The organism is Oscillibacter hominis, from assembly GCF_014334055.1.
Classification (GTDB): Bacteria; Bacillota; Clostridia; order Oscillospirales; family Oscillospiraceae; genus Oscillibacter; species Oscillibacter hominis.
This window is the reverse complement of sequence record NZ_CP060490.1, coordinates 908,289-1,022,087: the sequence shown is the minus strand read 5'-3', so window position 1 is coordinate 1,022,087 and position 113,799 is coordinate 908,289. Positions and strand designations below refer to the sequence as shown.

Below are 113,799 nucleotides of genomic sequence, written 5' to 3'. Positions count from 1 at the left end.
ATCCTGCAGGAAGGCAGGCGGATTGAGGGACAGGACCATGACGACCATGGCGATGACCAGCGTAACGATGTAGGTGGTGGCCTTCAGGCTCTTGTCACTGAGGGTCTTGGTGGAGCTGCGCTGATAGATGTCCTTGATGATGGCGCTGGACACGGTGAGGATGAGCCCTGAGACGGTGGACATCACCGCGGCAAAGGGCGCGCACATCAAAATACCGGCCAAGTACTTACCGCAGTATGTGAGGACGATGGTCGGGAAAATCTGATCCGGCACTTCCAGGGAGGGGATCAGGGCACGGGCGGCCTGGGCGCTGAAAAACAGGGAGAAGAACCACACCATGCAGATGATGCTGATGAGGGCGCCGGCACGCTTGAGGGACTTTGTATCTTTCACAGTGAAGATTCTCGTCACCACATGGGGCTGCGCCATCACGGCCACGCCCAAGGTAAAGAAGGTGGAGAAGCCTGTTGCCAAAGGCAGGTAGTTGTTGGGTCCCGGAGGTGTCAGCAGGGCCGGATCCAAAGCCATCTGGGCAGAGGTAATGGCCGAAATACCGCCGGCCTTGCTGATCATGATGCCGCAGATCAGGACCGAACCGCCCAGCATGATGATGCCCTGTACCAGCGCGTTGTACGCAACGCCGCGGATGCCCCCGACGACGGTGTAGATTGCGGTTACCACTGCAAAGAGGAGGATCGCCATGGTGTAGTCAAACCCGAAGAAGGTCTCGATGATCCGGGCGGCGGCGGTATACTGGGAGACCATGTACGCAACGCCGAACACAATGATGGAGCAGGCGGCGATGATTCCCATCCACCGGCTGCCAAACCGCTCTGCAAAGAGGTCGGGCAGCGTCACGCAGCCGTTGTCGGAGGCAAAGCGGGAAATGCGTCTGCCGATCATCAGCATGCCGCAAATACCCAGGATTGCTGCGCCGGCCTGCCAAAGGATGGTGCACCAGCCATAGGAATAGTACACAGACGGCGTGCCGATGAACGTACCGCCGCTGGTCCAGGAGGTGGCCCAGAGGAACGCAACCACCCAGGGGCCAAAGGATCGGCCGGCAACATAGTATTCGTTCTGGAAGTTCTTGCTGTTTTTCCGTTTATAGTACGCATAGACGGAAATTAAAATCAGTACTGCAAAATAGGCAAAGAACAATATCTTTGTAATCGGAGCAACTTCGATCTTCATTATTCCACATCCCCTTTCATGACCTTAAAGCCATAGATGGCAGTAAGGATCACCATTAAGATCCATGGAATGAACACGCCAAAGACCGCCCATGCGGGGAACCCAGCGATGAATGCCACCTCGCCGCCCTGGCTGTAGCCAAGGATCCAGCAGATGAGGCAGCTCAGCAGAATGTAGACGCTTGCGGCAATTGCACAGAACTTGAACTCCTTGAAACACAATGCGTAAAATCCCGGCTTCTGCTTGTTTTTGTTTTCCTTTTCCATAAGATACACCCTCCCTTTCTATTTGCCATCTCTCTATCTCAACACAGGCGGCGAGCGGCGTTTCAAGAACGTTGAACCGGCGGGCATCACTGCCTGTGCATCGAACCAAACGTACCGTTGACTATCCAAGACGCTTGTGTGCAACACCGATCCATATCTTAGCGCCGCTGAGGAGCGCATCATGATTGAAGAAGGAATGGTTGGCATGTAAAAACGGAGTAAAGGAGGCGCCCAGGCTGATATAGGCAGCTTTAGCCCCCATCTGATTGCTGTAATTATGGAAATCCTCGGAGGTGGTGGCCGGACAGGCATCCCGCACCTGTTCCTCGCCAAGCACATCGCACAGGACGGATTTCACCTCGTCGCAGAGCACAGGGTCATAGCTGGCGGAGTAGCAGATCACCTCATCGCTGATCTCCGCCGTCGCGCCCACCGAGGCGGCGGCGTGCTCCGCGGCAATCTTCAGCTTTTCCATGATCTGTGACATGGTATCGTTCGTATCCGCGCGGATATCGAATACCAGCAGGGCCTTATCGGGGATGGTATTGTGGCTGCTGCCATCCGCCTTGAAAATTGTGACCTTGCACGAATAGGGTGAGCGGGCGTCGCAGCGGATGCAGTTGACCGCGTTGACAATCTGGACGCCGGCTTCCGTGGCATTGATCCCAAGATAAGGCAGGGAGGCATGGGCGTTTCGCCCATGGACAGTGACCTCCACCCGGCCGTAAGACTTATGAAGCAGCCGGGGCGCGGCATGCCCGTATTGCTCCTCCTGGTCCGGCTGGAGGTGCATGCCGACAATCTCCTCCATATCGCTGATGTACCCGCTCTCGATCACGGACAAGGACCCTTTCAGGGTCTCTTCCGCAGGCTGGAAAATAAAGTACACCTTTCCCCTTTTGATTCCATCTTCTTTGAGCTGTTTGGCCGCAGCCAGCAGCATCGTAATGTTGCCGTCATGCCCGCAGGCGTGGTACTTCTCCACCTTCCCGTCAGTCGTGAACGCGAGGCAGTCAATGTCCGCGCGCAGGCCCAGCACAGGGCCGGGGCAGCCGGAGTCCAGCACCGCGACGGCTCCCGTGCCTGCGGGGAACACCTTTGGCGCATAGCCAAACCCCTCCAGCAACTCGACAATGTGCTTTGTGGTTGCAAATTCCTCAAAGCCAAGTTCAGGATGCTCATGAAAATACGTCCAGGTTGTTTCAATAAAATCTTTCATAAAGAACCTCCTACACAAAACTACACGGCGAAGAGACTATGAAAAGAAAACCATATGGTATGAAACTCGGATTACTTTCAGAACGTCTGGTAACTTATTCGATTGAAAATCAAAACAGGAATTATTATTTACATAAATTATGCTATAACTTTCTAAAATAAATTGCAAGCTTTTTTCAAGGATTATTCCATTTCCAATGATAATTTACGTATTGCACAAACCCACCAGATGAAATATAATGAAAATCACTGAATTTCAAGGAGAAATGCATATGTTTAAAGGCTTTAAAGACCTTGATGAAATTGACGAAAAAATCCTGGACCTGCTGTCCGAAAATGCTCGGATGTCCTATGTCGACGTCGGCAGCGCCGTGGGCCTTTCCCGAGTGGCCGCAAAGGCAAGGGTGCAGGCGCTGGAGTCGGCCGGCATCATCGATAAGTATGTCACGGTAATCAACCTTGCGAAACTGGAGAACACGGTATCACTCTATCTGGATTTGGAATTGGAGCCCCAGTGCGTTGAGGAGGCCATCGCGCGACTGCAGCAGACCCCGAACATCACCCAGATCTATTTGATGACGGGCGGTTCCAAGCTGCACGCGCACGCGGTGGTCAGCAATGACGGGGAACTGGAACACCTGATCACCGACGTGGTCTACAAACTGCCCGGGCTGGTGCATGTAACCTGCGAAACGATTCTGCGCCGCATCAAAGATGTGAAGGGCATACGATTATAAAAAGGACCGTCCAGCCTATTTGGCTGGACGGTTCTTGATTGCTTTTACAAAGCCCGGGGCTGATTCTTCCGCTTCCCTAAGTTTCACCGTTCAGGCGGAAGTCCAGATAGACCGGATTGTGGTCCGACCAGGCAAAGCCGGTATCCACCACGCTTCCCTTTTCCACGGACACGTTGTCGGAGACCAGAAATCCGTCAACCGTCAGCGTGTATGCGGTGGCGGCGTCATAGGGCCGGTCCGCGTTGCGGCAGGACGCCACCGGGCGTTCCTCATCCAGGGGCGCCACCAAGGTAAACCCCTCCGGCACTGAGTCCACGGGAAACGGCTGGGCCCAGCTGTACTCCTCCCCCGAGACGCCGAACACGGCGGAAGAATCCCCCAGCAAGTCCTTGTTGAAGTCGCCGCCGCAGATCACATAGTTCCCCTTTTGGTACTCCTCCAGCATCTGGGCCGCAAGCTGACGAAGCTGTGCGTCCGCAATGCTCCCGTCCTTGGTGTAGGCCGACAGGTGGGCATTGATCAGCACCAGCTCCCTCCCGTTGTCCACTGGAAGGCGGCTTACGCTGTAGCAGCGGTCCAAATCCAGAAACTTCCACAGCCCCTCCTCCACGGGAAGGCTTCGGCGCCGGCTCTCTCCAATTCGGTACGCGGAAAGGGTCAGCATACCGGACCGGGACTTTCCGTGGGGCTCGTTCAGCGGCCAGAAAAGATAGGGGGAATCGTAATTCTGGGCGAACACCCCGCCATACCCTGCCATCCGCTCCTGGATCATCGCCCGCTCATCTGCCTGATAACTCCGGGTGGAGCCTATGTCCACCTCCTGGAACAGGACGAATTGAGGATTCTGGGAGGCCACCGCTTCCAGGGCGCCGCCGATATTCTCCTCCACCGCTTCTTTGGATCTGGCCCGGGATTCCCGGCCTCCATCCATGAAAAAACTGTAGTCGGCACTGTAGGCGCCAAACCCCACATTATAAGACACTATTTTATATAATGTATCCGCTTCCACCCGGGCCTCCTGATTGCGGTTGACGTCCAGCTCCAGCCCGTCTTCCACCCGGTAATAGGCTGCATAGGCGTAGATCACATATCCCGCCACAGCCAGAATCAGCACAAGCAGGAGGCAAAGCCCCCATTTCAACACCCGCTTCACCGATTTCCCTCCTTTTTAGCACATTCTACCCAAGTTGGTGAGAAAAAGCAACCTTTCAGGCAGTTCTTGACTTTTTTTGCTCTGTGGCATACAATGCAACTACTGAATTATTGTCTGAGATTCCATGCAGAATCTTCATGGGAGTGTTATTTATGGATATTACCAAGTACGAAGTGCTTTTACGGGCCGTGGACTGCGGCAGCCTCACCCGCGCCGCAGAGGAGATGGGCTATACCCAGTCGGGCATCAGCCACATGATGAAAAGCCTGGAGAGTGAGTTTGGGTTCCCCCTCCTGGTACGGGGCCGCTCCGGCGTCACGCTGACCAAGGGCGGCGAATCCATCCTGCCCTATATCCGGACCATCGTCAATGCCAACCATCATCTGAACCAGAACGTCTCGGAGCTCAACGGTCTGGATACCGGCGAGATCAACATCGGCGAATTCGCCAGCATATCCATCTCCTGGATGCCGAACATCATCGACGAATTCCACCGGGACTATCCCAACATCATGCTGCACCTCATCGAAGGCTCCACCCAGGAGCTGGAGAAGCTGCTGGAGGAAAACCGTCTGGACTTTGCCTTTTGCAGCTTCCAGCCCCATATGCACTACGACTGGTTCCCGCTGAAGCGGGACCCCATTCTCGCCATCTTACCGCTGAACCACCCCTGCGCCAATTTTGACAGCTATCCCATCTCCGCCTTCCAGAATGAGCCGTTTGTCATTCCCTCCATGGGTGTGGACTACGACATCATGCGGGTGCTGAAGGAGGCAAAGGTGCAGCCGGCTTGCCCCTTCTCCACCATGGATGACTATGCGGCCATTGCAATGGTGGAAAAGGGACTGTGTGTCAGCCTGAGCTATGAGATGCTGCTCAAGGGCAACCCCAGCAAGGTGGCGATTGTGGAACTGGACCCTCCCCAGTACCGCACCATCGGCATTGTCGCCCCCTCCTTTGAGGCACTGTCTCCGGCCGCCCGGAAATTTGTCTCCTATGCCAAGCGCATCGTCCCCACCCTTCCCTGAGCCGCAGTTAGATCAAAAAGGAACCCGCTGCCTGTTGGCAGCGGGTTCCTTTTGCAAAATAAAGAGAGAGTAGGGAGGTATATAGAAAATAGGATACAAAATCCCATTTCGGCAAATGGAAAACAGGAGCAAACTGGAATCCGGGTATTGCACTTTCTTTTCTCTGAGGTTATTCTATTGCATCTTATCCCATTCGTAAAGCGTTGTAATTGCATATCATACATGAGAGTTTATACTGTCAAAGTACACAAAAAATCAGCTCTGTTTTCATTGAATCGTTCCCTTTTTCCTCTTGTTCTTACATTTTTTTCAAATTTTAGCCTCTCTTTTCGCGCTGATTCCCTGCTTTATGCGCCAAACCAGCATTTGGAACAAGTTATCATCTGTTATGAATCTTTCTCATGTTTTATTCTGATCTTCCGGAAATCTCCCAATTGCTTTGTAATCATTTGTTACCATTTTGCATATATTTGGAGTGTTCTTGCCTCATTTGAATCCGGAATTTACAACACATGTGGGGGATTACACACGGTTTTATCGGAAAAAACTTGACAAAAGTGGTGGGATGTATTATACTGACGCAAGTTTTCCAGCCGGTAACAAAAGTTACAAGTCGTTTTCACTCTGTTATTTTTTTGAATAGCAAATGCAAAAAGAGGAAATGATTGGATTGGAAAATTTTTCAGGAGGTCTCTTATGTTTAGAAATGTGAAAACCCATGCCGCGTTTTTCTGGCGCACGTTTTTCTGCTGCCTGACGACCGCTCTGGTTTTGTGCACATTCCTGGGATCTGAGAAGGCTGACGCATTGTATATCCTCACCGGCACAGACGATACCGCTCTGGTGTTGGACGACTCCGCAGACACTGCCGACTTCTCCTCCAGGCTGATTACCATCGGCGGCAGCTCCGCCAACCCTGAGGTGATCCTCAACGACGGCACCGCAGTCTCCATCTCCTACGACGGCGCATCCGTTTCCACTACATCCCGCCAGGAGACGGTTACCGCCCTTTTGAACCGGATGCACATTAAGCCCGGTCCTCTGGATATGATCGCTGTGGACCTGGGCGCCCCTGTGATGAAGATCACGGTGGCCTCTGACCTCACCTTCTATGAGAAGACTGAGGTGGAAAAGCCGTTTGAAACCGTGCGTGTGGCCAACCCCGCCATGGCAAAGGGCACGGAAACCGTGACCCAGCAGGGCCGCAGCGGCACTGTCACCGCCACTTATGAGGTAATCTATGCCAACGGCCAGGAAATTTCCCGCCAGTTGGTGGAGGAAAGCGGCGACACCTCTGTGGATCAGGTGGTTGAGTACGGCACCGCAGTCACCTCTGTGGACCGGTCCGACCGGATCGCCAAAGTGAACGCCAGCAGCGACGGCAGCGGCTATCTGACCTTTGCCTCAGGCGCCACCATGCCCTATGAAAAGGTCATCACCTGCTCTGCCACCGCCTATACCAGCGGCCACGATGGTGTTGGAACCCGTACCTCGACCGGCACCACGGTGCGCCACGGCACCGTGGCTGTGGACCCCAACACAATCCCCTACGGCACCAAGATGTATATTGTCAGCAGCGACGGCAGCGTCGTTTACGGCACTGCTGTGGCAGAGGACACCGGCGGAGCCATTCGCGGCAACCGGCTGGACCTCTATTATGAAACCTACAATGAGTGCATTCAGTTCGGACGGCGCAACTGTACTGTCTACGTGCTTGGCTGAGCAAACGCTCCCGGTTTGACGACCGGGAGCGTTTTTTCTCTTTCTTCCTCCTGAAAATCTGATATAATAATTATGCGCCGGGACTACATCCGGCCGCCGCAGACAGCCGCTTTCAGGCGGTTTCAAGCATCTCCGGACATCACGCCTGAACGGAGCCTGCGGCGCTTGTCCCACTCCAAGCGGGATCTGCCGGCCGGTCCGGTGATTGTCACATTGTCTCCCCATAGACTGGATACCCTGATTGAATGCAAACTTCCGAAAGGCGGACGTATATGAATCTCTGTGACTTAACCACCATACGAGCACTATTAGGGCGCCATGGGTTTCGATTTTCCAAATCCATGGGGCAGAACTTCCTCATTGAGCCATCCGTCCCCCGGGACATTGCCGAATCCTCCGGCGCGGACAGCAGCTGCGGTGTGCTGGAAATCGGACCGGGCATAGGCCCGCTGACCGTGCAGCTTGCCCGCCGGGCCGGCAAAGTGGCGGCTGTGGAGCTGGACCGCACCCTCCTTCCTGTCCTGGAGGAAACGCTGGCGGAATGCGAAAACGTGGAGGTCATCTCCGGCGACGTAATGAAGATGGACCTCAGGCAGCTGGCATCAGAACACCTGCCGGGCCTGCGGCCCATGGTGTGCGCCAACCTCCCTTACAACATCACCACACCGGTGCTGACCCGGATCGTGGAGGCGGGCTGCTTCACCGGCCTCACCGTCATGATCCAGCGGGAGGTGGCCCGCCGGATCTGTGCCGCACCCGGCAGCCCGGACTATGGCGCCTTCTCCCTCTTCATGCAGTATTACACAGAGCCGGAGCTGCTGTTTGACGTGCCCCCCGCCTGCTTTTATCCCGCGCCCAAAGTCACCTCCTCGGTCCTGCGCTGCCGGATGCGGCAGACGCCCGCCGTTTCCCCCATAAATGAGGCGTTCTTTTTCCGCGTGGCCCGGGGAGCCTTTGCCCTCCGGCGCAAAACCCTGCTCAACAGCCTCGGCTCCGCCCTTGGGAGCACCTACAGCAAGGAAGCTCTCCGGGACGCCATCGCCGCCTGCGGCCTGCCCCCGGACATCCGGGGGGAACGGCTGTCGCTGCAGGAGATGGCGGCCCTGTCTGACCGTCTTTACCAGTCAGGCGACAGGTAAATACTTCTTGCTATTTTTTGCCGCTTATTCTATACTGTAGGTAAGTACGGATGATTGGTTTTTCCTGAGGTACTCGTTTGTCAGTTGGAAATCCGCACAAAGAACGAATCCAACAAGGAGGAAGAGTTATGTCTACTAAATCCCATTACGCTCGGACCGAAATCGGTCCTGGAAAGGTTGGGTTTGCAAAAACCCGGTCGATTATCGAGGCTCCATTTTATGGAAACAATGTCATTAAGGTCAACTCTCTGAAGGAGGCCTATAAGCTGGCGAAGAACTCCCCCGGCACCGTCGTCACGGACATGCCGGTTTACCGCGGTGAGGAATTTGGCCTGGACGCCGACGCCAAGGTGCTGCTGTTCAACGACGGCTCCATCACCGGACGCTACGCTCCCGCCCGGCGCATCACCGGCAAGCCCGGCGTCAACAACGACAAACTGGATAAAATCCTGATGGACGCGGTCTATGACACCCGCTGGAAGACCATGTACCACGCTGAGGTCTTCATTGGCCTGGACCCTGAATTCATGGTGAAGGCCCACCTGCTGATCCCCAAGGGAGAGGAGAACCTTCTCTACTCCTGGATGCTGAACTTCCAGTACATGTCCGATGAATACGTCAAGATGTACAAGGAATCCAAGAGCGTGGGCGACGGCAAAGAGCCCGATATCTATATCTTCTCCGATCCCCAGTGGGCGGGCGCTCCCGGCCAGGAGGATGTATGCGACCCCAAGTGCCTGTGCTATTTCAACACCGACACCAACTGCGCAGCGATTTTGGGCATGCGCTATTTCGGCGAACACAAGAAGGGCACCCTGACCCTGGCCTGGGCCATTGCCAACCGCAACGGCTATGCCTCCTGCCACGGCGGCCAGAAGGAATACACCCTGGACGACGGCTCCAAGTTTGTGGCTGCGGTGTTCGGCCTGTCCGGCTCCGGGAAGTCCACTCTGACCCATGCCAAGCACGGCGGGAAGTACCCCTCCATCAAGGTGCTGCATGACGATGCGTTCATCATCAACTCCGATACCTGCTCCTCCATCGCTCTGGAGCCTACATACTTCGACAAGACCGCCGACTATCCGGTCAATTCCGAGGACAACAAGTACCTGCTGACGGTGCAGAACTGCTCCGCCACGCTGGACGAGGACGGCAAGGTGGTCCTGGTCACCGAGGACGTGCGCAACGGCAATGGCCGGGCCATCAAGTCCAAGCTGTGGTCCCCCAACCGGGTGGATAAGATCGAATCCCCCGTCAACGCCATCTTCTGGATCATGAAGGATCCCACCATCCCCCCCATTGTCAGACTCAAGGGCGCATCCCTTGCCTCCGTCATGGGCGCCACTTTGGCCACCAAGCGCTCCTCTGCCGAGCGGCTGAAGGCGGGCGTGGACCCCAACGCCCTGGTGGTGGAGCCCTACGCCAATCCCTTCCGCACCTATCCCCTGGTCAACGACTACGAAAAGTTCAAGAAGCTGGTGGCGGAAAAGAATGTGGCATGCTACATCATCAACACCGGCGAGTTCATGGGTAAAAAGGTGAAGAAGGAGGACACTCTTGGAGTGCTGGAGGCTGTTGTGGAGGGCAAGGCCCAGTTTAAGCCCTGGGGACCCTTCTCCGACATTGATATCTATGAGTGGGAGGGCTTTGTGCCCGATTTGTCCGACAAGGAGTATGTGGCCCAGCTCAAAGCCCGCATGCAGGATCGCCTGGACTACGTGCTGAACTTAGAGACCGCTGAGGGCGGCTTCAACAAGCTGCCTGCCGATGCGGCCGAAGCCATCCGCCAGGTGGTGGATGAGGCCAACACCCTGTAACTTCTTCCTTGCTAAAAAAGAGGTGCGGATTGTTCCGCACCTCTTTTTATATGCCGAAGGGTTCACCTTTTCTTGCTTCCTTCCAGCATCTGGGCGATTGCATCTGGATGTTGTCCAGGTGGCAGGCAGTGCAAAAAAGCGGTTTCGCCCGATGCCGCCATATTGGCCTATCTGCGCTGCATCTGAAGAAAAAAGGGCAGGGCGCCGCAATGCGCGCCCTGCCTTTCTTTTGTACGCTATTTGACGGGAAAGCGCTTCTCCGCCTGTTCCAGATCGGCAATCCAATCCTTCAGGTCCGCTTTGGTGGCCGTCAGTTCCAGTTCCACCGTGTCCCAGTCCTCCGGAGCGTTCAGCATGGTGAACGCCACCGCGGCCTGATAGGCATCCTCCCCCACCTGCTCCACCGTCAGTTCAAAGTAGGGCTCGGCGAACTCGCTCTCATACAGCCCCTTGATCCCGGCCGAGAGCACCTTCAGCCCGGCAATCAGCTCCTGAAGCTCAGAGGTGGTCAGGCAGCTGTTGCGGTCAATGGTGACATTCCCTTCCGAATCGGTGTAGGTGCCCTTGAGCACCAGCCAGTTGGCATCCTCATCCACGCCATCGGGGAATTCATAGGCCGCCACTTCCACCTTCAGCGACTCTTCTTCATTTCTAAATACCATATGACACTCCTCCTGTTCCCCTGTAGTGTAACACACTTCTGCTCCCTTTAAAAGGGGAAATCCGAAAAGAAAGCAGCCCCCAAAGGGGGGCCGCTTCTTTACTGATGCTCCAGCAGCAGCGTGTATTGTTCGTCCGCTCCCACCTGATAGACCCGTTCCACATCCACGTCCATGGCGGCAAGGTTCGGTCCCTCCGCCTCGTAGCGGATGCAGGTGCCGCAGGAAGAGCTCAGCTTCCGGGGGACCGGCATCATCCGTGCACGGATCCCCTGCCCGGCCAGCGTCCTGCTGGTCATCAGGGCGGACAGGTGGGTGTGGAAGGTGGCAATGTACAAGCTCATTTGCTCAGGCTCAGCCGAAAATCCCGGCCCTCCGGAGCAACGGAGACCTGATAGCCGCAGCTTGTCCCAAAGCGGGTGACATTCTCCACAGAGCACTGGTTGTCCACCAGAACCTCCAGAGAGGCGGGCGCGGACCTTTTCACTTCCTTCTGCACCATCACCACGGGCATGGGGCAGGAATATCCTCTTGCATCAACAACCATCGTATGTTCCCCTTTCTCAAACCGTTTCCACGGAGGCACTGACGGATTCTTTCTTGGGCAGGTTCCACACCGACACGCCCAGCATCACCAGCAGTCCAAGGATGACTGCGGCCTTGCCGGCGGTGGAGATGCCGCCCACCACGATTTCTTTGGCCTCATTGAGGGCGTCGGGATTGCCAGCCAGGCCAAAGTTGTGGGCAAAGGCGGCGCCCACGACCATGCCAAGCACCGTGACCGCGGAGTCGCCATTGCCCTCTCCGGCCAGGATCAGCTGGCGCAGGGGGCATCCGCCCAGCAGCACGCTGCCCCAGCCCACAACGGTCATGCCCAGCAGATTCCACAGGTGGCTGCTGTGGGCGATGGGCTGCAGCTCAAAGCCGAACTTAAAGCTGCCGGAGGCCAGGTTGCCTGCCAAAACCACCAGGAAGATGGCCACAAAGCCATAGAGCAGCTTGAAGTCCTGGAACAAAATGGCGTCGCGGATGCCGCCCACCATGCAAAGGCGCGCTCTCTGCGCAAGAGCGCCCGCCACAAGGGCGATCACAAGGGCAGCCAGCACCGGAGCGTGCTTGGAACCAGGCCCCTCCTCGCTGAAGCGGAAGAGGGCGGGCACCGCCAAAAAGAGGATCAGAAGGCCTGCCATCAGCGCGCTCAGCACGCCGCCCTCGCTTTTGCCCACCTCGTAGGCACGCTTAAGGGAAAATCCCCGCTTGAGAAACTGCACGCCGATGACAATGCCGATGATGAAGCCCAGGAGGCCCACCAGGGCGTTGGCGTCTCCGCCGCCCAGGCGGATCACCATGCGCAGCGGGCAGCCCAGGAAGGCCAGCGCGCCGATCATGACAAAGGCGCCCAGCACGAAGCGGGTGGCGGGAGAAGAGCCCGCTTTGGCGCGGAACTCCTTAGTTGCCACGGACATGATAAAGGCGCCCAGCACCAGGCCGATGACCTCCGGCCGGACATACTGCACCTTTGCCGCGCTGTGCATACCCACCGCGCCTGCGATGTCCCGCAGGAAGCAGGCGATACAAAAGCCCATGTTGGCGGGATTGCCCAGGGCAGTCAGCGCCACGGCCGCCGCGCCTACCACCGCGCCGGCAAGCACTACAATCCAGTTGATCTTTTTCATTTCTATGCTCCTATTCACACAAGTTTCCCGCGGATCTCCGCAGTTTTGACAAGGTACATTATAGGAGCTGGTGGGACAAATATCCAATTCCCGTTTTCGATAGCAAAGAGATACGATCGCTAAAAACGATCGTATCTCTTTCTGATCTCACCGCGGATATAGCTGATAAACTCCTGCTCGATCCTGCTGAGGGTCTCCTCCTTGCGCCAGGTAAGGTAGATTTTCCGGTACACGCCGCCATCGTCCAAGTCAAAGGCCAGCAGCTTTCCCGAATCCACTTCCTCCCGCACCGCCAGCTCCGAGATCACGGAGATGCCCATCCCCTGGGCCACTGTGTTTTTGATGGTCTCGGGGCTGTCCATCCGCGCCACGATCTGAAGCTCCTCCGGCGTCAGGCCGCACTTTTTCAGGTACTGGTTCAGCACCTGCTTGGTGCCGGAGCTCTCCTCCCGGGAGATCATGGGCTCTTGCAGCAAGAGCGGGCGCCCGCCGCTTCCCCGGGTGCGGTACTCCTGGAAATGGGGGGTATTGGCGCTGATGAGCACAAGCTTGTCCTCCATCAGGGTGTGGTATGTATAGCGTTTGCGGTCCAGGGCGGCGCCTACAAACCCGAGCCGGACCTCGCCCTGCTCCAGCAGTTTGTGGACCTGGGCGCTGTCGCCCCGGCGGAGCAGGTAGCGGCTGTCCCCATACTTGTGCAAAAAACCAGGCAGCAGCTCCGGCAGCACATGCTGGGCCGGCACGGTGGATGCCCCGATGGTCAGTTCACCGCCCCGGGCGCGCTCCGTCATCTCCTGGAGGGCCTGGCAGCGGTTGAGCACGTCCTTGGCCGCGCCGTATACCCGCTTGCCCTCCTCTGTCAGCGTCACCTTTCTCCGGGCGCCCCGCAGGATCAATTGGGCCCCTAACGCCTGCTCCAGGGTGCGGATATGGGCGCTGACGGTGGACTGCGTCAAATACAGCTCCTCCGCGGCGCGTGTAAAACTGCTGTATTCGGCTGTGGTCACAAAGGCCTCCAGCTGTCTTAGGTTGATTTCCAGCATCCGCTTCCCCTTCTTATCGTTTCTTTCCATATGACTTTCCCCGCTTGATGTGGTATGCTCTTTTACAGGAGGGATTTTTCATGAATACCATCTATCTGGACAACGCGGCCACATCATTTCCAAAACCCGCGGGTGTCAGCGACAGTATGAAGCGCTATATGGACTGCATAGGCGCCACCATCAACCGGTCCGTCTATGGAAGCGCGCAGGACGCCGGGCTTGTGACGCTGCAGCTGCGCCAGCGGCTGGGCAGGCTCTTCTCCTTTTCCGGGCCGCCCACCCACGTCATCCTGACGCCCGGCGCTACCGCCGGGCTGAACATGATCCTCGCTGGCTTCCTGCGCCCAGGCGACCACTGCATCGTCAGCTCCATGGAACACAATGCCGTCATGCGTCCGCTGCTTCGGATGGAGGGCGTGGAGGTGGACCGCATCCCCTGCGACAGCGAGGGGTTGGTGCAGGTGGACGCCCTGCCCGGCCTCTTCCGGAAAAATACCCGGCTGGTCATTCTGGCCCACGGCTCCAATGTCTGCGGCACCGTACAGGACGCCCAGGCCATCGGCGACATCTGCGCCCGGCACGGAATTCCCTTTGCCCTGGACGCCGCCCAGACCGCGGGCCACTTCCCCATCGACTTTCAGCGCTTCGGGCTCTCGGCCATGGCGGTCCCTGGCCACAAAGGGCTGCTTGGCCCCTCCGGCATCGGCGCGCTGGTGCTGCGGGAGGACTTTGCCGGGCTTTTGACGCCTCTGCTTGCCGGCGGCACCGGCAGCGCCTCGGACAGTGAATACCTGCCGCCCTATCTGCCGGACCGCTTTGAGTCCGGGACGCCCAATGTGCCGGGCATCTACGGCTTTGAGGCAGCTGTGCGGTTTGTGGAGGAGCAGGGCGTGGATGCGCTCCGCGCCCACGAGATGGAGCTTTGCAGCCGCTTTTTGGACGGTCTTGCCGACCTCCCCGGCCTGCGGCTGTGCGGCACCCGGGACCTCAGACGGCGGGTGGGCGTGATTTCCGTGGACTTTCTCCACCTGGACAACGCCGAAGCCGCCTTCCGCCTGGAGACGGAGTTCGGGATTCTGACCCGCTGCGGCCTCCACTGCGCCCCATCGGCCCACAAGACCTTAGGCTCCTTTCCCCAGGGCACGGTCCGCTTCTCCCTGGGCTTTCACAACAGCAAAGAGGACGTGGACGCGGCGCTTGCCGCCCTCAGGGCGCTCAGCGGAGTTTGATGCGTGCCCCGCCCTGGTACTCCCCTACGGTTCCGATGCGCTGGGCGCTGGGCACGGCGCCTTTGAGCTCCTCAAACAGGGCGTCGGCGTCCTGGGGCGCCACCGCGATCAGCAGTCCGCCGGCGGTCTGGGGATCGTAGAGCAGATCCTGCTTGGCAAGCTCTACCTCCCCGGCGTCCACGCCGGGGGCGGCAAAGGTGCGGTTGCGGTACATGCCCGCGGGCAGGACGCCCATCCGGGCAAACTCCAGCGCCTCGGGAATCAGATCGATGTCATCCACATGAAGGGTGATCTCCACATCGCTGCCCTGGGCCATCTCATAGCTGTGGCCCAAAAGGCCGAATCCGGTGACGTCGGTGCAGGAGTGGACCTCGTACTTCACCATGGCGTCCCGGGCTGCCTTGTTCAGCGTGGTCATCATGCGGTTGGCCAGCTCCTGGCCCTCCTTGGACAGCAGCTCCGCCTTGGCCGCGCTGGTCAGCACGCCGATGCCGATGGGCTTGGTCAGCAGCAGCACGTCGCCGGGTTTGGCATTGGAGTTGCTGAGCATCTTGTCGGGATGTACGAATCCGGTGACGCACAGGCCGTACTTGGGCTCGTCGTCCAGGATGCTGTGGCCTCCGGTGATCAGCGCGCCGGCTTCATAGACCTTGTCATAGCCGCCCCGGAGCAGCTGATGCACCGCGTCCTTGGGCATATCCTCAGGGATGGCCATGATGTTCAGGCACAGTTTGGGCTCGCCTCCCATGGCGTATACGTCCGAAAGGGCGTTGGTGGCCGCGATCTGGCCGAAGAGGTAGGGATCATCGGCGATGGGCGGGAAAAAGTCCACCGTCTGGACCAGGGCCAGATCGTCGCTGATCTTGTAGACCGAGGCATCGTCGCTTTTGTCGAAGCCCACCAACAGATTGGGGTCGTGATGTACCTTGATTCCATCCAGCAGCTGGGCCAGCACGCCCGCGCCCACTTTGGCGCCGCAGCCGGCGCACTTGGCCAGCTTGGTCAATTTGATGTTCTGTTCTTCCATAGCTTTTTTCTCCTTTTATTGTTCCACCAGCGCACCGGTCAGGGCCAGGCATGCTTCCAGCACGCCGCCGCCCACGGCCAGGGCTTTGTCTGATACAGAGTAACAGTGCTCTTCCTTGCACCGGGGGTCCACGTCTCCGCTCTTCATCCCCGTATGGACCTTTGTCCCCTCGGGCAGGATGCCCCGGAGAATCCCATCGATATTGCTCACCATTGGGTAATCCGCCACATAGCCCACAATATCGCCCGCCTTCACCCGGTCGCCGATCTTAAAGATTGGGCGGAAGATGCCGTCAAAGGGTGCCCGGAGCACCCGCTCCTCCCCGTAGCCGCCGATCTCGCCGGGGACGCCGGTATTGGGCAGCGCGGAGCCCTGCCGGATGACCCGGCCCATGGTATGGCCCCGCATGGTCTCCACCACGGCGTGGCAATCCTCCCCGGCGGTGAAGCCGGGGCCCACGCCGATCACCGCCGGCGCGTCTGTGATCCGGGTCCCTAAGTTCCGCTTGGCCAGGATGGCGTCCACCAGCACGCGGGGCCTCAGTGCCTCCCGGCAGCGGCACTCAGGGTCCGCAAGGACCGGAATGGCCCCCTGGCCCAGAACCTGCCGCGCCTGGGCCGCGTCCTCCGCCCGGACCGCCCGCACCCCTTCCACGCTTGCCTCCCCTTCGGTGATGGCCGTGGAAAAGCAAACGGTCCTCCGGATGGCGGTGGGCCAGGGCAGATCGGTCATCACCACCTGAATCCCGCTGCGTCGCAGGCGCAGCGCAATGCCGGTGGCAATGTCACCCGCGCCACGGATCAAAACAAGCATGAAGTCCATCCTTTCTTCAGCGAGCCCATCACTGCCGGTACTTTCAAAAGCGAGGCCAGCTCCTCCGCCTGTTGGGAGGGCTCGTCCACCTGGTTGATCAGGACCTGCCCGCAAAGGCCCTCCCGGCTGATGACCGCGGCAGCCATCTGCGGCGTCACCGCATCCTCCAGATTCGCTCCGGCCAGCTGGGCATAGCGCTCCGGCCGGTGGGCCGCATCCCGGACGGTTTGTCCGATGCCGGAAAACCCAACCACCTGGATCACCTGCCCGCATTCCGACGGAATGACCGGCTCATGCGGCGCATGGGCCTTCAGCGGCAGGCCGGCTGCCCCGTCCCCCTCCACGATCACATAGTCAGCCAGCTCCTTCAGCAGCGAAATGGGCTGCCGGGGAGGGCCCAGCTTCCCATTGGGGCTGTCCGTTCCGATGCACACCGTGCCCCAGCGCTTCAGCGCCTGCCGCACTTCCTCTTCCTCAGGATTACAGAGTGTCCGGCCAATGGGGAATATTTTGGTGGTGGTGCATAGGATCACCATCCCTGGAAGCTCCCGGCCCAGACGAAAGAGCAGTGAGGACTTCCCTCCGCTTCCGATGACCGTGGTGATGCCCGGTTGTATGGACAGGGCGCGGCAAAAACAAACCATGTTCTCACAAGCCTTCCATCTGCATTCTCACTTAGAGTAACACGCCCTCCAAGTCCTGTCAACACAGGAATCAGCGAACTTTTGCGAGAAACGTTGACGAACGATTTTATCAATGATAAAATAATGATATGAAGCAGAATTTGACTGTAAAATTGACGGTGCGCCTCTTTGCGGAGGAAAAGTGCTTCGGCCCCGGGGTCGCCCAGCTGCTGTCCCTGGTGGACGAGGTGCATTCCCTTCGCGCCGCGGCCATGCACATGAATATGGCGTACTCCAAGGCGTGGAAAATTGTCCGTGCCGCCGAGGAGGGCTTTGGCTGCAAGCTGCTCTCCTCCACCACCGGCGGGCGGGGCGGCGGCGGTGCTGTCCTGACAGCGGAGGCGCAGCAGATCCTGGCCGCCTACCGGCTCTACTGCGCCCAGATGGAGGACTATGGTGATCGGCTCTTCCGCGAGGTCTTCCCTTTTTGCGCGAACGATCAATCGCAATCATAGCCCCTCTTTAACGCGCATGCACCGGAATTGCCGGAAGCAAGCGGCACTTCAGGCCATGGCGGAGCGCGGCGCATGGCCGCCTACTGCGAAAACAGACGAAAAGAGAGCGGGCAAGTGCCCGCTCTCTTTTGATTCGAAGTCCTTATTCCTCGGGGTCCGCTTCCGTGGTGCTGGGATGGGGATGCTCAATCTCCTGAAGGATGGCGCGGATCAGCTCCACAGTCCCGCCGGTGCCCAAGTAGCTGCTGTCCAGGCAGAAATCATAGCTGCCCACGTCGCCCCATTTGCGGGAAGAGTAGTACTCGTAGTAAGACGCCCGGCGCTTGTCGGTTTTGATGATCGCCGTCCTGGCCTTCTCCGGCGTGGTGCCCAGCCGCTTGGCCACCCGCTCGATCCGCTTGTCCATGGGTGCGTGGATGAACAGGCTCAGGTGGTTGGGATACTCCTGCAGCGCATAGTCCGCGCACCGCCCGATGATGACGCAGGGGCCCTGGTCCGCCAGACGGCGGATGGTGTCAAAGGTGGCAAGATACACCCTCTGCTCCAGAGAATCCCCCTCCATGCCCCCGGCAAAGGAGAACGCATAGGGGTCCATGGCAATGGAGTACAGCAGGCTCCTGGGCTTTTCGTCAAAGCTTTCAAAGACCTTTTCGCACAGGCCGCTCTGCTGCGCCGCACGCTTGAGCAGCTCCTTGTCATAGAATGGGATTCCTAACTCTTTGGACAGCCGGATACCGATTTCCTTACCGCCGCTGCCGTACTGCCTGCCGATTGTGATGATGGTTTTTGTTGACATAGTGACCCCTCCTTTGCTTGCCTTTATTATAAATCCAAATCGCCGCAACGTCAATTACGGGAAGTTACAAAAAAGCGCGTGGAATTTTCTCCACGCGCCGTTTTGTATATTTATGGATTGAGGGCTTCCTCTTCCCTGCCCAAGCGGCGGTACATGGTCTTTTTTACCGCCCGCAGAATGTTTTCATACCCCGTGCAGCGGCAGAGATGGCCGGAGAGCAGCTTGCGCAGCTCCTCATCGCTGTACTCCTTCCCGGAGTTGAGAATCTCCGTTGCCGTCAGGATAAATCCGGGGGTGCAGAAGCCGCACTGGATGGCCGCTTCCTCCACAAAAGCCTGCTGGATGTCGCTGAGCTCTCCGTTGGGCCCCAAAAGCCCCTCCAGCGTCTGGATGTGCCTGCCGTCGGCCCACACCGCCAGATAGATGCAGGAGTTATAGGCCTCGCCGTCGATGAGTACGGTACAGGCGCCGCACTCCCCCACCTCGCAGCCCTTTTTCACAGAGGTCAGCCGGTAGTCACCCCGGAGCATGTCGGTGAGAGAGGCACGCACATCCACCATCTGCTCCACATCCCTGCCGTTGATGGTACAGCGCACCAGTTTAAACTGTCTCTCCATTACAGCTCACCTCCCGCAAGACGGATGGATTCCCGCATGCAGCGCTTTGCCGACTCCACGGCAATGTGCTCCCGGAAGGCCTTGGAGGCCCGCCAGCTGTCGCGGGGATGGATGTCCTCCAGCACCGCGCGGCTGAACTCCTCCACCATCTCCTCCGAAACCGCTCTGCCGTTGGCCTTGGCCTCGGCGCCGGGGCAGCGCATGGGCACCGGCCCGGCCACGCCGTAGGCGACGCGGGCGCGGAGCACGGTCTTTTTATCCTCGCTCAGGCGGACGTTGACACTGCACCCAAGGGTGGCGATGTCCATGGCGCTCCGCATGGCATACTTAATATAGTGGCCGACGGTATCCTGATAGCTGTCTTTTGGGACAAGGAGGGCCGTCTGAATCTCACCGGGGCGGATGTCCACCACCCCGGCCTTGATATAGAACTTTTCAATGGGGACGCGCCGCACCCCTTCGGGGCCGGTGAGCTCCACAATGGCCTCATAGGCGAGGAGCGTGGAGGCGGAGTCGGCTGAGGTCACGCCGTTGCAGGTGTTGCCGCCGATGGTGCCGATGTTCCGGATCTGGGGGCCGCCCACTTGATCCACCGCCTGGCCCAACACGTTGATGTACGTTTGGATCAGGGGATCCCGGGTGATGTGGGAAAAGCTGGTCAGGCTTCCGATGCGCAGCGTGCCGTCCGCCTCCAGGGTAACGCCCCGCAGCTCGTCGAGGCCGTAGATGGAGATCAGCTCCGCGCCGGCACGTTTCCCCTCCCGCATCTGCACCAGCACGTCGGAACCGCCGGCAATGATCTGGGCCTGGGGGTGCTCCTGGCGCAGCCGCACCGCGTCGGCCACACTCCGGGCCTCATACAGCGCTTTCATATCATACATGGCTCATCCCTCCTTCAATCGGTAATCAGCCCGGCCTCTTTGAACGCTTCAAACAGGATGTGGGGCGTGATGGGGCATCTGTCCACGGCCACGCCGGTGGCCTGCAAGACGGCGTTGCGGATGGCCGGGGCGCCGGAGCAGGCCGGCGGTTCGCCCAGGGACTTGGTGCCATAGGGCGAGGTGGGCTCCAGGTTCTCCACAAACCGGGCCTCCAGGTTCGGGTGGTCCATGCAGGTGGACAGCTTGTAGTCCAAGAGGTTGTTGTTCAGCGGCTTGCCCGTCCTGGCGTCAAACTTCAGCTCCTCACTGAGCCCATAGCCAATGGCCATGGACATGCCGCCGTGGACCTGGGCCTCGGCCAGGGCCGGGTTGATGAGCCGGCCGCAGTCGTGGACATTGACCATGTTCAGCAGTTTTACTTTACACATCGGGATGTCCACCTCCACCTCCGCTATGGAGCAGCCGAAGGAGTAGGCATTGGACTTGATCTGGGCGGTGGACTCCGCCGTGAGGTGCTGGCTGTTGGTGGTGGAGTACAGCGCCTCCGTGGCCAGCTCGCCTAAGGTCATCAGAACCCGTCCATCGCCCTTGCGGACGATCTTGCCGTCCACCAGATCCAGCGTGGCAGCCGGCATCCGGGTCAACTCATGGGCATAGTTCAAAATCCGCTCCCGCAGCAGCCGGCCGGTCTGAATGATGGAGAAGCCGCCGATGTAGGTCTGGCGGGAGGCGTAGGCGCCGGTGCCGAAAGGCGTCACATCCGTATCCTGGGAGGAGACCACATGGACATCCTCAAAGGGTACGCCCACCGCGTCGGCAACCATCTGGGTGTAGGCGGTGTCGCAGCCCTGCCCAATCTCCGTTTCGCCGGTCTGGAACTGGAGCGAGCCGTCCTGGTTGAGCACCATGCGGCAGGAAGAGGACTCCAGGGAGATGGGCCAGACGGCAGTGTTGTACCAGAACACGGCCAAGCCCACGCCCCTGCGGACCGGACCGGTCTGGTTCTGATAGTCCTTCCTCTTTTGCTGGTAGTCGATGACCTCCATGGCCCGGTCAAGGCACTGGTTGAAGGTATCATCATAGAGTTCGTTTTTGGAAAAGCCGTCCACATAGCCCACCGGCATCAGGTTCTTCCGGCGGAACTCCAGCGGGTCCATGCCGAGGCTTAAGCAGATGTCGTCGATGTGGCACTCGCCGGCAAACATGGCCTGGGGAATGCCATAGCCCCGCATGGCCCCTGCGGCGGGGCGGTTGGTGTACACAGACCAGCAGTCGCACTCCACATTGTCGCAGGGGTAGAGCTGCGGGAAGGCCCCCATGCCTTTGGCCACCACGCCGTGACCGTGGGAGGCGTAGGCGCCCTGGTTGGAAAACGCCTCAAACTTCCGGGCCACAATGGCACCGTCCGGCCGCACCCAGGAGATGATATGGGTGCGGATGGCGTGGCGCACACGGTTGGAGACAAAGGTTTCCTCCCGGGTGCACTCCAGTTTCACCAGCCGTCCTCCCACCTGGGTGGTGAGATAGGCACACAGCGGCTCATAGAGCGCGTCCTGCTTATTGCCGAATCCTCCGCCTATGTAGGGCTTCACAATGCGCACCTTGCCCCAGGGAAGGCCCAGGGCCTGGCCCACCACCCGGCGGACGATGTGGGGGATCTGGGTGGAGGTCACCACGGTGATCCGCCCGGCCTCCATGCTGGCAAAGCAGACGTGGTTTTCAATGTGGCAGTGCTGGACTGTGGGCGTATCGTACCAGCCCTCCACCTTGATGAGGCCCGGCTCCTGAAGGGCCTTCTCCAGATCGCCCCTGCGGATGCTGGTGTGGGCCAGGATGTTTCCGGGAAAGTCCTCCTGCACCTGAGGCGCACCCTCGGCCATGGCCTCCTGTGCATCCAGCACAAAGGGGTATTCCTCATACTCCACCTTAAGCGCCCGCACGCCCTGCATGGCGGCCACCTCATCCTCAGCCACCACCACGGCCACATCGTCGCCGTAGTAACGCACATGCCGGTTCAGCAGCAGCCGGTCCTCCACATCCTGATGGGCTGGGTCCGTGGACCAGGGGTGTCCCGCGGTGGGGAATTTATAGTTCGGCACGTCCAGGCAGGTAATCACCTTCACCACGCCGGGAATCTGTTCCGCCGCAGAGGTGTCCACAGACTTCACCAGGCCGTGGGCGATGGTGGAATGGAGGATCTTTGCGATCAGAGCGCTTTTGTCGCACAGGTCGTCGGTATATTTGGCCCGGCCGGCCGCCTTGTCGTAGGCGTCCACGCGGACCTTGCTCTGCCCTACACTTGTACTCATTTTATGGCCTCCTTTACCTGCTGCGCAAGTGCATGATTACGCAGGCTTATTTCTGCTATTTCTACAGATTATATCACAGGGTTCATTTTACATCATTATATTCTCAAAAGAACAGCGCTATTTTTCGCCTTGACCGGGAATGCTACCAACGGTATACTTTTTCCAGAAAGGAGTGGAGTCAATGGACCGGAAAATCGGATGCGTCCTCATGGCCGCGGGAAATGCCCGCCGCTTCGGCGACAACAAGCTCTATGCCCAAGTGGAGGGCAAAACCCTGCTGCGCCGGGCCATGGAGAGCATACCGGGACAGCTGTTCTCCACCGTCGCCGTGGTGACCCAATATCCGGAGGGAGAGGAGATGGCCAGGGAGTTCGGCTTTCTCTGTATCCGCAACGCCCACCCCGACTGGGGCATCAGCCACACCATCCGGCTGGGGCTGGAGGCCCTGTCCGGCTGTGACGCCGTCCTCTTTCAGGTGTCCGACCAGCCGCTGCTGCGGCGGAGCAGCATCGAGGCGCTGATCGGCCTGTGGCTGCAGCGGCCGGACCACATCGCGGCCCTGGGCCACGGCGGCGTCCGGGGCAACCCCTGCCTCTTCCCCGCCCGGTTCTTCCCGGAGCTGCTCTCCCTCTCAGAGGACCACGGCGGCAATATGGTGATCCGCGCCCACGAGGAGAGCCTCATCCTGTTGGAAGTGGCGGAGGAGGAGCTCCACGACGTGGACACGGTGGAGGCCCTGGCGGAGCTTCGGAAGAATTCGTGAACGCACCGCCCCGCGGGCAGAGCTGTTTCTTTTTTGCCAATGCGGGGACAGATGGCTGCCCGCGACGCAGTCTCCCCGGCCTTCAGCATTTTCTGAAACCGAGTTACTTCCTGCTGTAAGGGGTGTCCTCAAGAGGCAGGGCACTGCGCCGCTTCCCGTCATAGCGGTAATAGGCGTCGGCGATGGCCGGCGCCGTGGGGATGGAGGTGATCTCTCCAATGCCGATGGCTCCTCCTCCAACCTTCAGCCCATCCTTCTCCACCACAATGGCCTTGATCTGCGGGACCTGGTGGGCCCGGAAAAGTCCCAGGGTGCCGAATTTGGCAGTGGGCCTGCAGTCCGTTAGCGGATACTGCTCCGTCAGGGCAAACCCCATGGACATGACCACACCGCCCTCGATCTGGCCTTCCACCGAAAGGGGGTTCACCGCCCTGCCCACGTCGTGGGCCGCCACGATCTGACGGATGGTGCCGTCTTCGTTGAGTTCGCACATCTGGGTGGCATAGCCGTAGGCGATGTGGCTCACCGGATTGGGCACATCCGCTCCCAGCGGGTCGGTTTTCCCAAGGTATGTGCCCCGGAACTCCCTTCCCTCCAATTCTGTCAAGGATTTTTCCTTCATTGCGTTCAGCAGGCTCTCGCAGGCCCGGCGGCAGGCTTCTCCCGTAAAAAGAGTCTGGCGGGAGCCGGAGGTGGTGCCGGAATCCGGAGACTCATAGGTGTTTGCATGCTCGTAGACCACCTGCTCCGGCGGGATGGACAGCAATCCGCAGACGGTCTGAGTCAGCACCGTGCCCAGCCCCTGGCCAATGCAGGAGGCGCCAGCGTAGATGTGCACCTTCCCCTCCTGGACCGCAAGCCTGACCCGTCCGGTGTCCGGGATGCCCACGCCCACGCCGGCGTTTTTCATGGCGCAGGCCAGCCCCGCGTACTTGGCGCTGTCGTAATAGGGCTTGATGGCCTCCAGGGTCTCCACCAGTCCGGTGGATTCGTCCACGATCTGGCCGTTGGGCAGCTCCTGGCCGGGACGGATGGCGTTGCGGTAACGGATCTCCCAGGGGGAGATGCCCACAACATCCGCCATTTCATTGAGCAGGCTCTCAATGGCAAAGCAGGACTGGGTCACACCGAAGCCACGGAAGGCTCCGGCCGGAGGGTTGTTGGTGTAATAGGCGTAGCCGTCGATCTCAAAGTTCTGGTAGTTGTAGGGCCCGGCGGCATGGGTACAGGCCCGCTCCAGCACCGGCCCGCCCAAAGAGGCGTAGGCCCCGGTGTCGGCGATGATCTGGGCCGCCACGCCCTGGATGATGCCGTTTTCGTCGCATCCCAGCGCAAACTCCATGTCCATGGGGTGGCGCTTGGGGTGGATCAGAATGCTCTCTGCCCGGCTGAGCTTTACCTTCACCGGCCGCTTGGTGAGATAGGCCACCAGGGCGGCATGGTGCTGAACCGTCACGTCCTCTTTCCCGCCGAATCCGCCGCCCACCAGCATATTGCGGACCTTCACCTGATCTGGCCCAAGTCCCAGCATGCGCATGGTCTCCTGCTGGGTGTCATAGGTGCCCTGGTCACTGGAGAGGACCATGACCCCGTCCCCGTCGGGGTAGGCCACGGCGCATTCCGGCTCCAGAAAGGCATGTTCCGTATACGGGGTGTGGAACCGCCGGGTCAGCACGTGTTTGGATTTGGCAATGGCGAAGGCCGCGTTTCCCCGGTGGATGTGCCGGTGGGCCAGCAGGTTCCCGGTCCTGTGGACCAGGGGGGCGTTTTCCGCCCGGGCCTCCTCGGCGCTGCGCACACTCTCCAGCACCTCATAGTCCACTTGTACCAGCGCTTTGGCCTTCTCCAGCGTCTCACGGTCCTCCGCCGCCACAAGGGCGATGGCGTCGCCAAGGTAGTGGGTTGTATCCCCCACCGCAATCATGGTGTCCCAATCCTTCACCAAATGGCCCACCTTGTTGATGCCCGGCACGTCGGCGGCGGTGAAGACACCCACCACCCCGGGCAGTGCCCGGGCCTCCTCCGTGTGGATGGCCTTGACGATGGCCCGGGGATAAGCGGAACGGACCGCGCTGGCATAGATCATCCCATCCAAATAGACGTCGTCGGGATACTGGCCGGTGCCGGTGACCTTTTCCCGCACGTCGATGCGGGGCACCCGGGCGCCCACTTTCCACTCCTGGCTTTCCCGGGGCACCTCGCCGATCCGAAACACCTCCGCCGCCAGCAAAATGGCCTGAATGATCTTCACATACCCGGTACACCGGCAGATGTTGTTGCGGATGGCGTAGGCCACCTCTTCCTCCGTGGGGTCGGGGTTCATGTCCAACAGCGCCTTGGCGGAGATCACCATGCCCGGGATGCAGAAGCCGCACTGGACCGCGCCGGCCTTGCCGAACGCATAGGTATAGACCTCTTTTTCAAAATCCGACAACCCCTCCACGGTCACGATGGCCTTGCCTTCCAACTTGTCGGTCTGGGGGATGCAGGCCTTGGTGGCCTTCCCGTCGATCAGCACATGGCAGGTGCCGCAGGCACCCTCGCTGCACCCGTCCTTGACGGACGTCAAATGCAGTTCATCCCTCAGATAGCGCAGCAGCTTCTGATTTTTTTCCACGCTGACCACGCGGCCGTTCACGGTAAATGTTGCCATCGTCCATCTCCTTACCCAGCGGAGCGCTGTTCGTTATTTTTGCCAGATGCGGAGGCTCTCCTCCGCGCTCTTTTATCCAATTATACTATTCCTCACCGGGGACTGCAAGAGAAAATGCTTCCAATTTGTTTGGATTCATAAAAAACTTTTAGCCTTTTCCAGCTCCCATCCCACGATGAGGCTGCCCTGGGTCACGGTGATCTTTGCCTCTTCCGCCACAATGTGGTTGCTGACCCCCAGGGGGAACTCCGGCGTCAGCACCGCGTCCTTCAGCGGATACTGGACGCCCTCTTCCCCCACGCCGGTGGCAGGCGCCCCGAAACAAAAAACCGACAAAAGTCCCCACTCCGGCCCTCTGGGAATGGTCAGGGAGCTATTGCACAGGGCCGTGTAGACAAACGCGTCGTCATAGAGATACCCACGGGCCCCTCTGCCGTCCAAAAAGAGCAGCATCTGCAAATTGGACAGGGTGTGGTCCAGGCGTTTCCCTCCGGTCCCACCGTAAATGTAAAATACCTTACAGCCCTTATCCAAACCGATCTTTGCGGCCATCATGGTGTCCGTATCATCCTTTTCCACCGGAAGGCGCATCCGGTTGGGAAAATCCGGCGGCTCCGCCATGGAGTCAAAGTCCCCGATCAGCAGGTCCGGGCGGATTCCCTCCTTTTGGCAGGTCAGATACCCCGCGTCGGCGGCGATCACATAGTCGCCGGCCTCAGGGCGGCAGTATAGGCCGTAATTTGTCCCGGCCCCGAAAATAAAACAGGCGTTCATTCCATCCCTCCCTGCAGTTTTGTACAGTTTACCACAAGTCGTCCTCCTTGACAAATCCATTCGCCTTTGTTATAGTAAATGCGACAATTCCAAGGGGCGCTGGCGCAAGCCGGCTGAGATCGGGCGTATCGCCGCCCAGTCCCTCGAACCTGATCCGGGTAATGCCGGCGTAGGAATGCGATGATATTGTATGCTGACCGCATTGCGACGCCCCATGGCTCGCCATGCGGGATTTTTTTTACGGAATTGGACTCTATTCACGAAAGGATTGTCTCCCCATGCAAAATGCAAAGGTCAAATGCCTCTGCGAGGCCGCCATCATGCTGGCCCTGGCCCAGGTGCTCAGCTACATCAAGATTGAGCCCCTGCCCAGCGGCGGCTCCATCGACCTGGCCATGGTGCCCATCATCTTCTTCTGCTTCCGCTATGGCCTGGCCTGGGGCACCGGCGTTGGGTTCGTCTACGGGCTGATGCAGTATTTCCTGGGAAATGGCATTGCCATCTCCTGGACCACCATGATCGCCGATTATCTGGTGGCCTACACGCTCTTAGGTGCAGGCGCGGGATTCTTCCACGGGAAAAAAGGCGGCATCTATCTTGGCACCGTCATCGGCACCTTCCTGCGCTTTCTCTCCAGCTTTGTGGTGGGCGCCACGGTCTGGGCCGAATATATGCCGGAAGAATTTTTAGGCATGGCCATGACCAACGAGTGGGTCTACTCCTTCCTGTACAACATGACCTGGGCCCTGCCCGACGCCATCTTATGCGTCGTGGCGTTTGCGCTGCTGCAAAGACCGCTTCGCAAATACTTTGCCTGCGCGGACCTAAATCAGGCGTAATGGAGCCCCGCTCCGGAAGCAACCTTCCGGGGCGGGGTTTTTGATTTTTGCGCACGCCTCTCCTCTCCTGCTTGTCCCAAATTTCCCATGCGCTATTGACTTTTCCCTCCCGTTTCCTGTATAATTAAAAGCAATATAAGGAGTATGCCAAGTGACCAAACCCATTTGGGGCTGGCAAAGTTATATCTGAACATGCATTGTAATCGCCTTTGCCAGCGGAAGAGGCGGTTTTCTTTTACCAAGCGTAAATGGACCGTAAAGTCTCTCCCTTTCGTCTGCCGGCATTCCGCATAAAAATATTTGGCAAACCTGTTGAAAAGCAGGGACGCAATGCTATAGGGGCTAATCAAATTTGTATGCCAGCCAGCTGCCCACTTCCGGGATGGACCCGAGGCTTGCCAAATGATACTTGCGGCAAGCTCTTTTTTATGCGAGGTGATTCTATCGAACAATTTCAACATCCCTTCCCGCAGAAGAGAACAGAGGAAATGAAGAAAGGTGGAACAATTTTTATGAGGAAAAAGATGCTCAGCATATTCCTTGCCCTGTGTCTGGCGCTCTCCCTCCTGCCCACCGCCGTATTTGCGGAGGAGCCGGAAGCCCCGGCCGAGCCTGAAGAGGTTATGGAACCGGTGGAGGAGACCCAGGAGCCTGAGTCTGTCCTTGCAGAGGCCGGAGCGGCCTATCAGAGCGGACAGGACCAGCCGACCGAGGCCGCCAATGAGGCTAAAATTGGCGACAAGGAATTTGCCACGCTGAAAGAGGCCGTGGCTGCGGCCGAAGACGGCAACACCATTATCCTGCTGGCTGACGTCACTGCCACAACATCTGACAACAGTGTGGCGATCGATAAAGCAGTCACGCTCGAACTGGCTGGACACTCTCTGATTGCAAAAGAATATGGCTGGTATTCTTTGAAGGCAGAAATCACTGTGAAAAACGGCACCGTATCTTATGAGAAAAGCGACGGATTGTCAATCAGTGCTCCCGTAACGATAACGGACTGCACTTTGACAGGCTCCACAGGGTCCGCAGTAAAGCTTTCCTCCGGCGGTTCCCTGACCGCGAACAACTGTACCTTTGAAATGACAGGCAATGGCAGTGCAGCAATCAACGGTACAGCGGATCAGGTGCGCCTGAACAACTGTACCGTGAAAGGCGGCACCAGCACGTATGCCATCAATCTTGACTCCAATGACGTCCTGCTGAAGGACTGTACGATGAGCGGTGGAACATTCGAAACCATCTATGCCGCAGTTTCCAACGCCGGCGGCACCTTTACGGTAAACGGCGGCTCCATCACCGCAAACGCCGGAAAGCCAGCAGCTTCTATCACCTGGAATTCCAAGGGTACCCTTGTGATGACGGGCGGCGTAACTGTTGCAGGCTCTGTAAAAATGTATGGTAACCCAGACAACGCGGGCGGCCATATTCGTCTGGAAGGCGGCTATTACAATAGCGATACCACACTGGTCAGCAATAAGCCCGCCAATGTGGAGGTCACCGGCGGCTTCTATACCGCGAACAGCAACGTCACGGACTTTGTAAGGGCTCCCTACATGGTGGTTGCCAATACAGACACGGCCACCAAGGAAACATATCCCAAGGCTATCGCCGCTCCGGCAGAGGGCGCCGTGGCCTATGCCGCCGATGTGGAGGGCGGCACCTCCTATATGGACATCGACGTTGCAATCGCGCAGGCAGACGGTAAGCCCATCCTGCTGCTGGCGAACGTGACACTGGGCTCCCTGCCCGCAAACACGGTCATCAATGCGCAGAACAAGTCGGTGACCTACAACGGTTCTCTGGCCCAATTGGTGTCTACGGGCGCTGAACTGTCCAACGTGGGAACCCTGACCGTCAACGATGGAACCATCGGTGGCTTTACCATGGAGGGCAAGCAGATCACGGCCGGATTCGTGCCGGAAGCCCTGCGGGCCGTGGTTGTCAAGTACATCCCCGACAACTACAGCATCGGCGATCAGAGCAGCTCAAGCGGCAAGGTAGCCGCAACCAGCAGCTTTGGCGCCACAATCGGCAGAACAGGCTACGAAACTCTGGGCAACGCCCTGTCCGTGGCTTGCCGGAACGACACATCCTCCGGCCAGGTCAACGATGTGGTGGTTATGCAAAAGGATGAGGCTTCCTACTTTGAGGCCCTGTCTTACGCCACCTACACGCTGGACCTCAATGGCCATAAATTAGGCAGTCCTGACCCCAACCCCAATTCTTCTGAACCCAGCTACGGATTTGGCATCATTCCTGTAAAGCAGTCAGCCCTCTCCCCCAATTACGCCAACATTACGCTGACGGACAGTGCCACGGGCGGCGAAATCATCGGTTATGACTTCGGCGTGGTGCTGAACGGCGAAGTCCTCGGCGCCAAGCTGGTCTTGGACGGCGTTAAGGTCACGTCCACCGCTGGTGAAGGCGTCTACTTCCCCGGCCAGGAAAACAGCTCTCTGACCATCAAGAGCGGCACGGAAATTACCGGCTCCACCGGTCTTGGCATCAAGGGCGGCAACGTCATCATTGAGGACGGCGCAAAAATCACCGGAACCCGGGAAACCTCCGAGGTTCCCGACGCAGCTGTTTCCAGCGGCATCTCCGATCTGACCGGTGACGCCGTCTATGTGGAGTGCGGCTACAACTTCCCTCTGTCTCTGACTATTCAGGGCGGCTGCTTCTCCAGCAAGGCCGGCCAAATGGTCCGCATGCTGTTTGCTGAGAAGACTGAAGTGGAGGAAACCGTTTCCATCACCGGCGGCTACTTCTCCGCCAAGCCGGACAGTACGTACCTTGCAAAGAACTACTATGTCCAGCCCAGCGATCAGGAAGGCTACAGCTACATGGTCAGCAACAGCGCGGTGGCCCAGATCGGTGCCAACAAGTATGGCACCCTGGCCGAGGCAGTGGCTGCGGCTGAGGACAACGCCACCATCAAGCTGCTGAAGGATACGGATTCCGGAGACATGCTGAAAGTCGGGAAAAGCATGACCCTGGACCTTGGCGGCCACACGTTCACCTCTACCAACAGCAGCTATGCGGTGGCGGTGATTGGCGGCACTTTCACGGTGAAAAACGGCACCATTTCCAACACCTCTAAGGATGGAGTGGCGCTGTATGCCCAGCAGGCCACCGTCGTAGTGGAAAACGGGGCAAACATCCTGTCGAACGCTACCGCCATACAGGTGGGTAACTGCATCAAAGATAAGGCGGGCGTCTATTGGGGCGAGGCCATTGTCAGGCAGGGCGCCCATGTGAAGGGCGACGCAGGCGTTCTGGTGGCCGGCCCCTATCCGGTCGAATCCCTGCAACCCGGCGGAACTCTCTCCGCTGAGATGAGCAGCCGCTCCAAGCTGACCGTCACCGGCGGCACGATCGAGGGCGTATCCTACGGGATCACCGGAAACGGAACCTATCATGGGACGGAGATTACCGTGAGCGGCGGCACCGTCCGCCAGAGCGGAGCGGACGGCGGCGCCCTGTATCATCCCCAGAACGGCGTGCTGAACATCTCCGGGAATGCTGTTTTGGAAGGCGCCAGCGGCGTGCAGCTGTGCTCCGGTGAGGGCGTCATCGCCAATATCACCGGCGGCTCGATTTCTGCAACCGGAGAGGACCTGAGAGCCGGCAAGACCGGCGACGGATTCATCCCAGACGGCGCGGCCCTCTCTGTTGTCAACCGTAGCTATCCCGGCGGAGCTCCCAAGATGACTGTGTCCGGCGGCTATTTCTCCGCCAAAAACAATGCCTCCGTCCTGGCCTACACCTGGAGCGGCAATGCGGCCAGCCCGTGGGAGCAGGCCAACGAGTACCTCACCCTTTCCGGCGGACGGTTTACCTCCGATCCCACCGCCTACCTTGCCGCTGAATATCTGGCCGTGACCGAGGATTACACCACCGGCGGCATCACCTATCGGTATGCAGTGCAGGAAAAGAAGAACGATGTTGCAGTGGTCGTGGCTCCTCCTGATGTGAAAACCCCTGAAAACGCCAGCGATGATCTGATTGCCGTCGCTGAAGAGATGGCTGAGGCATCGAAATCCACTCCCGCCCCCAAAGGATTGGATACTGCCGCCAACAAGGTGGCTCAGAACACAAATCTGACCAGCTCGGACACCAGTGTCAAGAATGCTCTTGAAAAGGCGAATATTGATACCGCAAATAAAACCGTCACCATCGTGGTACAGCCCTATCTGGCTGTTGAGGTAGTGGATTGCGTCCAGGAGGGTGCGGAAGCCAAGCTGGAGCTGAATATCACCCCCATGTACAACACCGTGGCCACTACTGCAGAAAATCCGACAACGGCAAGCTCAATCGTCATAGGTACCAATGCCGCAGTAGTCGGCTCCGCCAAAACCATGACCGTCACCACCCCCGTAACCATCACCATCCCCCTGCCCGATGGCTTTGCCACGGAGAATCTGAAGGTCCAGCACACCAAGTCCAACGGCAGCGTTTACTATTACCAGGCTGTTGTTGAAGGCGAAACTTCCAAGACTGCAGCCTTCACCGTGACCCACGGCTTCAGTAAATTCGTCCTGAAGGCCGACAATCGTACTGCAACCGTCACCTTTAAGAACGGTGAAACCATTGTGGCTGAAAACCAGTCCTTCACGTCCCTCAATGTGGGCGACACGCTGCCCACCGCCACCAAGAGCGGCTACAGCTTCAGCGGTTGGACCTTTGAGGGCATCTCCGGCACCTATAAGACCCTGACCGACGATCTGCTGGATGCTTTGGACGGAAAGACTGTCACCGCGACCGCTAAGTTCTCCTCCAACTCCGGCGGCGGTGGCGGAGGCGGCGGCGGCTCCTCTGTCGTCACACCTCCCACCGGCTGGAAGAACCCCTTCACCGATGTGGATGAAAACGACTGGTGCTATGACGCTGTAAAGTACGCGGTGGAGAAGGGCCTGTTCAACGGCACCACCGACACCACCTTCAGCCCCGACGCCACCATGACCCGCGGCATGCTGGTCACCGTGCTCTACCGCCTGGAGGGCTCCCCCGCTGTCGCGGCGTCTGCCTCCTTCAGTGATGTGGCCGCTGACAGCTACTGCGCCAAGGCTGTGGCCTGGGCCAGCGCCAACAGCATCGTCAACGGCTTCACCGAAGACACCTTCGCTCCCAACAGCAACATCACCCGGGAGCAGATGGCCGCCATCCTGTACCGCTATGCGCAGTACAAGGGTATGAACGCCGTAACCCTGGAAGAGAACCTGACCGCCTTCCCCGATGCCGACGACATCTCCGCTTACGCCGTCTCCGCCATGAACTGGGCGGTGGGCAAGCAGCTGATCACCGGCAAGGCCGACGGCACCCTGGCTCCCAAGGGCAACGCGACCCGCGCCCAGGTGGCTACCATCCTGATGCGCTATTGCGAAACCGTGGCAAAATAACAAGCCCAAAAGAGACCGGAGCTTTCGCTCCGGTCTCTTTTTAGTTGGAGCTAAAAATCCTCCACCACTTTGGTGCGGATTACCTGAGAAATATTCCAGTTCCCTAAAATGTAGATCGTATTCATGGCTCCGGCTCTGGCGTTGACATAGAAGGACACCAGCGGATCCACAGAGCCGTAACCCGGCAGGTAGAAGCCCGCCATGGCCAGGGGCATATCCTCCACAGTCTGGATGTCATCATACATCCGATTGAGTGAGTACGGAGTTTGAGCAATATAAAAATCATACTCCTTGGGCCGCGCCTGACGCCAAACCGTCACTTCTTTGTAGCGCACATCTGTAAAGACCACCCGGCCGTCCGCCAGTACTACGTCAAAGGCCGGGCTGTTGTAGACCAGGTTGACCGCACGGATACAGGCCCGGTTTGCCGGCCGGTTGTAGCAGGGTTTATCCGACACCCGCACCAAATCCAGCACTCCGCCTGAGCGCACAATGGCCAAGGTAATCACCTCGCTGGCGCTCATGGGTATGCTGCTCTGATAGAGCACTGTCCGGGGGGAGCGGACGCTGTAGATGGTGACCGTGCGGAATCCGTCGATCACATTGAAATAATTGCCAAGATTTCCAAACGCCAGGTTGTTGGCTACGATTCTTGACCCAACCGCCACCCGGACAGGCTCCCCATCCGCTACAGCGTTGAGAAAACGCACCGTCGCATATCCTGGGTATTCCGGCCGGACGCCGGGCATGGGCATCCCCACGATGGGCGGCAGGGGGATCACCGGTGTCTGATCCGGGTTTGCCACAGGAGGCTGGTCTACGATGGGCGGCAGAGGGATCACCGGCGTCTGATCCGGGTTTGCCACAGGAGGCTGGTCTACGATGGGCGGCAGGGGGATCACCGGCGTCTGATCCGGGTTTGCCACAGGAGGCTGGTCTACGATGGGCGGCAGGGGGATCACCGGCGTCTGATCCGGGTTTGCCACAGGAGGCTGGTCTACGATGGGCGGCAGAGGGATCACCGGTGTATCTCCCCCATCCGGCACGACAGGCGGTAAGGGAACAACGGGGGTGTTTTCCGGCAGGGGCGTTGCCGGCACATCCCGGAGATCATTTTCTGTTGGCATGGAGTGAAGCTCCTTTCAAATGATTGCGCGCAGTTTCATTGCGCGCCTGGTTCATTGTATGCCCTGAAGCTTCTGTTTGCCTGTCACAGGTCTCTCCTTCATTGATAAAAATGTCGATTTTTAGGTATAACCCGCATCCAGCCGTCCATACTATTACTGTGCGTTTTCCGAAGGAGCAGACGCTCCGTCAGAGAGCATAAGGAGGGATTCTTTTGAGCCAGGCAACATTGTATACGCTCAACTGCACAAACTGCATTTTTCTGGAGAAGCTGTTGGATAAAAGCGGCATTCCCTACGAGAAATGTACGGATGCAAAAGCCATGCGCAAGCTGGGCTTCACCACCGTGCCGGTTCTGGAGGCCGACGGCCGTCGGATGTTCTATCCGGAAGCGGTGGAGTGGGTCAATCAGCAGAGCAAAGAAGAGGCCTGATCCCAGATGGGATCGGGTCTCTTTTACAATCCCTACTTCCCTCTCTGTTCGTCCAATATCTCCTCCTGAAAAAGGGAAACCAGCAGCCGTACAGTCATCCGCTCCGCCTCTCCCAACGCCTTTCTCATCCGCCCGGCCTCCTGCTCACCGAGCCTGTCCGATGCGGACCTTGCGGATACCGCATCAATCCCCTCTTTGCATTGCGCGATGTAATCCAGGCAAAACGCCAGCTGTAAAAGGTCTGGTTCGTCCATGGCCCCCCTGCCCTTCCCCACAGGCCATACAGCGGGCCTGCCGTGCCGCTTCAGTGTTTCCTGCACCAGGCAGAGAATCTGCCGTAGACAGGCCATGGTGGCCGCATTTGGGCTCCCCGTCCCTTCCAGCTGTATTGCTTTTATGTCTGCCGTGTCAATTCTCCTCTCTCCCATTGTATCTTCCGCCGCAGTGCCCATCGGCTGATCCGGCAATTTGCGCACTGCACATCAGGGCGATCTCTTCTTCGTACATAAGTTCGTTCGTTTTAAATGAACTATTATGGCAACAAAATATTGTCAATGGGGACGCCATACAATTGGCACAGCCGCACCAGGGTCGTGGCCTTCAGCGGAACCTTTCCCCGCTCCCAGTTTGCAACCGATTCTGTTGAGACTCCAAGCTCCGCAGCAACGTCAGACTGGTTCAGATTGGCGTTGATCCGCGCCGCCCTGAGCGTAATCTTGTACTCCATCTCACGCACCTCCGTTCGTTTTAATTGAACTTATCATACGACAACCGACCATATCTGTCAAGCAGATGTTTAAATTAAACTGAACATTTTTGGATTTCTATTGCAATTTGTTCAGTTTTCATGTAGAATGCATATGAAACGGGGTGATAGAATTGACAGAGCGGGAAATGTGTGTGATCTTCGCAAAAAACCTCAACCAAGTAATGGCGGAAAGAGCGATCAAACAGATCGACATTGTTAAGCAGCTCCATGTCGCCAAAGGCACGGTGTCCGCCTGGTGCACGGGGCAAAACATTCCCCGGACGGACAAGCTCAGCGAGCTGCTCCAGCTTCTGCATGTAGAGCTCTCCGACCTGCTTTTGGAAAAGCCCCAAAAGGACGATCAAAAGGCGGAACTCTTGCTGTCCTTTGACGCCCTCTCCCCGGATGCACAAAAGGAGGTCCTGGCCTTTATCGCCTTCAAAAAGGCACAGGAGCCGCCCAAACCCGTCTGCCGTTCCCGCTCCGCCGGGAAGCGAATCCCCTTCCCTCAGGGATACGATGTCCCCATTGTCGCCCGGGGCGGCCCAGTGGGTCAGATTTCTCCGGATGCAGCGCGCATCCTGGAGTTGAAGGCCAAAGAAACAGATGAAGAGCCTTGAGTTCTGCAAAGCACTTCAGAGGAGTTGCTTTACATGAGTTCCTACGGAAAGTACACCGATGCCAGAGATGCCAGTTGGCAGTGTCTCATCGACTGCCAAATCTCTTCTCTGCCGGTGCAGGTCAATGAACTGGGAAACCGCCTGGGGATCCGTCTCTACAAATATACAGTCAACCGGGAACCGATCATTGAAGCGGGCCTTGGAGCATATCTGGCCGCAGACGGCTTTTCACTTCAGGCGCCTTCCGGACAGTTGATGGTCTTTTTCAACGACCGCTGCAGCCATCACCGAACCCGCTTTACCGTGGCCCACGAGTACGGCCATATCCTGTTGGGGCACACGGGAAATAATGTCTGTCCACAAGGCGCGCTTCTGTCCTCTGCGGACCCGAAAAAGGAGCGGGATGCCAATGTATTTGCCTCCCGCCTTTTGGCACCCGCCTGTGTACTATGGGGCTGCGGCGCAAAGACGGCAGAGGAAATCGCCAGCTTGTGTGACATCTCTGAGGATGCCGCGCAGGTACGAGCGCAGCGAATGCGGCTGCTGCGCCGTCGAAACGCCTGGCTGCGCTCTCCTTTGGAGCGCAGTGTCTTCACCCAATTCCAGCCCTATATCGAGGCCAATAAGTTCTGACAACTGAATAAACTTCAAAACAGGAGCGGTTTCGGAATATTCCGAAACCGCTCCTTAATCATAAATTCTAAAGCTCCGTGTCTTTCTCAGTCCGTTTTGCAGTGCCCTATTGGGATGTAAATCAGCAGATTATGTTTGGTAAAAGCAATCATATAGCTTTATTTCATCTGTATAAACAATTTCCCAGAATACGTATTTATTGCTATAATCCATAGTTGGAACTGGTTGGTTCCAAAATATACCAACACGGAGGAAAATATGAAAAAAAAAGTTTTGGCATTGCTCATGTTTGGGATGATGGCTCTGAGCCTGGCCGCATGCGGGGCAGGCGGATCGTCTTCAGGCAGTTCGGCCGGCGGCGCATCCGGGAGTTCTTCAGGGGAAATTGAGATCGGGACAGTAGTGGTTGGCATCGATGGCACCTACCCGCCGTTTAATTATATGGATGACAATGGAGAGCCCACTGGCTTTGAGATAGAAATGATCCAGGAAATTGGTGAGCGTGCAGGGCTCGAAATCGAATTTAAAGCAGTTCCCTGGGACGGTGTTTTCGGTCAGATTGAGTCTGGTAAGATTGATACATATGCCTGCTGCATTTTCCCAAATGAGGAGCGGCAGGAAAAGTACCTTTTTTCGAGAGAGTACATTTACGATGAAAACCGTTTCATTGTGAGAACGGGCGACGGAAGCCTCTACAAAACCTACAAGGATCTGGAGGGTCACAAGATCGGTGTCGCTGGAGGCGGCAACTCTATTCTGGCATTGGAGAATCTGCAAAAAGATCAGAACCTGGATTTTGAAATCGTGGCCTACAACAATGAAAACTATGTCAATGATCTTGCCTTAGGACGACTGGATATCATCTACAAATCTCCGGTATCAGCATTTGTCGAGGCAAAATCCCTGGGTGTGGGATTTGAGGTGGCAGAGTGCCCGACAGTGGAAAGCGCATCCTGTGCACTGCCCTGGAGAAAAGATGACGCCCGTTCTGCAAAAATCTGCGAGCTGTTCTCCAAGGCAACACAGGAAATGCTTGACGACGGGGCCATGAAGGAGCTCAGTGAAAAGTGGCTTGAGATGGATTTGGCCGCATATGAGCCGTTAATCTAACAGGGACTACAAAAAGAGTGTTCGTTTCAGGATAACGGGCACTCTTTTAGTTCCAACACAGGAGAAAGTGAACATGAATATTGATTTACTCTATGCGTTGAAAAAGTTGCCCCTTATTTTATCGTATATCCATGTAACGCTGTGGATTTCAATTTGCTCAATGGCGGCGACGCTTGTCTTTTCTCTTCTTATTACAATCATCCGCTACTATAAAATCAGAGTACTGACGCCCATTGCAAATGCCTATATTGATCTTTTTCGAGGCACTCCCCTGCTGACTCAAATGTTCTTTATTTATTACGGTCTGGCGCAGATCATCCCGCTGTTCAGGGAGATGCAGCCGATTACGGCCGCAATTTTGGTACTGGCCTTGAACGCCTCCGCCTACACGACGGAAAATATGCGCTCCGCGTTGGAATCTGTACCCAGAGGGCAGACAGAAGCAGGCCTCGCCGTCGGTATGACGGACTTACAAGTTATGTGGCACATCATCCTTCCCCAGGCGACAAAGGTGGCCGTTCCGGTTTTGGCAAATGATTTCATCGCGCTGCTGAAAAATTCCTCCATGGCATTTACCTTGGGAGTCCGGGAAATTATGGGGGAGGCGTCACTGGTTGGAAATGCCGGATTCAGGTTTTTTGAGGCATATCTGGACGCGTTTGTGATCTACTTCTGCCTTTCCAAGGTGATCGGTCTGGGGCAGAAGTATTTGGAAAAACGGTTCAGCATACAGGGGAGGAAAGCATGATCAGTGTAAAGGGACTGAAGAAAAGCTTTGGTGATCTCGAGGTCTTGAAAGGCATCGATCTGGAGATCGAGGAGGGCGAGGTAGCGGCAATCATCGGTCCGTCCGGAACCGGAAAGTCGACGCTGCTTCGCTGCCTGAATTTCCTGGAGATACCGGACCAGGGAGTGATTCGCATCGGCAATGTGGAAATCGATGCGGAAAAGTATCACAGGAAAGACGTTTATCAGCTCAGAAAACAAAGCGCGATGATTTTTCAGGATTTCTGTCTGTTCCGCAATAAGACCATCTTGGACAACGTTGCACTGGCCCCGGAGATCGTGCAGAAAAAAAGCAAGGACGAAATGCGCAGGGAAGCCATGCAGATTTTGGAAAAAGTGGGATTGGCCGATAAGGCTGAATCGTATCCCTCTACTCTCTCAGGCGGACAGCAGCAGAGAGTGGCAATCGGTCGGGCAATGGCGCTAAAGCCCAACGTTCTGCTTTTGGATGAGCCCACAAGCGCTCTGGATCCGTATCTGGTAGGAGAGGTACTGGGCGTCATCAAGGATATTGTCCGGGAGCATAACACAACCATGGTAATTGTAACCCATGAGATGGGGTTCGCCCGGGAAGTGGCTGACCGGATCATCTACATGGACCAGGGGCACATTGTGGAAGAGGGCTCCCCCAAGCAAATATTCACAGATGCCAAAGAAGAAAAAACAAAACAGTTTTTGGCATACTGCAAGGATGTGAAATAGAAAATGGACAAGCGTTACGATTTTGATGAGCCTGTAAACCGAATTGGGAGCGATTCTTATAAATGGGATGTGGAGGGCAAAGGTGGAGAGCTGATCCCGCTGGGTGTCGCGGATACCGACTTTAAGGCGCCAGACCCGGTGATACGGGCAGTCCGCCAAAAAGCCGAATTCGGTGTCTATGCATACGGCGCATTTCCCCGTAAACGGTTTCAGTCGGCGGTGGCGGGATGGTATGAAAAGCGGCACGGTCTTGTGCTTGACCCTGCAGTGATCCGGCCGGCCCAGGGGATTATGCCTGGCGCTTTGTGGATGCTGCTTCTTGCTTTGACCTCTCCCGGGGACACCGTTCTCATTCAGGAACCGGTCTATCACAATTTCCGGATCATAACGGAAAACATGGACCGCAAGGTCATCAGCAGCGATCTACAGCTCCAAGCCGGGAGATACGGGATCAACTGGAGCGATCTGGAGGAGAAAGCAAAGCGCCCGGAGGTACGCGCACTGCTAATTTGTAATCCCCACAATCCAGTGGGGAGAGTTTGGACTGAGGTGGAGCTGTCCAGGCTCTGCAATATCTGCAAAGAGAATCAAGTCCTACTGGTCAGCGATGAGATACACGGCGATATCACCTATGGGGATCATAAATTTCTACCCATCTTATCGATTCCCGGAGCAGACGACTATGCCATTGTCATGAGCGGCCCCGGTAAAACGTTCAACCTGGCCGGCTTTTATTCCGCATATGTGTTGCTCCCCAATCCTGAACTCCGGAAGGCCTACGACCGGGTTTACAATCAGTTTCATTTTGATTATAATTTTATGGGAACCGAGGCGCTCATAGCTGCCTATACGGAGTGCGAGGACTATGTGGACCAGGAAACCAACTATTTGTGGGAAAACATCCGGACAATAAGGGATTTCCTGAGTGAGGTCATGCCGGAGATTAAGCTGATAGAGCCGGAGGGCACCTACCTTCTGTGGCTGGACTGCCGGGCCTGGGGGCTGACGCAGGAAGAGCTTCTGAACCTGTTCACCGGCTGGGGCGTGCGTCTTAATGATGGCAGTATGTACGGAGCGGCCGGAAAGGGCTTTTTAAGAATCAACATTGCAACACAAAAAGCCACTTTACTGCAGGCGTTGGAACGAATCCAGAACGGATACAAAGCGTGGAGAACATAAAAAACGGGAGGGTGCAATATCATGTTTCAATGTGCAAAATGTGGCGCGCAGGGATGTACGCAGGGGGATCTGAGCAAAACCTTGGCGGTATGTCCCAGCCTGTCAAAAGAACTCCAGGAGAAATGCGGACAAGCGTTTCAGGAAGAAGAAAACTATCAAATCGCGCACAATGCCGCTCTGGTCGAGGCGGAGGGATATGGAAAGAAGACACGAATTGAGGAAATTTTGGACTTTATTGAAAAAATGCAATACCGAAAAATCGGGTTGCTTTTTTGCATGGGTCTGATACGTGAAGCCAATGAAGTCCAGAAAATCTTGGAGCATCGCGGATTGGAGGTTGTGTCCGTCATATGCAAAAATGGCGCCTTCCCCAAGAGCTTTGTAGGGATCAGCGATGATCAAAAGATTGTCGGGTGCAGTGATGAGATCATGTGCAATCCAATTGGGCAGGCCATGGCGATGAATGCTGAGGGGACTGACTTCAATCTCCTTTTAGGACTTTGTGTGGGCCACGATACACTGGCACTCAAGTATCTTGAAGCGCCTGTCACCATTTTGGCGGTCAAGGACCGGGTCACCGGGCACAATCCGTTGGCGCCCATTTATCTGGCGCAGGGCTATTACCATGACAAGCTCTATAAATAATTTGCCCTTCTTGTGAAAAAGAAAGCTGGCTGGAGTGTTTCCCTCCGGCTTTCTTTTTAAATGGAACGCCACACTTCTTGCTCTTTTACATCATTTTGCGCCAATAAAAATAAAAATCCCCGGAATCGTAATGATTCCGGGGATTTCCCGTGGCAGCGGGTGAAGGATTCGAACCCTCACAAACGGAGTCAGAGTCCGGTGTGCTACCATTACACAAACCCGCTGTATTCACGCCACGAACAGATTATATTATACTCGTTATTTCCGATTTGTCAATAGAAAATTACTGCAATTCCCAAATTTTTTCCACGATACCATGGATCTCCCCGCATAACCGACAGCATGCGGCAAAGGCTAACTTCGGGGTGATCGCAAATGGAAAAGCACCGACCAAAGGACCTGCCCGCTCTGCGCCTTGATCCGGAAGAACGGTTGTGCCCGGCCTTTGACAGCGTCAGCATTGCCCTGTTCCCTGTGGCGGACCGCGAAGAGATGGGGTTTCGCGTTCTGGACAATTTCTGCGAAGAGCACATTATGTAAAAAAGGGGCAGCCTTACCGAGGCTGCCCCCTCTTTTCATATTCGTCTAAGAAGGAGTGGAGCACTCCGCCGGCCTTATAGCCTACCATGGTGTCCAACTGCACGCCGTGGATGGCCTGAAAAATGCTTTTTTCCACATTGGGGTTGATTTTACGCAGGCGGGAAATCAGTTCCTTCATCTCCTGGCGCTTGGAATTGCTGGCACCGTCCTCCTCCACGGTCCGGTTCTCTGTCAGCCGGCAGGCACACTGGATGAACTCCAGATGGTTGTAATTCTTCCAGGCAATGATGTCCTCCTCATGAACGCAGTACAGCGGCCGGATCAGTTCCATGCCTGGAAAGTTCTTGCTGTGGAGCTTGGGCAGCATAGCCTGGATTTGGGAACCGTACAGCAGCCCCATCAGCGTGGTTTCGATCACGTCATTGAAATGGTGGCCCAGGGCGATCTTGTTGCAGCCCAACTCCCTGGCCCGGCTGTAGAGCGTCCCGCGGCGCATCCTGGCGCAGAGGTAGCAGGGGTTTTTTTCCACCACGGCGGTCACGTCAAAAATATCACTTTCAAAAATGGTGACGGGGATATCCAGCAGCTTGGCGTTGGATTCGATCTGCTCCCGGTTCTCTCTCCGGTAGCCCGGGTCCATCACCAGGAAGGCCAGTTCAAAGGGCGCCACCGTATGGTTTTGCAGCTCCTGCATCAGCTTTGCCAGCAGCATGGAGTCCTTGCCTCCGGAGATACACACGGCAATCCGGTCGCCCGGAGAAATGAGCTCATAGCGCTTGACCGCCGCGATAAAGGGGTTCCACAGCACCCTTCTATATTTCTTGATGATGCTGCGCTGGGCGGTCTCCGCCGCCGTCAGGTCCCGGGCCATGGCCTTCCTCCTCTTTTACATCCAGATGGCAAACAGCTTCAGCACCGTCTCCATCGTCTTACGGTACCAGGGGCGCTTATCCCAGTCCTCCTGGGTATACTGGGCGCTGGCCTGTACAATGTTGTCCATATCCTCAAAAATCTCTTCCACCGCCGGCATGTCATAAATCAGGACACCGCACTCATAGTGGAGCTGGAAGCTGCGGTAATCCATGTTGATGGACCCCACCAGCGCAACCTCCCGGTCCACCATCACAGTCTTGGAGTGGAGGAAACCCGGTGAGTATTTATAAATCTTCACCCCGTGGGCCATCAGCTGGCCATAGTAGGTCTCTGCCACCAGGTAGGTAAACTTGTGATCCGGAATGGCCGGAACCATCAGCCGCACATCCACCCCTCCGTCCCCGGCAATACACAGCGCCTTGACCATGGACTCCTCAATGGCCAGATAAGGCGTGGTCATATAGAGGAAACGCCGGGCGTTGGAGATCAGCTGCAGATAAGTCTCCTCGGCCGGGTTATCCGGATTGTTCATGGGCCCGTCACAGACGCACTGGCAAAATCCACTGCCCTGGACGGTGGATTCCGGGCGGTAGTAGTCGTGCTCATTATCCAGTGTGCCGCCCAGCATCTCCCACATATGGGCAAATTGGGAGGCAAGGCCCCAGGCGCCCTCCCCTCTCAGGCAGATGCCGGTGTCCTTCCAGTGGCCCAAGCGGTTGATGATGTTGGCGTATTCATCGGCGATGTTCAGCCCGCCGGTATAAGCGCTGCTGCCGTCTATGACAGCGATTTTCCGGTGATCCCGGTAGTTGAAATACAGGCGGTTGACGTATTTGTGGACCGGATTGAAAATCTGAACCTGAATGCCCGCGTCCTGGATCTGCTGGAGCATGGCGTCGGACAACCGGGTGATGTTCCCGAAATCGTCAAAGATGATTTTGATCTCCACCCCTGCCGCAGAACGCTGGCGGAGCACTTCAAATATCCGATCCCAGAGCTTCCCCTCCGCCAGGATATAGTATTCCAGGAAGATATAATTCTGGGCCTTTTCCATGGTGGTGATCAAATCCGCGAAGAAGTCAGCGCCTTCCCGAAAATAGCGGACCTCCGTGTTGCGGTAGAGGAGAAACCCCCTCTTTTCCAAATAAGTGGCCAGCCGCTCCCAGGTGGGAAGGGTTTTGGACAGGCGGACGATATTGTTGCTGCTCTCCATACGGGCGCTCTGGCGCTCCACCGGCAAGGGCACATATTTGAGGCTCAGCTGCTTTGCCTGGTGGGTGCCGCCCCAGAGGACATAGAGGATCATGCCCGCCACAGGCACAGCCAGGATCAGTAAAATCCAGCTGATCTTATAGGAGGGGCTCCCGCCCCGGTTCAGCACCCCCACCGCACAGATCAGGGCGATCAGCTCCATGGCCAGATAGATCACTGTGGAGTAGCGCTTGGTGGCAAAAGCCAGCCCCAGGACCACGGCAATCTGCAGCAGCAGCGTGAGGCAGACCATCAGAATCCGCAGCGCGGCGGAGATATGGCGCTCCACCCTTTGCCGCTTGTTTCCTTTTTTTACGACTCCGTCTGCTTTTTTCATTCCGGATCCGCCCCCTTTTCCCTGATTTCACTCACGTCAAAACTCACATTGCTTTGTGCTATTATATAATAGGATGCCGCTGAGGCGCAACCTTCATTCCGACAAATGTACTCTGGTTCAGTCTATCCGCCTTGGCAAATTTTAACCCAAGCAACGATATGGCCCGCCCTGAACAGGGACAGCCGCCCTCCCGTAGTCCGGGAAGACGGCTGCTTTTTATCCATTTTGCTGCAGCAGGTTTTGCTTAATTCCGAACAGGCGCGGAGACAGGTCCACATAGAAGGTGTGAGGATTGTCAAAACGGCGCACTTCCTCCCACAGCGTGTCCACTTGCTGGGCACAGTAGGTGCGTATATCCTCCAACTTGGGCAGGTCGTAGACCAGCTCTCCCTTCCGGAACACCTGTACCTGAAGCGGACGGGCCTCATAGTTCATCACGGTTTTCTTCTTCCAGGTGGCGTTGGGGTCGAACAGCAGCAGCGGCTTGGTGTCATCCACCACTTCATCGTGGACGCAGATGTAGTCGGCGATGGCCTTTCCGGTGCAGCGGTTGAACAGCCGGTAGGTCTTTTTGAAGTGGGGATTGGTGATCTTGCCCACGTTTTCGCTGACCTTGATCTTCGGAATGATGTTCCCCTGCTCATCCTCAATGGCAGCCAGCTTGTAGACGCCGCCGAACACCGGCTCGCTGCGGGCGGTGATCATCCGCTCGCCCACGCCGAACTGGTCGATCTTGGCATCCTGAAGCAGCAGATCCTGGATCAGATACTCATCTAAGGAGTTGGATACTGTGATGGTGCACTCCGTCCAGCCCGCCTCATCCAGCATCTGGCGGGCCTTGCGGGTCAGATAGGCCATATCGCCGGAGTCCAGACGGATGCCGCACTTGGTAATCCCCATGGGCTTGAGTACGTCGTTGAACGCCCGGATGGCGTCGGGGATGCCGGACTTGAGGGTGTTGTAGGTATCCACCAGCAGCACCACATTATGGGGATAAATCTCACAGTAGGTCTTGAAGGCCTCGTACTGGCTGTCAAACATCTGCACCCAGGCGTGGGCCATGGTACCGCCGGCAGGGACGCCGAACAGCTCATCAGAGATGGTGCAGGCCGTACCGCCGCAGCCGCCGATATAGGCGGCTCTGGCGCCGGTGACAGCGCCGTCCGCGCCCTGGGCCCTGCGGGAGCCGAACTCCAGCACTGTACGGCCGCGGGCAGCCCGGACAATGCGGTTTGCCTTGGTGGCAATCAGGCTCTGGTGGTTGATGGCCAGCAGGGTGAACGTCTCAATCAACTGGGCCTCAATGGCCGGCGCCCGCACAGTGACAATGGGCTCCTGGGGGAAGATGGGCGTTCCCTCCGGCACGGCATAGATGTCGCCGGTAAAATGGAAGTGGCGCAGATACTCCAAAAACTCTTCAGAAAAGAGATTCTTCCCTCTGAGGTACTGGATGTCCTCCTCAGAGAAATGCAGGTCCTGGATGTATTCCACCAGCTGTTCCAGCCCGGCCGCTATGGCAAAGCCGCCGCCGTCGGGCACATTGCGGAAAAATACGTCAAAATAGGTGATGCGGTCCTTTAAGCCGTTTTGAAAATATCCGTTGCCCATGGTCAGCTCATAAAAGTCACAGAGCATAGTCATGTTCAGCTTCTCGTCGGTTTTCATTTCCCGTCCCTCAGATTTCTCATGTATTGCCCTTTTGCAGGGCTCCATTCAGAGTATAGTCCATCTTTTGCACAAAATCAATCATTCTTTGCCAATAATTTATCAAATAACATTGACTTTACTGGTGAAGTCGCCTATTCTTAGGGAGGACAATTCTTCCATGGGGCAAGACCCCGGAAAGGAACCGGAATGAGTGTGATTTTGGGAATCGACATCGGAGGCTCCACCACCAAGATCGTGGGACTCCGGCAGGATGGAACGGTACTGTCCATGCTCCGTGTACGGGCGGAAGACCAACTGACCTCCCTCTATGGCGCGTTGGGCAATTACTTAAAAAGCAATCAGCTGAGTCTTCAGGACGTATCCCACATTGCCCTCACCGGCGTGGGTGCCTCCTATGTGGACGGCAATATCTACGGAATCCCCACCCGGGCGGTCAGTGAATTTACGGCCTGCGGCCTGGGTGCTCTGGCGCTGTCCGGCCAGGAGTCCGCCCTTGTGGTGTCCATGGGCACCGGAACCGCCTTCATCTGCGCCAATCGGACAGGGGAAGTCCGTCACATCGGCGGAAGCGGCATTGGCGGCGGCACCTTGGGCGGACTGTGCCACAAGTTAGTGGGCATGGAACGCTTTGGGCAGATCAAAAAGCTTGCCCAGGACGGCGATTTAGGCAAGGTGGACCTGACCATACAGGATATCTCCCGGGACGCCGAGTCCTCTCTCCACCCGGACATGACGGCTGCCAATTTTGGCAACCTGGCGGAGGACGCCACACCCGCGGATTTGGCGGCAGGCGCGGTGAACCTGGTGCTCCAGGCCATCGGCACCATGTCCATGCTGGCCTGTACCGGCTGCGGCACCCGCACGGTGATCCTGACCGGCTCCATGACCACCCTTCCCCAGGTGGAGCCGACTTTCCAGATTTTCCACCGGCTCTATGACATCCGCTACATCATCCCGGAAAACGCCACATTTGCCACAGCCATTGGCGCCGGGCTTTGCAGCATAGAAAGTAACATCGCCGCGGCAGGAAAAGGAACTTTATGAAAGAGAACAAATACGACGACCCTCAGTTTTTTGAAAAGTACAGCCATATGACCCGCTCCACCCAAGGCCTCAGCGGCGCCGGCGAATGGCCTGCGCTGCAAAAACTGTTGCCGGACTTCTCCGGCAAGCGGGTCCTGGACCTGGGCTGCGGCTACGGCTGGCACTGCACCTACACTGCGGACCGGGGCGCCGGTTCTGTATTGGGCATCGACCTCTCGGAGCGGATGTTGGAAGTGGCCCGGGAAAAAAATGCCTCTCCGGCAGTCACCTACCGCCGGGCGGCCATGGAGGACCTGGACTTCCCTGCCGGGAGCTTCGATGTAGTGATCAGCTCGCTGGCCTTTCACTATGTGGAGGATTTTTCGAGTTTGGTACAGCGCGTCCACCGCTGGCTCACCCCGGGAGGCGCCTTCCTCTTCTCGGCGGAACACCCGGTCTTCACCGCCTATGGCTCCCAGGACTGGTATTACGGGCCTGAGGGGGAGATTCTCCATTTTCCGGTGGACCGCTACTTTGAAGAGGGCGCGCGCAAAGCGGTTTTCCTGGGGGAACCAGTCATCAAATACCACCGGACGCTGACCTCCTATCTGGAACCCCTTTTGTCCGTCGGCTTCCTGCTCCGTCACGTGGTGGAGCCTCAGCCGCCGGAGGAGATGCTGGACCTCCCCGGAATGCGGGATGAACTGCGCCGGCCCATGATGCTTCTTGTCTCAGCGCAAAAACAGTAAAAAGACCGCTCCCGGTTTTGGGGAGCGGCCTTTTTTCAGCTTTTTCTAAAAAACAGCAATCCCTAATTCGCTGCGCGGGGAAGTTATTCTTCCTCTTTTTCCTCGTTGGCCAGGTCGCTCAAATCAAACTCCAGCTTTTCGCCGCAGTTGGGGCAGATGACCTCGCCCTCTTCCAGGATGGAGTCGTCAAAATAGATGGCCTCTTCGCAGTTGGGGCAGACGGTCTCGTAGCACTCCTCGTCTTCCTCTTCCTCGTCGTCCTCTTCCTCGTAGACCAAGCTCTCCAGATCGGCCAGATCGTCGCTGACGGCGTCCAGGCCATCCTCCAGGTCGCACTGCTCCTCCTGCATGTCGTCGATCTCCAGCGCAATGTCGTCCAGGATGTCGATGATGACGGAAATCAGCTTGCCCTCTTTGGACTCCGCGTCCAGCGCCAGGCCCTCGGCCAGGCCCTTCAGGTAGGAAACCTTTTCAGAAATATTCATGTTGCAGCTCCTTTCAAAGCCGTGGCGCAGAGGATTCCGCGCCGGATAGCTATTTTCCGGCAAACGCCGGAGCGAACTAAATTAGTCCTTGCAGCGGGACATATACTCGCCGGTGCGGGTATCGATGGTGATCTTGTCGCCCACATTGATAAACAGGGGCACCTTGATCTCCGCTCCGGTCTCCAACGTGGCGGGCTTGGTCACGTTGGTGGCGGTGTCGCCCTTGAAGCCAGGCTCAGTCTCCGTTACTTCCAGATCCATAAAGTTGGGCACTTCCACGCCGAACACGCTGCCCTTATAGGACTGCAGCTTGCAGACAGTGTTCTCCTTGACAAAGCGGAAGGCATCGCCCAGGACGTCACGGTTCAGGGGAACCATATCAAAGGTCTCGGGGTCCATGAAGTAGTACAGGTCGCCGTCGTTGTAGCTGTACTCGGCGTCCTTGCGCTCCACAAAGGCCTGCTCAAACTTTGCGGTGGGGTTGAAGGAAGTCTCGGTGACCGCGCCGGTCACCACATTCTTCATCTTGGTACGGACAAAGGCCGCGCCCTTGCCGGGCTTTACGTGCTGGAACTCCACCACGGTCATGATCTTGCCGTCCATCTCAAAGGTGACACCATTTCTAAAATCGCCGGCAGTAATTGTTGCCATATTTTTTCCTCCTCAAACGAATATGAGAAAACAACCTGCTCTGCGATTATTTTCTCTATTTCAAAAAAGTGTAAGCAAAAATAGCCTATGATATTTTATCCCAATTCTACGCCCATTGCAAGTATTTCCGTGGGAAAAGCCGAAAAAACTTTCCAATTGTAATGTACCGGCATTCTGCTTGCCCATTTGCGGTATCTATCTTTCCCGGCGCAGATCGGCCCGGCAGCGGCGCTTAAAAGGCTCCTGCATGGCATGAAGTACCTTCTGCCACAGCGTCACCGCCCCGCCCACAGGCTCCACCATCAGTGCGATGACGCCGGCACGGTTGGCGGCCAGCACGTCTGTCAGCAGCTTGTCGCCCAGCATGGCGGTGCATGCACGGGAGGCTCCGGAGCGCTCCATGGCGGCGTAGAGTCCCCGAGGCGACGGCTTCCTGGCATGGCCCTGATAGGGCACGCCCAACTCGGCACAGAATTCGTTGACCCGCCGGCCGGAGCGGTTGTTGGAGACAATCATCAACTGGACCCCCGCCCCATGGAGGGCGTCGATCCACTGCCTGACCTCCTCCCCCGGCTGCCGGGTGGACTTGGCCGCCAGCGTGTAGTCCAGGTCGGAAAGCAGCAGCGTGATCCCGCGCCGCTTCAGCTCATCCGGCGCGATCTGGGAAAAATGATCAAAGACCGCATCCGGCACCAGAGAAAAACTCATGTTCTGTTCCTCTTTCGCATATCTTGCTATCAGTATATCAGTTTCCAAACGCTTCCACAAGGGGGAGATCCTTTGCAGCTGTATCTTTCTTGCACGCCGGAGCAAATCCGGCCTGCCTCAGCCTACTATCGAAACTTTGCCCATGTGGCCTACCGCATTGGCCCGGAGTCCACGCTGCTCTACAGCAATCTGCTGATCCAGACCAGAGGCGGCCTCCTGTCCCTCAGCGACTTAGACGCACCCACCATCACCTCAGCGCAGCGGCTGGCCAGCGCGGTCGTCCGGGAGTGCTACCGGAGGGGCTACAGCGGCGTTGTGGCCGACTTTGAAGCAAACCCCACTCAGGACCGGCTGCAGTTCCTGGCCCGTCTCCAGGAGATGCTAAAGCAAAACCAGCGTATGCTCTATGTGCCGGAGGCCTACCGCATGCCGGGCGCCGTCACGCTGATCACCACCGCCATCTCTGGCGGGGACTTTCAAACCTATCTGGAGGATAAGGTGCGCCAGGGGAGCATCGCCATGGATTTGCAGCGCCTGCGGATGGACTTCCCGCTCCCCGCTCCCACCGGAGAGGGCACGCCGCTGACCGCTGAGTCCTTTGCCGTGCTTTCAAGAGGCCAGTCCGTCTTCTACTCCCCCTCCCTGGCCGCCCGGTATTTCACCTGCGTTCAGGGGGGAGAAACCCACTTTGTCCTCTATGACGATGCAGACACGTTGCGCCGGAAACTCCAGATCGGCAAAAAATTGGGGGTCAACACCGCGTTCCTCATGTATCCCGAGGTGGCAGACCTACTTCCCGCACTCTTCAGCCAGCCCTCTTCCAAAACGGGGAAATAGGCATCAGCATCTCCCGGCAGGTCCATATTGGGGAAAAGAGAAAAAAGAGGTCTGCGCTTTTGCAGACCTCTTTCCCTATTAATAAAACTTCTTATTCCGATTTTTACGGGCTGCCTCAGACTTCTTGCGACGCTTCACGCTGGGGCTCTCATAGTGCTCTCTCTTGCGGACTTCCGCCAGAACGCCGGCCTTTGCGCAGCTGCGCTTAAACCGCTTCAACGCGCTGTCAATCGATTCATTTTCCTTCACATGGACTTCAGACATTTATATTTCCCTCCCTCCAGAATGCCGAGTACTCGACACTTTAAGGGCCATAATCTATGGCTTTAACGAATGCATTATACCTGTTTGCGGGACGCTTGTCAAGAGGAAGTTCAAATTGTTCCTGTTGTAGATACGTGTGGACGGAAACCCCCGTCGATTACACCAAACGGTCTTGAACAGGACAAGTAGTTCAAATTCCCATCAATCTGATCTTGTATCCAGCTCCCTTTAGTATGCCTGATCGGAAAAAAATCATCCGGCCGGAGGCTCTGGACGCTCCGGCCGGACGTACCTTATCCCTTGACGATCAGGTTGACCAGCTTGTTTTTCACCAAGATGGTCTTTACGATCGTTCCGTTTTCCACGGCCTTGGCCACCCGCTCCACAGCAAGGGCCGCGTTCACCACATCCTGCTCTTCGCTGTCGGTGGGCACGATCACCGTGCCTTTGAGCTTGCCGTTGACCTGCACCGCCATCTCCACCGAGGCAGCCACGGTCTTCGCGGCGTCATAGGTGGGCCAGGGCATCTGGCAGGCCATTTTGCCCTCGGCGGCAGCAAAGCCCAGGTTCTCCCACATCTCCTCCGCCATGTGGGGCGCAAAGGGAGAGAGGAGCAGCAGCAGCGTCTTCACGTCGCCTCTGGTGCAGCCGTCGGCGTAGAAGTCGTTGACCAGCGCCATCATCGCCGCGATGGCGGTGTTGAACTTCATAGCCTCGATGTCGTCGGAGACCTTCTTAATGGCCTTGTGGATCGCGGCCTCGTGCTTGGGCGTGTGCTCCAGAGAATCGGTGCACGCCTCGGCCAGGTTCCACACGCGGTCCAAAAAGCGCTTGCAGCCCTTCACCGCCTGGGTGGACCAGGCCGCGGCCTTTTCAAAGTCGCCGATAAACATGATATAGGTGCGCATGGTGTCGGCGCCGAACTGATCCACAATGTCGTTGGGATTCACCACATTGCCCCTGGACTTGGACATCTTTTCGCCGCCCTCACCCAGGATCATGCCGTGGCTGGTGCGCTTGGCATAGGGCTCGCAGGTGGGCGCCACGCCAATGTCGTAGAGGAACTTGTGCCAGAAGCGGCTGTAGAGCAGATGCAGCGTGGTGTGCTCCATGCCGCCGTTGTACCAGTCCACGGGGGACCAATAGTCCAGCGCCTCCTTGGAGGCCAGGGCCTTATCGTTGTGGGGATCCATATAGCGCAGGAAATACCAGCTGGACCCGGCCCACTGGGGCATGGTGTCCGTTTCCCGCTTGGCCGGCCCGCCGCAGCAGGGGCAGGTGGTATTGACCCAGTCGGTCATCTTGGCCAGAGGGCTCTCGCCGGTGTCGGTGACCTCATAGGAATCCACCTCCGGCAGCAGCAGCGGCAGCTCCGTCTCCGGCAGGGGCACCCAGCCGCACTTGGGGCAGTTGACCAGGGGGATGGGTTCGCCCCAGTAGCGCTGGCGGGAGAAGACCCAGTCCCGGAGCTTGTAATTGGTCTTGGGATGGCCGATGCCCTGCTTGGTAACCCACTCCTTCATGGCGGGGATGGCCTGCTTCACCGTCAAGCCGTTCAAAAATCCGGAATTGACCATGATGCCGGTATCGTCCTTCAGCGCAAAGGCCTCCTTGGTGACATCGCCGCCCTTCACCACCTCCACGATGGGGATGCCGAACTTGGTGGCAAACTCCCAGTCGCGCTGGTCGTGGCCAGGCACGCCCATCACGGCGCCGGTGCCGTAGCTCATCAGCACGTAATCGGAGACATAGATGGGGATTTCGGTGTTGTTCACCGGATTGACCGCTGCCACGCCTTGAAGGCGCACGCCGGTCTTTTCCTTGTTGAGCTCACTGCGCTCAAAGTCGGACTTACGGGCGGCCTCCTCCCGGTAAGCCTCCACTTCCTTCCAGTTCTTCAGCTGGTCCTTCCACTTTTCCAGGAAGGGGTGCTCCGGGGAGAGCACCATGTAGGTGACGCCGAAGAGGGTGTCGCAGCGGGTGGTGTAGACGGTCATGGTGTCGCCGGAGGTGGTGGTAAAGTCCACCTCGGTGCCCTCGCTGCGGCCGATCCAGTTCTTCTGCTGGATCTTGACCCGCTCGATGAAGTCCAGGCCGTCCAGATCGTCGATCAGGCGGTCGGCGTACTTGGTGATGGCCAGCATCCACTGGCTCTTCTCCTTGCGGATGACCTCGCCGCCGCAGCGCTCGCACACGCCCTCCACCACTTCTTCGTTGGCCAGGACGATTTTGCAGGAGGTGCACCAGTTCACGGGCATGGAGGCCTTATAGGCCAGGCCCTTCTTATAGAGCTGGAGGAAAATCCACTGGGTCCACTTGTAGTAGTCCGGGTCGGTGGTGTTGACCTCCCGGTCCCAGTCAAAGGAATAGCCCAGCATCTGGAGCTGCTTGCGGAAGTTTGCCACATTGTCGTGGGTCACTTTGGCGGGATGGATGTGGTTTTTGACCGCGTAGTTCTCCGTGGGCAGGCCAAAGGCGTCGTAGCCGATGGGAAAGAGGACGTTGTAGCCGTCCATCCGCTTTTTCCGGGCCACCACATCCATAGCGGTGTAGGGCCGGGCATGTCCCACATGGAGCCCCTGGCCGGAGGGGTAGGGGAATTCCACCAGGCCGTAGAACTTGGGCCGGGAGGCATCGCCGTTGACCGCGGCGAAGGTCTTTTCCTTCAGCCACTTCTCCTGCCACTTTTTCTCAATCGCTGTGAAATCGTATTTCATTGCGCTTCTCCCTCATATTCATGAAAGTTTTCTCTGAAATAAAACGCCCCTGACCGTTTGGTCAGGGGCGTTGACACGCGGTACCACCCTGATTCAGCCGCCGGTTGCCCGGCAGGCCCTCAGTGATCCAAAGGATCTCAGCCGGTAACGGGGCCAAACCGTTCCATCTTAGGCCGAGGCATCGGACGGAAAACTCCGGGATCAGTTATACACGGAACTCCCCACCGGCTCGCAGCGCCCGCCGGCTCTCTGAAGGCGTCGTATCCGTCTTTCTTCCCTTCAACGTCTTTAACAGGGATATTTTACGGAGGTTTGCGGCTTTTGTCAAGAGCGCTCTTTGAAATCGTTTACTCTTTTGTCAGCACGCCGGTCAAATCCACCTCTTTGCCGTCGCTCCAGAGCCGCTCCAGGGAATAGAATTCCCTGGCTTCCTCGGAGAACACATGGATTGCCACGCTGCCGTAGTCCAACAGCACCCAGGTGCCGTCCCGGTAGCCCTCCCGGTGCAGAGGCTCCTCCCCCTGGGCGGTCAGCTTCTCCTCCACGGCGCCGCACAAGGCGGAGATCTGGGTGTTGGAGGTACCGGTGGCAATGACGAAATAATCCACCAGAGTGGTCAGGTCTGTAATCTCAAGTACTTTGATGTCTCCGCCCTTCTTACTGTCCAATGCAGCGGCGGCAGTCAGTGCGATTTCTTTCGGGGTCATTCCATTTCTTCCTTTCTATGCGGCCATGGAATCCGCCGGAGTTCCCGCGGACTGGGCCGGCTGTGTGGGTTCGCCGGGCACCGGCCAATTGTCGATCCCGCCGGTGGAGGGAGGCACCATGACCTCCCCGCTTGTGTCCGGCGGCGTGGTCTCGCCGCCGCTTTCGGGCGGCACCGTCTCCCCGCCCGTTTCCGGGGGAGTAGTCTCACCGCCACTTTCCGGAGGTGTGGTTTCACCACCACTTTCCGGCGGCGTGGTCTCGCCACCTGTCTCCGGAGGCGTGGTCTCCCCTCCTGTCTCGGGCGGCACCGTCTCCCCGCCCGTTTCCGGCGGCGTGGCCTCACCACCCGTTTCAGGAGGCACGGTCGTCTCGCCGCCAGTCTCCGGCTTCGTGGACCCGCCGCCGTAGGAGGTGGGCGGGACAGCAGCCTTGGTGTCCTCCACCCGTCCGGTGGTGGAACCGATGCTGCCGTCGGAGTTGACGTACATGATGTCCAGTTCGGACATCTTGGAGGGCTCCAAATAGGGGCTCAGGGAGTTGTTGACCAGCTCGAGGAGCTCGTCGGCCACCGGCACCACATAGGAGAGATTCTGGTGGTAGCTGCGGCTCCAGGCATACACCCCCTTATAGGGCATGGTGACGAAATTCACGTTGTCCATGGAGAGCCCGCCCACAATGGCGGATTTGCCGAACCAGAAGAGGTTCTGCCAGGTCAGGTCCGTCTCCACGCACTCGGTAAAGATTTTAGCAAACTTTTCAATTTTTGTCAGGTTCTTCACCTGGAGCAGCTGGGAAATCACGGCCTTGAGGAAATTCTGCTGGGTTTCGATGCGGCCGATGTCGCCGTTATTATACCCATTTTTCCCGTCGCGGAACCGGACCACGCCCATGGCCTGCTCGCCGGTGAGCTTCTGATAGCCCTTTTTGATGTGGATGGACAAATCCTGGTAGGGGTCCTCATAATCCATGTCCCGGGGCACTTCAAAATATACGCCGTCCATGGCATCCACCAGCTTGCCCACGGCTTCCCACTCCACGATCACCCGGTAATCGGGTACAAAGCCCACCAGCTGGGAAATCTCCTTGTAGAGCGCGTCGATGCCCTTTTCCCCGCCGCCGTAGAAGTTGTAGACGGAGTTGATCTTTTTCACGTCCCAGGAGACGTTCACCATGGTGTCGCGGGGAATGTTCATCACCGTCATCTTCTGATTGGTCACATCATAGGACGCCAGCATCATCGTGTCGCAGTTGCCGCCGCCGCCGGTGTCCCGGCCCAGCACCAGGATGGTGTAATAGTCCTTGGACTTGCGCTCCCCTGTGGCCTTGGGCTGCACGCCCTCCTCCGAGCTCACCGGGTTCTCCGGATCCTTTTCCTGCTTGCCCGCCCCGGGTACTTCCGGCCTCACAAAGAGCAGCATGTAGGCGATCAGCAGCGCCAGCGCCACCGTCAGCACCGCGGCACCCGCCACCATCCACTTCTGTTTTTTGGTCAGTTTTCTCTTTGGTCCCTTGGGACTACTCTGACCCACCCTCTTGCCTTGGTATTTATCCACGCCCGTTCTTTCCTTTCAGCTCGCTGAGCGCTTCCAGCGTATTTTTATGGATGGGGTTGCCCCGCTGGTTCATCTCATCCGCCGTCATCTGCAATCCCATCAGCAATCCCTCGTCCAGGCTGCGGTAGCAGGCCTGGCGAAGCTCCTCCACCCCGGGGAAATCCCGGTTGGGTTCAATGTAATCTGCCAGATACAGCACCTTTTCCAGCACGCTCATCCCCGCTTTTCCGGTGGTGTGCCAGCGGATGGCCTCCACCACCTCCTCCGGCTCGCCGAACACGTACTTGGCAACGGCCGCCCCGGTCTTGGCATGCATCAGCTTCAGTGCGTTGCGTTCCAGCTCGTCCAGTTCCACGCCGTAGCGGCTGCACAGCTCCAGCTGTTCTTCGGTATCCAACTTTTTGGTGCAGTCATGAAGCAGCGCGGCCTCCCGGGCCATTTTCACATCCGCCCCATAGCGCTCCGCCAGCCGGACCGCCTCCTGCTCCGTACCCAACACATGGGGGATACGCTTGTGCTTGAGATAACTCAGCGCCACCGGCCGCAGCTGCTCCGGCGTCAGGTGCTTTAAATCCGCGGCGGTGCCGTAAAGGCCCTGGCGCAGGATGTAACCGTACACCGCTGGGGGCAGGTACTGCTGGCCGCCGCCCCGGCCCAGCTCCTCCCGCAGCTCGGTGGAGGATATCTCCACCACGTGGGGCAGCGTCAGGGTAAAAATCCTTGCATCCGGATAGGTGCGGTGCAGGTAGTCCTGCTGCACCAGGAAGAGCTCCCTGGTATCGGACTGGGTGCGGCCAAACGCGGCGATCCCGGCAAGGCCCAGTATCTTGGCCGGGTCCCGCCAGGCCTGGAAGGTCAAAAACATATCCGTCCCCATCAAAAGCCAAAACTCAGCGTCCGGGTACTGCGCATGGAGCTGCTCCAGGGTGTCGCTGGTATAGCTTTTCCCCTCCCGGCGCAGCTCGATATCCAGCACCTGGACATTGCCGCCAAGGCCCATCTGATCGGCGGCCAGCCGTGTCAGCTCCAGCCGCTGGCCAGCCGTGGGGCTGCCAGCAGGCAGCACCTTGTGGGGCGGCTCCCTGGCCGGAATCAGCAGCAGCCGGTCCAGCTTCAACAGCTCGAAAACCGCCTTTGCCGCGGTGATATGGCCCAGATGGGGCGGATTGAAGGTTCCGCCATAGACACCGATACGCATACATCGCTCCTCTTTTCCTCTATTTTCTCTAAGACGCTGCTTCGTGTCAAATGGTTTCCACTGGATTGTAAATTAAATTTGAACAATGGTCAAAGGGGCTTTGACACTGCCTTGACCAACTGGATTTTCCGTTTGTTCTTGTCCCGGTTCTGCCGGTATAGCACAAATTTGCTGCCGATGACCTGCACCTGCTCGCTGTGCGTCATCCGGGCGAGCTCTTCACAGGCCTCCCGGGCCGTATACATGGAGTTTTCCAGCACCCGGCACTTGATGAGCTCCCTTGCCTCCAGGGCTCCGTCCGCCTGCTTGACCAGGTTCTCGGTAATGCCGTCCTTGCCGATGTGGACGATCACATCCTCCCCGTTGGCCAGGCCCCGCAGCTGGGCCCTCTGCTTACTTGTCAGTTCCATTTATTTCTCCTGTTTCTTCAAATATTCGCCCAATTCCGCCGCAAAGGCCCTCAGCGCCTTCCCCCTGTGGGAAATGGCCGCCTTCTCCTCCCGGCTCACCTGGGCAAAGGTCTTGCGCAGTTCCGGCACAAAAAACACCGGGTCATAGCCAAAGCCCTGATCCCCCATAGGCGCAAAGGCGATGGTGCCGCAGCACTCCCCCTCCGCCTCCAAAAGGTCCCCATTGGGGAAGGCGCAGGCAATGGCGGAGCAGAAGTGGGCCGAGCGGTTGGTCTGGCCCCGGAGGGAATTCAAAAGCAGCATATAGCGGCCCCGGTCGTCCAGGCCCTCCCCGCCGTAACGGGCGGTATACACCCCGGGCGCACCGCCCAGCGCGTCCACGCACAGTCCGGAATCATCCGCAATGGCCGGCAGTCCCGAGGCACTGCATACAGCCTCCGCCTTCAGCTTTGCATTTTCCGCAAAGGTGGTGCCTGTCTCTTCCACCTCCACGTCCAATCCCAGGTCGGACTGGAGGACGATCTCCACTCCAAGCTCCTTCAGCGTCAGCGCCAGTTCCGTCAATTTCCCCGGATTCCGGGAAGCAAGTACAAATTTCATCTCACAGCCCTCCCAACACGCGCTTTTGCAGCTGGATCAGCTCCCGGTTCCCTTTGGCGCACAGCCGCACCAGCTCCTGCTGCTCCGCCAGGGTGAAGGCCCGGCCCTCGCCGGTGCCCTGAAGCTCGATCAGCTCCCCCAACTCGTTCATCACGCAGTTCAGGTCCACCTGGGCCCTGGAATCCTCGCTGTAGCGCAGGTCCAGCATGGGCGTTTCGTCCACAATGCCAGCGCTGACGCCGCAGACAAAGCGGCGGATGGGCGTCGCGCCTAACACGCCCTCCTCCACTAACTTCCGGCAGGCCAGAGCCAAGGCGATGAAGCCGCCGGTAACGGAGGCCGTCCGGGTGCCGCCGTCGCCCTGGAGCACATCGCAGTCGATGGTGATGGTGCGCTCTCCCAACCGCTTTAAGTCCACGGCAGCACGCAGGCTCCTGCCCACCAGGCGCTGGATTTCCGCGCTGCGGGGGCTCAGCTTCAGCTTGGATACGTCCCTCTTGCTGCGCTCCCGGTTGGCCCGGGGCAGCATGGAGTACTCCGCCGTCACCCAGCCGCTTCCCTCAGCCACGTGTGGCGGGACCCTCTCCTCCACGCTGGCGCAGCAGAGCACCTTGGTGTCGCCGCACGCGATGAGGCAGCTGCCTTCGGCAAACTTGACAAAATCAGTGGTAATTTGGATGGGGCGAAGTTCATCCATCGCCCGGCCGTCTATTCTGGTCATAACTTACTCCTATTTCTTGATAGGCCCCACTCAGGCCCTGCCCTGCATCAGGGCCGCCGCCCGCTGGTAGTCCTCCTTAGCTACATAGAGGATATACTCCCGCCGCTCCGGCGTGCGCGTTTCCAAACCGCCCACCTGGGCGTGGTTCAGTGCGTCGGCGGCCAGGCCGGGCGCTTTCACAGTGCTTTCAATTCCGGCCTCGGCCAGGACGGCGCGCAGCGCGTCCAGCTTTTCCATGCCCCACACCACGGCAAGTTCCCTGCGGTTGAACATCGTAATCATAGCCGTTCCCTCATTTCTTTAAATGATGGCCTCCACATACTCCCTTGCGTCAAAGGGCCGCAGGTCTTCCAGCCCCTCGCCCACGCCTGCGTACTTGACGGGCACGCCCAGTTCCTGGGCGATGGCGATGACGATCCCGCCCTTGGCGGTGCCGTCCAGCTTGGTGAGCACGATGCCGGTGAGCCCGGCGGTCTCCTTGAACTGCTTTGCCTGGATCAGGCCGTTCTGGCCCGTTGTGGCGTCCAGCACCAGCAGCGTCTCCCTGGCGGAGCCGGGACATTCCCGGTCGATGATCTTGGAGAGCTTGGAAAGCTCATTCATCAGGTTTTGCTTGTTGTGCAGCCGGCCCGCGGTGTCACAGAGCACCACGTCCGCGCCCCGGGCCCTGGCCGCCTGCAGGGCGTCAAAGAGCACCGCACCGGGGTCCGCGCCCTCATGCTGGCGCACCAGTTCGCAGCCGGAGCGCTCCGCCCAGATCTGCAACTGATCGGCCGCGGCGGCCCGGAAGGTGTCGGCGGCACACAGCAGCACCCGCTTCCCCTCCTGGCGCAGCCGGTAGCCTAACTTGCCGATGGAGGTGGTTTTGCCCACGCCGTTGACACCGATTACCAGCACCACGCTGGGCCTGGTGGAAAGGTCCAGGGTCCCATCCCCCACATCCAGCATCTGGGCCAGGATTTCCCGCAGCGCCTCCTTGACGGCGCTCTCGCCGGAGATGCCCTCCCGCTTCATCCGGGAGCGCAGCTGCTCCACCGCCTTGGTGGAGGTTTCCATCCCCACGTCAGCCAGGATCAGCATTTCCTCCAGGTCTTCAAAAAACGCTTCGTCGTCCGGGGAAATGGAATAGCCGATGATGTCCTCCTGCCAGATTTTTTTCAGTTTACTAAAAAAGCCCATACGTCCGCTCCTCAGTTTCAATGGATTCAATGAAAGGATCACTCTTAAGTATTCCCGGCCAAGCCCCGGGAGAACCGCGGAATTCTTCTCACCGGATGTTCAGTTTCTTGGCCAGATCGTTTAAATTGATGGTCAAAATCTTGCTGACGCCCCGCTCCTGCATGGTGACGCCGTAGAGCACATCCGCCTCTTCCATGGTGCCCCGGCGGTGGGTGATGACGATGAACTGGGTGCGTCCGGCGATGCGCCGCATGTATTTTGCAAAACGGGTGACGTTGGCGTCGTCCAGCGCCGCCTCGATTTCGTCCATCACGCAAAACGGCGTGGGATGTACCTTCAATATGGAAAAATACAGCGCAATGGCCACAAAGGCCTTCTCCCCGCCAGAGAGCAGCGTGATGGTCTTCAGGCTCTTCCCCGGGGGCTGGACCTTGATGTCGATGCCGCAGTTCAGGATATCCTCCTCGTCCTCCAGTTCCAGCCGTGCCTGGCCGCCGCCGAAGAGCTCCAAAAACGTCTCCTGGAAGCTCTCGTTGAGCAGCTTGAACTGTTCGGCGAAAATCCCGGTCATCTCCCGGGTGATCTCGTCGATGATCCCGGTCAGCTCCTCCTTGGCGCGCTCCACGTCGTCCCGCTGGCCGGAGAGGTAAGTATAGCGGGTGTTGACCCGTTCAAACTCCTCGATGGCGCCGATGTTCGGCGTGCCCAGGGAGCCGATCTCCCGCTTGAGCTCGCCGATGCGGCGGTTGGCCTTGGGCAGGCTCTCCAATTCGATGCGCTGGGCCTGGGCGTCAGAGTGGCTGAGCTCGTAGTGTTCCCAGAGCCGGTCCAAAATCTGCTTCTCCTCCAGGGCAGAGGTGGCGATCTTCTGCTCCAGGCGGGAAGCGGAGCGCTCCAGGTTCAAGAGCGTCTCATTCATCTCCTGGCCCGCCTTGTTCTTGGCAGTGCGCTCGGCCTCCAGGGCGATCTTCTCCTCATTGATGGCGCTGAGCCTCTGCTGGAGGGACTGGCTCCGGCAGCGCAGCTCCCCGGCCGCGCCGTCGTGCAGGGCGATCTCCTCCCCGGCCTCGGCAATGGCCTTTTCATACCGGGCCTTCAGCTGCTCCTTCTCCCCCCGGTCACCGGACATCTGAGACTGCAGATGCCGCAGGTCCTCCAGGGACCGGGCCGTGGCCTCCCGCTCGGCGCCCAAGGCCGCAAGGCCGGATTTCCGCTGGCTGATGGATTCCGCCAGTGTACCGCTGCGCTCCAAAAGCTCCGACTGGCCGGAGAGCTGCTCCTCCACCTGGGAGCGGTACTGAACGGCCAGGGCGTCCTGGCGGGCCGTCTCCTGCTCAATCGCCTCGGCCTTGGCCCGGTTGTCCTCCAACCTGCCCCGCACAGAGGTCAATTCTCCCTCAAGGGTTTCACAGCTTCTTTTCAGGCTGTCGATCAAACTGGCATAGTGGTTTCCGCTGCCCTCCAGGCGCAGCACCTCGTCCTCCGCCCGGCGCTTTTGTCCCTCGGCCACCTCCACCTCGTACTGGGCGGCAGAGAGTTCCCGGCCGGCGCTTTCCTCGTCGGCCCGGGCCTCCTCCAATTTCTGTCGCAGCGCCCCGGCCTGGGATTTGAGCCGCTTGAGCTCCCCGGCCCGGCTGAGCACGCCGGCGCTGCGGCTGACGCTGCCGCCGGTCATGGAGCCGCCCCGATTGATGACCTGTCCGTCCAGCGTAACGATGCGGAACCGGTTCTGATACTTCCTGGCTATGGCGATGCCGCAGTCCAGGTCTTCCACCACAACGGTGCGGCCCAACAGGTTCAGGAAAATCCCTCTGTATTTGGGATCAAAGCGCACCAGATTGGAGGCCAGGCCCACAAAGCCGTATTCGCTTTCCACCCTTGGCTCCCGCAGTTCCTCGCCCCGGATGGCGGCGAGGGGCAGGAAGGTGGCGCGGCCGCCGTCGCGCTGCTTCAGGTAGCCGATGGCAGACTTGGCATCCTCCTCCCGGTCCACCACAATATTCTGAAGGCCCGCTCCCAGGGCGATCTCAATGGCCACGGAGTAGGCTTCCTCGGTGCTCATCAGGCTTGCCACCGGGCCGTGGATACCCCGCAGGGACCCCTGCATCACCAGGCGAACCGCCTTGGAAAAGCCCTCGTACTCCTTTTCCATCTCCTCAAGAAGGCGGATGCGGTTGTCCATTGCCCCCACGTCCATGGTCAGCTTCATCCGCCTGTCCGTGGCATCCTCGTGGCGGCGCTTGCGCTCGGCCATCTTCATGGCGTGTCCGGCAATGATGTTGGAGACGGCGGTGGCCTCCTCCTTTGCCTCCTCCAGGGCGCGGCGGTTTTCCCGGGCCTCCTGCTCACTCTGGCGCAGCCGCTCTTGGGCGGAATCGAGCTCCCCCTCGATCGCGGCGGCACGTTCGCCAAGTTCCCGGCTCTCCGCCGTCAGCGCGGAGGACTCCGCCCGGCAGTCGGCGGCCGCGGCCACGGCAATGGCCTCCTGGGCCCGCAGCGCCTCCGCCCGGGACTGCCTGCCGCCCGCCTGGCGGGAGGCCTCCTCCGCCTGGCTCAGCAGCTCCTCTAATTCCTCCTGGAGAAGAGCAGCCTGGGCGTCGATGGCCGCAATGCGGCTGGTCTGCTCCTCGATCTGGGTCTGCATCCCGCCGGAGCGCTCCTCCTGCTCGGCAAGCTCCCGGTCGATGCGTTCGATGGTCTCCTTGCTGTGGCGGATGTTGGACTGAAGAACGGCGACGCCGGCCTCTTCATCATGGATTTTTGTCTCCAACTCCGAAATTTGGCCGCGGACCTCCTCCGCCTCGATGTCCTTTTGCTGCATATCCGCGCCGCAGCGCTCCGACTGGGCGTAGAGCGCGTTCAGCTCCTCCCGGGCGCTGTCCCGCTGTGCCTGTGCCTCGCGGAAGTCCGATTCCAGCTGCCGCGCGCCCGCCTTCAGCGTCTCCAGGTTCTCCAGCCAGACGGAAATCTCCAAAACGCGCATCTCATCCCGAAGCACCAGGTAGCGCTTAGCCTTCTCCGCCTGGTCCCGCAGCGGCTCCACCTGAAGCTCCAGCTCGGCGATCTTATCATTGATGCGCACCAGGTTCTCCTCCGTGCGCTCCAGCTTGCGCTCCGACTCCTCCTTGCGGTGGCGGTATTTGGAGATGCCCGCCGCTTCCTCAAAGACCTCCCGGCGCTCACCGCTCTTAACGGACAAAATCTCATCGATCTTGCCCTGGCCGATGATGGAGTAGCCCTCCCGGCCCATGCCGGTATCCAAAAAAAGCTCATATACGTCCCTGAGCCGGACGCTCTGGCGGTTGATGTAGTATTCAGATTCGCCGCTGCGGTAATAGCGCCGGGTGACGGCCACCTCCGCCTCGTCCATGGTAGGAAAGATGTGTTCGGTGTTGTCGATGACCAGCGTGACTTGGGCAAAGCCCACCTGGCCCCGCTTCTCCGTCCCCCCGAAGATCACATCCTCCATCTTGGCACCCCGCAGGCTCTTGGTGCTCTGCTCCCCCATCACCCAGCGGATGGCGTCGGAGATGTTGGACTTACCGCTGCCGTTGGGCCCCACAATGGCGGTGATGTCCTCCCCAAAATTCAAGACGGTTTTGTCCGGAAACGATTTGAAGCCTTGGATCTCCAGCGCCTTGAGTAAATGCATGCTTTCACCTCTGTCTTCAGCTGTCAATGGAACAGCAGGCCCTATCCGGCCCGCCTTTGGTCCATATGCCCGATTTCATACCCGGTTTCCCTGCAAAGGGAACCTTTTACGGAAGTTTCGCCGGGCAAACGGATCATCCAGGCTATCATAGCGGAGGGCCGTACCCCGGCCAAGCGCATCCGCTGCCGGGCGCTTTCCGCCCTGATCGCAAGATAATATTGTATTTTACCACACCGGCCCTGTGATTTCCACAAAAATACGTTTGATTTTACAACTATTTACGCATCCCTCCTTCATCTGCACGTCCAATTCATTTTTTTAATCAGGGCTTGACAAATACTGTACGATGCATATAATGAACATATGAACAATCATTCATTTGTTAGGAGGCGATTTCATGGAAGACCAATATAACGTGGAGTGCTGTGATTTTATCCACGCCCACGAGGACATCGTGGAGCGGGTCCGCAAAGAGCTGCCCAGCGAAGATGCGCTCTACGACTTGACGGAGCTGTTCCGCATTTTCGGCGATTCCACCCGCATCCGTATCTTATATGTACTTTTTGAGGCGGAAATGTGCGTGTGCGACATTGCCCAGCTTCTGGGACTCACCCAGTCCGCCATTTCCCATCAGCTCCGGGCGCTGAAAAACGCCAGGCTGGTCAAATCCCGCAGGGAGGGCAAGACGGTGTTCTACTCTCTGGCGGACGACCACGTAAAGACCATCATCGACCAGGGCATCGAGCACGTTTCCGAGTAAGTTCTAATTATGAATAAATCAGGAGGTACTCACATGAAAAAGCGCTACAATCTGACCGATCTGGACTGTGCCAACTGCGCCGCGAAAATGGAAAACGCCATCAGGAAAATCGACGGCGTGCACGACGCCACCGTCAGCTTCATGACCCAGAAGATGACCATTGAGGCCGACGACGCCCGCTTTGACGACATTCTCAAGGAGGTCGTGGCCATCTGTAAAAAGGTGGAGCCGGACTGTGTGATCCATATGTGATGCGCCAACCTCCCCCCGAGTCCCTCGCCTTCCGGCCGATTTCATGATGCCAATTTGACCCTGTCAGGCTTGTGGCGAATGATCGGTTGATCGGAGACCAAATCCACTCCCGGAGGAACCTGTATGAGTAAAAAGCAAAAGAAGATGCTGGCCCGCATCGTTGTATCGGCTGCGCTGCTGATTCTTGTCAAGCTGCTGCCTGCCATCCATCTTTCCGGCTCTATCCCCCTTCTTTCCCTCGGCCAAACGGCTGCAGACGGCACGGCGGTTTACACCCTGAGCCTTTGGCCTTTGTATCTGATTCCCTATCTCATCATTGGATGGGATGTACTTTGGCGGGCCGTCCGCAACATTGCCCACGGCCAGGTTTTTGACGAAAACTTCCTGATGGCGCTGGCCACGGTGGGCGCTTTCGCCACCGCGGAGTATGCCGAGGCCGTGTTCGTCATGCTGTTTTACCAGGTGGGCGAGCTGTTCCAGGACTATGCGGTCGGTAAATCCCGCCAGTCCATTGCTTCCCTGATGGACATCCGCCCGGACTACGCAAACCTGGAAGAGGGCGGCCAGCTGAGGCAGGTGGACCCTGAGGAGGTGTCCGTGGGAGCCATTGTCGTGGTAAAGCCCGGCGAACGGGTGCCTCTGGACGGCACCGTGGTGTCGGGCAGCTCCGCCCTGGACACCGCCGCCCTGACCGGGGAGTCCGTGCCCCGGGACGTGATGCCCGGCGACGCGGTGATCAGCGGCTGTGTCAACCAGACCGGCGTGCTCCGGATCCAGGTCACCCGGAACAGCAGTGAATCCACTGTGTCCAAAATTCTGGATTTGGTGGAAAACGCCAGTGAGAAAAAATCCGCCAGCGAGAACTTCATCACCCGGTTTGCCCGGTACTACACGCCCTGCGTGGTAGCGGCGGCGGCGCTGCTCTTTCTCCTTCCTTCCGCCGTCCTTGCCCTGGCGCCGGAAAGCGCACTGCCCTCTTTCTTGGCGGGCACCATGTGGTCCGACTGGCTTCACCGGGCGTTGATCTTCCTGGTGATCTCCTGTCCCTGTGCCCTGGTGATCTCCGTGCCTCTCAGCTTTTTCGGCGGCATCGGCGGCGCTTCCAAATGCGGCATTCTGGTCAAGGGCAGCAACTACCTGGAGGCGCTGGCCAACACGGAGACCGTCATCTTTGACAAGACCGGCACGCTGACCCGCGGCACCTTCTCCGTCACCGCCGTCCATCCGGAGTCCGGCTTGGACGCGGAGCAGCTCTTAGCATACGCCGCCCTGGCGGAGTACTACTCAGACCACCCCATCTCCCTCTCTCTGAAGGCCGCCTGCAAGGCAGAACTGGACCCGGCCCGGGTATCCGACGTGGAGGAGATCGCCGGCCACGGCGTGTGCGCCTCCATCGACGGCAAGCGGGTATGCGCGGGCAACAGCCGCCTGATGGACCGCCAGCACATTGCCTTCCAGCCCTGCGGGCTGCCGGGCACCATCGTCCATGTGACGGTGGACGGCGTTTACGCCGGCCACATCCTCATCGCCGACCAGCCCAAGGAGGACGCGAAAGATGCCATCGCCGACCTGAAGGCCGGCGGCGTCCGCAAAACCGTGATGCTCACCGGCGATGCCCAGGCCACGGCGGAAGCCGTCGCCTCGGAGGTAGGGGTGGATGAATACCATGCCGAGCTGCTTCCCGCCGACAAGGTGGAGTGGATGGAACGGCTGCTGGCCGACAAAAGCCCCGGCGGTAAGGTGGCCTTCGTGGGCGACGGCATCAACGACGCCCCTGTCCTGACCCGGGCCGACATCGGCATCGCCATGGGCGCTCTTGGGTCCGACGCGGCCATCGAGGCCGCGGACATCGTGCTGATGGACGACAAACCCTCCAAGATTGCAACGGCCATGCGCGTCTCCCGCAAGACGCTGCGCATCGTCAAGCAGAACATCTGGTTCGCCCTGGGCGTGAAGGCCGCCGTGCTGGTGTTGGGCGCTTTCGGCGCCGCCACCATGTGGGAGGCCGTATTCGCCGACGTGGGCGTCGCCTTCCTTGCCATTCTAAACGCCACCCGGGCGCTCCGCGTGGAGGAGTTCCGATAGGCGAACTCTACGAGAAAAAGGAGCATCCGGCGCTTACTCCGCCGGATGCTCCTTTTTCTCGTCAATTTGTCCGTAGAGGCACTCCAATGCCTCGGAAAGCCCGCCCACACGGTCGATCAGCCCCAGGCTCACCGCCTCCTCGCCGTAGAGCACGCTGCCCACATCCGCAGCCATCTCCCCGGTTTTGAGCATCAGCTCCAGGAACTTCTTCTCGCTGATGTGGGAATTTTTGCAGACGAACTTCACAATCCGCTCCTGCAGCCGGTCAAAGTAGTTGTAGGTCTGGGGCGCGGCGATCATGGTCCCGTTCATGCGCACCGGATGAATGGTCATGGAAGCCGAGGGCACGGCAAAGCTCACTTTGGCCGACACTGCCAGCGGTACGCCGATGGAATGGCTGCCGCCTAACACCAGGGAGACCGTGGGCTTCTGCATGCCGGAGATCAGCTCTGCGATGCCAAGGCCCGCCTCCACATCCCCGCCCACTGTATTGAGCAGGAGCAGCAGCCCGTCGATGTCCTCCGACTCCTCCAGGGAGGCCAGCAGCGGCATCACGTGCTCATACTTTGTGGTCTTTGTATTTTGATTGAGAACCATGTGGCCCTCCACCTGCCCTACAATGGTCAGGCAGTGGATGGCGCCGTGGCTGTTGCGGGTGGTGGCACTGCCCATGTCCACGATCTGCTGCTGCCAGCGCTCCGGCGCCTCTTTCTTCTCCCCGTCGCCGCTCTCCGGGGTCACTTCCTTCGTCTTGTCTGCCAAAACAATCCCTCCTTTTCATCCCCCTTAGGATGAACCGTTTATCAGAAAATAAACAAGACTTGCAAACGCTTTTCAATCTGCTATACTAAATTCCGGGATTTTTAGAAAAAAGCGGGCGCGCCCGCCGAAAAAAACTGGAGGAGTTATCTATGGCAATTTTAGGCTTCATTGGCACCGGCAACATGGGGACCGCCCTGGCCACGGCGGCCTGCAAAACCGCCCCCCTGGATCAGGTGCTCTTATCAAACCGCACCCGGTCCAAGGCGGAATCACTGGCGGCCAAACTGGGGTGCCGTGTTTCGGACAATGAGACCATTGCAGGACAAGCGGACTATATCTTCTTGGGCGTCAAGCCCCAGATGATCGCGGACCTGCTCTCCGGTATTGCCCCTATTCTGAAAGAAAGAGGCGACGGTTTTATTCTGGTTTCCATGGCTCCGGGCCTGACCACCGCGGACATCCAGCACCTGGCCGGGGGAAGCTATCCGGTGCTTCGCATCATGCCCAACACGCCCTCCTCCATCGGCGAGGGAATGATCCTATACGCTCCCGGAGAGGGCGTAAGCCGTGAGCAGACGGAGGAGTTTCTCTCCCTCATGTCCGGCGCCGGCCTTTTCTGCCAGCTGCCGGAGCGGCTCATCGACGCGGGCAGCGCTGTCTCCGGCTGCGGTCCCGCCTTTGTGAATCTCTTTGTGGAGGCCATGGCCGACGGCGGCGTGGCCTGTGGTCTGCCCCGGGCCCAGGCGCTGGAGATGGCCGCGCAGATGACCGCCGGCACCGCCCGGCTGATCCTTGCAACAGGCGATCACCCCGGTGTCCTCAAGGACGCGGTCTGCTCCCCAGGAGGCAGCACCATCCAGGGGGTGCGCACTCTGGAACAGGGGGCCTTCCGGGCCACCGTGATGGACGCTGTGATCGCCGCATACCAAAAAAACCAGTCCCTGGGCAAATAAGTCAGCAGTCCGCCGGGCAATCCCCGGCGGGCTTTTTTGCCTTTTTATCGGTAGTCTTCTCCTTGACATACCTCGAGTTGCAAGGTATATTATACATAGAGATTCGATGTATGAAAGGAGCTTGCCCATGGGCCGGAATCAAACTTTAGACCACACCGCTCTGCTGGTGCTCTCTCTGCTGAGCCAGGGAGACATGTACGGCTATCAGATGATTGCGGAGTTGGAACGCCAGTCGGACCACACCTTTGAGATGAAGGAGGGGACGCTCTACCCCATCCTTCACGGTCTGGAGCGCTCCGGCGCGGTGGAGTCCTACCGGACCCTGGCCCCTTCCGGCAGGGAGCGGAAATACTACCGCCTGACGGAGAAGGGCTCTGCCCTCCTGAAGGCGGAGGCGGAGCAGTGGCGCCGCTACAGCCACGGCGTCAACGCAGTGCTGGAGCAGGCCATGGGGCTGGCGTGAGGAACGGCGAATGGAACTTTTTGAGACCTTTTGCCATCAGGTGTGCCGGGAGGTGCGCCACGCCACGCCGGAGGAGCGGGACAGCATCTGCCGGGAGCTGCGGGAGCATCTGGAGGACCGGGCGGAGGCGCTGCAGTCCTCCGGAAGCGAGGAGGAAGCGGCCGCCCAGGCCGCCGTGGAGGCCATGGGCGATCCCGTGGAGATTGGCCGGGCCATGAACCGGCAGTACCCGCTGGGGTGGCTGATTCTCTCCCGCCTCTCGGGGGCGCTGATCCTGCTGCTCTGTCTGTACATCCTCTTTACCCTCCCCGTCTTCGGCAACGCCTACAACAATCTGCGCTGCCGCATCTCCCCCTCCTATGGGGGCCGCTTCATGAGCGGCACCGCGCCGGAGAGCGTCTGCCTAACGGACTACCGCTGGACAGTGGGCAGCAGCGTGCTGCGGATTTACGGTTTGGAACCGAACCATATTAACGCAAGCGGTGACACCCGTGTCCGGGTCTATTTGTGTGCCTACAACCAAAATCCCTTCCGCTACGCCTCGGAGTCTTTGGTGCGGGACGTGGTTTTTCTGGATGAAGCGGGCAATAAGCTGGAGCGTCTCTATGGCGGCAGCGGTAACACAGGCGCCTGGTACACAACCATCAGTTTCCCGCTTCCGGAGGGAGAGAACGGATTTACGCTGAACTACGATTCCCACGGCTACCAGTTGGAGGAATACATTCCCCTGCCGGGAGAGGAGGATGCGCCATGAACGATCGCAAAGCGGTGAAAAAGACAGAGCTTCCCAGGCGGAAAAAGGCACTGCGCCGGACAGCGGCGGCGCTGGCCCTTCTTGTTTTCATGATCCTCACCAACCTCTATGGCTTTCTCCCCATCCAGGCGCTGAGGAATCAGGAGGACCTCTCCGGCGTCCGCCGGACGGAGATTCTGCGCCGGGACTATCTGCCCCAGGTGCACCCCTTCTCTCTCTTTTACCTCTCCTGCAACAAGGACGTGGTGATGCTGACCTCCATGCGCTGGAACCTCTTGGGCGGCTGGTATCCGGTCTACGCGCCGGTTTTGGACTGCGACGGGTCGGAGCCGGTGGTCAGCGGCACGTACGGCGTCACCTATTCGGATTCGGACCAATACATCCTCTATGTATTCGGCTGCGTCAACAACCCGGATATCGCCTCCCTTCAGTTGAGCGTCACAGACCTTTCCCAAGACCCAAACGGAATCACCGATACCTGCCAGATCACGGAGTTTCTGGAGGCGGAGGGCCACCGGGTCTTCGCCCATCCCTTCCTCCTGTCGTTTGAAGATATGCGGGAACGCCGCATCGAAGTCTATGCCGGAATCCAGCTTCAGGACGGCAGCTGGGCCCAGGGATTTGAGGTGCCCAGCAGCGGCAGCACCTCCATGGGGTGATGTTCCCATGTCAGCATTCACTGGTCAAAAGGGGCCGGCGAAGTATTCGCCGGCCCCTTTTTGTGTCCACCTGCGCGTGCTTCCCTTCTGTATTTTTCAGCGGGATCACCCGCTTTTTTCATATGGCGGTTCTTGCTGCTGATAACTTCAAGATATTCCTCATTCCATATAAATTGGGGGGAAAATTGTGATATCTTGGTATCTTATTAGATCAGATTCTATATTTCAAATGAAAATAATGGACAAATAAGGCTCTCCGTGCTACTCTTGAGAGAGAAAATCAGACGTCCTGTTAGCGTAAGTGATCAGGGTCCTTCCCGAACCAATCCAAGGTGTCGGCGCAGACGGCAATGGGGGTGCATTCAGCCATGCGGTTTGATTACAGTCTGCGGCTGCTGACGGACAAGAGCTGGCAGCAGCCCCAGTTTCACTTTCACGACAACTACGAGATCCTCTTTTCGCTGACCACGGCAGGCTCGGTCTTTATTGACAATGAACTGCTCCCACTGGAAAACGGCACCCTCTGTCTGATTCAGGCCGGGTGCCTGCACCGCACCAAATCCGAGGTGGATGAATTCAAGCGGTATGTGCTCCAGTTCCCCGAGACCATCCTCCGGAACCTGAGCGACGGCACGGACCCGGTGGCCTCCCTGTTGAACAGGGCCTACCTCTGCACGCTGCTCTCCCCCCAGGACTACATCCAGCTCAACTATCTCTTTGACCGGCTGTTTACGCTGAGTGGAGCTGAAAATGGAAACACGTTTCAGCGCAACATCGCCCTGCTGGAAATCCTCTATTACATCGGAAATCTCTTAGGGGAGCCCTTTGAAGAGGGGCAGCCCGTCACCTCTCCGGACTATAAGCGGATCCGGCCGGTCCTGGACTACATTCAGGAGCACCTGGACGAGCCGCTGCCGCTGGATACGCTTGCCAGTGAGTTCTATTTGAACAAGCACTATTTCTGCCATCTCTTCAAAAAGGTCACCGGCTTCAGCGCCACGGAGTACATCATCCGGAACCGGCTGGCGCAGGCCCGGTCGCTGCTGCGCAGCGGCGTATCCGTACAGGAGGCCGGCGAGCAGTCCGGGTTCGGGAGCAACGCCCACTTCATCAAGACCTTTACCAACGTGGTCGGAATTTCGCCTGGCCGGTACGCCAGGGAATACCGGTCCAGCCATAAAATATAGCAAAAAGAAGCAATGTTGTTTACGCCGACCACTCCGATCATCACATAGGTCCACCGGCGGAGTCCGTCCCAATTCAGCCTGCCCTGAAGAGGTTTTGCGGCGAGCATGCCCGCCGCGGTGCCCGCCATGCCCACGGCGACCCAGGGAAGTGCAGCCGGGGTGATGACGCCGGCCGCGATCCGAACCAGGCTGTTGGAGAGATTGGTGATGGTGAAATAGAACTGGATCATCCCCAGATAATCGTCCTTATCCTCACAGACGCTCATGGCATAGAGCACGACCGGCGGTCCTCCCATGGTAAAAAAGCCGCTCAAAACGCCGCTGACCGCCCCCGCCGTCAACGCAGCGGGAAGGGATTTGGGCAGCCGCAAGACCCTGCCCGAGCACACCAGATAGTAGGCGCTCATCAGCACCAAAATAAGCCCCAGGTACAGCTTCATGCGGCCCGGCGGCAGGGCAAGGGCGATTTTGTTGGAGACGGGCAAAAGAACCAGATACGATGCGAATACAGGCAGGATCACCCGCAGGTGCATGGGCCGCCGATACTTAAGCGTCAGGGACAGCGAGCACAAAAAGCAGATGACGCTGGTTATGCCCGACACCAGCGGGATGGGCGATATCAGGTATGGAAGAAGCGCCATCATGATGATGGCACAGCCAAAGCCGATCAGGGACTGAAGCGCACCCCCGATGAAGCAGACCAGCAGAGTGGAACATGCCGCGGCCACGAAATCACCCTCTCTTGCGCACTCAGCCGTCGGCCGTCAGTTCAGCCTCGTCTTGACCGGCTTCCCTGTCAGGGCATCCGCCACGGTCTGAGCTGCCTTTTTCTGGAGCTCGTCGTTGCTTTCATTGGAGTACCAGGCCGTGTGGGCCGTGACGATCACATTGTCCATGGCGAGCAGCGGGTTATCCGGCTCGATGGGCTCCCGAAAGGTGACATCCAGCCCCGCGCCGCCGATGTGTCCGGATTGCAGGGCTTCGATCAAATCAGGCTCACAGATGAGTGCGCCGCGGCTCACATTGACGATGGCCGCGCCGGGCTTCATCCGTCCCAGAACCGACCGGTCGATCATGCCCGCCGTCTCCTCCGAAAGCGGCATGTGCAGCGTCACGATGTCGGCGGTGGAGAGCAGTTCCTCCCAGCTTACCAGGTGAATCCCCGCCTGGCGGGCCGCCTCCTCCGGCAGATAGGGATCGCAGCCGATGACCTTGAACCCGACGGCCGACGCCTTACGGGCGATGTCGCGTCCAATCCGGCCGCAGCCCAGGATGCCCAACACGGTGGAGGAGATGCGGTGGATGGGCTTCAGCGCGTCAACGCCCCACATCCCCTGGCGGACCTGGCGGGCGGAGAGCACGGTTTTCCGCGCCAGGCACAGAATCAGCGTCAGCGCCGTGTCCGCCACCTCCGAAACACAGTGGTCCACCACGTTGGCGACAAGGATGCCCTTCTTTGTGGCCGCTGGAATGTCCAGCGTGTCCGTGCCAATGCCGTACCGGACGATGATCTTGCAGTGATCCATGCTGTCGATGATCTCCCGGGTGATCTGGGCCTGGGAGACCAGCAGCGCGTCCGCGTCCGCAACGGCGCGCTTGAGCGCTTCGTCGTCCCTTTTTCCGAAGGGGATGCCGGAGAACACCAGCTCCGCGTCCACCCCGGCCAAAATCTCCCGCTCATAGTCGTAATGGGGCATGCGGCCGTCGGTGAGAACTACTTTAAAACGCATAGGAATACCTCCCATTTTCTACTCGCGGCAGGTCCGCCCGAGCCCCTCCTGCACCCGGACCGCGGTAGGCCAATTTCTCAGTCAAAGAACCGCTCCTCAAAGGGATAGGTGCTGAGGACCTCACAGCCGTCCTCGGTAATGATGACATTGTCCTCCAGGCGGATGCCGCCGATGCCCGGTGTGCCGGAGTAGGGCTCGATGGAAAAGACCATGCCGGGTTGGAGTGTCACAGCGTTTTCAGGCTCGATCACGCCCTTGTAGGTGCCCAGCAGCGGCTGTTCGTTGGCGGAGATGCCAAGGCCGTGGCCCAGGCTGCTGCCAAGGATGAAGCTGTCTCCGCAGGCCAGCGCCACATCCCGGGTGGTATTGCCCGGCTTGCAGGCCTGCTCGGCGTTTTTCAGGGCGGTGTAGCACTTCATGTGCTCCGCCTTCAGCTCCCGGGAGGGCTTTGCGCCCCTGCCGCAGATCCAGGTACGGGTGAAGTCCCCCCAGTAGCCGTTGAACCGGCCGCCGATGTCGATGATCACCGGGTCGCCATAGCCGATGATCCGGTCTGAAGTAAAGCGGCGGTAAGGCGCCGTATAGGGGCCGGAGCAGACGATGTTGGAGCACTGGCTCCATTCGCTGCCATAGTAGTACATGGCCTTGAACGCCTCGGCCAGGACTTCGCACTCCTTGCGGCCCGGCCGCAGGAACTCCGTGCAGGCGGCCATACCGGCCATGGTGATTTCATAGGCCATGCGCAGGCAGCTGATCTCATCCTGGGTCTTGATCATCCGGGCCTTCATCATGATGCTCTGGCCATCCACAAACGTCACGCCGGGGAACACCTTGGGCAGCGCCTCATAGAGGGCGGGGCTCCATGCGTCCACCGCGATGACCTTAGGTTCGATGCCCTGGTCGTAGAGCCGCTTTTTTGCGGACAGGGCCCAGTCCATGGCCCCGCCGGGCACATCCAGGCCCCGGCAGGTGACGTCGGTCAGGTGATCGCCCAGCCAGGGCATACGTGCTTTGGCGTGGACGTAATCCAGCGTGTAGAATGTGTAGTCCCCGCCCCGGGGCATGATGACGGCCGCCATACCCCAGTGGGCCATGGGCCAGTCGTGGGAGCGGAAGCTGGTCACGTACCGGGTTGCCTCGAGACGAAAGACGAACAGCGCGTCAATGCCGGATTCGTCCACGGCGTCGGTCAGCCGCTCAAGGCGCTCTCTGCGCATGCGGTCGTAGTCGATCCGGACTTCCCAGTCCACTCCCTGGGCCCCCAGAGCCGTTCCAAGCTGGTTTTGAGACATAATGTAACCTCCCTGAAAATTTTCTTATATGATGGGCCATCGGGCCAATTCATATCTTTGCTCAGCGGACAGAGTCCAATAAAGCGCGGAATTCCGCGTCCGTCAGGTAGCGGCGCTCCCGGATGGACAATTCCTTCACCTGGGCCAGCAGGCGCTCCACCTTCTCCTCCGAAAGCGTCTCATGGAGCTCGTCCAGCTTCATATGGATGGAGTCCTTCCCACTCTTTTTCCCCAAGACCAGCGTGCGCCTGCCGCCCACGAACCGGTCGCTGATGGGGAATGTGACCAATGGATGCTCCGTGGCCACCTTGATGCCGACGCCGCTCTCCTTCATATAGGCCGCGGGTCCGGCGATGGGCTTGTTGAACGGCACCTTCACCCCCGAGAGGCGCTCCAACAAAAGGCAGGTCTCCCTGAGCCTGGAGCAGTCGATGCCCGTCCGGATGCCGTAGAGCGCCTCGGCCGCGACCACCATCTCCTCCATGGCCGCGTTGCCGCAGCGCTCGCCCAGTCCATTGATGCATCCGTGGACGACCTCCGCCCCGGCCTCCACCGCTGCCAGGGCGTTGGCAACCCCCATACCAAGGTCGTTGTGGGTGTGGATTTCCACGGGGCGGCCTCCCACGTATTCCCGGACACGCCCCACCAGCACGCGCAGCGCACTGGGTAGGATCGTGCCCGTCGTGTCCACCACGGCCACGGCGTCCGGGTCGGCCTGCTCGCAGACCTCCCTCAGGAGTTCTTTGAGAAAGGCGGGGTCCGCCCGGGTGGTGTCATATGGGAAGTAGACCGTATAAAGGCCGTGCCGCTTTGCAAAGCGGACGGTCTCCACGCTCTGTCGGACCACATCCTCCAGCGACCACTTGGGATGGGCGTATTTCAGCCTGGATTCGCCGCAGGTAATCTCAATGACCGCGCCGCTGACCCCGGAGGCCACCACCTTCTCAATGTCCCCGGGCATGGCCCTGGAGAATGCGAACAGTTTGGCCTTGAGCCCCAACCGGGAGATTCGGCAAATCGCCTCAAAGTCCTGGGGAGAGACTGCGGGCATGCCGGCTTCAATCCGGTGCATGCCAATTTCGTCCAGCTGCTTTGCTATGGCAATTTTATCCTCCACACTGAATACGACGCCGGGGCTCTGTTCCCCGTCCCGCAGCGTGGCGTCATGGAACTGGATATGCGGGGCCAGCCGGAAGCTCTCCCGCACCTCGTCCCAGTAGTTGCACTGGCTCACATTCCAGTTTTCGGTTTCCCACGGCTTTCCGTTCAAGTGAATTCCCCCTTCTGTCTGCTTCAAATCCGCCTGCCGCTATTCCTCTTTCTTTTGCTGAAGCGCCCTGTACACCTTCTCCGGCGTGATCGGCAGGTCCAGCACCCAGACGCCCACCGCGTCAAAAATGGCGTTGGCAATGGCCGGGGCTGTGGGCAGGATGGCGGGCTCCCCCACTCCCTTGGCCCCATAGGGGCCTGTGGGTTCCGGGCGCTCTATGAACTCGCTGAGGATGGGCGGCACGTCGCCTGCAGTCGGAATGATATAGTCCGTAAACTGATTGTTGCGCACCTTCCCCTCCTCGAGCACCATCTCCTCGTACCGGGCAAAGCCCACGCCCATTCCGGTGCCGCCGTGGATCTGGCCGTGGACCAGCATGGGGTTGACGGCCCGCCCGCAGTCATGGACAGCGTAAATCTTCCGAACGGCGAAGGCGCCGGTCTCATCGTCCACATCCACAATGGCGATCTGGGCGGCGTACACGTGGGTGGCATACTGCTTGCCGTGCCCGGTCTCTTTGCGGATGGGCCGGATGTGGGGGCTGAACGTCCCCTTTCCCAATATGGCGGTGCCCATGGCGCGAAAGGCATATCCCGCGGCCTCGGCGACGGAGATGCTCTCCTCTTCCAATCCCTCAATGTAGATGCGGTCACACTCCGCCCGCAGGCCGCCGGGATCCATGTCCAGCAAACGGGAGGCGGAGCGGAGCAGTGTCTCCCTGGCCTCGGCGCAGGCCAGCAGGACCGCGTTCCCGGTGGCGTATGTGGTTCTGCTGCCCACCGGCCCCCGGTCGTAGGGGGCCAACTTGGAATCTCCGGACACCACCGCAATCCGGCCGATGGAAATGCCCAGCGCCTCGGAGGCGATCTGGGACAGCACGGTGACGGAGCCCTGTCCAATGTCCGTGGTGCCGAGGTAGAGCACCGCCGTGCCGTCCGCGTTGACCTTGACAAAGCAGGCTGAGACGCCGGTGGGGGCGATGGGGTAGAACATTGCGGCCAGGCCGCGCCCGCGGTGAATCATTCCCAGTCCCCCCCTTCCCGGGCCAGCCGTATCACCCGGTCGATTGCCTGCTCCACGGTGACCTGGTTCAGCGTCATGCCGGTGGGCAGCTTGTCGCCGTCCCGGATGGCATTGATCCTTCTGAACTCCAACGGCGAAATACCCATCCGGCGGGCGATGTAGTCTGTGTGCACCTCGTAGGCAAAGCCAAGCTGGGGCACACCGAATCCGCGCATGGCGCTTCCAAAGCTGTTGTTCGTGTAGACCAATTTCCCGCAGACCCGGGTGTTGGGAATCCGGTAGGGGCCGCAGCCGTGGATGCAGCCCTTTTCCAGCGTCATCTTCCCCAGCCCCACATAGGGGCCGCAGTCGGAGACGATCCGAACCTCCCGGGCCAGTATCCTCCCGTCCTCCAGAACGCCGGAGCGCATTTTGATCCAATAGGGGTGGCGCACGGTGGAACAGTCGAACTCTTCCTCCCGGGTATAGGCCATTTTCACCGGCCGGCGGGTTTTGATGGCCAGCACGGCCAGGATGTGCTCAAACGTAATTTCGTTCTTCCCGCCGAACCCGCCGCCCACGGAGCCGGTGATGACCCGGACCCTGCTCTGGGGCCAGCCGATGGCCAGCGCCAAATCCTCCGCGATCAGGGCCGGGCGCTGTACGGAGGTCCGGACCACAAGGTCCCCCGCAGTCTCGTCCAGGTAGGCGATGGCGGCATGGGGTTCGATGAATGCGTGCTCATTGACCGGTGTATACATCTGCTGCTCAAAAATATGCGGGCACTGGGGAAAGGCCCGGTCCACATCCCCGTTTACGATTTGGACCTCCGCCGCGATGTTGCTGCCGCCGTGGATGGAGCAGCTCCCCTCCTCCATGGCCTCAAAGGGATCGTATACGCCGGGCAGGTCCTCGTACTCCACGCGGATAAGCGCCGCCGCCTTTTGCGCGATCTCCTCCGACTCCGCCGCCACGGCCGCCACGCTGTCGTAGTAGCCCCGCACACGGTCGTCTGACAGGAAAGGCTCGTCCCGGACGCTGACGCCATGGCGGTTGCAGTCAAAATCCCCGGCCGTGCACACGGCGGCCACACCGCTCAGCGCCTGGGCTGCGGAGAGGTCAATGGAGCGGATTTTAGCGTGGGCGCGCTCACTGTGCTTGACCTTGCACCAGAGGGCGCCCGGCAGGTCGAGGTCCGCGCCGTAGCGCGCCCTTCCGGTGACAAGGAGTTCCGCGTCCAGACGCGGCATGGAGGTCCCCACCGTGTTCATGCTTCGCTCCCCCCATTCTCCGCCGCATATTCCATCACGGACTTGACGATGTTGACATAGCCGGTGCACCGGCAGAGGTTGCCGCCGATCCCCGCGCGGATTTCCGCCTCGCTGGGACAGGGGTTCTCCTCCACCAGGACCTTGGCCGCAAGGAGCATGCCCGGCCCGCAGAATCCGCACTGGAGCGCGGAATTTTTGATGAAGACCTCCTGGAGGGGATGGAGCTTTCCGTCCTGTTCCAGTCCTTCTATCGTGGTGAAGCGGTGCCCCTGGGCCCGGCAGGCCAGGATGAGGCACGAGTTGACGATATCCCCATCCATGATGATGCTGCACGCGCCGCACTCCCCGCTGCCGCAGCCTATCTTTGTGCCGTACAGATGCAGACGGTTTCGAATGACGTCCACTAAAACCTCATAGTCCTCCACCTGCACCGGGTATTCCCGCTCGTTGATGGTCAGCACAATGTCTCTCATTCACGGCCTCCTATCACAATATCCTCCGGGTCGGACCGCCCGGTGATGACCCGCAGGCTTTTGCAGACCAGGGCGCCCGCCAGGGCGGCGCGGTACTCCGCGCTGGCCCGGAAATCGTCGATGGGCCGGATCTCGCGCGCCACCAGTTCCCGCACCGTTTGCTCCTCTATCTCTTCCGCGATCCGGCCCTCCAGGTATTCCTCCAGACCGTGGATCCGCACCGGAGTGGGCGCGCAGGCTCCCACCGCGACGTGGGCCTGATGCAGGCAGTTTTTCCGAATCACCGCGCCCACCGCCTCGTTGACAATGGACAGCGTCAGCGTATTGCGGCGGCCAAACTTGATGAAATGGGCCTTACGGTGCTCTTCCCGGTCCGGCAGAAGAAGCTTGGTCAAAATCTCTCCCGGCCTCAGGCAGGTCTTCCTTGGGCCGACAAAAAAGTCCTCCACGCCGACCCGGCGGAAACCCGAGGCGGAAGCGATCTCCAGGACCGCGTCATAGACCAGCAGCGCCGGAGCAGTATCCATGCTGGGCAGGCCGGAACAGAGATTTCCACCCACTGTCGCAAGCCCTCTGGTCTGGGTGCAGCCAACGGAGCCTGCCGCCAGATAGAGAGCGTGCCACAGGGACCGGATAAGTTTGTTGGAACAGAGCTTTTTCATGGTGCAGGCTGCGCCGATCTCCGTTCCATCGGCGGTGAGACGGATGCTGTCCATCCCGACGGGCTGGAGATCGATCAAAACTGCGGGGTGCAGCGCGCCCTTGCGCATAGAGGGAACCAGATCGGTTCCGCCGCTGATGTACATGCAGCCCGCCTCCCGGTGCTCCTGGTAAAGCGCCAGCGCCTCCTGGACAGACGTAGGGCTGAACAGTTCAAACCGCTCCAACGGCCTACGCCCCCTTTCCGCCACCGTCCATTTGAACAGCAGACACATTGATGGTCAGGTACTCCGCATCGGACACCCCGTCGCCGCAGACCTGGTGCAGCTCCCCAGGCTCAAACTGGAACGCACAGCCGGCGGGAACCACTGTGGTCTGACCGCCGCAGGCCACACGGAGGCTGCCCCTGAGGACAAAGAAGATGTGTTCAAAGTCATGCCGGTGGGCCTGGGCCCCGCCGCCGGCCAGAATCAGGTTGTGCCGGACGGAGACACCGCCGCCCTCAAAAATGGTACGGCCGAATACGCTCCAGTGCCCCGGCGCGATCCTGGCCTCCGATGCCATCACATTGTGGATCAACAGAGGAATCCCTCCTTTTGGTAAGTCCGACTGCTATACCTTTTCAGCCGCTCTTTTTCTCCTGCCTGTTAGCAGGTGGACGAGCATGGTCACGGTCAGGACGCCCAATCCCGCCACATCCGTGGCAAGAGAGGGATCGATCATCAAAAGGCCGCCGATCAAAAAGACCACACGGGAAATGACGCTGACTGAGTGCCGGTACCAGCCAATGGTGGCAAAGGAGATGCCCGCACAGCCAATGAGCGCCGTGACGCAGGTCCGCAAAGCCGGTCCCGCACCGTTGATGATGACCAGCATGTCCGGGTTGATGGCAAAGAAAAAGGGAAGCAGAAAGGCCACAAGTCCGATCCGCACCGAGGTGAACCCCACCTTCATGGGGGAGTCCCCGGAGATGCCGGCTGCCGCATAGGCCGAAAGGCACACCGGTGGGGTCAGGGCGGACAGGCTGGCAAAGTGCAGGATGAAGAGATGGGCCGCGGCCATGGGAATGCCCAGCTTCAGCAGGGAATTGACGCAGACGCTGGCCGCTATGACATAGGAGGCAGCCACCGGCAGCCCCATGCCCAGCACAGTGACAATGGCGGCGGTCAGGATCAGGGACAGCAGGACGCTGCCCTGCCCCACCTGTAAAATGGCGGAGGAGAACTTGACGGCAATTCCCGTCATATTCAGTACGGCCACCACAATGCTGGCGCACAGGAACGCGGCACCGATGCCGGCCATGGCAGAGGCGCACTGATACATCGCATCGACAATGCCCATCAGGCCCTCTTTCAGGGATTTGCGGGTCTTGGGGTTGATGAAGTAGATCACGCAGCCGCAGATCATGGCGTAAAAGGCGCCTTTGAGCGGGCTTTGCTGCAATACCGTCAGCACGACGATGATAATGGCCAGGGGCAGCAGCAGATAGGCGCGTTTCAAAAGTGCGCCCCAGGAGACGATGTCATCGGCATCCATGGCCTTGAGGCTGAGCCGCCCCGCCTCCAGGTCAATGGAAAAATAGAGGCTCACATAGTAAATCAGAGCGGGGATGACTGCGGCGATGGCCAGCTGGCCATAGGGGATGCCGCTGAGATCCGCGGCCAAAAACGCGGCGGAGGCCATGATGGGCGGCATGATCTGCCCTCCGGTGGAAGCCACCGCCTCCACCGCCGCGGCAAAGTGGCTGGGATAACCGATCCGTTTCATGAGCGGGATGGTGAAGGTTCCGGTGGCCACCACATTTGCAGTGCCGGCTCCGGACACGGTCCCGAAGAGGGCGCTGGAGACAATGGCCACCTTGGCGGGGCCGCCCCTTGACCTGCCGGTCAGCTTGGCGGCCAGCTCTGTGAAGTAGTCGCCGGTGCCGCATAGCTCCATGAGCTTTCCTACAAAGACAAAGGGCAGCACATAGGAGAGGCACACGCCGATCAGCGAGCTGAAAAATCCGTCCTGCATGAAGTACATGGTGGTCATCATCTTCCGTGGCGTGATCTGGAGGATACGGAAGGAGCCGGAGAGATAATGGCCGAACAGGCAGTAAACCATGGCCGCGCCGGCCAGAAGGACCATGGGCCAGCCCACCAGCCTCTGAGCCATCACCAATATCGCAATGGCGGTTACGGTGGAAAAGAAAAAGTCCAGGTCCGTGGACGAGATGGCATAGCGCATCATCCAGGATTGCTGGTCTATGAAAATATAGACCGTGGAAGCGATTACGCCGCAGACCAGCACCGTGTCCGCAATCCACCAGAAGAGGATTGTCCCCTTCTTTTTTCCCGGCTTTGGCGCCACCAGATAGGCCATGATGACCAGAAAGCAGACGTGGATCGGGCGGATATATCCCGGCGAGGTTGCGCGGATCATCAGTGAATAAATGTGGTACAGGATGCCGGCAGCCGCAACACACTTTGCCAACAGCAGCAGCTTGGGGTTGTCAACACCTGTCTTGGGCATCGTTGCGTTCTTCATAAAACCTCCCATGCTGTAAATTGACTGCTGGCTTCCGGCCCTGGCGGCTCCTTCCGCACAGGCCGGAAGCGTCCAAAGGCCGCATAACGGGCCTTTACCGCATGAGTCTAAAAGTTGCCCGGGTCAAATGCGGAAACGTCGATGCCCTGCTCCTCGTAATAGCGCATTGCACCGGGGTGCATGGGGCCGTACATGTACTGGACGTTTTCCAGCGCAATGTCCTTTGCGGACGCCACATTGGTCACAATGGTGTCGTAGTTGTCGTACGCGGCCTTTGTCATGGCGTAGACCACATCGTCCGGAAAGTCCTCCGTACAGATGGCGATGGAGTAGAAGCCCAACATCTGCAGATCCTCATCCAGGGATTTATAAAGATCCGCTGAAATGGGAAACACGCTGTAGTAGGGAGCCGCTTCATGGATTTTCTCCATGTCCTCCACCGGCACGGTCAGAAGGGATACCCTGTCCATGGTGGTCTCAAGCTCGGTCACAGATGCATTGGGATGGCCGCCGGCATCCACAACACAGTCTATGGTGCCGTCCTTCAGGGCGGTCAGCGCATCCGCGTATGCCATATAGACCACCTCTCTTGGGTGGATGCCGAAGGTCTCAAATTCCTGAAGGGTCATATTCACCACGCCGCCTCCGGAGGGCCCCAGGCAGACGATCTTGTCCTCCAGATCGTAAATGGTTTTGAGATTGGGGTCGACGGCATAAAACAGCTGGATGCTGGGATACAGCGGGAACATGGTGCGTACGTTATCAAACTTCTGATCGTAACCAATGCCGTTCATTCCACAGTACATGGCCGCATTGTTGGTGAACCCGAACGTGTGGTCATCCACCCCGACCGCGTTCATATTGGCAGTGCCGCCTCCGCCGGGCTCGCACTGGAGGGAGATGCCGGTGTCGTTTTTCAGCACCTCGCTGTAGCACACCATCAGGGTATACCAAAGGCCGCCGCTGGAGCCGCTTGCCGTGTTGAGCAGCGTGTAGCTGTCGGGAATGTCCAGCCCGCCGCCTGCGGAGGAACTGCCGGAGGAAGAGCCGCTCGGGGCCGGCGGGCTGGCAGTTCCGCAGCCTGCAAGCAGAGAGAGAATCAGCATTCCGGACAGCAGTAGGGACAACATCTTTTTCATCTTTCTTACCTCCTAATCTTTTCACCCTGAACTCACCATGAAACATGGTTTGGGGACGCGTTGAGAGCCTATTGCTCAATGATGATCCGGATGGCTTCCGGATCGTGGAACGCGGAAAACGCCTCCGCGGTTTTCTCCAGCGGGAAGCGATGGGTGATGAGCGGATCAATCCGGACTATCCCCCGGCGCAAAAGTTCCTCCGCCTCCCGGTAGTAGTCTGCCGCCCCTTTCACCCCTGTGACCGTGATCCCCTTGTTGTAAAACTCCCGGACCGGGAACTGGTCCGCGTCGCTGCGGTAGATGCTGAAGACCAGCACCTGCCCGCTCCTGCGCACCGTGTGGATACACTGCTTCAGCGCGGCCACAGAACCGGAGGCTTCCACGGCGACGTCCGGCCCCTCCGGCAGCAGGGACTCCATGGTCTTCTGGAATCCGGGGTCGTCATAGGCCACCGTGCCGTCCGCGCCAAGCTCCATCGCAAGCCTTGCCCGGTTTTCCCGGTGGCCAACCACCACAATGATTCGGTCAAACCCGGCGTGGCGCAGCAGCTGCAACAGGATCAATCCATTGTGCCCCGGGCCGAAGATCATGGCGCTTTTCCCCGCCGGCTCCGGGATGCGATGCACCAGATTGAGCCCACAACTGATCCCGATCAGGGATTGTGCATCGGAAAAGGGAATTTTCTCCGAGAGGGGAAAGAGCTGCAGGGTTGGGATGACGGCGTACTCCGCCATGGTGCCGTCGATGTCTACGCCCAGCATACTCCGCTCCCGGCACAGCTGCGCCCTGCCGGACCGGCAGTATTCGCATTGGCCGCATCCCCAGCTTCCACGGAAAAAGACCGCGTCGTTCACGGAGAAGCCGTGGGGGTCCCCACAGATCCCTTTGATGACGCCGGCCGCCTCGTGCCCGTTCGTAATCGGCAGTTTGCGCGGCGGCAAACTGCCCTCATACACCATGACATCCGTACCGCAGAGTCCGGTTGATCGGATGCGGACCAGCGCCTGCCCATCCTGAAGCACAGGCACTTCCTTTTCCACCACCGCAAGCTGCCCTGGAGCTGTCAGAATCGTGGCCTTCATAAGAGCGCCTCCTTCCATCTTGTAGAAATAAACAGTTTTTCATAAAAGGCCCTTTGTTCTTTGTACAACTTGTCTATGTTCAGTATATGGGTCATCCGAAAAAATTTCTTTCGTTTTGTTGCGCAAAACATCGCACATTTTAGTTTTTTCCCCTGATTCAAATTACTGTAGTTTCTTATTTCAACTCCGGACTTTTTACCTGCTGCCAAGCCCTGGCACCTTTGCCGCCCATTGTTTGGCTCTCAGGCGCAAAAACTCCCCAGGGCATTTTGGCCCTGGGGAGTTTTCCAAGGGATTGGGTTCAATCGGCGGCCTGCTCCGCAGCCTTTCATCAGGTAAAAAAAGACGGGTGAGCTGTACTCACCCGTCTTTTTGTCTCTTATTCCGCCTGGTAGATTGCCTGGATGCCCCGATAGGTCATATAGCAGTCCAGCTTGGATACGGTTTCAAAGGGCGCATGCATGGAAAGCACCGGCACGCCGGCGTCCAGCGTGGTGATGTTCCGGTTGGCCATATACATAGCCACGGTGCCGCCTCCGCCAAGGTCCACCTTGCCCAGCTCCGCGATCTGCCAGACCACGCCCGCGCGGTCCAGAACGCCGCGGACATAGGCCACAGTCTCGGCGCTGGCGTCGGATGCGCCGGACTTGCCCCGGGCGCCGGTGTACTTGCAAAGGCCTATGCCATAGTTGACTTGAGCGGAGTTGCGCTTTTCAAAGACCTCGGAAAAATTGGGGTCAAAGGCAGCTGTCACATCCGCGCTCAGGCAAAAGGCGTTTTCATAGCAGGCCCGGCAGGGCACGCCCTGGGCCTCGCAGAGGTCCTCCATAAAGGTGTCAAAGGCAGCGGACTTCATGCCCGTGACGCCGTCGGAGCCGACCTCCTCCTTATCTGCCAAAATGCACACCGCCGTCTTGGCCGGAGCGTCTTCCAGATCCAGCAGCGCCTTCAGCGCGGCGTAGGCACAGACCCGGTCATCGTGGCCATACGCGCCGATGAGGCTGCGGTCCAGGCCAATGTCGGTTGCCCGGAATGTGGGGACGGCCTCCAGTTCAGCGGAGTTGAGATCATCCTCCGTGATGCCGTACTTCTCGTAGAGGAGCTCCATCACCTGGAGCTTGACCCGGTCGCTGCCTTCTCCGCCGCCCACCGGACGGCTGCCCAGCAGCAGGTTCAGCGTTTCACCGGGGATGGCCTCCCCCAGCGGCTTTTTGTTCTGTTCCGCTCCCAGATGGGGCAGAAGGTCTGTGATGACCAGCCTGGGTTCCCCCTCCTCCGCGCCGATGGTGACCGTCACGGTGGAGCCGTCTTTCAGGGCCACCACGCCGTGGAGTTCCAGGGGGATGGTGACCCACTGGTACTTCCGGATGCCTCCGTAGTAATGGGTCTTGAAATAGGCCATTTCGCCGTCCTCATAAAGAGGCGTGGGCTTGAGGTCCAGCCGGGGCGAGTCGATATGGGCGGCGGCAATCTGCACCCCCTCGCTCAGCGGGCGGGTGCCGATGTGGGCCAGCAGCACCGACTTGTCCCTGTTGCAGCGGTAGACCTTGTCCCCGGCCTTCAGCTCCGCGCCCCGGACCAAGGGCTTGTAGCCCGCCTTCTCCGCCAGAGATACCGCAAAGGCGGCGCACTCCCGCTCAGTCTTACCCGCATCCAAAAAAGCCTTGTAGTCCTCGCAGTAACGCTCCATGGCCTCCTGCTGGGCGGGGTCCATCCGGTCGTAGCCGTTTTTCTTTTGGGTAAACAGTTTTTCCTTCCGCTCTTTATACTGATCAGACATCCGATTTTTCCTCCTTGATTGATTCAATGAGTTTTGTCAAAAACATCAGTGCCGAGTCCTCGAATTCCTTTGCCGAGGAAGCTGTGTTCTCCAGGACGCAGCTGCAGTTGTCCCGGTAAAAGCTGTCCGGTTTCTGGGCTGTCACCCGCAGCCGGGCATACTCCTCGGGGATGTTGTCCCGCTCCATGATCCGGCGCACCCGGATTTCGGCGGGCGCGGTGATGGCCACGGTCCGGTCGCATACCTTCCCCAAGCCGCTTTCGATGAGGTTGATGGCATCCAGTCCGTAGAGGGCTTCCGGCTCTTCCTCCATCCGCACCTGGATTTCAGGCAGCAGGAAGCGGAAGACGATTTTATTCAGCCGGTCCATTTTGACGCTGTCGCCAAAGACCAATGTACCCAATTTCTGACGATCCAATGCACCGGAGCTGTCAAATATGTTGCCGAACTCCTCAAAGAGCGCCCTGCGCAGCGGCGGACAGCTTTTGAGCATCTCGTGGTACACCTCGTCGCAGTCCAGCACCCGGCCGCCCAAGGCCTCAAGAGCCCGCAGGGCGCTGCTCTTCCCCGAACCGGTGCCGCCGGTGATGCCGATGACGATCTTGCGTGCATCCGCGTCGATGATGTGGAACCCGGCAGCCTTTTTCAGCCGGTTCCCCACCGCCAGCCCCAATCCGCGGCTGTCGGGGCACTGGGCGTAAATCTCCGTGACGGAGGTGGCATCAAAGGCGCGCAGTGCGTCAAAGACCCGCTGGGCCTGGGCGCTTTTATCCGTGTAAGAGCCCAGCGTCTGCAGCTCTCGGCCCGCGAACAGGCTGGCATATTCGTCAAAGCAGATGATGCCGGAGGTGGGGCTCATGTGTTTTTCAATCACCTGGGCTGATTTTTCCGGGCTGCCCACCACTACGGTCACAGGCGCCTTGGGCGCGTAGTGGCGGTATTTCATGCCAGGGGCCTTGGGCTTTTCCCCCTCCGGCAGCGCACCGGTGACGGCCTTGTCCACCACGATCTCGCCCACCACGGCCTCCAGTTCCTCCAGGGGGAGCCCACCGGGCCGCAGCAGCCTGGGCGGCATGCACGTCAGGTCCAAAATGGTGGACTCCACACCCACCTGGCAGGGGCCGCCGTCCACAATGCCGTCGATCTTGCCGTCCATATCCTCCAACACATCCTCAGCGCAGGTGCAGCTGGGCCGGCCGGAGAGGTTTGCACTGGGCGCGGCCACCGGCACGCCGGCGGCCTTGATGATGGCCTGGGTCACCAGGTGGTTGGGGCAGCGCACGCCGACCGTGTCCAGCCCGGCGGTGGTCTCGTCCGGCACCACGCTCTTACGGCGCAGGATCATGGTCAGCGGGCCCGGCCAGAACCGGGCAGCCAGCACATAGGCCAGGGGCGGCACGTCCTCACAAAACCGGGGCAGCCACTGGGAGGAGGGGACGTGCAGGATGAGGGGGTTGTCCTGGGGCCGCCCCTTAGCCTCAAAGATTCGGCGCACCGCGGCGCCGTCCAGCCCGTTGGCGCCCAGCCCGTACACCGTCTCCGTGGGGATGGCCAGAAGCCCTCCCTCGGTGAGAATCCGGGCCGCAGCGTCGATCTTCTCCTCAATCTCCCGCTGGGGGCGGTGAATATCCGTTAAATCAAATTTTCTGGTTTCCATGCTCTCTCCTCATTCCTCGCTCCGCTGAAGCTTTTCCGCCTGATCCGCCGTCACCAGCGCGTCGATCAGCTCGTCCAGCGCGCCGTTCATGATGGCCTCGATCTTATAGAGCGTCAGGCCGATGCGGTGATCCGTGACGCGGCCCTGGGGGAAGTTATAGGTACGGATCCGCTCGGAGCGGTCGCCGCTGCCCACCTGGCTGCGGCGCTCCGCCGCCACGGCGGCCTCCTGCTTCTGCCGCTCCGCCTCATAAAGGCGTGAACGCAGCACCTTCATGGCCTTGTCCTTATTTTTGTACTGGCTCCGCTCGTCCTGGCACTCCACCACCACGCCGGTGGGCAGATGGGTGATGCGGATGGCCGACTCCGTCTTGTTGACGTGCTGGCCTCCAGCGCCGGAGGCCCGGTAGGTGTCGATCTGCAGATCGGCGGGGTTGATCTCAAACTCCACTTCTTCCGCCTCCGGCAGAACCGCCACCGTAGCGGCGCTGGTGTGGATGCGGCCGCCGGACTCCGTCTCCGGCACCCGCTGCACCCGGTGCACGCCGGATTCAAATTTCAGCCGGGAGTAGGCGCCCTCGCCCTCCACCATCAGGCTGCACTCTTTGACGCCCCCCAGCTCTGTGTCGTTCATATTGACGATGTCCACTGTCCAGCCCTTGGACTCTGCGTACATGGTGTACATCCGGAGTAGGGACGCGGCGAACAGCGCGCCCTCTTCCCCGCCGACGCCCCCGCGGATCTCCATGATGACGTTCTTACTGTCATTGGGGTCCTTGGGCAGCAGCAGACAGCGCAGCTGCTCCGTCAGACGCTCCATCTCAGCCTTGGATCGGCCAAGCTCCTCCTGGGCCATCTCCTTCATCTCCGGGTCGCCCAAGAGCTCCCTGGCCTCCTCGCAGTCGGCCGCTGCGGCGCAGTAGGCCCGGTAGGCCTCCACCACCGCTGAGAGCTCCTTGAGTTCCCGGTTGACTTTTTTCAGCAGCGCGGCGTCCGAGTAGACCTCCGGGTCCGTCAGCTGGCGCTCCAGGTCTTCATAACGCGCCTCGATCCCCTTCAGTTTTTCCAGCACAGCAGTTCCTCCTCCATCTCCATTACTTCCCCAAATACTTGCGCACATCCTTGATGAACTGCTCCTGCCAGAAATGGTGCCCCACGGAATTGCACCGCAGGGATACGGCCAGCAGGTGGGGCGCGGCGGTATAGCTGTCCATCTGGCGGTAGACCTCCTGAAATTTGGATTCGCTGGAGCGGGTCACCACATAGGCCACCTTGTTGAGGTACAGCCCCTGTTCCTTCAAAAATGAACGTATGGGCGCGCTGCACCGGCCGGCCCAGATCGGGGTGCCGACGATGACCAGGCGGTACTCCGAAAGGGGCTTGTCCGTCTCGTAGCGCTTGAGGGGCTCGCACTGGCGGCGCACAGCGTCCAGGCCGCAGCGGAGGTAGCCACGAAAGCCGCCCCGCTCCACGCCGTCCCGCAGCCGCACCAGCTCGCCGCCCACCTCCGACGCGATTTCCTCCATGGCCTGTTTGGTTCTCCCCGTCCGGGAATAGTAGATGCACAAAACGTCGCTCATAGGTTCCTCCCGCCTCGAATCAGTCAAACAGGAATGTCTTCACCATGGCAAAGGACTCCCGCAGATAGTAGTTGACACTCAGGTGCTTCCAGGGTAGGGGCGCCGGAACGCCCAACATGCGCACGCCCTGCCGTTGGGCGATCAGCTTGGAGCGGGCCACGTGAAAGTCGTTGGTGACCACAGCCACCAGGCCGTTTTCCACGTCCACGCCGCGCTCACTCAAAAGCGCCCGGGAGCAGGCGAAATTCTCCGCCGTGTTCAGCGCCTGCTCCTCCAGGATCAGCCGCTCCCCCTCCACGCCATGCCCGGTCAGGTAATCGTACATGCACCGGGCCTCGGTGATCTCCTCGCCGTAGCCCTTTCCCCCGGTGAGCACCACAGGAATGTCCGGATGCTCCTCCAGATAAGCAAGGGCCGCATCCAGGCGGCTTTTTAAGGCAAGGGACGGCTCCCGGCCGTTGACCCCCGCCCCCAGGACGATCACCGCCTCCGAGGGCAGGGCGGTAAAGTCTTCCCGGCCCTTTGACACCACATACACCTCAATGGAGGTGAGCAGCACAAGCAGCATCGAAAGCGCGCCGTAAAAGGCACGGCGCAGCCACCGCCAGGGCTGCCCTTTTTCCGCCCGGGCGTCAATCAGGGCCGAGAGAGCAATGACGGCGGCGGCCCCCAGCAGCAACCATCCGGAAAAGCGCATGCCCCACACCCGGACCACCGTCAAAAGGGCGCCGGCAAGGGCGCACATCAGCGCGGCGCACCAGCGGCCCTTCATGCCTGGGCCTCCTCGCTGAGGGCCTCCCATTTTTCATAGAGGGCCTCCAGCTCAGCCTGGGCCTCCTCTTTTTTGCCCAGCAGCTCGCCCAGCGCCTCATAGTCGCAGGCCGCCGCCTCCATCTCCCGGTCCAGCGCGGCGATGGCCTCCTCCGACCTGGCAATCTCCCGCTCGCAGATTACCAGCTGCTTGCGGGCCGCCGCCTGGGCCTTGTTGCCGCGGACGGGGCGCTCCGCCTTCTCCTCCGGACGGGGTGTCTCATGGCGGGGCGCGGTCTTCTGCTCCTCGGCCTTTGCCGAGCGGTAGCGGGCAAAGCCCATGGGATAATCCCGGATGGTCCCGCCCTCCAGCTCCCAGATGCGGGTGGCAAAGCGGTTGATGAAATACCGGTCGTGGCTGACAAACAGCAGCGTGCCGTCAAAGGCCTCCACCGCCTCCTCGATCCACTCCCGGGACGCAATGTCCAGATGGTTGGTGGGCTCGTCCAGGATGAGGAAGTTGATCTCCTCGTCCATCAGCATGCACAGCCGCAGCCGGCTCTGCTCCCCGCCGGAGAGCACGGAGACGCTCTTAAACACATCCTCGCCCCGGAAGTCATAGGCCGCCAGGCGGTTCCGGGCGGACTGGGGCGTGATGTTCTTCTTGGCATAGAGCATGGTGTCCACCAGGTTGCGCTGGGGGTTTTCAAAGTGGATGATCTGGGGCAGGTAGGCCGCACGGACCGAGGGGCCGGTCTTGATGCGGCCGTCGTCCGGGTACAGCTCCCCCATGATCAGCTTGATGAGGGTGGACTTGCCGGTGCCGTTGTCGCCGATGAGGGCGATGCGCTCGCCCCCCTCCACCTTCAGGTTCAAATTGGAGAAAAGGGTCTTTTCCCCAAAGGATTTGCATACATTTTTCAGCTCCAGCACCTCGTCGCCGAAAAATTCCGTGCTGGCAAACCGGGCGTCCATCTTCCTAACCTTGGTGGGCTTGTCGGTGGTGCGCATCCGCTCGATGCGCTTTTCCATGGAAAAGGCCCGCTTGTGCAGCGCGTCGTTGCCCATGAAGGCCCAGAGGTGCAGCTTGTCCGCAGCCTCCTGGAGCTGTTCGATCTTGGCCTGCTCCTTCTGGTACTGGCGCATGCGCTCCTGATATCGGCGCTCCTTCTCGATGGCATAGAAGCTGTAGTTGCCGCTGTAGAACTCAGCCTTGCCGTTTTCAATTTCAATGACCCGCTTCACCACCCGGTCCAGGAAGTAGCGGTCATGGGAAATGGCCACCACCGTGCCATGGAACTGGGAGATGTAGTCCTCCAGCCATTCGGTGGCGTGGAGGTCTAAGTGGTTGGTGGGCTCATCCAAAAGCAGGATGTCCGTGTCCTCCAGAATCAGCCGGCCCAGGTTCACCCGGGTCTTCTCTCCGCCGGAAAGGCTTTCAAAGAGCTGGGAGCGCATGTCCCGGGTGATGGAGAGGCCATTTGCCACCTTGTTCACCGCCACGTCCGTATCGTAGCCGCCGAAAGCCTCAAACCGCTCGGACAGCTGGCCGTAGCGGCGCAGCACCTCGCTGCCGCTCTCCCCGGCCGCCATGCGGGCGGTGAGCTGCTCCATCTCCTCCGCCAGGGCCTGCAGCCGGGAAAAGGCAGTGCGCAGCACATCCTCCACCGTAAAGCCCTCGGGATACACGGGAATCTGGGAGATGAGGCCCATCCGCCGGCCCTGGCCAATGGTCACGCTGCCCGCGTCGTAGTCCATCTCCCCGGTGAGGATTTTAAAGAGTGTGGTCTTGCCGGCGCCGTTTTTGCCAAGCAGGCCCACACGCTCCCCCTGGTCGATCTGAAAAGTCAGGCCGTCCAATATCTTTTTTTCCAAATCAAAGGACTTGACCAGCCCCTCTGCCTGGATCTCAATCATGGTGTTCTCCGAATCTGTCTCTTTCTTATTGCGCAGTGCCAAAGGCGTTGGCCAGCTGCTTCACAATGTCTCCAAAATGCATGGCGTGGGATGCCTTCACCAGCATGGTACTCTCCTCAGTGAACTGGCGCTCCAGCTCCGGCAAGGCCGCTTCCTTGACAGGGAAATACAGCACCTCACCGCCGGAGGAGGCCACGCCGTCGGCGATCTTCTGGGCCTTTTGCCCGATGGCAAACACCTGGTCGATGCCGAGCATGGCCGCCAGCGCGCCCATGTTGTAGTGGGCCTGATCCGTCAGGTCACCCAACTCGCCCATGTCCCCCAGGACGGCGATCTTCCGCCCGCTGCCGGTCTTGGCCAGAATCTCCAGTGCCGCGGCCACAGACTGGGGGTTGGCGTTATAGCAGTCGTCTAAAATTGTACGCTCCCCGCTGAGATGGACGGGCCGCATCCGGGAGCCGGTGGGCTCGTAAGAGGCTACGCCGCGGATGATCTCCTCCCGGTTGAGCCCTAATTTTTCACCGATGGCCACCGCCATGGAGGCGGAATAGACCATGTGCTCGCCAGGGGCCGGAATCTCCAGGACATAGGCGTCCCGTCCGGTCTCCACCCGGCAGATCAGGCCGTTGACGCCGTTGTCAAGAATCTCCGACACCCGCACGTTGCACCGCTCCGACTTGCCGCAGCGCAGCGTCTCAAAAGGCAGCTCCAGCGTGCCAAGCAGCGCGTCGTCGCCGTCCAGGACGGCGGTGCCGTCCTGCTTCAGGTTATCGAAAATCTCGCATTTGGCCTGCAAAATCCCCTGGCGGCTGCCTAAGAATTCGATGTGGGCGTCTCCAATGTTGGAGATGACGGCAATGTCCGGCCGCACCATCTCCCCTAAGTATCGGATCTCTCCGAAATGGTTCATCCCGGTTTCGATTACCGCCGCCTGATGGCTCCGCTCCAGGCTGAGCAGGGTCAGGGGTGTGCCGATGTCGTTGTTGAAGTTCTCCGGCGTCTTCAGCACCTTGTACCGGGCGGAAAGAGTGGCGGCCACCATCTCCTTGGTGGTGGTCTTCCCCACGCTGCCGGTGACTTGGACCACGGGGATGTCGAACTGCCCGCGGTACCAGGAGGCCAGGTCCTTCAGCGCCAGGCGGGTGTCCTCCACCTGAATGTAAAAGCGGTCCTCCCGGATCTCCCTGGGCGGCTGGGCGCAGAGTGTGCCGGACGCGCCACGCTCCAGCGCCCGTTCGATATAGTCGTGGCCGTCAAAGCGCTCCCCCTTCAGGGGCACGAAGAGACAGCCGGGGGTGATTTTCCGGCTGTCGGTGCAGACGGACAAGACGGTTCCGTCCCCTGCCTGGTTCAGGCGCTTTCCCTTCACGGCCTCCAGAATCTGCTGTATGGAAATCTCCTCCACGTCGCTTCCCCCTTATTTTCCCTGGCGCCGGGCCTCCAGCGAGGCCAGCAGGATCCGCTCGCACAGCGTGGGATAGTCGATCCCCACCGCAGCGGCCTCCTGGGGCACCAAGCTGGTGGGCGTCATGCCGGGCAGCGTGTTGATTTCCAGAAAATATACGCGGCCGTCCGGGCTCAGGATGAAATCCGCCCGGGAATAAACACTCAGGCCCAGGGTGTTATAGACCTCCAGAGCCGCCCTGCCCAGCTGCTCCTCCACCTCCGCGCTGACGGGAGCGGGACAGATTTCCTCCGCCGCGCCGGGCTGGTACTTGTTCTCATAGTCATAAAAGCCCACCTTGGGCACAATCTCAATGGAGGGAAGCGCTTTCCCCTCCAGAACTGCGACCTGAAGTTCCCTTCCGGATATGTACTGCTCGATCACGCTGCGCCCGCCCAGCGCAAGGCCCGACTCCAGCGCACCGCGCAGCTCCTGCTCCGTCCTGGCGATGTATACGCCGATGGAGGAACCGCTGTCGATGGGCTTTACCACGCAGGGCAGCTCCGTGGACCCCACCAGGCCGTCGATGTCCTCCGCCCCATAGCTGACGGTCTTCCAATCCGGGGTCAGAACGCCTTTGGGCGCCACCAGGCGCTTGGTCAGGTCCTTATCCATGGCAATGGCGCTGCCCAAGTAACCGGAGCCGGTGTAGGGGATGCCCAAAAGGTCAAGCGCCGCCTGAACCCTGCCGTCCTCGCCGCAGGAGCCGTGGAGGGCCAAAAACACGGCGTCGGCCATGGCGCACAGCTCCAGCACGCCCTCGCCGAACATGCTCTCCCCGCCGCACTTGCGGCTCTTTTTAATCTCCTGCAAATCCGGGGCCCGGCGGGACACGCGGCGCAAATCCTCCGGCAGCGGGGCGGAAAAGAGCTCCTCCAGCGCTCCGCTGCAGCCCTCTGTCCCAAAAAAGAGATCCACAAACGCGGCCTGATGTCCGCGGCTGCGCAGCGCCTGGCAGATCATGATGCCGCTGGAGAGCGACACATTGCGCTCCGGGCTGAGGCCTCCGGCCAAAACAACGATTTTCATGGTTCTTCTCACTCCTTTGGTCTGCCGCGGGTCGGTTTGCGCGGCATGGAACCTTTTTCATCAACCTATTATAACAGGATACACTTTAGCACAGAAGGCTCCGGAATACAAGGGAAAAAGCGGGCGCATCAGGGAGTTTCCCCTCTGTCCGCCCGCTTGATTTCATTCGCCCAGCCAGTCGAAAAAGCCGGTCTGTTTCCCTTCCAGCAGCGTCTTTGCCGCGCAGAGCATCTGGGCCGCGTCCGCCCGGGTCACCTGCTCGCTCATCTTCGTGCTGCCGAAGCTCCCGGTGGCCAGCACATTCACCGACTCCATGTTGCCCACGGCCTGGGCCGCCCAGGAGGGCACGCTGTCCCGGTCGGCGTACCAGGTTTCCACGTCTACGTCGCTGACGGAGAGCACCCGGTTCAAAATGGTGGCGGCTTCGTTGAAGCTGATGGGGGAATTCGCGGAAAATACCACGCCCGCGTCCGTGGTTACGCCCCGGATCACGCCCTCTTCCACAGCGGCCGTTGCATAGGACTTGGCCCAGGTGGGGATGGCTTCATCGTCGGAAAATCCGGTGAGATTCACAGCCTCTTCCGCAGCAAGGCCGGCGGTCTCCATGGTCATGGCCAGGAATTCGCCCCGGGATACGGCGCGGTCCGGCTCAAAGAAATAGCTGCCGCCCACGTTGGCGCCGGTGAATACGCCGCACTCCGCCAGGCGGATCGCCGCGGTCTGGGCGGCAGAGCCCTCCAGGTCGGCGTAAGTGACCGGGGTCTTGGCTTTGGTCACAGTGATCTTCACCGTGGCGGGAGACGAGGTTTTGCCGTCCGCATCGGTGGCGGTGTAAGTGAAGCTGTCGCTGCCGGTCTTCTCCGACGTGTAGGTGAAGCTGTCGCCCTCCACCGTGACGGTGCCCTTTTTGGGCTCGTCCGCCAGAGCGTAGGTCACGCCCTCCGTGTTGCTCTGGAATTGGCCGGTGTAGGGGACGCCGCGGTAGGCGCTGATCTCCAGCTCCCTGGCGATGGGCGCGCCCTCCGCCGCTGCGGGCGCCTCCTCCTTGGGCTGGATTCCAAACAGAGCCGCGGCCGGCTGGGTGGTCAGCATTGCCAAAGTGAGGGCCAGGAAAAGGCTCATTTGCCATCTGAACTGTTTCAAAACGAATACCTCCTGTTTGATTTGGATAGAAGTATTGTTTTCCACAGCTGCAAAAACTATGCGCGCGTATGCGTCTGCGAGCGGCGTGCCAAGCATGCGGCCACGTGCAGTCACGACCGGAACTTTCCCGCCCGCAAGGGAACTGCCCGCTTTTTTTGCTGACAAATCTGGTTTGAACTGCCAAAGCCTATCGGTTCCGCAGCCAGTCCGGCAAAGACCGCTTCTTGATGCCGGACACCACGCCCATGGCGCAGAAGAGTGTCACAACCGAGGACCCGCCGTAGCTGAAAAATGGCAGCGTCAGCCCGATCACCGGCATGACAAAAAGGCACATTCCGATATTTTCCACCGTTTGAAAGATCAGCATGGCCGCCATGCCCACGCAGATATAGGCCGACATCCTGGTCTTTGCCCGCTTGGCCACCATCAGGCACCGGACGATGATGGCGGCCAGGATGAGGATGATCCCAAGGCAGCCCAACATCCCCAGCTCCTCTCCGGCCACGGAGAAAATGAAGTCCGTCCAGCGGGCGGGAAGGGACCCGTCATAGCGCGCCTGCGTCTGGGTGCCGTTCAAAAAACCCTGGCCGGTCAGCTGCCCGGAGCCAAGGGCCAGCAGGCTGCGGGTCTGCTGCCATCCCTTCCCCAGGGGGTCATAGGAGTGGTCAAAAAGGACGATGAACCGCTCTTTCATATAGGAGGGGATCAAATCCATGGCCCAGAGCGCCGTAATGCCGCCGCCGGCCGCGGCGAAGGCCAGTACGAACCACCGCAGCGCCACACCCGCCGCAAAAGCCATGCAGATGAAGATAAAGACATACACCAGGGCGTTGCCCATATCGCTGGAGATCACATAGTAATAGCCGCACAGCAAAATGGTGTGGCCGCCGATGAATGCAATGGCGCTGATGGATTTTAAATCCCGCTTCTCCTCCTGGAGCCACTGAAGCTGCCGGGACAGCAGGATGGAGAAAGTGATTTTAATGAACTCCGCCGGGCCGATGTTCACCGGCATCCCCGGGAAATGCACCCATGCCCGGTTTCCATAGACCTCCTTGCCGAAAGGGATCAGCAGCAGGATGAACACCACATTGAAGGCCACCAGCCACTTCCACTTCTTTGACAGCTCCTCGATGTCCACCATGGAGAAGAAAATATAGCACAAAATCCCGATACAGAGCGCCGCCGCCTGGACCACCACATATCGGTAGGTGTCCTTGTAGCGGGTGGCGCTGTAGATCAGGGCCAGGCCGTAGCATGTGGCCGTACAGCACAGCGCCAGCAGGACCAGGTCGGCCTGCTGAATAAAATCAGATATAATGCTCTTTAGACGAGTGAACATGACACGCTCCATCTCATTATCTTTTGGCATCTTCCATATTCTGGCCGTGATGGTATAGTATACCACAGGCTGGGTTTTCTGTAAACCAACATTCTGTAAACAAGCTTTTCCTTTTCAACCGGGCTGCATTGTGATATACTATTTTGCCGAACAGGAATTGAGGAGGGTGGGCAATGGAGTATCTTTCCCACAGCGAGGCAGAGACAGAGCGGATCGGAGAGGCGCTGGGCGCTCGGCTCCGGCCGGGAACCGTGCTGGCGTACCGGGGCGGCCTGGGAATGGGCAAGACCGCCTTTACCCGGGGGCTGGCCAGAGGCCTGGGGTGCTCCGGACGGGTCACCAGCCCCACGTTTACAATTGTGAACGAATACGAGGGCGCCGTTCCCCTCTTTCACTTTGACATGTACCGGCTGGAGGACTCCGACGCCCTTTTCGACATTGGGTGGGAGGATTATCTGGACCGGCGCGGCGTCTGCGCCGTGGAGTGGAGCGAGCGGGTGGCCGACGCCCTGCCGCCCGGCACCCTCTGGGTGGAGCTGCGGCGCCATCCGGAGCAGGAGGACTGGCGCATCATCACGGTTACAGGAGGACAAGACCATGAAATTACTGGCTCTGGAGACATCGGCTAAGGCCGTCTCCGCCGCCGTGGTGGAGAACGGCTGCGTGCTGGCCTCCGCCTACCAGTGCGTGGGGCTGACCCACAGCCGCACGCTGATGCCCATGGTGGAAGCCATGCTGTGCAGCAGTGAGCTGTCCCTTGCCGACCTGGACGCCATCGCCGTGGCCGCCGGCCCCGGCTCTTTCACCGGCATCCGAATCGGCATCGCCGCCGCCAAGGGCCTGGCCTGGGCCAGGGAGCTGCCCTGCGTGGGCGTTTCCACCCTGGAGGCCATGGCCCAGGGGGTCGCCCACCTGGACGGTGTGATCGTCTGCGCCATGGACGCCCGCCGCGCCCAGGTCTACAACGCCCTCTTTGAGGCAAAGGACGGCGTTTTGACCCGGCTCTGCCCCGACCGGGCCATCTCTTTGGAGGAGTTGGGCGGTGAATTGAAAACTTGCAAAAAAAACAAAATCATAGTTGGAGACGGCGCGCAGCTGTGCTATAATGATTTGTCGAAAAATGGGATTGGCTGCCGCATGGCCCCCTCCCGTCTGGTGATGCAGCACGCCGTGGGCGTGGGCATCGTGGCCGAACGCATGGCGCAGGCGGGGCAAACCGTCGCTGCCCAGGACCTGAAGCCGGTCTACCTGAGGTTATCCCAGGCGGAGCGGGAACGAAACAAAAGAATAGGAGCTGTCCAACATGAATGAAAACGTACATGTCCTGAACCACCCCCTCCTTCAGCACAAGCTGACCATTTTGCGCAATGAAAATACCAGCACAAAGGACTTCCGTGAGCTGGTCTCCGAGATCGCCATGTTGATGACTTATGAGGCGACCCGCGACCTGCCCCTGGAGGAGGTCACGGTTAAGACCCCCGTGGACACAGGCACCTTCCAGACCCTCTCCGGAAAAAAGATGGCCATTGTCCCCATCCTCCGGGCGGGCCTCGGCATGGTGGACGGCGTGCTGAAAATGATTCCCGCCGCCCGGGTGGGCCACATCGGCCTGTATCGGGACCCGGCCACGCTGAAGCCTGTGAAATACTACTGCAAGATGCCCGCGGACATCGCCAGCCGGGATGTGCTGATCGTGGACCCCATGCTGGCCACCGGCGGCTCTGCCTCCGCCGCCATCACCTTCATGAAGGAATACGGCTGCAAGCACATCAAGCTGATGGACGTGCTGGCCGCTCCGGAGGGGATTGAGCGCATCCAGCAGGAGCACCCCGATGTGGAGATCTATGTGGCGGCTGTGGACAGCCACCTGAACGACCACGGCTATATTGTCCCTGGCCTGGGAGACGCAGGCGACCGCATCTTCGGCACCAAGTGAGAACCTGCCACCGCCGCAGGGTGAGGGAAAACCGGAGCATTTTTTCAAATCAAACCCCCCGTGGAGGATTCGTGAATCCTCCACGGGGGGTTTGATCGATCCAGGAAGCGACCTGTACCTGCTCAGGCTGAAAGGCTTTCTCTTCCACCCCTCCGCCGGAGTTGCAGTGCCTGTGAGAAGATGGAAACTCAGAGCTTTTCTTCGTATCAGCTATGGCCGCTCCAAAGGGAAGGTGACGCGCCAGCGGCCCTCCGTATACTGGCCGGAGGTATAAAAGTCGCCGCAGATGCTGTAGCGGTTCAGCTTCTCCGGGGAAAGGTCAAAGACGAACTCATAGTAGTCCTCCCGCACTTCCCCACCGGTAAACGCGGCGGAATAGAGACTGGACACCATATTTCCCTCCGCATCCTCCAGCCGCAGTGAGCAGTGGCCGTCGGTGGTGGGCAACTCTGCGATCTTCACCTGGATATGAAGGAGCCCTTCCACATATCCAATCGCTGTAATGGAAAACCCATTGACAGGGATTGAAATTGCTGTCCCCGGCTTCAGCATGGGAGCGTTTTCCAACAGGGCCTCCCCCTCAGGCAGGGAATAGCCGCCGCCACGGCACTGGTAGCCGTCGGTGGTTGGCATCTCTTGGGCGTACTCTGTTAGAGGGATATCCAGCGTCAGGTCCTCGGTGGTCTCCTTCCCGCTGAGGAAACAGTTCAGGGAGAAGGTCATCTTTCCCCCGGGAACAGGCTGTCCGTTCATGGTCTGCTCACTCACCCGGAACAGGGCGGTCCCGGCCGCAGGGTCAAACGCCTCCAGCTCGCAGTAGCTGGTGGAGTCGAAGGGGACATGCATGGAGTAGCTGTCGTAAAGGTCGGTGGTCTCATCCACGCGGCTGCCGGTCAAATCCGTCAGGGCGATGTAGGCCTGGGCGGTATCGCCCTCCGTCTGTACGGACACCACCTCCATCCGGATACCGTTGTCCTCACAAGTTTTCTGGACCGGCTGGAAGAACTGGGCGGCGGCGGGCGAGACGGCGTAGAGGAGCTGATAGACGGGTTCCGCCCGGGCGGCCAGCGGCGTGGCGGCGCAGAGGGCCAGGGCGGCCGCCGCTGCTGCTGCCCGGTGCCAGGCGGGACGGCGCCGGACTCTCCGGAGGGTGCGCTCCACCACTTCGGCGCTGGGGTGGAGCGGATCGTTCATGGCGCGATAGGCTTCTTCAAACATCTCATTGGTCTCCTTTCAGCAAGTGGGAGAGCTGTCGTCTGGCCCGGGTCAACTGGGTGCGGACGGTGGAGGAGGCGCGGTGGAGCAATCGGCCGATCTCCTCCGTGGAATAGCCCTCATAGTAGTAAAGGTGAATTACTGTTCGGTAATTGGGCGGCAATGCCTGCATCGCTTCCTCCAGTCCGGACTCCTCCGGCGTGGGACAGGGCAGCTCCTCCGGCAGCGGGCTGTTGGGGTGGGACGAGGACCAAAAGCTGTTGCCGCAGTTGGCCGTCACACGCAGCAGCCAGGCCTTGCGGTGCTCCTCGCTTTCAAAGCGGCGGGGGATACGGAAATATCGGAGGAAAACCTCCTGAAAGATGTCGTCGGCGTCGCTGCGGCTCCGGGTCCGGGCATAGGCCAGCCGGTATACCATATCGCCGTAGCGGCGGACAATCTCCTCGGGCTGTTCCAAGCTCTCCCTCCTTTCTATTGGGAATACCCTCCAAAGGCAAAAAATGCTACAGGGGGATGATATTTTTAGAATATTTTTTCGCACAGAACGGTCCCCGCCAAGTGCTGAGGCCCGGAAAGCTCCACGGCGGCCAACCGGAACAAGACATACGCACAAAAAACCGTCTGGACGCAATGCGTCCAGACGGTTTTCCTCAAATGGACTCAGCCGATCAGATAGGCATATTGGTTCAGTACGGTGAGGATCAGGATCTCGATGTCAGCGGGCAGCGGATTGTCGCCTGCAAGATCCGCCTCAAAGACCTCGCCGGCCAGGCGCACCAGCACCTTACCGCCGCCCAGAGGCAAAAAGCCCTGGTTGTTCACGCTCTCCTCAAAGCCCTTGCGGTCCAGGAAGAGGGTGAATTTATCCCGGTAAGGAGCACTGTCATAGGGACAGAACACGGCGCAGTTACCGCATTCGTTGCACATCCGGTCCACATGGAGGATCTGATGGCGGCCGTCCGGCAGCCGGATGACCACGTTGGCCCGGTTGGGGCACACATCGGCGCAAACCTGGCACACCACATTGCAGCTGAGGCACCGGTCTCCCTCACATTTTGCGGACTCGCAGAGCACGCCCTTCTTGGCAAGGGCGGACTCCCGGCTGGCAGCGGCATGGGGAGGCATCTTGAAGGTGCGGGCCTGGCCGATGACCGCGTTAGCAAAGGCCTGGGCGTCGGCGATGCCCTCCACCACGGTGGCGGGTCCCCGCATGGCGTCGCCGCCTGCGTAGACATTCTCCAAATTGGTTTGGAAATCAGGGATGCCGCGGCTGTCCACATGGATGCCGTTGGAGGTGAACAGTTCGCTTTCCACCTGCTCTCCCACGGCGGAGATCACCGTGTCGCAGTCGATGGATACGGTTTCACCGGTGGGCTCGGGCCTGCGGCGCCCGGAGGCATCCGGCTCACCCAGGCGCATCTTTTCACAGAGCAGCCTGCCGTTCTTCTGCTCCAGGGGAGAAACCAGCTCCAGGAACGTCACACCGTCCCGGATGGCCAGCTCCAGCTCCTCGGCGTCGGCGGGCATGTATTTCTTTGTCCGGCGGTAGACCAAGGTGGAGGATTTGGCACCGGCCCGGAGGGCGGCCCGGGCGGCGTCCATGGCAGTGTTGCCGCCGCCGACCACGGCCACATGGCCCAGGGGCACTTCCCTACCGGCCTTCAGGTCCTTCAGCCAGCCGATGACCGGCACCACGTTGCCAGGGATGTCAAGGCGTCCTGCTTTCCAGGCGCCTACGGCAAAGAAGATGTGGGTGTAGCCCCGCACCTTCAGCTCCGCCACAGAGGGGGCCTTCGTATTCAGCCGGACCTCAACGCCCATCTTTTCCACCAGCGCCGCGTCCTTATCAATGGCCGCGTCGGAGATGCGGAAGGCGGGGATCACCTGGCGGACAATGCCTCCCAGCTGGCCGGACTGCTCAAAGATGGTGGCGGGGATTCCGGCCCGGCCCAGGAAGTAGCCGGCTGCCATGCCGGTGGGGCCGCCGCCGATGATGGCGGCCTTTGCACAGGAATCGGCGGGGGCGGGCTGCGCCAGCTCCGCCATCAGCTCATCGTAGCCCCGCTCCGCGGCCACCAGCTTGGTGGAGCGGATCTGGACCGCTTCGTCATAGAAATTGCGGGTGCACTTGCTCTGGCAGCGGTGGGCGCAGATGGTGCCGGTGATGAAGGGCAGCGGGTTCTTCTCCGTGATCACCCGCAGCGCGGAGGCATAGCGGCCCTGGCGGCAGAGCTCGATGTACTCGGGGATGTCCTGGCCGATGGGGCAGCCGCCCTTGCAGGGGGCGGTGAAGCAGTCGATCAGCGGCACCTTCTCATAGAGCTTGCGCCTGGGCAGGGGCTTGACGGCTTTTACATGGTATTTGTCGGACCGGGCGGCGCGGGCGAGGGCTTCCACGCCCTCCACATCCACCCTCGTGAATGGCGCAAAGTCCAGGGCGTCCAGCTTGTCTCCGATCTGGGAGAAGCGCTGGTAGCCGCCGGGCTTGAGCTCCGTGGTGGCCATGGTGATGGGCCAGATGCCGCAGCCGAACAGCTTGTCGATGTTGAAGTAGTCGGCTCCGCCGGCATAGCTGAGCCGGAGCTGGCCGTCAAACTCCCGGGCGATCCGGGCGGCCATGGCGGTGGTCAGGGGGAAAAGCGACTTGCCAGCCATGTACATCTCTTGGCTTGGCAGCTCCCCCGCCTTCACATCCACCGGGAAAGTGTTGGATAGCTTCAGGCCGAACTCCAGCCCATGCTCCTCTGCCAGGGCCAGCAGGCGGCGGAACATGGGGACGGCGTCTTTGTACTGAAGGTCCTCGTTGAAGTGGTGGTCGTCGAAGGCGATGTAGTCGTAGCCCATCTCGTCCAAAATGGTCCGGGCGGTCTCATAGCCCAAAAGGGTGGGATTGCACTTGACAAAGGTGTGCAGGTGCTTTTCCCGGAGGAGGTAGGAAGCGATGCGCTCGATCTCGTCGGGCGGGCAGCCGTGGAGGGTGGAGACCGTCACAGAGCCGGAGATGTGGGGCGTGATGGCGTCGATGTACTCCTCCTCGGCTGGGAAAAACTCCTTCAGGACGCGGATGCATTCCCGGAAGATGGGGGTTTCCCCGGCGTCGATCATGCCGTTCAGGAAAGAGTCGATTTTCTCCCCCTGGATGCCCGCCAGGTCATAGCCCACGCTCATGTTGAACACAAACCCGCTGGGGTCGCCCAAGCCGTAGACCCTGGACAGGATTTTCAAGGCGCACCAGGCCTTCACATACTCCTCAAACGCCTGCTGGACATAGAGCTCCGTGGACCACTCGCAGTTATAGCACTCATCCTCCGCCAGGATGCAGGGGCGGCTGATGCAGGCCGCCAGCTCCGCGCCGTCCATCTTCTGGACGGTTTTCAGCTCAAAGAACCGGGCGCCGGCAAAGTAGCCCGCCACAATGTTCTGGGCCAGCTGGGTGTTGGGCCCGGCGGCGGGGCCGAAGGGCGTCTCGATGGTTTCTCCAAAAATGGGCAGCTTTTTCACCCCGGCGCGATAGGGGCGGTGGACACCGAAGACGGAGCCTTCGCTCTGGTACTCCGTGGTGATCCAGGTCATCAATTCCCGAAACGGAATGGGGGTCATCCATTCAGACATACTCTTTTCCCTCCTCAATATGTGCAGTGGTTCAGCTGGCCCCAGAGGCGCTTGGCGCTCTCAAGAATGTGGGCGTTCACAGCCTCCTCGTCGATGTCCACCAGTTCCCGGTCCACCATGCGGAGCCTGCCGTTGATCATGGTGGTCTGGCACTGGCGTCCGGTCATGCCGAAGAGCATGTGGCCGTCGATGTTGTCGCCGCCAAAAGGCGTGTAGGGCTTGTAGTCCATCACGATCACATCCGCCGCGGCCCCGGCCTTCAGCACGCCCAGCGGCGCTTCAAAGGAGCGGTTGGCAATTTTGGCGTTGTTTTTGAAGAGCATGTCCGTCACCTCGCACCAAGCCACGTTGGGCAGGCATGCGTTGTGCCGCTGGGAACACAGCGCCACCTTCAGCGACTCCAGCATGTCGTTGGTGTAGGCGTCGGTGCCCATCCCCAGGAGGATGCCCTTGCGGTACATGGGCAGGATGGGCGAGATGCCCACGGCGTTGCCCATGTTGGATTCCGGGTTGTTGACCACCATGGTGTCGGTGGCGCGGATGATGTCCATCTCGGCGGTGCTCACGTGGATGCAGTGGCCCAGGATGGTCTTAGGGCCCAGGATGCCGTGGTCCTGAAGCCGCTGGACCGGGCGCCGTCCATAGGTCTGCAGGGAGTCGTACACGTCGTTCATGCCCTCCGACACATGGATGTGATAGCCCACCCGGCCTCCATTGGCGGCTTCCATGCGCTCAAAGGTCTTGTCGGAGATGGTGAACAGGGCGTGGCCGCCGAACATTGCCTTGAGCATATCGCTCTTCTCCTGCTCGCAGTAGGCGATGAAGTCTGCGTTTTCCTGCACGGCCTGGAGGGATTTCTCCTCGCCGTCCCGGTCGGACACCTCATAGCAGAGGCAGGCGCGCATGCCGTATTCGCGGGTCACCTCGGCAATTTTCATCAGCGACCCGGGGATTTGGCAATAAGAAGCGTGGTGGTCGAAAATGGTGGTGACGCCCTGCTTGATGGAGTCGATCACCAGGGCCTGGGCAGAGGCGCGGGTGGCCTCCAGGTCCAGATGGCGGTCGATGGCCCACCAGGTGCCGTCCAGCACCTCAAAAAAGTTGGTGGGGTTGTTGCCCTGGATGGACAGTCCCCGGGCCAGGGCGGAGTAGATATGGGTGTGGGCGTTGATCAGGCCCGGCATGATGACCCCGCCCCTGGCGTCCACAAAGTCCGCCTGGGGATAGGCCTCCTTCAATCTGGCGGTTTCGCCCACAGCAATGATCCTGCCGCCGTCGGTGACAACGCCTCCGTCGGCCAGATAAGGAAGGGCGCTGTCGCGGGTGATCAATTTTCCGTTTGCCAGTACATACATGGTGATGGCCTCCTTTATTTCTATGTTGAATGGGCGAACCGCTGCCTGAGGTAAGAAAAAATGTATCAAACCACAGTTGGTTTGATACACTCGAGCAGCAGCTGAGTGATAGTGTCCAGCCCGTGCGCACAGCACTTCGTTACAGCTATCAGTCTTGGATTGTGGTCTTATTATACTGTATTTTGCGGTGGATTGCAATCTTTTTTCGGGTGGGAATCCAAGGGAGCCATCCGCGGCCGGGAGAAAATAGAGGAAATTATTTGTGCAGTTTGACCGGATCCCACGTGAAACATTTTCCAGTTTCTTCTCGTCAAATTAATGTATTATGTACGATGGAAGAGGTGGATGGACCATGAAGCGGTTCCTTGCCCTTTGGCTGACGGCGGGTCTTGCGATTTGGCTGACAGGCTGCGTTACAGCCCCCCCGGTGGAAGTCGGCCTAAAGGAGAGCCCCTATGGAAAGCAGGATCCGGGAGAGGCGTTCGCCCTCTCTGCCGAGTGGCCGGTCTACGACCCGTCGGTGGATGAGGTCACGCTATTCCTGGACAACCTGACCGGGGAGGACGCAGTGTCCAGCGGGGCCTTTGAACTGGAAGTATCCATTGACGGAAGCTGGTGTCAGTTGGAGGAGCGCGAATCAGCCCTTTGGCCGGAGGAGGCCTTGTCCATTCCCGCCGGGGAAACCGCGGCACTGCGATGCCGCCTCTCCAATTTCGACCTGGCCGGTATCAAAGAAGGAACTTTCCGCATAGTCACGGAATTGGGCGGTCAGTACTACACCGCAGAATTTGCCATAGGCGAAAGCCCCATCACCGCCGATACGCCCTACGGCTTCCTTCCGCTGGAGGAGTTGAGCCGGGACTATAGGCCGGAGGATGGGGACGGCTGCCTCATCAGCGGCCCCCAGGGTGTGGAAAACGGGGAGGCCATGGACGCATTCTTGAAAAAAGTGAGCCTTGGCGTCCCCTGCCAGCTGCGGGTGGTACATGCGCCTACCGAAGGCGGAGTGGTGCTCACGGACGTGATCTATGAGCCGGTGAACGGTATGAACCGGTTTTTATGGCGCTGTGACGCAACCCGCGATCAAGGGGACGGCCTGGCCGCCGGGATTGCAGAAAACACCTACAGCTTCTTAGTGTCCGACGGTAGCGATATCTCCCTGAGCAATTGGAGCAGCTGGGCGGAGTCGCACGCCGAGCGGGACGTGTCCATCCTCTGGGGCGAGGCGGCCCGCCCCTGGATCACCCATGTGGAGGAGCTGGGTGGCGGGGTTGACTGTACTTACCGGGTCTGGAATCAGGAGGGCACCGCCAGCGCCGGGCTGACGGGAGAGAATCTGACCTTCTTCTTCCAGACCGGGGAAAAGGGGGCAATCCAGCTGCTCAACGATGCTCCGGAGGGGTTTGAGCGCATCGAGGAGATCACCTGGGCCAATCAGCACACCCAATGGCTGGAGCAGGAGGGCATCCAGATTGATGAAAACACCCTGCTGCTCATCAGCAACGAGTATGACGCCAAACATTACTATGCCATTTATGACATCGATGCGGAAGCGCTGCAATCCTATGTCTTATATTGAAGAAAAAAGCCACGACTGACGCCGTGGCTTTTTTCTTTTCCATCACGGCGCGTATCCCAGTCTGAACCTGGACAAAATAGATGTAAAAAAATGCTGAATTGCACTTGAAATATTTTTATGTATGATGTAATATAATAATTAATATCACATTATAAAGCGAGTGAAATCATATGATTAAATTGTTTCAAAATGCACAGGACCCGGTCAGCTGCGGGACCCACGCTTTTGGCGCGGTGCTTGCGCTGTTAGGGGGGTTTTTACTTTTGGCGCGTGCGGTGAACGGCGGCGGCTCCGCCATGGCTGTTTCGGCTGCCATGTGCTTTTGCCTCTCCATGATCGCGCTGTACTCAGCCAGTGCGGTGTACCATTTTTACCCTGGCGACATCACCAGCGGAGGCGTCAAGCGGGTGCTGCGGAAAATGGATCACAGTATGATCTATGTCCTCATTGCGGGCAGCTATACGCCCTTTTCCCTGGTGCTGCTGCCTCAGCCCAAGGGCCGGCGGTTCTGCCTGGTGCTTTGGGGCGTGGCCATTGCGGGTATTTTGCTCAAGCTGCTCTGGATCAACGCGCCCCGGGTGCTGTCCACGCTCATCTATCTCATCATGGGGTGGGCCGTTGTCTTTGTGGCAAAGGATTTTCTGACCATAGGACAGCCCTGCCTGACGCTGATCGCCCTGGGCGGGCTGTGCTATTCGACGGGTGCGGTGTTCTATGCCGTCAAGCGGCCCAACCTCTCCGCGGAGTGGACGTTTCATGAGTTCTTCCATCTGCTGATCCTGGCCGGATCCTTTTTCCACTACCTGGCCGTGTATTTTTACGTGCTGTAACTCCGGTGCAATCGGCACAGGGATGCGTCAGAAGCCGTGGCGGGTCCACATATTTAGATCGGACAGCTATTGCTGCCCGATCTTTTTTCTTTACAGCACCTGAATTGCAGTGGATGGACTCCTCTGCCCGGTTATCTGGCCCCGAAGCAGTTCATTCCGCGCTTCCCCAGGTTCCTCCTAAATCCGGGCGGGCTTCAGCGTCCAGCATTGAAGCCGGGTGGCATCCGCCACATGCTCCGCCCGGAATGTCGCTGAAAGGCAATACCGCAGCGGAGTGCCGGAGGTCATAACGGCAAGCAATGGTGCCGCCCAGGGTAAATAGAACCACCTGCTTTTCCATACCTCCTCCGCTTTGAAAAGAGAGCCCACTGCCAGGGAACCGTTCAATTGTGGTACACGTCTGGCCGGCGGTTGTTGAGCCCGCCCATGCTCTCCTTGCAGGCATTCTGGTACTCCATATCCAGCGTGGCGTAGATGATGTCCTCGTGGTTCCCTGCGACGGCCACGGGCGTGCCCCAGGGGTCCACCACGCGGCTGCGGCCAAAGGGATGCTCCCCGCCCACAAGGCCATACTGATTGGCGGCACAGACCCAGGTCTGGTTCTGCAGGGCCATGGCGTCGATCAGCGTATCCCAGTGATCCGTCCGGGGCGGCAGAGGGTTTCCTCCTGGGAACATGGCCATGATGCACAGGATATCCGCGCCGTCCAGCACCAATGTACGGGCCAGCTCCGGAAAGCGGCAGTCGTAACACAGCTGGATGCCCACCCGGCCAAAATCCGTATCCAGTACACAGGTCTCGCTGCCCGCCTCCATGTTGTCAGACTCTTTGTAGCCCAAGGCGTCAAAGAGGTGGATTTTGGCGTACTTGCCTAATAGATTGCCCTGGCGGTCGATGAAAGCCGCGGTGTTGCGGACCTTGCCTCCCTCCGCCTGCTCGGTGATGCTGCCGGGCAGCAGGTTGACATGCAGCTTTTTTGCAAGCTCCGCCATGGCGTCGGTGTAGGGGCCGGGAATGGGCTCCGCAATCCGCTGGAACTCCTCCCTGGAATGGGCCAGGAAGTTGTTGCACTCCGGCAGCAGGATCAGATCCAGGCCCGGCATTCCCTCCGCCGCCCGCTCAACCATCTCCAACGACTTCTCCAGGTTTTCCTGGGGCGTGGCGCCGGTGGCTCCACGCTGGCAGATGGCAACTTTAATTAATTTCTTCATGTTTTACACGCCTTTCCAGAATTTACGCCGCTATGCCAAGATGCTCGGCAGCCAAGTGCTCAGCGGGGCAATGAACGCCACCGCCAGCAGGGCAAACAGAATGGGAAAATAGAAGGGCTTCGTACCCCGCACCACAGTTTCCAGGGATTCGCCCGTCACAGAGCTGAGTACAAAGAGGCACACGCCCACAGGCGGTGTGGCCGCGCCGATGGTGACAGCCAGGGCCACCACCACGCCCAGGAGAATCAGGTCAATGCCAAAGGCGTTGGCAATGGGCACCAGGATGGGCACCATGACCAGCTGGATGGAGGTTCCGTCCATAAAGCAGCCCAAAAACAACAAAATAGCCATGATAATCAGCAGCACAATGTATTTGTTGTCCGTCATGCCGGTCAGAGCCTTGGTGATGGACTGGGGCACCTGCTCCTTTGTCATGATCCAGGCCAGCACGTTGCCGATGCCCATGAGGAACATGATGGAGGCGGAGGACATGAGGGTATCCTTCAAAGCCTGGAGCAGCCCCTTGAGGGAAAAGGTCCTGTAGATGATGCTGACAAAGATGGAGTACACGCAGCCGATGATGCCCACCTCTGTGGCGGTTGCAAAGCCGGTGGAGATGCCAAGCAGCAGAATCGCCGGACACAACAGGGCAAAAATGCTGTGTTTTGTTGCATCCCAAAGGTGCCTGGCACTGAACGGCTCAGGTTCCGGGCACTTCACTTTGCCCCGGGCGCACATGATGTACACGCAGATCATCAAAATGCCGGCCAGCAGCACACCGGGCAGCACACCTGCCATAAACAGCTTACCGGGCGACACGTTGGCCAGGGAGGCAAACACCAGCAGCACCACGCTGGGCGGGATGATGGGCCCCAGGAGCGAGGAGGCCACGGTAATCCCGATGGAAAATGGAACGTCATAGTCCTTTTTCTTCATGGCTTCGATCTCCACCATGCCAAGCCCCGCGGAGTCGGCCACGGCCGTGCCGGAAATGCCGGCGAAGATCACGGAGGAGATGATGTTCACCTGGGCCAACCCGCCTTTGATGTGGCCCACCAGGGCCTCGCACCAGTCGAAAATGCGGTGGGTAATGCCGCCGCTGTTCATCACGTTGCCTAAGAAGATGAAAAAGGGCACAGCCATCAGCGTATAGCTGCTGATGCCGCCGGAAATGAGACTGGGAATGATGACGGGGTCCAGCCCACAGAACAAAATCGCGCAGAGCGCTGAGATCGCCATGGCCATGGAGACCGGTGCGCCCACCACAACCAGCAAAATCAGCAGTGCAAACATAATCACGGCAACCATCAGTCAGCGCCTCCTTCCCCATCCTTCCGGAACAGTCCGATCACGCCCTCTACAAAGGACGCGCAGTTTTTCAGGCCCATCGTGACAAACCCGATCAGCAGCGCCAGCGAGCGCAGCTGGAGCGGATAGGCGGCGACGATGGTGTAATTCCCCTCCTGTGAGAGGAAGAGTTTCCAAGTGTAGAGAATGGCCACAGCCATGAAAGCCGTCACAAGGGCGTAAACGATCACATCGATCACCCTCTGAAGCCCCTTGGGGAACTTCTTTACGAACAGGTCCACATAGATGTCCTGGTGCTCATAGACAATTTTACACATGCCCAACAGGGCGAACCACAACAGCATCAGCGTGCTGTACTCCTGGATCCAGATGAAGGATTTCCCCAGGAAGTTGCGCTGGAAAATTTCGTAGGCGTTGAGAACGATGGCCAGGGCCAGCAGGAACAGCGCGATGCCGCTCTCAAGCTCCACGATCCAGCCGTATAGTTTTTTTATCGTTTTCATGAACACTCCTATTGCTTCCGTCGGGCCGGATTGTACCTTAGCGCCTCCCTGCCCGCAAGGGCGCGGGCAGGGAGGCGTGGGAGATGGATGGGGAATTCCGCTTTACAGCAGCCCCAGGAACTGCGCGACCAGCTCGGGGATGTTTCCCTTGGCCGCCTCCCCGACATAGTAGTCATGAAGGGCATCCTGAATCACGCCGCAGTCAAAGTCCATGTTGAACTCTGCGCCATCGCTCTCCACGCGAGCGATCATCTCATCCGTAAAAGTGTAGAGCTCCTCGTTGGAATAGGCAGCCGCATCGTTGGCGGCCTTTACCAGCGCCTCCTGCTGCTCGCCGGTCAGGCTGTTGAATTTATCCAGATTCATCACAGGCCACAGCTCCTGGGGATAGCAGTTCATGTAGGTGACATAGGGGCCTACTTCATAGAAGGCCATGGACTCCACGTTGGATACCGGGCAGTTCACCGCCTCCACGGTGCCCTGCTGCAGCGCCATGTAGCACTCGGAGTAGTTGACCACCGTGGTGGAGACGCCCAAGAAGCTCATGGCATTCATGAAGGCGGCGGAATCGGCGGAGCGGAGCTTGATGGCCTTCAGATCATCCAGGCTGTTGATGGGCTTGGTGGAGCAGGTGACATAGTAGGGGCCGCGCTGCCAGCTTCTGTCGGAGCAGAGCATCTTAAAGCCCGCCTTCTCCATCTGCTGCATCTGCAGATCGCCGAACTCACCGGTGACCAGTTCCAGGTAGTCCTCCCACTCGGTCATCAGGAAGGGGCTTGTGGTAAAGAGCACATCCACTCCATAGCCGGAGTAGAAGGTGGAGCCCTCTATGTACATGTCGATGGTGCCCAGCTGCATGTTGTTGACGGTGGTGGTGCTGTCGCCCAACTGCTCGCTGGGATAGATCTGGACCTCCACGGAGCCGTTTGTGTACTCCTTGACCAGGTCAGCAAAATACTGGTAGGTCTTGCCTTCAAAGCTGTCTTCCGCCACCTTGGTGGCGCAGGAGAGGACGATGGTGTCGCCGGAGGAACCGGAAGAGGGGGCGGAACCGGACGCGCTTGCACTGCCCGAATCAGAGTTGCCGCATCCGGTCAGCAGGAGCGAGCAGGCCATGGCCGCTGCCAAAAACATCGCAAGAGTCTTTTTCATGGGAATTCTCCTTTTCTTTTTATTGTGAGGTATCGTTCCAATACCCACTAACACTTATTTCCGGTTGACCCAGCCCGCGGGGTCGTCCATGCCGTTCATCTTCAGCGCATCGTGGATGATGGGGAAGAAATCGGACATCTTTTTACCGGCGCGGAAGCTGTCAAACATGCCACCGGGCTCCTGCTCCAGCTTGTCCCCGGCCTCTGCGTGCTCCAAAAGCTGCTCGCACTCCTCAGGCTTCATCACCAAAACACCCTCGGCATTACCGAACACAATGTCGCCGGGGTTGACCACAACGCCTCCGCACTGGATGGGCTCATTGAAGGTAGCTTTGTGATCCTCCACAATGGTGGTGGTCAGGACGGAGAGGCCGGTCGCAAAGACGGGCAGGCCCACCCGCTCGATGCCGGCGGAGTCGCAGGCAGGGCCGTCGATCACAATGCCGGCCACTCCCTGGCACTGCGCGTTGAGGGCGCAGCCGTCGCCGCAGCAGGCATGCATGGGCTCGCCGCCCCGGTCCACCACGAGGACGGAGCCTTTGGGCGCGTGCTCAGCGGCATAATAAAGCATCAGGTTGCTGTCTCCGGTTATGCGGACCGTGACGGCGGGGCCGACGACCTTAAAATCTTTTACCACGGGTTTGATGTTGGTGTTCATGTAGCCGCTTTTGACATAGTGTCCGATCTGTGCGGGATCCACCTTCATAAAGCGGTCTGCGAGTTCCTGAGTCCATTCCATTTTTTACGCTTCCTTCCCTTTCCTTTTCTGTTAAACGCAGCGTTGTGTTTGAATCAAGTATCATATTTAGTTTTATACTTGTTGTGACAAATTATAGTAAATCCACGGTTTAAAAGTCAATACTCCTTTTTACAATCAGGTAATTCTTGTCAGCATATACGAATTTTTCAGAAGTTTTACATGCAATATACCCATAAATCCAGTCATTAGACTGCGCATTTTATCAATATTGACGGCACAGCATTGAGTTTCATACTATAATTATACATTAAGCGGGACCTATTACAGGGAAAACAGATGGATCGGTAAAAAACAGAACTGGCCGCTCTTGAAAAAAAGCATTTGTAGGTGTATGCTAAATTCATATAAATAGAGAACAAGGGGAAAAAATGATGAAATCTGCAGGCTTGAGGGAACAGCTTTTGTCGGCAGCGGAGAAGCTTTTTGCAGAGCAGGGCTATGCAAATACTACCGTGGACCAGATTGTTGAAGCGGCTGGGTGCTCCAAGAGCACCTTTTACCACTATTTCGAGGCCAAGGAAGAGCTGGCCTGTACGCCGGACCTATACGACTATGCCTATGAGCAATGGTATGAAACCGCCAAGGACACCGACGAAAACGCCATTTCCAAGCTTCATGCGCTCAACCGCGTGTTCCTCTCCAAATTGGAACAGACCTACGATCTGGACCGGGCCTCCGCCACCTGCCGGTTTGAAGTCTCCACAAAAAACCGGGGAAGCTATATCGGCAGCAACCGCTCCTATAACCGCATCATCCGCACGCTGATCAAAGAGGGCCAGGCCAAAGGCGAAATCCGCGGCGATGTTTCGTTTGTAGAGCTGGCTAAAATCTACAGCCTCTTGGAGCGGGGCATCATCTTTGACTGGTGCATCTCCGGCGGGACCTATTCCTTTATGGAATTCGGCACCCGCTCCATGGATATCCTTTTGAGGGGCTATCTGCCGGTGGAACACTAAGAGGGCGTAACATACAAATAGATCATTTGAAAAAGCGTTGGCAGTGGCGGCGCTTTTTCTTTTCTACAATTCAGGCCGGACGATGTTTCAAACGTCGTCCGGCCTGAATCTTTTGTAAAATCACCTGTAAATTAGGAAAAATCGGAATTTCAATTTAAAATATCTTGTGGTACACTTCAAGTATCAAACTAAGTATCATAGTAAACATCACACTTTTGGTTCCGTTTTTTACTAATTGAGGGAGCGCCATGTCTCTTTATATCAGTAACAAGCAGTTATCCAAAACTGAATCCACTTCCCAGCCCCCTGTTCTGTTGGGAGCGCCCAGGCTGCGGCTGCAGCGCAGGGTGTTTTCGCAGGACTACGAGTTCAGCCGCCTGCTGCTGGATGCCTTTGAGCTGGTGAATCCGGAGTTTGGTGAGCTGGCCTATCCCCTGCTGCCCTACAGCGGTTTTCTGGCTGTGTTCCTCTTTGGGGACATGATTTCCAGCGCCAGCCTCTGCGGCCCCATCACCGCTTTGAAAAAGCTGACGCTTCCGCCCCGCTCCAGGGCTTACTGCGTCCGGCTGCGCCCCGGCACCGCCGGATGGCTGACTGACGCCTGCGCCAGCGAGTTCACCGACCGCTCCGCCTCCCTCCTTCCGTTTATGGAGAACCCCTCCGGTTTTGTGAGCAGTTTGCGGCGGGGCGAGTCCTTCCACGAGCGCAATGTCCTTTTGGGAAGGCAGCTCTCCGCGTGCAAAGCCTCTCAATACATACCGCCTGCCCAGGTCTCCCGCTGCATCAACCTCATTTTATCTGAGCGGGGCGTCATCAAGGTCTCGGCGGTGGCCCAGGCCGCCGGGTGCAGCGAGCGCTACTTAAACCGCATCTTCCAGGAGCGGGTGGGCGTATCCACAAAGCTCTTTTGTGAACTGACCCAGCTTCAGTTCTCCCTTCACACCATTGTCACCACCAAGCCAAAATCCCTGCTGAGCACAGCCATTGCCTGCGGGTACTTCGACCAAACGCACATGAACCGCTCCTACCGCAAGTTTCTGGACTGCACCGCCAGCGACATACGGTATTGGGACGGCGGCAGCGTCAATCTGCGGCGGGTGGATTCTATTCTGTAGTTCTGTTTGGAGAGTTGCATATGGCAAGAAGACTATATCTGGGCCTGGACCAGGGCACCACAGGCACCACCGCCATTCTCTTTGACGAGCACTGGCGCCTGGTTGGCAGAGGGTATCAGGAAATCAGGCAGTACTATCCCCGTGCCGGCTGGGTGGAGCACGACCCGGAGGAGATCTGGTACTCTGCCCTGTCCGCCGTCCGCCAGGCCATGAACGCGGCCGGAGCCGTCCCCCGGGATATTCGCTGCCTGGGACTAGACCATGAGGGCGAGTCAGTGGTGGTGTGGGAGAAAACCACCGGGA

At 59.1% G+C, this 113,799-nt stretch carries 108 protein-coding genes, 1 tRNA gene, 1 pseudogene, 2 riboswitches and 1 other annotated feature (2 of these 113 running past the window's edge); of the genes and pseudogenes, 38 read left to right on the top strand and 72 right to left on the bottom strand.

Going from position 1 to position 113,799, the window contains the following annotated elements:
• From H8790_RS05055 to H8790_RS05045, 3 genes are all read right to left on the bottom strand, one after another.
• Positions 1-1,194, bottom strand: partial view of a sodium/pantothenate symporter gene (locus H8790_RS05055; RefSeq protein WP_187333841.1) — the 5' portion only. It extends 276 nt beyond the left edge of the window; 1,194 of the gene's 1,470 nt are visible here — the first part of the coding sequence; it begins with the start codon at positions 1,192-1,194; its stop codon lies off the left edge, out of view.
• A complete protein-coding gene (locus H8790_RS05050; protein WP_187333840.1) occupies positions 1,194-1,460 on the bottom strand; it encodes a DUF997 family protein in 267 nt (88 codons plus the stop codon). The genes H8790_RS05055 and H8790_RS05050 overlap by 1 nt, the downstream gene beginning before the upstream one ends.
• Positions 1,461-1,581: 121 nt before the next feature.
• The gene (locus H8790_RS05045) at positions 1,582-2,679 is read right to left on the bottom strand and encodes an amidohydrolase (RefSeq protein ID WP_187333839.1); all 1,098 of its coding nucleotides are present in this window, start codon (positions 2,677-2,679) and stop codon (positions 1,582-1,584) included.
• 271 nt (positions 2,680-2,950) lie between these two features.
• On the opposite strand from H8790_RS05045, the gene H8790_RS05040 reads away from it, so the two are divergent.
• On the top strand, positions 2,951-3,415 hold the full coding sequence (locus H8790_RS05040; protein WP_187333838.1) for an Lrp/AsnC family transcriptional regulator: 465 nt from the start codon (positions 2,951-2,953) through the stop codon (positions 3,413-3,415).
• A 76-nt stretch (positions 3,416-3,491) separates the two neighbouring features.
• On the opposite strand, the gene H8790_RS05035 is transcribed toward H8790_RS05040, so the two are convergent.
• The gene (locus H8790_RS05035; protein WP_187333837.1) at positions 3,492-4,568 is read right to left on the bottom strand and encodes an endonuclease/exonuclease/phosphatase family protein; all 1,077 of its coding nucleotides are present in this window, start codon (positions 4,566-4,568) and stop codon (positions 3,492-3,494) included.
• A 152-nt stretch (positions 4,569-4,720) separates the two neighbouring features.
• Between H8790_RS05035 and H8790_RS05030 the strand changes: the two genes are divergently transcribed.
• The 4 genes from H8790_RS05030 (at position 4,721) to H8790_RS05015 (ending at position 10,274) form a co-directional block, all read left to right on the top strand.
• The gene (locus H8790_RS05030; RefSeq protein ID WP_187333836.1) at positions 4,721-5,596 is read left to right on the top strand and encodes a LysR family transcriptional regulator; all 876 of its coding nucleotides are present in this window, start codon (positions 4,721-4,723) and stop codon (positions 5,594-5,596) included.
• A gap of 696 nt (positions 5,597-6,292) precedes the next feature.
• Complete coding sequence (locus H8790_RS05025) at positions 6,293-7,318, top strand: 3D domain-containing protein (protein ID WP_187333835.1); 1,026 nt, start codon at positions 6,293-6,295, stop codon at positions 7,316-7,318.
• A gap of 272 nt (positions 7,319-7,590) precedes the next feature.
• The gene (gene rsmA, locus H8790_RS05020) at positions 7,591-8,457 is read left to right on the top strand and encodes a 16S rRNA (adenine(1518)-N(6)/adenine(1519)-N(6))-dimethyltransferase RsmA (RefSeq protein ID WP_187333834.1); all 867 of its coding nucleotides are present in this window, start codon (positions 7,591-7,593) and stop codon (positions 8,455-8,457) included.
• 128 nt (positions 8,458-8,585) lie between these two features.
• On the top strand, positions 8,586-10,274 hold the full coding sequence (locus tag H8790_RS05015; protein ID WP_187333833.1) for a phosphoenolpyruvate carboxykinase (ATP): 1,689 nt from the start codon (positions 8,586-8,588) through the stop codon (positions 10,272-10,274).
• Positions 10,275-10,510: 236 nt separating this feature from the next.
• On the opposite strand, the gene H8790_RS05010 is transcribed toward H8790_RS05015, so the two are convergent.
• The 5 genes from H8790_RS05010 to H8790_RS04990 form a co-directional block, all read right to left on the bottom strand.
• Positions 10,511-10,936: a WapI family immunity protein gene (locus H8790_RS05010; protein ID WP_187333832.1), complete on the bottom strand. Its 426-nt coding sequence runs from the start codon at positions 10,934-10,936 to the stop codon at positions 10,511-10,513.
• A 98-nt stretch (positions 10,937-11,034) separates the two neighbouring features.
• Positions 11,035-11,277 carry a DUF3343 domain-containing protein gene (locus H8790_RS05005; protein ID WP_187333831.1) on the bottom strand — a complete coding sequence of 81 codons (243 nt, stop codon included), beginning with the start codon at positions 11,275-11,277 and terminating at the stop codon, positions 11,035-11,037.
• Positions 11,274-11,480 (bottom strand): sulfurtransferase TusA family protein, encoded by a 207-nt coding sequence (locus H8790_RS05000; RefSeq protein WP_187333830.1) that lies wholly within the window; start codon positions 11,478-11,480, stop codon positions 11,274-11,276. Before H8790_RS05000 ends, H8790_RS05005 begins: the two co-directional genes overlap by 4 nt.
• Positions 11,481-11,496: 16 nt before the next feature.
• Positions 11,497-12,627 (bottom strand): YedE family putative selenium transporter, encoded by a 1,131-nt coding sequence (yedE, locus tag H8790_RS04995; protein WP_404821709.1) that lies wholly within the window; start codon positions 12,625-12,627, stop codon positions 11,497-11,499.
• A gap of 101 nt (positions 12,628-12,728) precedes the next feature.
• Positions 12,729-13,682: a selenium metabolism-associated LysR family transcriptional regulator gene (locus H8790_RS04990; RefSeq protein WP_187333828.1), complete on the bottom strand. Its 954-nt coding sequence runs from the start codon at positions 13,680-13,682 to the stop codon at positions 12,729-12,731.
• 50 nt (positions 13,683-13,732) lie between these two features.
• Here H8790_RS04990 and H8790_RS04985 point away from each other — a divergent pair, with 50 nt between their 5' ends.
• The gene (locus tag H8790_RS04985) at positions 13,733-14,881 is read left to right on the top strand and encodes an aminotransferase class V-fold PLP-dependent enzyme (protein WP_187333827.1); all 1,149 of its coding nucleotides are present in this window, start codon (positions 13,733-13,735) and stop codon (positions 14,879-14,881) included.
• Here the strand turns inward: H8790_RS04985 and selD are convergent.
• Genes selD through yqeC form a run of 3 tightly spaced genes read right to left on the bottom strand, consistent with a single transcriptional unit; the run spans position 14,868 to position 17,365 of the window.
• A complete protein-coding gene (gene selD, locus H8790_RS04980; protein ID WP_187333826.1) occupies positions 14,868-15,908 on the bottom strand; it encodes a selenide, water dikinase SelD in 1,041 nt (346 codons plus the stop codon). The two genes, H8790_RS04985 and selD, sit on opposite strands and share 14 nt — an antisense overlap.
• A 15-nt stretch (positions 15,909-15,923) precedes the next feature.
• On the bottom strand, positions 15,924-16,721 hold the full coding sequence (gene yqeB, locus H8790_RS04975; protein ID WP_187333825.1) for a selenium-dependent molybdenum cofactor biosynthesis protein YqeB: 798 nt from the start codon (positions 16,719-16,721) through the stop codon (positions 15,924-15,926).
• Complete coding sequence (yqeC, locus tag H8790_RS04970; RefSeq protein ID WP_187333824.1) at positions 16,709-17,365, bottom strand: selenium cofactor biosynthesis protein YqeC; 657 nt, start codon at positions 17,363-17,365, stop codon at positions 16,709-16,711. The genes yqeB and yqeC overlap by 13 nt, the downstream gene beginning before the upstream one ends.
• Positions 17,366-17,493: 128 nt before the next feature.
• Here yqeC and H8790_RS04965 point away from each other — a divergent pair, with 128 nt between their 5' ends.
• Entirely contained in the window at positions 17,494-17,859 is a 366-nt protein-coding gene (locus H8790_RS04965; RefSeq protein ID WP_187333823.1) for a winged helix-turn-helix domain-containing protein, read from the top strand.
• A 142-nt stretch (positions 17,860-18,001) separates the two neighbouring features.
• Here the strand turns inward: H8790_RS04965 and H8790_RS04960 are convergent, their stop codons facing one another.
• The 4 genes from H8790_RS04960 to xdhA form a co-directional block, all read right to left on the bottom strand.
• Complete coding sequence (locus H8790_RS04960; protein ID WP_187333822.1) at positions 18,002-18,655, bottom strand: cytidylate kinase-like family protein; 654 nt, start codon at positions 18,653-18,655, stop codon at positions 18,002-18,004.
• A 110-nt stretch (positions 18,656-18,765) separates the two neighbouring features.
• On the bottom strand, positions 18,766-19,272 hold the full coding sequence (gene xdhC, locus H8790_RS04955) for a xanthine dehydrogenase subunit XdhC (protein ID WP_187333821.1): 507 nt from the start codon (positions 19,270-19,272) through the stop codon (positions 18,766-18,768).
• Positions 19,272-20,153, bottom strand: a complete 882-nt coding sequence (gene xdhB, locus H8790_RS04950; RefSeq protein WP_187333820.1) for a xanthine dehydrogenase subunit XdhB — start codon at positions 20,151-20,153, stop codon at positions 19,272-19,274. The genes xdhC and xdhB overlap by 1 nt, the downstream gene beginning before the upstream one ends.
• Positions 20,154-20,167: 14 nt before the next feature.
• Entirely contained in the window at positions 20,168-22,462 is a 2,295-nt protein-coding gene (gene xdhA, locus H8790_RS04945; RefSeq protein ID WP_187333819.1) for a xanthine dehydrogenase subunit XdhA, read from the bottom strand.
• Between the two features lie 181 nt (positions 22,463-22,643).
• Here xdhA and H8790_RS04940 point away from each other — a divergent pair, with 181 nt between their 5' ends.
• Entirely contained in the window at positions 22,644-23,225 is a 582-nt protein-coding gene (locus H8790_RS04940; protein ID WP_187333818.1) for a nucleotidyltransferase family protein, read from the top strand.
• Positions 23,226-23,328: 103 nt separating this feature from the next.
• On the opposite strand, the gene xdh is transcribed toward H8790_RS04940, so the two are convergent.
• Together xdh and H8790_RS04930 are read right to left on the bottom strand one after the other, a co-directional pair.
• A complete protein-coding gene (gene xdh / locus H8790_RS04935; RefSeq protein WP_187333817.1) occupies positions 23,329-25,878 on the bottom strand; it encodes a selenium-dependent xanthine dehydrogenase in 2,550 nt (849 codons plus the stop codon).
• 135 nt (positions 25,879-26,013) lie between these two features.
• On the bottom strand, positions 26,014-26,652 hold the full coding sequence (locus H8790_RS04930; RefSeq protein ID WP_187333816.1) for a thiamine diphosphokinase: 639 nt from the start codon (positions 26,650-26,652) through the stop codon (positions 26,014-26,016).
• A gap of 82 nt (positions 26,653-26,734) precedes the next feature.
• Positions 26,735-26,845, top strand: a riboswitch (TPP riboswitch).
• An 85-nt stretch (positions 26,846-26,930) separates the two neighbouring features.
• Here H8790_RS04930 and H8790_RS04925 point away from each other — a divergent pair.
• Together H8790_RS04925 and H8790_RS04920 are read left to right on the top strand one after the other, a co-directional pair.
• A complete protein-coding gene (locus H8790_RS04925; protein ID WP_187333815.1) occupies positions 26,931-27,491 on the top strand; it encodes an energy-coupled thiamine transporter ThiT in 561 nt (186 codons plus the stop codon).
• A gap of 292 nt (positions 27,492-27,783) precedes the next feature.
• Positions 27,784-27,866, top strand: a riboswitch (cyclic di-GMP riboswitch).
• A 137-nt stretch (positions 27,867-28,003) separates the two neighbouring features.
• Positions 28,004-32,896 (top strand): S-layer homology domain-containing protein, encoded by a 4,893-nt coding sequence (locus tag H8790_RS04920; RefSeq protein WP_187333814.1) that lies wholly within the window; start codon positions 28,004-28,006, stop codon positions 32,894-32,896.
• A 50-nt stretch (positions 32,897-32,946) separates the two neighbouring features.
• Here H8790_RS04920 and H8790_RS04915 read toward each other — a convergent pair whose 3' ends face one another.
• Positions 32,947-34,023, bottom strand: coding sequence for a DUF4397 domain-containing protein (locus tag H8790_RS04915; protein ID WP_187333813.1), 1,077 nt, complete (start codon positions 34,021-34,023; stop codon positions 32,947-32,949).
• Positions 34,024-34,235: 212 nt separating this feature from the next.
• Between H8790_RS04915 and H8790_RS04910 the strand changes: the two genes are divergently transcribed.
• A complete protein-coding gene (locus tag H8790_RS04910; RefSeq protein ID WP_187333812.1) occupies positions 34,236-34,454 on the top strand; it encodes a glutaredoxin family protein in 219 nt (72 codons plus the stop codon).
• Between the two features lie 32 nt (positions 34,455-34,486).
• On the opposite strand, the gene H8790_RS04905 is transcribed toward H8790_RS04910, so the two are convergent.
• The gene (locus H8790_RS04905) at positions 34,487-34,882 is read right to left on the bottom strand and encodes a hypothetical protein (RefSeq protein WP_187333811.1); all 396 of its coding nucleotides are present in this window, start codon (positions 34,880-34,882) and stop codon (positions 34,487-34,489) included.
• Positions 34,883-34,986: 104 nt separating this feature from the next.
• Positions 34,987-35,181, bottom strand: a complete 195-nt coding sequence (locus tag H8790_RS04900; protein ID WP_187333810.1) for a helix-turn-helix transcriptional regulator — start codon at positions 35,179-35,181, stop codon at positions 34,987-34,989.
• Positions 35,182-35,354: 173 nt separating this feature from the next.
• On the opposite strand from H8790_RS04900, the gene H8790_RS04895 reads away from it, so the two are divergent.
• From H8790_RS04895 to H8790_RS04865, 7 genes are all read left to right on the top strand, one after another.
• Complete coding sequence (locus H8790_RS04895; protein WP_187333809.1) at positions 35,355-35,822, top strand: helix-turn-helix domain-containing protein; 468 nt, start codon at positions 35,355-35,357, stop codon at positions 35,820-35,822.
• Positions 35,823-35,855: 33 nt separating this feature from the next.
• Positions 35,856-36,455: an ImmA/IrrE family metallo-endopeptidase gene (locus tag H8790_RS04890; RefSeq protein WP_187333808.1), complete on the top strand. Its 600-nt coding sequence runs from the start codon at positions 35,856-35,858 to the stop codon at positions 36,453-36,455.
• Between the two features lie 258 nt (positions 36,456-36,713).
• Positions 36,714-37,565, top strand: coding sequence for a transporter substrate-binding domain-containing protein (locus H8790_RS04885; protein WP_187333807.1), 852 nt, complete (start codon positions 36,714-36,716; stop codon positions 37,563-37,565).
• A gap of 73 nt (positions 37,566-37,638) precedes the next feature.
• Positions 37,639-38,313 carry an amino acid ABC transporter permease gene (locus H8790_RS04880; RefSeq protein WP_187333806.1) on the top strand — a complete coding sequence of 225 codons (675 nt, stop codon included), beginning with the start codon at positions 37,639-37,641 and terminating at the stop codon, positions 38,311-38,313.
• Positions 38,310-39,053 carry an amino acid ABC transporter ATP-binding protein gene (locus H8790_RS04875; protein WP_187333805.1) on the top strand — a complete coding sequence of 248 codons (744 nt, stop codon included), beginning with the start codon at positions 38,310-38,312 and terminating at the stop codon, positions 39,051-39,053. Before H8790_RS04880 ends, H8790_RS04875 begins: the two co-directional genes overlap by 4 nt.
• Positions 39,054-39,056: 3 nt before the next feature.
• Entirely contained in the window at positions 39,057-40,232 is a 1,176-nt protein-coding gene (locus H8790_RS04870; RefSeq protein WP_187333804.1) for a MalY/PatB family protein, read from the top strand.
• Between the two features lie 21 nt (positions 40,233-40,253).
• On the top strand, positions 40,254-40,877 hold the full coding sequence (locus H8790_RS04865; RefSeq protein WP_187333803.1) for a DUF1847 domain-containing protein: 624 nt from the start codon (positions 40,254-40,256) through the stop codon (positions 40,875-40,877).
• A gap of 150 nt (positions 40,878-41,027) precedes the next feature.
• Here H8790_RS04865 and H8790_RS04860 read toward each other — a convergent pair.
• Positions 41,028-41,101, bottom strand: a tRNA-Gln gene (locus H8790_RS04860).
• Between the two features lie 151 nt (positions 41,102-41,252).
• Between H8790_RS04860 and H8790_RS04855 the strand changes: the two genes are divergently transcribed.
• A complete protein-coding gene (locus H8790_RS04855) occupies positions 41,253-41,417 on the top strand; it encodes a hypothetical protein (protein ID WP_187333802.1) in 165 nt (54 codons plus the stop codon).
• Between the two features lie 13 nt (positions 41,418-41,430).
• Here the strand turns inward: H8790_RS04855 and H8790_RS04850 are convergent, their stop codons facing one another.
• The 3 genes from H8790_RS04850 to H8790_RS04840 all read right to left on the bottom strand — a co-directional run bounded on the left by H8790_RS04850 (position 41,431) and on the right by H8790_RS04840 (position 45,543).
• Entirely contained in the window at positions 41,431-42,288 is an 858-nt protein-coding gene (locus tag H8790_RS04850) for a tRNA 2-thiocytidine biosynthesis TtcA family protein (RefSeq protein ID WP_187333801.1), read from the bottom strand.
• Between the two features lie 15 nt (positions 42,289-42,303).
• The gene (gene cls / locus H8790_RS04845; protein WP_187333800.1) at positions 42,304-43,878 is read right to left on the bottom strand and encodes a cardiolipin synthase; all 1,575 of its coding nucleotides are present in this window, start codon (positions 43,876-43,878) and stop codon (positions 42,304-42,306) included.
• Between the two features lie 216 nt (positions 43,879-44,094).
• Positions 44,095-45,543, bottom strand: coding sequence for a nicotinate phosphoribosyltransferase (locus tag H8790_RS04840; RefSeq protein ID WP_187333799.1), 1,449 nt, complete (start codon positions 45,541-45,543; stop codon positions 44,095-44,097).
• Positions 45,544-45,732: 189 nt separating this feature from the next.
• Here H8790_RS04840 and H8790_RS04835 point away from each other — a divergent pair, with 189 nt between their 5' ends.
• The gene (locus tag H8790_RS04835; protein WP_187333798.1) at positions 45,733-46,590 is read left to right on the top strand and encodes a BadF/BadG/BcrA/BcrD ATPase family protein; all 858 of its coding nucleotides are present in this window, start codon (positions 45,733-45,735) and stop codon (positions 46,588-46,590) included.
• Positions 46,587-47,318 carry a class I SAM-dependent methyltransferase gene (locus tag H8790_RS04830; RefSeq protein ID WP_187333797.1) on the top strand — a complete coding sequence of 244 codons (732 nt, stop codon included), beginning with the start codon at positions 46,587-46,589 and terminating at the stop codon, positions 47,316-47,318. Before H8790_RS04835 ends, H8790_RS04830 begins: the two co-directional genes overlap by 4 nt.
• An 83-nt stretch (positions 47,319-47,401) precedes the next feature.
• On the opposite strand, the gene H8790_RS04825 is transcribed toward H8790_RS04830, so the two are convergent.
• From H8790_RS04825 to H8790_RS04815, 3 genes are all read right to left on the bottom strand, one after another.
• The gene (locus H8790_RS04825; protein ID WP_187333796.1) at positions 47,402-47,803 is read right to left on the bottom strand and encodes a CD1247 N-terminal domain-containing protein; all 402 of its coding nucleotides are present in this window, start codon (positions 47,801-47,803) and stop codon (positions 47,402-47,404) included.
• An 81-nt stretch (positions 47,804-47,884) separates the two neighbouring features.
• On the bottom strand, positions 47,885-48,454 hold the full coding sequence (efp, locus tag H8790_RS04820) for an elongation factor P (RefSeq protein WP_187333795.1): 570 nt from the start codon (positions 48,452-48,454) through the stop codon (positions 47,885-47,887).
• A gap of 195 nt (positions 48,455-48,649) precedes the next feature.
• Positions 48,650-49,162, bottom strand: coding sequence for a YqeG family HAD IIIA-type phosphatase (locus H8790_RS04815; protein ID WP_187333794.1), 513 nt, complete (start codon positions 49,160-49,162; stop codon positions 48,650-48,652).
• A gap of 72 nt (positions 49,163-49,234) precedes the next feature.
• Between H8790_RS04815 and H8790_RS04810 the strand changes: the two genes are divergently transcribed.
• Positions 49,235-49,999 (top strand): glycoside hydrolase family 18 protein, encoded by a 765-nt coding sequence (locus H8790_RS04810; protein ID WP_187333793.1) that lies wholly within the window; start codon positions 49,235-49,237, stop codon positions 49,997-49,999.
• Between the two features lie 78 nt (positions 50,000-50,077).
• Here H8790_RS04810 and rpsU read toward each other — a convergent pair whose 3' ends face one another.
• The 11 genes from rpsU to smc form a co-directional block, all read right to left on the bottom strand.
• Positions 50,078-50,263: a 30S ribosomal protein S21 gene (gene rpsU, locus H8790_RS04805; RefSeq protein ID WP_187333792.1), complete on the bottom strand. Its 186-nt coding sequence runs from the start codon at positions 50,261-50,263 to the stop codon at positions 50,078-50,080.
• A 293-nt stretch (positions 50,264-50,556) separates the two neighbouring features.
• A complete protein-coding gene (gene leuS, locus H8790_RS04800) occupies positions 50,557-52,980 on the bottom strand; it encodes a leucine--tRNA ligase (protein WP_187333791.1) in 2,424 nt (807 codons plus the stop codon).
• A 60-nt stretch (positions 52,981-53,040) separates the two neighbouring features.
• Positions 53,041-53,272 (bottom strand) — a binding site (T-box leader).
• 55 nt (positions 53,273-53,327) lie between these two features.
• Entirely contained in the window at positions 53,328-53,687 is a 360-nt protein-coding gene (gene rsfS / locus H8790_RS04795; RefSeq protein ID WP_187333790.1) for a ribosome silencing factor, read from the bottom strand.
• Between the two features lie 15 nt (positions 53,688-53,702).
• Entirely contained in the window at positions 53,703-55,241 is a 1,539-nt protein-coding gene (locus H8790_RS04790) for an LCP family glycopolymer transferase (RefSeq protein WP_187333789.1), read from the bottom strand.
• A complete protein-coding gene (gene nadD, locus H8790_RS04785; RefSeq protein WP_187333788.1) occupies positions 55,234-56,439 on the bottom strand; it encodes a nicotinate (nicotinamide) nucleotide adenylyltransferase in 1,206 nt (401 codons plus the stop codon). Before nadD ends, H8790_RS04790 begins: the two co-directional genes overlap by 8 nt.
• A gap of 89 nt (positions 56,440-56,528) precedes the next feature.
• The gene (yhbY, locus tag H8790_RS04780) at positions 56,529-56,849 is read right to left on the bottom strand and encodes a ribosome assembly RNA-binding protein YhbY (protein WP_187333787.1); all 321 of its coding nucleotides are present in this window, start codon (positions 56,847-56,849) and stop codon (positions 56,529-56,531) included.
• Positions 56,850-57,449 (bottom strand): XTP/dITP diphosphatase, encoded by a 600-nt coding sequence (locus tag H8790_RS04775; protein ID WP_187333786.1) that lies wholly within the window; start codon positions 57,447-57,449, stop codon positions 56,850-56,852. It abuts the gene before it with no gap.
• Between the two features lies 1 nt (position 57,450).
• A complete protein-coding gene (gene rph, locus H8790_RS04770) occupies positions 57,451-58,170 on the bottom strand; it encodes a ribonuclease PH (RefSeq protein ID WP_187333785.1) in 720 nt (239 codons plus the stop codon).
• Between the two features lie 30 nt (positions 58,171-58,200).
• A complete protein-coding gene (locus H8790_RS04765; RefSeq protein ID WP_187333784.1) occupies positions 58,201-58,452 on the bottom strand; it encodes a hypothetical protein in 252 nt (83 codons plus the stop codon).
• An 18-nt stretch (positions 58,453-58,470) separates the two neighbouring features.
• Entirely contained in the window at positions 58,471-59,349 is an 879-nt protein-coding gene (gene ftsY, locus H8790_RS04760) for a signal recognition particle-docking protein FtsY (RefSeq protein ID WP_187333783.1), read from the bottom strand.
• 88 nt (positions 59,350-59,437) lie between these two features.
• Positions 59,438-63,001 (bottom strand): chromosome segregation protein SMC, encoded by a 3,564-nt coding sequence (smc, locus tag H8790_RS04755; RefSeq protein ID WP_187333782.1) that lies wholly within the window; start codon positions 62,999-63,001, stop codon positions 59,438-59,440.
• A gap of 397 nt (positions 63,002-63,398) precedes the next feature.
• On the opposite strand from smc, the gene H8790_RS04750 reads away from it, so the two are divergent.
• The 3 genes from H8790_RS04750 (at position 63,399) to H8790_RS04740 (ending at position 66,098) form a co-directional block, all read left to right on the top strand.
• Positions 63,399-63,761 carry an ArsR/SmtB family transcription factor gene (locus H8790_RS04750; protein ID WP_187333781.1) on the top strand — a complete coding sequence of 121 codons (363 nt, stop codon included), beginning with the start codon at positions 63,399-63,401 and terminating at the stop codon, positions 63,759-63,761.
• 33 nt (positions 63,762-63,794) lie between these two features.
• Positions 63,795-64,013, top strand: coding sequence for a cation transporter (locus H8790_RS04745; protein ID WP_187333780.1), 219 nt, complete (start codon positions 63,795-63,797; stop codon positions 64,011-64,013).
• 123 nt (positions 64,014-64,136) lie between these two features.
• Positions 64,137-66,098, top strand: a complete 1,962-nt coding sequence (locus H8790_RS04740) for a heavy metal translocating P-type ATPase (protein WP_187333779.1) — start codon at positions 64,137-64,139, stop codon at positions 66,096-66,098.
• Positions 66,099-66,131: 33 nt separating this feature from the next.
• On the opposite strand, the gene H8790_RS04735 is transcribed toward H8790_RS04740, so the two are convergent.
• The gene (locus H8790_RS04735; protein WP_187334233.1) at positions 66,132-66,770 is read right to left on the bottom strand and encodes a ClpP family protease; all 639 of its coding nucleotides are present in this window, start codon (positions 66,768-66,770) and stop codon (positions 66,132-66,134) included.
• A 179-nt stretch (positions 66,771-66,949) separates the two neighbouring features.
• On the opposite strand from H8790_RS04735, the gene proC reads away from it, so the two are divergent.
• From proC to H8790_RS04710, 5 genes are all read left to right on the top strand, one after another.
• On the top strand, positions 66,950-67,813 hold the full coding sequence (proC, locus tag H8790_RS04730) for a pyrroline-5-carboxylate reductase (RefSeq protein ID WP_318646871.1): 864 nt from the start codon (positions 66,950-66,952) through the stop codon (positions 67,811-67,813).
• Positions 67,814-67,940: 127 nt separating this feature from the next.
• Positions 67,941-68,276 carry a PadR family transcriptional regulator gene (locus H8790_RS04725; RefSeq protein ID WP_187333777.1) on the top strand — a complete coding sequence of 112 codons (336 nt, stop codon included), beginning with the start codon at positions 67,941-67,943 and terminating at the stop codon, positions 68,274-68,276.
• A gap of 10 nt (positions 68,277-68,286) precedes the next feature.
• Positions 68,287-69,030 (top strand): permease prefix domain 1-containing protein, encoded by a 744-nt coding sequence (locus H8790_RS04720; RefSeq protein ID WP_187333776.1) that lies wholly within the window; start codon positions 68,287-68,289, stop codon positions 69,028-69,030.
• Positions 69,027-69,689, top strand: a complete 663-nt coding sequence (locus tag H8790_RS04715; protein WP_187333775.1) for a hypothetical protein — start codon at positions 69,027-69,029, stop codon at positions 69,687-69,689. Before H8790_RS04720 ends, H8790_RS04715 begins: the two co-directional genes overlap by 4 nt.
• Positions 69,690-70,057: 368 nt before the next feature.
• Positions 70,058-70,876 carry a helix-turn-helix domain-containing protein gene (locus H8790_RS04710; RefSeq protein ID WP_187333774.1) on the top strand — a complete coding sequence of 273 codons (819 nt, stop codon included), beginning with the start codon at positions 70,058-70,060 and terminating at the stop codon, positions 70,874-70,876.
• Between the two features lie 29 nt (positions 70,877-70,905).
• Here H8790_RS04710 and H8790_RS13880 read toward each other — a convergent pair.
• The 22 genes and pseudogenes from H8790_RS13880 to H8790_RS04605 all read right to left on the bottom strand — a co-directional run.
• Positions 70,906-71,604: pseudogene (locus H8790_RS13880) on the bottom strand (sulfite exporter TauE/SafE family protein); the annotation flags it as partial.
• Between the two features lie 36 nt (positions 71,605-71,640).
• Positions 71,641-72,606: a C-terminal binding protein gene (locus H8790_RS04705; RefSeq protein WP_187333773.1), complete on the bottom strand. Its 966-nt coding sequence runs from the start codon at positions 72,604-72,606 to the stop codon at positions 71,641-71,643.
• Between the two features lie 77 nt (positions 72,607-72,683).
• A complete protein-coding gene (locus H8790_RS04700) occupies positions 72,684-73,898 on the bottom strand; it encodes a M24 family metallopeptidase (RefSeq protein ID WP_187333772.1) in 1,215 nt (404 codons plus the stop codon).
• A 61-nt stretch (positions 73,899-73,959) separates the two neighbouring features.
• Entirely contained in the window at positions 73,960-75,168 is a 1,209-nt protein-coding gene (locus H8790_RS04695) for a LeuA family protein (protein ID WP_187333771.1), read from the bottom strand.
• Between the two features lie 39 nt (positions 75,169-75,207).
• Positions 75,208-76,191, bottom strand: a complete 984-nt coding sequence (locus H8790_RS13975) for a xanthine dehydrogenase family protein molybdopterin-binding subunit (protein ID WP_187333770.1) — start codon at positions 76,189-76,191, stop codon at positions 75,208-75,210.
• On the bottom strand, positions 76,188-77,441 hold the full coding sequence (locus H8790_RS13970) for a xanthine dehydrogenase family protein molybdopterin-binding subunit (RefSeq protein WP_187333769.1): 1,254 nt from the start codon (positions 77,439-77,441) through the stop codon (positions 76,188-76,190). Before H8790_RS13970 ends, H8790_RS13975 begins: the two co-directional genes overlap by 4 nt.
• Positions 77,438-77,914 carry a (2Fe-2S)-binding protein gene (locus H8790_RS04680; RefSeq protein ID WP_187333768.1) on the bottom strand — a complete coding sequence of 159 codons (477 nt, stop codon included), beginning with the start codon at positions 77,912-77,914 and terminating at the stop codon, positions 77,438-77,440. Before H8790_RS04680 ends, H8790_RS13970 begins: the two co-directional genes overlap by 4 nt.
• Positions 77,911-78,801: an FAD binding domain-containing protein gene (locus H8790_RS04675; RefSeq protein WP_187333767.1), complete on the bottom strand. Its 891-nt coding sequence runs from the start codon at positions 78,799-78,801 to the stop codon at positions 77,911-77,913. The genes H8790_RS04680 and H8790_RS04675 overlap by 4 nt, the downstream gene beginning before the upstream one ends.
• Before the next feature lie 4 nt (positions 78,802-78,805).
• The gene (locus H8790_RS04670; protein WP_187333766.1) at positions 78,806-79,153 is read right to left on the bottom strand and encodes a cupin domain-containing protein; all 348 of its coding nucleotides are present in this window, start codon (positions 79,151-79,153) and stop codon (positions 78,806-78,808) included.
• Between the two features lie 33 nt (positions 79,154-79,186).
• Positions 79,187-81,103 (bottom strand): TRAP transporter permease, encoded by a 1,917-nt coding sequence (locus H8790_RS04665; protein ID WP_187333765.1) that lies wholly within the window; start codon positions 81,101-81,103, stop codon positions 79,187-79,189.
• 107 nt (positions 81,104-81,210) lie between these two features.
• Positions 81,211-82,242 carry a TAXI family TRAP transporter solute-binding subunit gene (locus tag H8790_RS04660; protein WP_187333764.1) on the bottom strand — a complete coding sequence of 344 codons (1,032 nt, stop codon included), beginning with the start codon at positions 82,240-82,242 and terminating at the stop codon, positions 81,211-81,213.
• 68 nt (positions 82,243-82,310) lie between these two features.
• Positions 82,311-83,324 (bottom strand): zinc-dependent alcohol dehydrogenase, encoded by a 1,014-nt coding sequence (locus tag H8790_RS04655; protein ID WP_187333763.1) that lies wholly within the window; start codon positions 83,322-83,324, stop codon positions 82,311-82,313.
• Positions 83,325-83,703: 379 nt separating this feature from the next.
• Entirely contained in the window at positions 83,704-85,104 is a 1,401-nt protein-coding gene (locus tag H8790_RS04650; RefSeq protein ID WP_187333762.1) for an aminopeptidase, read from the bottom strand.
• The gene (locus H8790_RS04645; protein ID WP_187333761.1) at positions 85,097-86,761 is read right to left on the bottom strand and encodes an L-threonylcarbamoyladenylate synthase; all 1,665 of its coding nucleotides are present in this window, start codon (positions 86,759-86,761) and stop codon (positions 85,097-85,099) included. Before H8790_RS04645 ends, H8790_RS04650 begins: the two co-directional genes overlap by 8 nt.
• 9 nt (positions 86,762-86,770) lie before the next feature.
• Positions 86,771-87,832, bottom strand: a complete 1,062-nt coding sequence (gene prfA / locus H8790_RS04640) for a peptide chain release factor 1 (RefSeq protein ID WP_187333760.1) — start codon at positions 87,830-87,832, stop codon at positions 86,771-86,773.
• A 22-nt stretch (positions 87,833-87,854) separates the two neighbouring features.
• Positions 87,855-88,340, bottom strand: coding sequence for a flavodoxin family protein (locus tag H8790_RS04635; protein WP_187333759.1), 486 nt, complete (start codon positions 88,338-88,340; stop codon positions 87,855-87,857).
• Between the two features lie 19 nt (positions 88,341-88,359).
• Positions 88,360-89,112 carry a YdcF family protein gene (locus H8790_RS04630; RefSeq protein WP_187333758.1) on the bottom strand — a complete coding sequence of 251 codons (753 nt, stop codon included), beginning with the start codon at positions 89,110-89,112 and terminating at the stop codon, positions 88,360-88,362.
• A complete protein-coding gene (locus tag H8790_RS04625) occupies positions 89,109-91,007 on the bottom strand; it encodes an ABC-F family ATP-binding cassette domain-containing protein (RefSeq protein ID WP_187333757.1) in 1,899 nt (632 codons plus the stop codon). Before H8790_RS04625 ends, H8790_RS04630 begins: the two co-directional genes overlap by 4 nt.
• A gap of 25 nt (positions 91,008-91,032) precedes the next feature.
• The gene (locus H8790_RS04620) at positions 91,033-92,412 is read right to left on the bottom strand and encodes a UDP-N-acetylmuramoyl-tripeptide--D-alanyl-D-alanine ligase (RefSeq protein ID WP_187333756.1); all 1,380 of its coding nucleotides are present in this window, start codon (positions 92,410-92,412) and stop codon (positions 91,033-91,035) included.
• 12 nt (positions 92,413-92,424) lie between these two features.
• On the bottom strand, positions 92,425-93,480 hold the full coding sequence (locus tag H8790_RS04615) for a D-alanine--D-alanine ligase family protein (protein ID WP_187333755.1): 1,056 nt from the start codon (positions 93,478-93,480) through the stop codon (positions 92,425-92,427).
• A gap of 162 nt (positions 93,481-93,642) precedes the next feature.
• Positions 93,643-94,623, bottom strand: coding sequence for an Ig-like domain-containing protein (locus H8790_RS04610; protein ID WP_241426697.1), 981 nt, complete (start codon positions 94,621-94,623; stop codon positions 93,643-93,645).
• Between the two features lie 187 nt (positions 94,624-94,810).
• A complete protein-coding gene (locus H8790_RS04605) occupies positions 94,811-95,995 on the bottom strand; it encodes an FtsW/RodA/SpoVE family cell cycle protein (protein ID WP_243208573.1) in 1,185 nt (394 codons plus the stop codon).
• A gap of 143 nt (positions 95,996-96,138) precedes the next feature.
• On the opposite strand from H8790_RS04605, the gene tsaE reads away from it, so the two are divergent.
• Genes tsaE through upp form a run of 3 tightly spaced genes read left to right on the top strand, consistent with a single transcriptional unit; the run spans position 96,139 to position 97,901 of the window.
• Positions 96,139-96,594, top strand: a complete 456-nt coding sequence (gene tsaE / locus H8790_RS04600) for a tRNA (adenosine(37)-N6)-threonylcarbamoyltransferase complex ATPase subunit type 1 TsaE (protein WP_187333754.1) — start codon at positions 96,139-96,141, stop codon at positions 96,592-96,594.
• Entirely contained in the window at positions 96,563-97,276 is a 714-nt protein-coding gene (gene tsaB / locus H8790_RS04595; RefSeq protein WP_187333753.1) for a tRNA (adenosine(37)-N6)-threonylcarbamoyltransferase complex dimerization subunit type 1 TsaB, read from the top strand. Before tsaE ends, tsaB begins: the two co-directional genes overlap by 32 nt.
• Positions 97,269-97,901 carry a uracil phosphoribosyltransferase gene (gene upp, locus H8790_RS04590; protein ID WP_187333752.1) on the top strand — a complete coding sequence of 211 codons (633 nt, stop codon included), beginning with the start codon at positions 97,269-97,271 and terminating at the stop codon, positions 97,899-97,901. The genes tsaB and upp overlap by 8 nt, the downstream gene beginning before the upstream one ends.
• Positions 97,902-98,111: 210 nt before the next feature.
• On the opposite strand, the gene H8790_RS04585 is transcribed toward upp, so the two are convergent.
• The 4 genes from H8790_RS04585 to ssnA all read right to left on the bottom strand — a co-directional run bounded on the left by H8790_RS04585 (position 98,112) and on the right by ssnA (position 104,083).
• Complete coding sequence (locus H8790_RS04585; RefSeq protein WP_187333751.1) at positions 98,112-99,119, bottom strand: DUF4179 domain-containing protein; 1,008 nt, start codon at positions 99,117-99,119, stop codon at positions 98,112-98,114.
• Between the two features lies 1 nt (position 99,120).
• A complete protein-coding gene (locus H8790_RS04580) occupies positions 99,121-99,573 on the bottom strand; it encodes an RNA polymerase sigma factor (RefSeq protein ID WP_243208572.1) in 453 nt (150 codons plus the stop codon).
• Between the two features lie 203 nt (positions 99,574-99,776).
• Positions 99,777-102,728, bottom strand: a complete 2,952-nt coding sequence (gene ygfK, locus H8790_RS04575; RefSeq protein ID WP_187333750.1) for a putative selenate reductase subunit YgfK — start codon at positions 102,726-102,728, stop codon at positions 99,777-99,779.
• Between the two features lie 14 nt (positions 102,729-102,742).
• Positions 102,743-104,083, bottom strand: coding sequence for a putative aminohydrolase SsnA (gene ssnA / locus H8790_RS04570; protein ID WP_187333749.1), 1,341 nt, complete (start codon positions 104,081-104,083; stop codon positions 102,743-102,745).
• Between the two features lie 352 nt (positions 104,084-104,435).
• On the opposite strand from ssnA, the gene H8790_RS04565 reads away from it, so the two are divergent.
• A complete protein-coding gene (locus H8790_RS04565) occupies positions 104,436-105,662 on the top strand; it encodes an immunoglobulin-like domain-containing protein (RefSeq protein WP_187333748.1) in 1,227 nt (408 codons plus the stop codon).
• A 170-nt stretch (positions 105,663-105,832) separates the two neighbouring features.
• Positions 105,833-106,492: a PAQR family membrane homeostasis protein TrhA gene (gene trhA / locus H8790_RS04560; RefSeq protein ID WP_187333747.1), complete on the top strand. Its 660-nt coding sequence runs from the start codon at positions 105,833-105,835 to the stop codon at positions 106,490-106,492.
• A 151-nt stretch (positions 106,493-106,643) separates the two neighbouring features.
• On the opposite strand, the gene H8790_RS04555 is transcribed toward trhA, so the two are convergent.
• The 6 genes from H8790_RS04555 to H8790_RS04530 all read right to left on the bottom strand — a co-directional run bounded on the left by H8790_RS04555 (position 106,644) and on the right by H8790_RS04530 (position 111,404).
• A complete protein-coding gene (locus H8790_RS04555; protein ID WP_187333746.1) occupies positions 106,644-106,832 on the bottom strand; it encodes a hypothetical protein in 189 nt (62 codons plus the stop codon).
• 43 nt (positions 106,833-106,875) lie between these two features.
• A complete protein-coding gene (locus tag H8790_RS04550) occupies positions 106,876-107,703 on the bottom strand; it encodes a carbon-nitrogen hydrolase family protein (protein WP_187333745.1) in 828 nt (275 codons plus the stop codon).
• Between the two features lie 30 nt (positions 107,704-107,733).
• The gene (locus H8790_RS04545) at positions 107,734-109,011 is read right to left on the bottom strand and encodes a TRAP transporter large permease (protein WP_187333744.1); all 1,278 of its coding nucleotides are present in this window, start codon (positions 109,009-109,011) and stop codon (positions 107,734-107,736) included.
• Complete coding sequence (locus tag H8790_RS04540; protein WP_187333743.1) at positions 109,011-109,514, bottom strand: TRAP transporter small permease; 504 nt, start codon at positions 109,512-109,514, stop codon at positions 109,011-109,013. Before H8790_RS04540 ends, H8790_RS04545 begins: the two co-directional genes overlap by 1 nt.
• A gap of 102 nt (positions 109,515-109,616) precedes the next feature.
• Complete coding sequence (locus H8790_RS04535) at positions 109,617-110,666, bottom strand: TRAP transporter substrate-binding protein (RefSeq protein ID WP_187333742.1); 1,050 nt, start codon at positions 110,664-110,666, stop codon at positions 109,617-109,619.
• Positions 110,667-110,720: 54 nt separating this feature from the next.
• Positions 110,721-111,404 carry an RraA family protein gene (locus H8790_RS04530; protein WP_187333741.1) on the bottom strand — a complete coding sequence of 228 codons (684 nt, stop codon included), beginning with the start codon at positions 111,402-111,404 and terminating at the stop codon, positions 110,721-110,723.
• A 389-nt stretch (positions 111,405-111,793) separates the two neighbouring features.
• Between H8790_RS04530 and H8790_RS04525 the strand changes: the two genes are divergently transcribed.
• From H8790_RS04525 to glpK, 3 genes are all read left to right on the top strand, one after another.
• On the top strand, positions 111,794-112,381 hold the full coding sequence (locus H8790_RS04525) for a TetR/AcrR family transcriptional regulator (protein WP_187333740.1): 588 nt from the start codon (positions 111,794-111,796) through the stop codon (positions 112,379-112,381).
• Between the two features lie 248 nt (positions 112,382-112,629).
• On the top strand, positions 112,630-113,496 hold the full coding sequence (locus H8790_RS04520) for a helix-turn-helix domain-containing protein (RefSeq protein WP_187333739.1): 867 nt from the start codon (positions 112,630-112,632) through the stop codon (positions 113,494-113,496).
• Positions 113,497-113,516: 20 nt separating this feature from the next.
• Positions 113,517-113,799 carry the start of a glycerol kinase GlpK gene (gene glpK / locus H8790_RS04515; RefSeq protein WP_187333738.1) on the top strand. The gene runs 1,211 nt beyond the window's last position, so the window shows 283 of its 1,494 coding nt (coding positions 1-283); its start codon is at positions 113,517-113,519; the stop codon falls past the right edge of the window.

Coding starts and splice junctions, on each gene's coding strand:
- H8790_RS05050 (WP_187333840.1), bottom strand. CDS start 1,460: ATGGAAAAGGAAAACAAAAACAAGCAGAAGCCGGGATTTTACGCATTG.
- H8790_RS05045 (WP_187333839.1), bottom strand. CDS start 2,679: ATGAAAGATTTTATTGAAACAACCTGGACGTATTTTCATGAGCATCCT.
- H8790_RS05040 (WP_187333838.1), top strand. CDS start 2,951: ATGTTTAAAGGCTTTAAAGACCTTGATGAAATTGACGAAAAAATCCTG.
- H8790_RS05030 (WP_187333836.1), top strand. CDS start 4,721: ATGGATATTACCAAGTACGAAGTGCTTTTACGGGCCGTGGACTGCGGC.
- H8790_RS05025 (WP_187333835.1), top strand. CDS start 6,293: ATGTTTAGAAATGTGAAAACCCATGCCGCGTTTTTCTGGCGCACGTTT.
- rsmA (WP_187333834.1), top strand. CDS start 7,591: ATGAATCTCTGTGACTTAACCACCATACGAGCACTATTAGGGCGCCAT.
- H8790_RS05015 (WP_187333833.1), top strand. CDS start 8,586: ATGTCTACTAAATCCCATTACGCTCGGACCGAAATCGGTCCTGGAAAG.
- H8790_RS05010 (WP_187333832.1), bottom strand. CDS start 10,936: ATGGTATTTAGAAATGAAGAAGAGTCGCTGAAGGTGGAAGTGGCGGCC.
- H8790_RS05005 (WP_187333831.1), bottom strand. CDS start 11,277: ATGAGCTTGTACATTGCCACCTTCCACACCCACCTGTCCGCCCTGATG.
- H8790_RS05000 (WP_187333830.1), bottom strand. CDS start 11,480: ATGGTTGTTGATGCAAGAGGATATTCCTGCCCCATGCCCGTGGTGATG.
- H8790_RS04990 (WP_187333828.1), bottom strand. CDS start 13,682: ATGGAAAGAAACGATAAGAAGGGGAAGCGGATGCTGGAAATCAACCTA.
- H8790_RS04985 (WP_187333827.1), top strand. CDS start 13,733: ATGAATACCATCTATCTGGACAACGCGGCCACATCATTTCCAAAACCC.
- selD (WP_187333826.1), bottom strand. CDS start 15,908: ATGGAAGAACAGAACATCAAATTGACCAAGCTGGCCAAGTGCGCCGGC.
- yqeB (WP_187333825.1), bottom strand. CDS start 16,721: ATGCTTGTTTTGATCCGTGGCGCGGGTGACATTGCCACCGGCATTGCG.
- yqeC (WP_187333824.1), bottom strand. CDS start 17,365: ATGGTTTGTTTTTGCCGCGCCCTGTCCATACAACCGGGCATCACCACG.
- H8790_RS04965 (WP_187333823.1), top strand. CDS start 17,494: ATGAAGCAGAATTTGACTGTAAAATTGACGGTGCGCCTCTTTGCGGAG.
- H8790_RS04960 (WP_187333822.1), bottom strand. CDS start 18,655: ATGTCAACAAAAACCATCATCACAATCGGCAGGCAGTACGGCAGCGGC.
- xdhC (WP_187333821.1), bottom strand. CDS start 19,272: ATGGAGAGACAGTTTAAACTGGTGCGCTGTACCATCAACGGCAGGGAT.
- xdhB (WP_187333820.1), bottom strand. CDS start 20,153: ATGTATGATATGAAAGCGCTGTATGAGGCCCGGAGTGTGGCCGACGCG.
- xdhA (WP_187333819.1), bottom strand. CDS start 22,462: ATGAGTACAAGTGTAGGGCAGAGCAAGGTCCGCGTGGACGCCTACGAC.
- H8790_RS04940 (WP_187333818.1), top strand. CDS start 22,644: ATGGACCGGAAAATCGGATGCGTCCTCATGGCCGCGGGAAATGCCCGC.
- xdh (WP_187333817.1), bottom strand. CDS start 25,878: ATGGCAACATTTACCGTGAACGGCCGCGTGGTCAGCGTGGAAAAAAAT.
- H8790_RS04930 (WP_187333816.1), bottom strand. CDS start 26,652: ATGAACGCCTGTTTTATTTTCGGGGCCGGGACAAATTACGGCCTATAC.
- H8790_RS04925 (WP_187333815.1), top strand. CDS start 26,931: ATGCAAAATGCAAAGGTCAAATGCCTCTGCGAGGCCGCCATCATGCTG.
- H8790_RS04920 (WP_187333814.1), top strand. CDS start 28,004: ATGAGGAAAAAGATGCTCAGCATATTCCTTGCCCTGTGTCTGGCGCTC.
- H8790_RS04915 (WP_187333813.1), bottom strand. CDS start 34,023: ATGCCAACAGAAAATGATCTCCGGGATGTGCCGGCAACGCCCCTGCCG.
- H8790_RS04905 (WP_187333811.1), bottom strand. CDS start 34,882: ATGGGAGAGAGGAGAATTGACACGGCAGACATAAAAGCAATACAGCTG.
- H8790_RS04900 (WP_187333810.1), bottom strand. CDS start 35,181: ATGGAGTACAAGATTACGCTCAGGGCGGCGCGGATCAACGCCAATCTG.
- H8790_RS04890 (WP_187333808.1), top strand. CDS start 35,856: ATGAGTTCCTACGGAAAGTACACCGATGCCAGAGATGCCAGTTGGCAG.
- H8790_RS04885 (WP_187333807.1), top strand. CDS start 36,714: ATGAAAAAAAAAGTTTTGGCATTGCTCATGTTTGGGATGATGGCTCTG.
- H8790_RS04880 (WP_187333806.1), top strand. CDS start 37,639: ATGAATATTGATTTACTCTATGCGTTGAAAAAGTTGCCCCTTATTTTA.
- H8790_RS04875 (WP_187333805.1), top strand. CDS start 38,310: ATGATCAGTGTAAAGGGACTGAAGAAAAGCTTTGGTGATCTCGAGGTC.
- H8790_RS04870 (WP_187333804.1), top strand. CDS start 39,057: ATGGACAAGCGTTACGATTTTGATGAGCCTGTAAACCGAATTGGGAGC.
- H8790_RS04865 (WP_187333803.1), top strand. CDS start 40,254: ATGTTTCAATGTGCAAAATGTGGCGCGCAGGGATGTACGCAGGGGGAT.
- H8790_RS04855 (WP_187333802.1), top strand. CDS start 41,253: ATGGAAAAGCACCGACCAAAGGACCTGCCCGCTCTGCGCCTTGATCCG.
- H8790_RS04850 (WP_187333801.1), bottom strand. CDS start 42,288: ATGGCCCGGGACCTGACGGCGGCGGAGACCGCCCAGCGCAGCATCATC.
- cls (WP_187333800.1), bottom strand. CDS start 43,878: ATGAAAAAAGCAGACGGAGTCGTAAAAAAAGGAAACAAGCGGCAAAGG.
- H8790_RS04840 (WP_187333799.1), bottom strand. CDS start 45,543: ATGAAAACCGACGAGAAGCTGAACATGACTATGCTCTGTGACTTTTAT.
- H8790_RS04835 (WP_187333798.1), top strand. CDS start 45,733: ATGAGTGTGATTTTGGGAATCGACATCGGAGGCTCCACCACCAAGATC.
- H8790_RS04830 (WP_187333797.1), top strand. CDS start 46,587: ATGAAAGAGAACAAATACGACGACCCTCAGTTTTTTGAAAAGTACAGC.
- H8790_RS04825 (WP_187333796.1), bottom strand. CDS start 47,803: ATGAATATTTCTGAAAAGGTTTCCTACCTGAAGGGCCTGGCCGAGGGC.
- efp (WP_187333795.1), bottom strand. CDS start 48,454: ATGGCAACAATTACTGCCGGCGATTTTAGAAATGGTGTCACCTTTGAG.
- H8790_RS04815 (WP_187333794.1), bottom strand. CDS start 49,162: ATGAGTTTTTCTCTGGTGCCGGATGCGGTCTTTGATCATTTTTCCCAG.
- rpsU (WP_187333792.1), bottom strand. CDS start 50,263: ATGTCTGAAGTCCATGTGAAGGAAAATGAATCGATTGACAGCGCGTTG.
- leuS (WP_187333791.1), bottom strand. CDS start 52,980: ATGAAATACGATTTCACAGCGATTGAGAAAAAGTGGCAGGAGAAGTGG.
- rsfS (WP_187333790.1), bottom strand. CDS start 53,687: ATGACCCCGAAAGAAATCGCACTGACTGCCGCCGCTGCATTGGACAGT.
- nadD (WP_187333788.1), bottom strand. CDS start 56,439: ATGCGTATCGGTGTCTATGGCGGAACCTTCAATCCGCCCCATCTGGGC.
- yhbY (WP_187333787.1), bottom strand. CDS start 56,849: ATGGAACTGACAAGTAAGCAGAGGGCCCAGCTGCGGGGCCTGGCCAAC.
- H8790_RS04775 (WP_187333786.1), bottom strand. CDS start 57,449: ATGAAATTTGTACTTGCTTCCCGGAATCCGGGGAAATTGACGGAACTG.
- rph (WP_187333785.1), bottom strand. CDS start 58,170: ATGACCAGAATAGACGGCCGGGCGATGGATGAACTTCGCCCCATCCAA.
- H8790_RS04765 (WP_187333784.1), bottom strand. CDS start 58,452: ATGATTACGATGTTCAACCGCAGGGAACTTGCCGTGGTGTGGGGCATG.
- ftsY (WP_187333783.1), bottom strand. CDS start 59,349: ATGGGCTTTTTTAGTAAACTGAAAAAAATCTGGCAGGAGGACATCATC.
- smc (WP_187333782.1), bottom strand. CDS start 63,001: ATGCATTTACTCAAGGCGCTGGAGATCCAAGGCTTCAAATCGTTTCCG.
- H8790_RS04750 (WP_187333781.1), top strand. CDS start 63,399: ATGGAAGACCAATATAACGTGGAGTGCTGTGATTTTATCCACGCCCAC.
- H8790_RS04745 (WP_187333780.1), top strand. CDS start 63,795: ATGAAAAAGCGCTACAATCTGACCGATCTGGACTGTGCCAACTGCGCC.
- H8790_RS04740 (WP_187333779.1), top strand. CDS start 64,137: ATGAGTAAAAAGCAAAAGAAGATGCTGGCCCGCATCGTTGTATCGGCT.
- H8790_RS04735 (WP_187334233.1), bottom strand. CDS start 66,770: ATGGGCAGTGCCACCACCCGCAACAGCCACGGCGCCATCCACTGCCTG.
- H8790_RS04725 (WP_187333777.1), top strand. CDS start 67,941: ATGGGCCGGAATCAAACTTTAGACCACACCGCTCTGCTGGTGCTCTCT.
- H8790_RS04720 (WP_187333776.1), top strand. CDS start 68,287: ATGGAACTTTTTGAGACCTTTTGCCATCAGGTGTGCCGGGAGGTGCGC.
- H8790_RS04715 (WP_187333775.1), top strand. CDS start 69,027: ATGAACGATCGCAAAGCGGTGAAAAAGACAGAGCTTCCCAGGCGGAAA.
- H8790_RS04710 (WP_187333774.1), top strand. CDS start 70,058: ATGCGGTTTGATTACAGTCTGCGGCTGCTGACGGACAAGAGCTGGCAG.
- H8790_RS04705 (WP_187333773.1), bottom strand. CDS start 72,606: ATGCGTTTTAAAGTAGTTCTCACCGACGGCCGCATGCCCCATTACGAC.
- H8790_RS04700 (WP_187333772.1), bottom strand. CDS start 73,898: ATGTCTCAAAACCAGCTTGGAACGGCTCTGGGGGCCCAGGGAGTGGAC.
- H8790_RS13975 (WP_187333770.1), bottom strand. CDS start 76,191: ATGATTCACCGCGGGCGCGGCCTGGCCGCAATGTTCTACCCCATCGCC.
- H8790_RS13970 (WP_187333769.1), bottom strand. CDS start 77,441: ATGAACACGGTGGGGACCTCCATGCCGCGTCTGGACGCGGAACTCCTT.
- H8790_RS04680 (WP_187333768.1), bottom strand. CDS start 77,914: ATGAGAGACATTGTGCTGACCATCAACGAGCGGGAATACCCGGTGCAG.
- H8790_RS04665 (WP_187333765.1), bottom strand. CDS start 81,103: ATGAAGAACGCAACGATGCCCAAGACAGGTGTTGACAACCCCAAGCTG.
- H8790_RS04660 (WP_187333764.1), bottom strand. CDS start 82,242: ATGAAAAAGATGTTGTCCCTACTGCTGTCCGGAATGCTGATTCTCTCT.
- H8790_RS04655 (WP_187333763.1), bottom strand. CDS start 83,324: ATGAAGGCCACGATTCTGACAGCTCCAGGGCAGCTTGCGGTGGTGGAA.
- H8790_RS04650 (WP_187333762.1), bottom strand. CDS start 85,104: ATGTCTGATCAGTATAAAGAGCGGAAGGAAAAACTGTTTACCCAAAAG.
- H8790_RS04645 (WP_187333761.1), bottom strand. CDS start 86,761: ATGGAAACCAGAAAATTTGATTTAACGGATATTCACCGCCCCCAGCGG.
- H8790_RS04635 (WP_187333759.1), bottom strand. CDS start 88,340: ATGAGCGACGTTTTGTGCATCTACTATTCCCGGACGGGGAGAACCAAA.
- H8790_RS04630 (WP_187333758.1), bottom strand. CDS start 89,112: ATGAAGGGCCGCTGGTGCGCCGCGCTGATGTGCGCCCTTGCCGGCGCC.
- H8790_RS04625 (WP_187333757.1), bottom strand. CDS start 91,007: ATGATTGAGATCCAGGCAGAGGGGCTGGTCAAGTCCTTTGATTTGGAA.
- H8790_RS04615 (WP_187333755.1), bottom strand. CDS start 93,480: ATGAAAATCGTTGTTTTGGCCGGAGGCCTCAGCCCGGAGCGCAATGTG.
- H8790_RS04605 (WP_243208573.1), bottom strand. CDS start 95,995: ATGCCAAAAGATAATGAGATGGAGCGTGTCATGTTCACTCGTCTAAAG.
- tsaE (WP_187333754.1), top strand. CDS start 96,139: ATGGAGTATCTTTCCCACAGCGAGGCAGAGACAGAGCGGATCGGAGAG.
- tsaB (WP_187333753.1), top strand. CDS start 96,563: ATGAAATTACTGGCTCTGGAGACATCGGCTAAGGCCGTCTCCGCCGCC.
- upp (WP_187333752.1), top strand. CDS start 97,269: ATGAATGAAAACGTACATGTCCTGAACCACCCCCTCCTTCAGCACAAG.
- H8790_RS04585 (WP_187333751.1), bottom strand. CDS start 99,119: ATGTTTGAAGAAGCCTATCGCGCCATGAACGATCCGCTCCACCCCAGC.
- ygfK (WP_187333750.1), bottom strand. CDS start 102,728: ATGTCTGAATGGATGACCCCCATTCCGTTTCGGGAATTGATGACCTGG.
- ssnA (WP_187333749.1), bottom strand. CDS start 104,083: ATGTATGTACTGGCAAACGGAAAATTGATCACCCGCGACAGCGCCCTT.
- H8790_RS04565 (WP_187333748.1), top strand. CDS start 104,436: ATGAAGCGGTTCCTTGCCCTTTGGCTGACGGCGGGTCTTGCGATTTGG.
- trhA (WP_187333747.1), top strand. CDS start 105,833: ATGATTAAATTGTTTCAAAATGCACAGGACCCGGTCAGCTGCGGGACC.
- H8790_RS04555 (WP_187333746.1), bottom strand. CDS start 106,832: ATGGAAAAGCAGGTGGTTCTATTTACCCTGGGCGGCACCATTGCTTGC.
- H8790_RS04550 (WP_187333745.1), bottom strand. CDS start 107,703: ATGAAGAAATTAATTAAAGTTGCCATCTGCCAGCGTGGAGCCACCGGC.
- H8790_RS04545 (WP_187333744.1), bottom strand. CDS start 109,011: ATGGTTGCCGTGATTATGTTTGCACTGCTGATTTTGCTGGTTGTGGTG.
- H8790_RS04540 (WP_187333743.1), bottom strand. CDS start 109,514: ATGAAAACGATAAAAAAACTATACGGCTGGATCGTGGAGCTTGAGAGC.
- H8790_RS04535 (WP_187333742.1), bottom strand. CDS start 110,666: ATGAAAAAGACTCTTGCGATGTTTTTGGCAGCGGCCATGGCCTGCTCG.
- H8790_RS04530 (WP_187333741.1), bottom strand. CDS start 111,404: ATGGAATGGACTCAGGAACTCGCAGACCGCTTTATGAAGGTGGATCCC.
- H8790_RS04525 (WP_187333740.1), top strand. CDS start 111,794: ATGATGAAATCTGCAGGCTTGAGGGAACAGCTTTTGTCGGCAGCGGAG.
- H8790_RS04520 (WP_187333739.1), top strand. CDS start 112,630: ATGTCTCTTTATATCAGTAACAAGCAGTTATCCAAAACTGAATCCACT.